Source organism: Cellulosimicrobium sp. I38E, from assembly GCF_001647255.1.
Lineage (GTDB): Bacteria > Actinomycetota > Actinomycetes > Actinomycetales > Cellulomonadaceae > Cellulosimicrobium > Cellulosimicrobium cellulans_E.
In genome coordinates this window covers 1-114670 of the sequence record NZ_LUAZ01000017.1, presented here as the reverse complement: position 1 = coordinate 114670, position 114670 = coordinate 1, and the positions used below count along the sequence as shown (strand labels likewise).

99 protein-coding genes (1 of these 99 cut by a window edge) are annotated in these 114670 nt (G+C 74.8%); 61 read left to right on the top strand and 38 right to left on the bottom strand.

Translation table 11 applies throughout. From position 1 onward, the window contains the following. The 4 genes from A0J59_RS05745 to A0J59_RS05730 all read left to right on the top strand — a co-directional run. On the top strand, positions 1-156 hold the 3' portion of the coding sequence (locus tag A0J59_RS05745) for an STAS domain-containing protein (protein ID WP_231581660.1). 219 nt of this gene lie to the left of the window's left edge; the window shows 156 of its 375 coding nt (coding positions 220-375); its start codon lies beyond the left edge, outside the window; the stop codon is at positions 154-156. 64 nt (positions 157-220) lie between these two features. Next, a complete protein-coding gene (locus A0J59_RS05740) occupies positions 221-1516 on the top strand; it encodes an exonuclease SbcCD subunit D (RefSeq protein WP_064315578.1) in 1296 nt (431 codons plus the stop codon). Beyond that, the gene (locus tag A0J59_RS05735) at positions 1516-4818 is read left to right on the top strand and encodes an AAA family ATPase (RefSeq protein WP_064315505.1); all 3303 of its coding nucleotides are present in this window, start codon (positions 1516-1518) and stop codon (positions 4816-4818) included. The genes A0J59_RS05740 and A0J59_RS05735 overlap by 1 nt, the downstream gene beginning before the upstream one ends. A 158-nt stretch (positions 4819-4976) precedes the next feature. Further along, positions 4977-5648, top strand: a complete 672-nt coding sequence (locus tag A0J59_RS05730) for a class I SAM-dependent methyltransferase (protein WP_064315504.1) — start codon at positions 4977-4979, stop codon at positions 5646-5648. Here A0J59_RS05730 and A0J59_RS05725 read toward each other — a convergent pair. After that, positions 5602-6354: a TetR/AcrR family transcriptional regulator gene (locus A0J59_RS05725; RefSeq protein ID WP_064315503.1), complete on the bottom strand. Its 753-nt coding sequence runs from the start codon at positions 6352-6354 to the stop codon at positions 5602-5604. The two genes, A0J59_RS05730 and A0J59_RS05725, sit on opposite strands and share 47 nt — an antisense overlap. Positions 6355-6441: 87 nt before the next feature. Here A0J59_RS05725 and A0J59_RS05720 point away from each other — a divergent pair, with 87 nt between their 5' ends. Further along, the gene (locus A0J59_RS05720; RefSeq protein ID WP_064315502.1) at positions 6442-6870 is read left to right on the top strand and encodes a VOC family protein; all 429 of its coding nucleotides are present in this window, start codon (positions 6442-6444) and stop codon (positions 6868-6870) included. Positions 6871-7222: 352 nt separating this feature from the next. Continuing rightward, complete coding sequence (locus A0J59_RS21485; RefSeq protein WP_156186257.1) at positions 7223-7387, top strand: hypothetical protein; 165 nt, start codon at positions 7223-7225, stop codon at positions 7385-7387. Positions 7388-7510: 123 nt separating this feature from the next. Here A0J59_RS21485 and A0J59_RS05715 read toward each other — a convergent pair whose 3' ends face one another. The 7 genes from A0J59_RS05715 to A0J59_RS05690 all read right to left on the bottom strand — a co-directional run bounded on the left by A0J59_RS05715 (position 7511) and on the right by A0J59_RS05690 (position 15078). Then, a complete protein-coding gene (locus A0J59_RS05715; protein WP_047231273.1) occupies positions 7511-8344 on the bottom strand; it encodes a uracil-DNA glycosylase in 834 nt (277 codons plus the stop codon). Between the two features lie 105 nt (positions 8345-8449). Further along, complete coding sequence (locus A0J59_RS05710; protein WP_082918772.1) at positions 8450-9874, bottom strand: multidrug effflux MFS transporter; 1425 nt, start codon at positions 9872-9874, stop codon at positions 8450-8452. Between the two features lie 76 nt (positions 9875-9950). Continuing rightward, positions 9951-10148, bottom strand: coding sequence for a hypothetical protein (locus A0J59_RS21480; RefSeq protein ID WP_156532828.1), 198 nt, complete (start codon positions 10146-10148; stop codon positions 9951-9953). Further along, on the bottom strand, positions 10145-12379 hold the full coding sequence (locus tag A0J59_RS05705; RefSeq protein ID WP_156532826.1) for a tetratricopeptide repeat protein: 2235 nt from the start codon (positions 12377-12379) through the stop codon (positions 10145-10147). The genes A0J59_RS21480 and A0J59_RS05705 overlap by 4 nt, the downstream gene beginning before the upstream one ends. Positions 12380-12424: 45 nt before the next feature. Next, positions 12425-13192, bottom strand: coding sequence for a CPBP family intramembrane glutamic endopeptidase (locus tag A0J59_RS05700; RefSeq protein WP_064315500.1), 768 nt, complete (start codon positions 13190-13192; stop codon positions 12425-12427). 3 nt (positions 13193-13195) lie between these two features. Continuing rightward, entirely contained in the window at positions 13196-14428 is a 1233-nt protein-coding gene (locus A0J59_RS05695; protein ID WP_064315499.1) for a PrsW family intramembrane metalloprotease, read from the bottom strand. After that, the gene (locus A0J59_RS05690; RefSeq protein ID WP_064315498.1) at positions 14425-15078 is read right to left on the bottom strand and encodes a hypothetical protein; all 654 of its coding nucleotides are present in this window, start codon (positions 15076-15078) and stop codon (positions 14425-14427) included. Before A0J59_RS05690 ends, A0J59_RS05695 begins: the two co-directional genes overlap by 4 nt. A gap of 314 nt (positions 15079-15392) precedes the next feature. Between A0J59_RS05690 and A0J59_RS05685 the strand changes: the two genes are divergently transcribed. The 3 genes from A0J59_RS05685 to A0J59_RS21475 all read left to right on the top strand — a co-directional run bounded on the left by A0J59_RS05685 (position 15393) and on the right by A0J59_RS21475 (position 17514). Beyond that, positions 15393-16370: a CPBP family intramembrane glutamic endopeptidase gene (locus A0J59_RS05685; protein ID WP_064315497.1), complete on the top strand. Its 978-nt coding sequence runs from the start codon at positions 15393-15395 to the stop codon at positions 16368-16370. Positions 16371-16517: 147 nt separating this feature from the next. Continuing rightward, positions 16518-17291, top strand: coding sequence for a DUF1266 domain-containing protein (locus A0J59_RS05680; RefSeq protein WP_064315496.1), 774 nt, complete (start codon positions 16518-16520; stop codon positions 17289-17291). Positions 17292-17355: 64 nt separating this feature from the next. Next, positions 17356-17514, top strand: coding sequence for a hypothetical protein (locus A0J59_RS21475; protein ID WP_156186259.1), 159 nt, complete (start codon positions 17356-17358; stop codon positions 17512-17514). A 101-nt stretch (positions 17515-17615) separates the two neighbouring features. On the opposite strand, the gene A0J59_RS05675 is transcribed toward A0J59_RS21475, so the two are convergent. After that, positions 17616-18401, bottom strand: coding sequence for an LLM class F420-dependent oxidoreductase (locus tag A0J59_RS05675; RefSeq protein WP_064315495.1), 786 nt, complete (start codon positions 18399-18401; stop codon positions 17616-17618). Positions 18402-18518: 117 nt separating this feature from the next. Here A0J59_RS05675 and A0J59_RS05670 point away from each other — a divergent pair, with 117 nt between their 5' ends. Together A0J59_RS05670 and A0J59_RS05665 are read left to right on the top strand one after the other, a co-directional pair. Continuing rightward, positions 18519-19208 carry a DUF2993 domain-containing protein gene (locus tag A0J59_RS05670; RefSeq protein ID WP_047231058.1) on the top strand — a complete coding sequence of 230 codons (690 nt, stop codon included), beginning with the start codon at positions 18519-18521 and terminating at the stop codon, positions 19206-19208. Between the two features lie 22 nt (positions 19209-19230). Then, a complete protein-coding gene (locus A0J59_RS05665; RefSeq protein ID WP_064315494.1) occupies positions 19231-20379 on the top strand; it encodes a DNA glycosylase AlkZ-like family protein in 1149 nt (382 codons plus the stop codon). Positions 20380-20381: 2 nt separating this feature from the next. Here A0J59_RS05665 and A0J59_RS05660 read toward each other — a convergent pair whose 3' ends face one another. Next, complete coding sequence (locus A0J59_RS05660) at positions 20382-20969, bottom strand: heme-binding protein (protein WP_064315493.1); 588 nt, start codon at positions 20967-20969, stop codon at positions 20382-20384. A gap of 175 nt (positions 20970-21144) precedes the next feature. Between A0J59_RS05660 and A0J59_RS05655 the strand changes: the two genes are divergently transcribed. From A0J59_RS05655 to A0J59_RS05645, 3 genes are all read left to right on the top strand, one after another. Then, positions 21145-22383: a sensor histidine kinase gene (locus A0J59_RS05655; RefSeq protein WP_255365022.1), complete on the top strand. Its 1239-nt coding sequence runs from the start codon at positions 21145-21147 to the stop codon at positions 22381-22383. Beyond that, the gene (locus tag A0J59_RS05650) at positions 22380-23018 is read left to right on the top strand and encodes a response regulator transcription factor (protein WP_064315492.1); all 639 of its coding nucleotides are present in this window, start codon (positions 22380-22382) and stop codon (positions 23016-23018) included. The genes A0J59_RS05655 and A0J59_RS05650 overlap by 4 nt, the downstream gene beginning before the upstream one ends. 74 nt (positions 23019-23092) lie before the next feature. Further along, positions 23093-23728 carry a hypothetical protein gene (locus A0J59_RS05645; RefSeq protein ID WP_064315491.1) on the top strand — a complete coding sequence of 212 codons (636 nt, stop codon included), beginning with the start codon at positions 23093-23095 and terminating at the stop codon, positions 23726-23728. An 11-nt stretch (positions 23729-23739) separates the two neighbouring features. Here A0J59_RS05645 and A0J59_RS05640 read toward each other — a convergent pair whose 3' ends face one another. Continuing rightward, positions 23740-24624 (bottom strand): CPBP family intramembrane glutamic endopeptidase, encoded by an 885-nt coding sequence (locus A0J59_RS05640; protein ID WP_082918770.1) that lies wholly within the window; start codon positions 24622-24624, stop codon positions 23740-23742. A gap of 109 nt (positions 24625-24733) precedes the next feature. On the opposite strand from A0J59_RS05640, the gene A0J59_RS05635 reads away from it, so the two are divergent. The 4 genes from A0J59_RS05635 (at position 24734) to A0J59_RS05620 (ending at position 29195) form a co-directional block, all read left to right on the top strand. Further along, entirely contained in the window at positions 24734-26029 is a 1296-nt protein-coding gene (locus tag A0J59_RS05635) for an FAD-binding protein (protein ID WP_064315490.1), read from the top strand. A 221-nt stretch (positions 26030-26250) separates the two neighbouring features. Further along, positions 26251-27195 carry an ABC transporter substrate-binding protein gene (locus A0J59_RS05630; protein ID WP_172820020.1) on the top strand — a complete coding sequence of 315 codons (945 nt, stop codon included), beginning with the start codon at positions 26251-26253 and terminating at the stop codon, positions 27193-27195. A gap of 156 nt (positions 27196-27351) precedes the next feature. Continuing rightward, on the top strand, positions 27352-28368 hold the full coding sequence (locus tag A0J59_RS05625) for an amino acid ABC transporter permease (protein WP_064315489.1): 1017 nt from the start codon (positions 27352-27354) through the stop codon (positions 28366-28368). Positions 28369-28430: 62 nt separating this feature from the next. Then, positions 28431-29195, top strand: a complete 765-nt coding sequence (locus A0J59_RS05620) for an amino acid ABC transporter ATP-binding protein (RefSeq protein ID WP_047231279.1) — start codon at positions 28431-28433, stop codon at positions 29193-29195. A 12-nt stretch (positions 29196-29207) separates the two neighbouring features. Here the strand turns inward: A0J59_RS05620 and A0J59_RS05615 are convergent, their stop codons facing one another. Further along, positions 29208-29432 carry a hypothetical protein gene (locus A0J59_RS05615; protein WP_047231065.1) on the bottom strand — a complete coding sequence of 75 codons (225 nt, stop codon included), beginning with the start codon at positions 29430-29432 and terminating at the stop codon, positions 29208-29210. Positions 29433-29629: 197 nt separating this feature from the next. Here A0J59_RS05615 and A0J59_RS05610 point away from each other — a divergent pair, with 197 nt between their 5' ends. After that, positions 29630-30070: an SRPBCC domain-containing protein gene (locus tag A0J59_RS05610; RefSeq protein ID WP_064315488.1), complete on the top strand. Its 441-nt coding sequence runs from the start codon at positions 29630-29632 to the stop codon at positions 30068-30070. 30 nt (positions 30071-30100) lie between these two features. On the opposite strand, the gene A0J59_RS05605 is transcribed toward A0J59_RS05610, so the two are convergent. Continuing rightward, a complete protein-coding gene (locus tag A0J59_RS05605; RefSeq protein ID WP_156532824.1) occupies positions 30101-31183 on the bottom strand; it encodes a hypothetical protein in 1083 nt (360 codons plus the stop codon). 210 nt (positions 31184-31393) lie between these two features. Here A0J59_RS05605 and A0J59_RS05600 point away from each other — a divergent pair, with 210 nt between their 5' ends. After that, entirely contained in the window at positions 31394-35170 is a 3777-nt protein-coding gene (locus A0J59_RS05600) for a bifunctional RecB family nuclease/DEAD/DEAH box helicase (RefSeq protein WP_255365021.1), read from the top strand. 84 nt (positions 35171-35254) lie between these two features. On the opposite strand, the gene A0J59_RS05595 is transcribed toward A0J59_RS05600, so the two are convergent. The 3 genes from A0J59_RS05595 to A0J59_RS05585 all read right to left on the bottom strand — a co-directional run bounded on the left by A0J59_RS05595 (position 35255) and on the right by A0J59_RS05585 (position 37212). Then, positions 35255-36004, bottom strand: a complete 750-nt coding sequence (locus tag A0J59_RS05595) for a hypothetical protein (protein ID WP_064315486.1) — start codon at positions 36002-36004, stop codon at positions 35255-35257. A gap of 288 nt (positions 36005-36292) precedes the next feature. Continuing rightward, complete coding sequence (locus A0J59_RS05590) at positions 36293-36496, bottom strand: cold-shock protein (RefSeq protein WP_047231069.1); 204 nt, start codon at positions 36494-36496, stop codon at positions 36293-36295. Between the two features lie 239 nt (positions 36497-36735). Beyond that, on the bottom strand, positions 36736-37212 hold the full coding sequence (locus tag A0J59_RS05585; protein WP_064315485.1) for a nitroreductase family deazaflavin-dependent oxidoreductase: 477 nt from the start codon (positions 37210-37212) through the stop codon (positions 36736-36738). 346 nt (positions 37213-37558) lie between these two features. On the opposite strand from A0J59_RS05585, the gene A0J59_RS05580 reads away from it, so the two are divergent. From A0J59_RS05580 to A0J59_RS05560, 5 genes are all read left to right on the top strand, one after another. Next, positions 37559-38812, top strand: a complete 1254-nt coding sequence (locus tag A0J59_RS05580; protein ID WP_064315484.1) for a branched-chain amino acid ABC transporter substrate-binding protein — start codon at positions 37559-37561, stop codon at positions 38810-38812. 111 nt (positions 38813-38923) lie between these two features. Then, positions 38924-39982, top strand: a complete 1059-nt coding sequence (locus tag A0J59_RS05575) for a branched-chain amino acid ABC transporter permease (protein ID WP_172820019.1) — start codon at positions 38924-38926, stop codon at positions 39980-39982. Continuing rightward, entirely contained in the window at positions 39979-41373 is a 1395-nt protein-coding gene (locus A0J59_RS05570; RefSeq protein WP_082918768.1) for a branched-chain amino acid ABC transporter permease, read from the top strand. The genes A0J59_RS05575 and A0J59_RS05570 overlap by 4 nt, the downstream gene beginning before the upstream one ends. Beyond that, the gene (locus tag A0J59_RS05565; protein WP_082140854.1) at positions 41370-42446 is read left to right on the top strand and encodes an ABC transporter ATP-binding protein; all 1077 of its coding nucleotides are present in this window, start codon (positions 41370-41372) and stop codon (positions 42444-42446) included. The genes A0J59_RS05570 and A0J59_RS05565 overlap by 4 nt, the downstream gene beginning before the upstream one ends. Then, positions 42433-43152 (top strand): ABC transporter ATP-binding protein, encoded by a 720-nt coding sequence (locus A0J59_RS05560; protein ID WP_047231073.1) that lies wholly within the window; start codon positions 42433-42435, stop codon positions 43150-43152. Before A0J59_RS05565 ends, A0J59_RS05560 begins: the two co-directional genes overlap by 14 nt. Positions 43153-43211: 59 nt before the next feature. Here A0J59_RS05560 and A0J59_RS05555 read toward each other — a convergent pair whose 3' ends face one another. Then, the gene (locus A0J59_RS05555) at positions 43212-44216 is read right to left on the bottom strand and encodes a diguanylate cyclase (RefSeq protein WP_064315482.1); all 1005 of its coding nucleotides are present in this window, start codon (positions 44214-44216) and stop codon (positions 43212-43214) included. A gap of 163 nt (positions 44217-44379) precedes the next feature. Between A0J59_RS05555 and A0J59_RS05550 the strand changes: the two genes are divergently transcribed. Together A0J59_RS05550 and A0J59_RS05545 are read left to right on the top strand one after the other, a co-directional pair. Further along, positions 44380-46221 (top strand): PQQ-binding-like beta-propeller repeat protein, encoded by a 1842-nt coding sequence (locus tag A0J59_RS05550; protein WP_064315481.1) that lies wholly within the window; start codon positions 44380-44382, stop codon positions 46219-46221. Positions 46222-46242: 21 nt separating this feature from the next. After that, positions 46243-47961 (top strand): PQQ-binding-like beta-propeller repeat protein, encoded by a 1719-nt coding sequence (locus tag A0J59_RS05545; protein ID WP_064315480.1) that lies wholly within the window; start codon positions 46243-46245, stop codon positions 47959-47961. Between the two features lie 20 nt (positions 47962-47981). On the opposite strand, the gene A0J59_RS05540 is transcribed toward A0J59_RS05545, so the two are convergent. Next, positions 47982-48917 (bottom strand): transglutaminase-like domain-containing protein, encoded by a 936-nt coding sequence (locus A0J59_RS05540; RefSeq protein WP_064315479.1) that lies wholly within the window; start codon positions 48915-48917, stop codon positions 47982-47984. Positions 48918-49057: 140 nt separating this feature from the next. On the opposite strand from A0J59_RS05540, the gene A0J59_RS05535 reads away from it, so the two are divergent. Beyond that, positions 49058-50527 carry a DUF1254 domain-containing protein gene (locus A0J59_RS05535; RefSeq protein ID WP_082918767.1) on the top strand — a complete coding sequence of 490 codons (1470 nt, stop codon included), beginning with the start codon at positions 49058-49060 and terminating at the stop codon, positions 50525-50527. A 4-nt stretch (positions 50528-50531) separates the two neighbouring features. Here the strand turns inward: A0J59_RS05535 and A0J59_RS21930 are convergent, their stop codons facing one another. After that, positions 50532-51368 carry a MerR family transcriptional regulator gene (locus A0J59_RS21930; RefSeq protein WP_053370521.1) on the bottom strand — a complete coding sequence of 279 codons (837 nt, stop codon included), beginning with the start codon at positions 51366-51368 and terminating at the stop codon, positions 50532-50534. A 73-nt stretch (positions 51369-51441) separates the two neighbouring features. Here A0J59_RS21930 and A0J59_RS05525 point away from each other — a divergent pair, with 73 nt between their 5' ends. Both A0J59_RS05525 and A0J59_RS05520 read left to right on the top strand, forming a co-directional pair. Next, complete coding sequence (locus tag A0J59_RS05525; RefSeq protein ID WP_082918766.1) at positions 51442-53820, top strand: S9 family peptidase; 2379 nt, start codon at positions 51442-51444, stop codon at positions 53818-53820. Positions 53821-53827: 7 nt separating this feature from the next. After that, on the top strand, positions 53828-54820 hold the full coding sequence (locus tag A0J59_RS05520; RefSeq protein ID WP_064315478.1) for a hypothetical protein: 993 nt from the start codon (positions 53828-53830) through the stop codon (positions 54818-54820). 31 nt (positions 54821-54851) lie between these two features. Here A0J59_RS05520 and A0J59_RS05515 read toward each other — a convergent pair whose 3' ends face one another. The 3 genes from A0J59_RS05515 to A0J59_RS05505 all read right to left on the bottom strand — a co-directional run bounded on the left by A0J59_RS05515 (position 54852) and on the right by A0J59_RS05505 (position 57591). Beyond that, positions 54852-55496, bottom strand: coding sequence for a zinc ribbon domain-containing protein (locus A0J59_RS05515; protein ID WP_220084438.1), 645 nt, complete (start codon positions 55494-55496; stop codon positions 54852-54854). Positions 55497-55648: 152 nt separating this feature from the next. Continuing rightward, positions 55649-56566 carry a hypothetical protein gene (locus A0J59_RS05510; protein ID WP_156532822.1) on the bottom strand — a complete coding sequence of 306 codons (918 nt, stop codon included), beginning with the start codon at positions 56564-56566 and terminating at the stop codon, positions 55649-55651. 2 nt (positions 56567-56568) lie between these two features. Further along, on the bottom strand, positions 56569-57591 hold the full coding sequence (locus A0J59_RS05505; protein WP_047231079.1) for an SPFH domain-containing protein: 1023 nt from the start codon (positions 57589-57591) through the stop codon (positions 56569-56571). Positions 57592-57686: 95 nt separating this feature from the next. Here A0J59_RS05505 and A0J59_RS05500 point away from each other — a divergent pair, with 95 nt between their 5' ends. From A0J59_RS05500 to A0J59_RS05485, 4 genes are all read left to right on the top strand, one after another. Further along, positions 57687-58538 (top strand): NUDIX domain-containing protein, encoded by an 852-nt coding sequence (locus A0J59_RS05500; RefSeq protein WP_064315477.1) that lies wholly within the window; start codon positions 57687-57689, stop codon positions 58536-58538. 68 nt (positions 58539-58606) lie between these two features. Beyond that, complete coding sequence (locus A0J59_RS05495) at positions 58607-60361, top strand: hypothetical protein (RefSeq protein ID WP_064315476.1); 1755 nt, start codon at positions 58607-58609, stop codon at positions 60359-60361. A gap of 245 nt (positions 60362-60606) precedes the next feature. Further along, the gene (locus tag A0J59_RS05490; RefSeq protein ID WP_082918765.1) at positions 60607-61908 is read left to right on the top strand and encodes an inorganic phosphate transporter; all 1302 of its coding nucleotides are present in this window, start codon (positions 60607-60609) and stop codon (positions 61906-61908) included. A 25-nt stretch (positions 61909-61933) separates the two neighbouring features. Continuing rightward, positions 61934-62212, top strand: a complete 279-nt coding sequence (locus tag A0J59_RS05485; RefSeq protein ID WP_047231082.1) for a hypothetical protein — start codon at positions 61934-61936, stop codon at positions 62210-62212. Between the two features lie 10 nt (positions 62213-62222). On the opposite strand, the gene A0J59_RS05480 is transcribed toward A0J59_RS05485, so the two are convergent. The 3 genes from A0J59_RS05480 to A0J59_RS05470 form a co-directional block, all read right to left on the bottom strand. Continuing rightward, on the bottom strand, positions 62223-63275 hold the full coding sequence (locus A0J59_RS05480) for a LacI family DNA-binding transcriptional regulator (RefSeq protein ID WP_064315475.1): 1053 nt from the start codon (positions 63273-63275) through the stop codon (positions 62223-62225). Between the two features lie 235 nt (positions 63276-63510). Beyond that, positions 63511-65268 (bottom strand): discoidin domain-containing protein, encoded by a 1758-nt coding sequence (locus A0J59_RS05475; protein WP_064315474.1) that lies wholly within the window; start codon positions 65266-65268, stop codon positions 63511-63513. A 169-nt stretch (positions 65269-65437) separates the two neighbouring features. Then, entirely contained in the window at positions 65438-66652 is a 1215-nt protein-coding gene (locus A0J59_RS05470) for a glycoside hydrolase family 3 N-terminal domain-containing protein (RefSeq protein ID WP_064315473.1), read from the bottom strand. A gap of 204 nt (positions 66653-66856) precedes the next feature. Here A0J59_RS05470 and A0J59_RS05465 point away from each other — a divergent pair, with 204 nt between their 5' ends. Further along, positions 66857-70441, top strand: coding sequence for a DUF5979 domain-containing protein (locus tag A0J59_RS05465; protein WP_064315472.1), 3585 nt, complete (start codon positions 66857-66859; stop codon positions 70439-70441). Positions 70442-70538: 97 nt separating this feature from the next. Here A0J59_RS05465 and A0J59_RS05460 read toward each other — a convergent pair whose 3' ends face one another. Further along, positions 70539-70967 carry an SRPBCC domain-containing protein gene (locus A0J59_RS05460; RefSeq protein ID WP_047231087.1) on the bottom strand — a complete coding sequence of 143 codons (429 nt, stop codon included), beginning with the start codon at positions 70965-70967 and terminating at the stop codon, positions 70539-70541. A gap of 85 nt (positions 70968-71052) precedes the next feature. Here A0J59_RS05460 and A0J59_RS05455 point away from each other — a divergent pair, with 85 nt between their 5' ends. Beyond that, positions 71053-71967 carry a hypothetical protein gene (locus A0J59_RS05455; RefSeq protein ID WP_144425559.1) on the top strand — a complete coding sequence of 305 codons (915 nt, stop codon included), beginning with the start codon at positions 71053-71055 and terminating at the stop codon, positions 71965-71967. 72 nt (positions 71968-72039) lie between these two features. Here A0J59_RS05455 and A0J59_RS05450 read toward each other — a convergent pair whose 3' ends face one another. Further along, entirely contained in the window at positions 72040-72534 is a 495-nt protein-coding gene (locus A0J59_RS05450; RefSeq protein ID WP_172820018.1) for a nucleoside deaminase, read from the bottom strand. Positions 72535-72553: 19 nt separating this feature from the next. After that, positions 72554-73690 (bottom strand): low specificity L-threonine aldolase, encoded by a 1137-nt coding sequence (locus A0J59_RS05445; RefSeq protein WP_064315470.1) that lies wholly within the window; start codon positions 73688-73690, stop codon positions 72554-72556. Between the two features lie 101 nt (positions 73691-73791). Between A0J59_RS05445 and A0J59_RS05440 the strand changes: the two genes are divergently transcribed. Then, positions 73792-74034: a hypothetical protein gene (locus A0J59_RS05440; RefSeq protein ID WP_047231090.1), complete on the top strand. Its 243-nt coding sequence runs from the start codon at positions 73792-73794 to the stop codon at positions 74032-74034. A gap of 15 nt (positions 74035-74049) precedes the next feature. Here A0J59_RS05440 and A0J59_RS05435 read toward each other — a convergent pair whose 3' ends face one another. Both A0J59_RS05435 and A0J59_RS05430 read right to left on the bottom strand, forming a co-directional pair. Beyond that, a complete protein-coding gene (locus tag A0J59_RS05435; protein WP_047231091.1) occupies positions 74050-75753 on the bottom strand; it encodes an alpha-amylase family protein in 1704 nt (567 codons plus the stop codon). Further along, complete coding sequence (locus A0J59_RS05430) at positions 75750-76733, bottom strand: TIGR03885 family FMN-dependent LLM class oxidoreductase (RefSeq protein ID WP_064315469.1); 984 nt, start codon at positions 76731-76733, stop codon at positions 75750-75752. The genes A0J59_RS05435 and A0J59_RS05430 overlap by 4 nt, the downstream gene beginning before the upstream one ends. A gap of 140 nt (positions 76734-76873) precedes the next feature. Here A0J59_RS05430 and A0J59_RS05425 point away from each other — a divergent pair, with 140 nt between their 5' ends. Next, the gene (locus A0J59_RS05425) at positions 76874-77326 is read left to right on the top strand and encodes a VanZ family protein (protein WP_064315468.1); all 453 of its coding nucleotides are present in this window, start codon (positions 76874-76876) and stop codon (positions 77324-77326) included. Here the strand turns inward: A0J59_RS05425 and A0J59_RS05420 are convergent. Next, a complete protein-coding gene (locus A0J59_RS05420) occupies positions 77316-78962 on the bottom strand; it encodes a hypothetical protein (protein WP_064315467.1) in 1647 nt (548 codons plus the stop codon). The genes A0J59_RS05425 and A0J59_RS05420 overlap by 11 nt on opposite strands. Then, positions 78959-80560, bottom strand: coding sequence for an FGGY-family carbohydrate kinase (locus tag A0J59_RS05415; protein ID WP_082918789.1), 1602 nt, complete (start codon positions 80558-80560; stop codon positions 78959-78961). Before A0J59_RS05415 ends, A0J59_RS05420 begins: the two co-directional genes overlap by 4 nt. 459 nt (positions 80561-81019) lie before the next feature. Here A0J59_RS05415 and A0J59_RS05410 point away from each other — a divergent pair, with 459 nt between their 5' ends. The 5 genes from A0J59_RS05410 to A0J59_RS05390 are packed head-to-tail and all read left to right on the top strand — an operon-like array spanning position 81020 to position 86394. Beyond that, a complete protein-coding gene (locus A0J59_RS05410) occupies positions 81020-82357 on the top strand; it encodes an ABC transporter substrate-binding protein (protein ID WP_064315465.1) in 1338 nt (445 codons plus the stop codon). 2 nt (positions 82358-82359) lie between these two features. After that, complete coding sequence (locus tag A0J59_RS05405) at positions 82360-83328, top strand: carbohydrate ABC transporter permease (RefSeq protein WP_052877364.1); 969 nt, start codon at positions 82360-82362, stop codon at positions 83326-83328. Then, the gene (locus tag A0J59_RS05400; protein WP_064315464.1) at positions 83325-84257 is read left to right on the top strand and encodes a carbohydrate ABC transporter permease; all 933 of its coding nucleotides are present in this window, start codon (positions 83325-83327) and stop codon (positions 84255-84257) included. Before A0J59_RS05405 ends, A0J59_RS05400 begins: the two co-directional genes overlap by 4 nt. Beyond that, complete coding sequence (locus A0J59_RS05395) at positions 84254-85753, top strand: L-fuculokinase (protein ID WP_064315463.1); 1500 nt, start codon at positions 84254-84256, stop codon at positions 85751-85753. Before A0J59_RS05400 ends, A0J59_RS05395 begins: the two co-directional genes overlap by 4 nt. Beyond that, positions 85750-86394 carry a class II aldolase/adducin family protein gene (locus A0J59_RS05390; protein WP_047231098.1) on the top strand — a complete coding sequence of 215 codons (645 nt, stop codon included), beginning with the start codon at positions 85750-85752 and terminating at the stop codon, positions 86392-86394. The genes A0J59_RS05395 and A0J59_RS05390 overlap by 4 nt, the downstream gene beginning before the upstream one ends. A 57-nt stretch (positions 86395-86451) precedes the next feature. On the opposite strand, the gene A0J59_RS05385 is transcribed toward A0J59_RS05390, so the two are convergent. After that, entirely contained in the window at positions 86452-87282 is an 831-nt protein-coding gene (locus A0J59_RS05385; protein WP_082918764.1) for a LacI family DNA-binding transcriptional regulator, read from the bottom strand. An 18-nt stretch (positions 87283-87300) separates the two neighbouring features. Next, the gene (locus tag A0J59_RS05380; RefSeq protein WP_172820017.1) at positions 87301-87510 is read right to left on the bottom strand and encodes a LacI family DNA-binding transcriptional regulator; all 210 of its coding nucleotides are present in this window, start codon (positions 87508-87510) and stop codon (positions 87301-87303) included. An 83-nt stretch (positions 87511-87593) separates the two neighbouring features. Here A0J59_RS05380 and A0J59_RS05375 point away from each other — a divergent pair, with 83 nt between their 5' ends. Next, the gene (locus A0J59_RS05375; RefSeq protein ID WP_047231100.1) at positions 87594-88580 is read left to right on the top strand and encodes a ketose-bisphosphate aldolase; all 987 of its coding nucleotides are present in this window, start codon (positions 87594-87596) and stop codon (positions 88578-88580) included. Between the two features lie 9 nt (positions 88581-88589). Here A0J59_RS05375 and A0J59_RS05370 read toward each other — a convergent pair whose 3' ends face one another. Continuing rightward, a complete protein-coding gene (locus A0J59_RS05370) occupies positions 88590-89600 on the bottom strand; it encodes a LacI family DNA-binding transcriptional regulator (RefSeq protein ID WP_064315460.1) in 1011 nt (336 codons plus the stop codon). Positions 89601-89710: 110 nt separating this feature from the next. Here A0J59_RS05370 and A0J59_RS05365 point away from each other — a divergent pair, with 110 nt between their 5' ends. The 5 genes from A0J59_RS05365 (at position 89711) to A0J59_RS05345 (ending at position 94964) form a co-directional block, all read left to right on the top strand. Further along, the gene (locus A0J59_RS05365; RefSeq protein ID WP_052877365.1) at positions 89711-90373 is read left to right on the top strand and encodes a GntR family transcriptional regulator; all 663 of its coding nucleotides are present in this window, start codon (positions 89711-89713) and stop codon (positions 90371-90373) included. Between the two features lie 221 nt (positions 90374-90594). Continuing rightward, on the top strand, positions 90595-91470 hold the full coding sequence (locus A0J59_RS05360; RefSeq protein WP_064315459.1) for a dihydrodipicolinate synthase family protein: 876 nt from the start codon (positions 90595-90597) through the stop codon (positions 91468-91470). A gap of 127 nt (positions 91471-91597) precedes the next feature. Further along, positions 91598-93037 carry an MFS transporter gene (locus A0J59_RS05355; protein ID WP_064315458.1) on the top strand — a complete coding sequence of 480 codons (1440 nt, stop codon included), beginning with the start codon at positions 91598-91600 and terminating at the stop codon, positions 93035-93037. Continuing rightward, positions 93034-94179, top strand: a complete 1146-nt coding sequence (locus tag A0J59_RS05350; RefSeq protein ID WP_064315457.1) for an exo-alpha-sialidase — start codon at positions 93034-93036, stop codon at positions 94177-94179. The genes A0J59_RS05355 and A0J59_RS05350 overlap by 4 nt, the downstream gene beginning before the upstream one ends. Then, positions 94176-94964 (top strand): fumarylacetoacetate hydrolase family protein, encoded by a 789-nt coding sequence (locus A0J59_RS05345; protein WP_064315456.1) that lies wholly within the window; start codon positions 94176-94178, stop codon positions 94962-94964. The genes A0J59_RS05350 and A0J59_RS05345 overlap by 4 nt, the downstream gene beginning before the upstream one ends. Before the next feature lie 3 nt (positions 94965-94967). Here the strand turns inward: A0J59_RS05345 and A0J59_RS05340 are convergent, their stop codons facing one another. Together A0J59_RS05340 and A0J59_RS05335 are read right to left on the bottom strand one after the other, a co-directional pair. Further along, positions 94968-95420 carry a YchJ family protein gene (locus tag A0J59_RS05340; RefSeq protein ID WP_064315455.1) on the bottom strand — a complete coding sequence of 151 codons (453 nt, stop codon included), beginning with the start codon at positions 95418-95420 and terminating at the stop codon, positions 94968-94970. Between the two features lie 135 nt (positions 95421-95555). After that, complete coding sequence (locus tag A0J59_RS05335) at positions 95556-97376, bottom strand: carbohydrate-binding protein (protein ID WP_156532820.1); 1821 nt, start codon at positions 97374-97376, stop codon at positions 95556-95558. 111 nt (positions 97377-97487) lie between these two features. Between A0J59_RS05335 and A0J59_RS05330 the strand changes: the two genes are divergently transcribed. Then, positions 97488-98210: a DUF305 domain-containing protein gene (locus tag A0J59_RS05330; protein WP_156532818.1), complete on the top strand. Its 723-nt coding sequence runs from the start codon at positions 97488-97490 to the stop codon at positions 98208-98210. A 154-nt stretch (positions 98211-98364) separates the two neighbouring features. On the opposite strand, the gene A0J59_RS05325 is transcribed toward A0J59_RS05330, so the two are convergent. Next, on the bottom strand, positions 98365-99345 hold the full coding sequence (locus A0J59_RS05325; protein ID WP_082918759.1) for a glycoside hydrolase family 19 protein: 981 nt from the start codon (positions 99343-99345) through the stop codon (positions 98365-98367). Between the two features lie 263 nt (positions 99346-99608). Between A0J59_RS05325 and A0J59_RS05320 the strand changes: the two genes are divergently transcribed. From A0J59_RS05320 to A0J59_RS05270, 11 genes are all read left to right on the top strand, one after another. Beyond that, positions 99609-100718, top strand: coding sequence for a LacI family DNA-binding transcriptional regulator (locus A0J59_RS05320; protein WP_064315453.1), 1110 nt, complete (start codon positions 99609-99611; stop codon positions 100716-100718). After that, positions 100715-101677 (top strand): carbohydrate ABC transporter permease, encoded by a 963-nt coding sequence (locus tag A0J59_RS05315; RefSeq protein WP_052877368.1) that lies wholly within the window; start codon positions 100715-100717, stop codon positions 101675-101677. The genes A0J59_RS05320 and A0J59_RS05315 overlap by 4 nt, the downstream gene beginning before the upstream one ends. A gap of 3 nt (positions 101678-101680) precedes the next feature. After that, complete coding sequence (locus A0J59_RS05310; protein WP_047231109.1) at positions 101681-102508, top strand: carbohydrate ABC transporter permease; 828 nt, start codon at positions 101681-101683, stop codon at positions 102506-102508. A 47-nt stretch (positions 102509-102555) separates the two neighbouring features. Next, positions 102556-103842 carry an ABC transporter substrate-binding protein gene (locus A0J59_RS05305; protein WP_064315452.1) on the top strand — a complete coding sequence of 429 codons (1287 nt, stop codon included), beginning with the start codon at positions 102556-102558 and terminating at the stop codon, positions 103840-103842. A 110-nt stretch (positions 103843-103952) separates the two neighbouring features. Next, positions 103953-105173 carry an ADP-ribosylglycohydrolase family protein gene (locus A0J59_RS05300; RefSeq protein WP_255365015.1) on the top strand — a complete coding sequence of 407 codons (1221 nt, stop codon included), beginning with the start codon at positions 103953-103955 and terminating at the stop codon, positions 105171-105173. Next, complete coding sequence (locus A0J59_RS05295) at positions 105170-106651, top strand: ADP-ribosylglycohydrolase family protein (RefSeq protein ID WP_064315451.1); 1482 nt, start codon at positions 105170-105172, stop codon at positions 106649-106651. Before A0J59_RS05300 ends, A0J59_RS05295 begins: the two co-directional genes overlap by 4 nt. Beyond that, entirely contained in the window at positions 106648-107628 is a 981-nt protein-coding gene (locus A0J59_RS05290; RefSeq protein WP_064315450.1) for a ribokinase, read from the top strand. Before A0J59_RS05295 ends, A0J59_RS05290 begins: the two co-directional genes overlap by 4 nt. A gap of 53 nt (positions 107629-107681) precedes the next feature. Next, positions 107682-109766 (top strand): SUMF1/EgtB/PvdO family nonheme iron enzyme, encoded by a 2085-nt coding sequence (locus A0J59_RS05285; RefSeq protein ID WP_064315449.1) that lies wholly within the window; start codon positions 107682-107684, stop codon positions 109764-109766. After that, positions 109763-110983 (top strand): CaiB/BaiF CoA-transferase family protein, encoded by a 1221-nt coding sequence (locus A0J59_RS05280; protein ID WP_064315448.1) that lies wholly within the window; start codon positions 109763-109765, stop codon positions 110981-110983. Before A0J59_RS05285 ends, A0J59_RS05280 begins: the two co-directional genes overlap by 4 nt. Beyond that, positions 110980-111843, top strand: a complete 864-nt coding sequence (locus A0J59_RS05275; protein WP_064315447.1) for a CoA ester lyase — start codon at positions 110980-110982, stop codon at positions 111841-111843. The genes A0J59_RS05280 and A0J59_RS05275 overlap by 4 nt, the downstream gene beginning before the upstream one ends. A 147-nt stretch (positions 111844-111990) precedes the next feature. Then, entirely contained in the window at positions 111991-114525 is a 2535-nt protein-coding gene (locus tag A0J59_RS05270) for an alpha/beta hydrolase-fold protein (RefSeq protein WP_082918758.1), read from the top strand. Positions 114526-114670: the final 145 nt, after the last annotated feature.

Below are 114670 nucleotides of genomic sequence, written 5' to 3'. Positions count from 1 at the left end.
TACATGCTCGGCGAGGAGGACGGCCGCGACGTGGTGCTCCGCGACCCGTCGACGAGCATCGTCGAGCTGCTCGAGATGATCGGCATGGGCGGACGCATCCCCGTCGAGCGCAGCGGCGCGACGACGGGCCCCATCGAGGTCGTCGGCGCGGTCTGACGCCGGCCCGCGCTCACCCGCCCGGGTCCCGGATGCTGTGGGACCCGGCCGGTACGGTGCGGTCATGCGCATCCTGCACACGTCCGACTGGCACCTCGGGCGGACGCTGCACGGGGTCGACCTGCTGGAGCACCAGGCCGCGCACCTCGACCACCTCGTCGAGCTGACCCGCACGGAGCGCGTCGACGCCGTCGTCGTCGCGGGCGACGTGTACGACCGCGCGATCCCTCCCGTCGACGCGGTGTCGCTCCTCTCGGACGCGGTCACGCGGCTCGCGGAGCACGCGCACGTCGTCGTCACGCCGGGCAACCACGACTCCGCGGTCCGGCTCGGGTTCGGGGATCGCGTCATGCGTCCGGGCGTGCACCTGCGCGCACGGCTGGCCGACGTCGGGTCGCCCGTCGTCCTCGCACCACGCCGCGGGAGCGGTACGGGCGACGCTCCGCTGCTCGTCTACGCCCTCCCGTACCTCGACCCGGACACGGCGCGCCACGCGCTGGCCGACGACGCCGGGTCCGCGGGCGCGGACCACGGCGCGGCCCCGCGCGCCGGCGGAGCGCGGACGCCGCTCGCCCGGTCGCACGAGGCGGTCATGGGAGCCGCGATGCGGCGCGTCGGGGCCGACCTCGCGCGTCGCCGTGCGCAGGACCCGGCCGCACGGGCCGTCGTCGTCGGCCACGCGTTCGTGGTCGGTGGGCTCGCGTCGGAGTCGGAGCGGGACATCCGCGTGGGTGGGGTCGACGCCGTGCCCGCGGCGACGTTCGGGGGTTGGGGGATCGACTACGTCGCGCTCGGGCACCTGCACGGGCCGCAGCGCGTCACCGTGCCCGACGTTTCACGTGAAACCGCAGGTCACGGCAGCGGGTCGGCGACGGTCGCGCGCTACTCGGGGTCGCCGCTCGCGTTCTCCTTCTCGGAGCTGCACCAGCGCAAGTCCACGGCGCTCGTCGACCTGGACCGGCTGCGCGCCGGCGGGGACCCGGACGCGGCGGTCCAGCTCGTCCCCGCGCCGGTGCCGCGCCGCCTCGCGGAGGTCACGGGGACGCTCGACGACCTGCTCGGGACGGTCGGCGAGCCGTACGTCGACGACTGGCTGCGGGTGGTCGTGACGGACCCCGTGCGACCCACCGAGCTCTACGCGCGCGTCCGGGCCCGTTTCCCGCACGCCCTCCAGGTGACCCATCGCCCGCCGCGCGTCGCCGAGCGGGAGGTCGTGACCGCCGTCGGGCCGGGCCGCGACCCGCTCGACGTCGCGCGGGACTTCGTCGAGCACGTGGCGGGCCATGCGCCGAGCGCCGCGGAGGTCGCCGTGCTGCGCGAGGCGTTCGAGCTCGCGCTGGCGGAGGAGCGGAGCGCCTGATGCACCTGCACTCGCTGACCTTCCAGGCGATCGGTCCGTTCGCGGGCCTCCATCGCGTCGACCTCGCGTCCCTCGGTGCGTCCGGGATCTTCCTGCTCGACGGGCCCACGGGCGCAGGCAAGTCGACGGTCATCGACGCGATCGTCTTCGCTCTGTACGGCAAGGTCGCGTCCGACGCGGCGAGCGACGACCGCCTCCGTTCGGCGTTCGCGGCCCCCGAGGTCGAGTCGTTCGTGGACCTCGTGCTGGAGGTCCCGTCGGGCGTGTACCGGGTGCGTCGGACGCCCGAGTACCTCCGGCCCAAGAAGCGCGGCACGGGCACGACGACCCAGCAGGCCTCGGTGCGGCTCTGGCGCCTGGCGGGCGTGCCGTCCGCCGAGGCCGTCGCGGGGGTCGACGGCCCGCCCGGCGAGCTGCTCTCGGCGCGGCTCGACGAGGCCGGCGACGAGATCCGCCGGATCGTCGGGCTCGACCGACGCCAGCTCGTGCAGACCGTCGTGCTGCCCCAGGGCGAGTTCGCGACGTTCCTGCGCGCGAAGCCCGAGGACCGGGCCGTGCTGCTCCAGAAGGTCTTCGGCACCGAGCTCTACCACCGCGCGGCGGTGCGGCTCGCCGAGCTCGCGCGCACGGCGCGGGCGCGGTCGGACGGTGCGCGGCAGGGGGTTCGCGGCGCGGTCGAGCGGTTCGCCGGGGCAGCGGGGCTCGTGCCCGACGACGCCCGGCGACTGCGCGAGGCCGCGCAGGACGACGCGCGGCTGCGGCGGGCCGACGAGGCTGACGTCGCCCGGGCCGAGGCGGACGTCGCTGGGGGTGTGGCGAACCTCGCTCGGGGTGCGGTGGAGGCGGCGAGGCGGACGGGCCTCGCCGCCGCGGACACCGCGCCGTCGTCCCTGGCGCCGCTCGACGACGGACGGGTCACGGGGTCGGAGCCCGCCGCACCCGCGGCGGTGATCGAGGAGACAGCAGCCCCGGTCGCGGGCGTGCACGCGCTCGCCCTGGCGCGCGTCGCGGGGCTGGAGGCCGACGCGGAGGTGCTGGCCGAGCGCGAGCTCGCGGCCAACGCGACGCTCGTCGCGGCGCGCGACCGCCTCGACGCCGAGCGGGCGGTCGCCGACGCCGTGGACCGCCGGGCACGGCTGCGCGTCGAGGAGGCGCGCCTCGCGGAGGAGGAGCCCCGGGTCGCCGACGACCGTCGGCGCGTCGACGCCGCGACCCGTGCCGCCGTGGTCGCCCCCGCGGCGCAGGGTCTCGTCCGCGCGGAGCAGCTCCTCGCCGCCGCGCACGACCGGCTCGCGCTCGCGCGGACCGGCGCGCCCGCGCCCCTCGCCGACGCCGACCCGACCACGCTCGAGGCGCTGCGCGCCGACGTCGCGACGGCCGGGGTGCGCGTGACCCGCCTGCTCCCCGTCGGTGCCTCGCTCCCGAGCCGTGACCGTGCGGTCGCCGACGGTCGCAAGGACGTCGCGCAGGCGGCCGAGGAGCGGGCGCGCGTCCTCGACGAGCTCGCCGCGCGCCCGGCGCGCCGTGAGGAGCTGCGCCTGCGGCTGGCGTCGCTCGCGGAGACGGCCGGGACGCTCGGGGCCTGCCAGGAGCGGGCGCTGCGTGCGCGTGCGGTCGAGGAGGCGGCGCGGCAGGCCGCGACGCTCGCCGCGGAGGAGGAGATGGCCCGTGCCGTGCGCACGGAGGCCGCGACGGCCGCGCGCGCCGCGGTCGAGCAGGAGGCGCGGGTCCGGGCGGCCCGCATCGCCGGCCTCGCGGGCGAGCTCGCCGCCGGTCTCGTCGAGGAGTCCCCGTGCCCGGTGTGCGGCGGCACGGACCACCCGGCCCCGGCGCCGCTCGCGGACGACCACCCCACGGCGCAGGACGTCCAGGAGGCCGAGCACGGCCGGGCGGAGGCCGAGCGGACGCTGCACGACGCGTCCGCGCGGGTCGAGGTCCTCGCGGAGCGGCTGGCCGCGCGCCGTCGGGACGCGGAGGGCCTGACGCCGCACGAGGCGGCGGAGCGGGTCGCGGAGGTCGACGCGCTCGTCACGATCGCGCGAGCGGCGGCGCGCGAGCGTGCGGACGCCGAGCGCGAGCTCGACGCCCTCGACGCCGCCACGCTCGCCCTCCAGGAGCGGGCCGCCGCGCTGGCGGAGACGATCGCCGCCACGACGGCCCGCGTCGACGAGCTCGCGACGATGCTCGACGCCGACCGGGCCGAGATCCGTGCGGAGGTCGCCGCGGCCGGACCGCTGGTGATGCTGGCCGACCTGCCCGACGCCCTCGCCGACGAGGGCGGGACCCGGAACCCGGTCGCCGTCCTCGCCGCCGCGCTGGACGAGCGGCTCCGCACGATCGACGCGCTCGCCGACGCGGGCGCCGCGGTCGCCACCGCTCAGAGGGCCGTCGACGAGCGCGCGGCCGAGCTCGCCACGCTCGTCGACCGGTCCGGGTTCGTGGACGCCGCCGACGCGCTCGCCGCCGTCCTCGACGAGCCGGACCGTCGGGCGCTCGCGCGGCGCGTGGCCGAGCACGAGGCGGCGCGCGCCGCCACGACCGCCGGGCTCGCCGACCCGGCCCTCGCGGACGTGCCCGAGGACGCGCGCGCGGACGTCCCCGCGGCACGGGCAGCGGTCGCCGAGGCTGAGGCGACGGCACGGGCAGCAGGCCGCCGGCACGAGCTCGTGGCCCGCCAGGCGCAGTCCGCGCGCGCCGCGGCGGAGGGGATCGGGGCGGCAGCGGACGACTGGGCCAGGGCCCGCGACGCGGCAGAGCCGGTCGCGCGCATGGCCGCGCTGGCGTCCGGCTCCGGCGACAACGCCCACGCGCTCACGCTCGCGACGTTCGTCCTCGTCCAGCGGTTCGAGGACGTCGTCGCGGCGGCGAACGAGCGCCTCGCCGAGATGTCGTCGGGCCGGTACGAGCTCGTGCGCAGCGCGACGCGCGAGGACGTGCGCGCGCACAAGCGTGGGCTCGCGATGAAGGTCCTCGACCACGTCACCGAGCGCGAGCGCGACCCGCGGACGCTGTCCGGCGGCGAGACGTTCTACGTGTCCCTGTGCCTGGCCCTGGGCCTCGCGGACGTCGTCACCGCGGAGGCGGGCGGGGTCGAGCTGGGGACGCTCTTCGTCGACGAGGGCTTCGGCAGCCTGGACCCCGAGACGCTCGAGGCCGTGCTCGCGGCTCTCGGTCGGCTCCGGGCGGGTGGGCGCGTCGTCGGCGTCGTGTCGCACGTGGAGGCGCTCAAGCAGTCCATCGCGGAGCGCATCGAGGTGCGGCGCGTGCCCGGAGGCGGGAGCACGCTCACCGTGCGAGCGTGAGGACGGCGGTGCTCACCCGGGACGTCGGCCGGGTGACCTCGACCGGGTGACACCGGCCGGAGACGCCGAGCGGAGAACGTCGGCCGGAGGCGCCGACGACCGACCGGTCGAGGCGACCGGGTGCAGCGGGCCGCCACCGGCGATGAGAGGTGGTGCGGGTGACAGGACCGGCACGGCACGACGGCGCGGCGAGCCCGCGCGACGCCCGGCTGCGGCGGCGCTGGGACCGGGAGGCGGGCGCCTACGACCGCGGCATGGCCGTGGCCGAGCGGCGATTCTTCCCGGACGTCCGCCCCCGCGCGTGCGCGCTCGCGACGGGCGAGACGCTGGAGGTCGCGATCGGCACGGGACTCAACCTGGCCCACTACCCGGCGCCGGTCCTGGCCGGCCGACTGACGGGCGTCGAGTGGAGCCCGGGGATGCTCGCGGTCGCGCGACGGCGCGCCGCGGAGCGGAGCATCGACGTCGACCTCCGGCTCGGTGACGCGCAGCGGCTCGACCTCCCCGACGACTCCTACGACACCGTGGTCTGCACCTTCTCGCTGTGTGCGATCCCCGACCACCGTGCCGCGCTCGCGGAGATGGTCCGCGTGCTGCGGCCCGGCGGCCTGCTCGTCCTCGCGGACCACGTCGCGTCGACGTCGTGGCCGTTCCGCGCGCTCCAGGCGATGGCCGACGCCGTGAGCGTCCCGCTCGCCGGGGAGCACTTCCGCCGCCGCCCGCTGCGCTGGGTGCTTGATGCGGGGCTCGCCGTCGAGCGGCACGAGCGCACGCGGGCGGGCGTCATCGAGTGGTTCGCGGCGCGCACACCCGGTCCACGAGCTCGGTGACCGCTGCGCGCACGGGGTGTGGCGGCGCGCCGCCGTCGAGCGCGAGCGCCGCGCGGTCGAAGGCCGCGGAGAGCAGGAGAGTCAGCGCGTCGAGGCGGTCGTCCTGCGCGACGTCGTCCCCGACGCGCGGCGGCGTCGGCCGGTCCCTCCCCGCGAGGCGGGGGCCGCCGTCGCGTGCGTGACGGGCGCGGGCCTCGTCGTCGGGTGCGCCGTCGTCAGGTGCGGCCTCGCCGGGCGTGGTGTCGATCGCCGCGGCGAGGCCTGCGCGCAGCGTGCGACGGGCGTGGCGCGCGTCGAGGGCGTCGGCCTCGGCGGCGCCGAGCACGGCCGGGGCGTCGACGAGCAGCAGGCGCGTCCGGCCGGGGACCGCCATCGCGTCGAGGTAGGCCCGCGCGCCCTCGATGAGCATCCCGCGGGCGTCGAGCGCGTCGGCTGCGACCTCGTGGGCGCTGGCGAGCGGGCCGGTCCGTGCCTCGATCTCGCGCGCGACGGCCTCCGCCTCGGCCTCGACGACCGCCCGGAACAGGTCCCGCTTGTCCGCGTAGTGGTGGTAGAGCGCGCCCCGCGTGACGCGCGCGGCCGCGGCGATCTGGGGTGTCGACGCCTCCGCGTACCCGGGGTCGACGAACAGCTCGCGTGCCGCGGCGACGAGCGCGGTCCGGGTGGCGAGGGTGCGCTCGGCGTTGCTCCGACGTGTCTCTTGCATACCGACAGACTGTAGGTCACTCTTAGATACATACAGCCTGTTTGTTTGTTTCCTTGGGCGCCCGCCCACGACCAGAGGAGAAGACCCGTGCGCATCACGAGCTGGTACCCGGTGATCATGACCGGAGACGTCGCCGCGACCGCCGCGTTCTACGTCGAGCACCTCGACCTCCGGCCGCTCTTCACGAGCGACTGGTACGTGCACCTTCAGTCCCCGCACGACGAGGCCGTGAACCTCGCCGTGCTGGACGGCGACCACGAGACGATCCCCGAGTGCGGGCGGGGGAGGGCGAACGGGCTCCTGCTCAACCTCGAGGTCGAGGACGTCGACGCCGTCCACGACCGCTTCGTCGCGGCGGGTCTGCCGATCCTGCGCTCGCTGCGCGACGAGGCGTTCGGCCAGCGCCACTTCATCACCGCCGACCCGAACGGTGTCCTGATCGACGTCATCACGCCCATCCCGCCGTCGGGCGAGTTCGTCGAGCAGTACGAGGAGTCGGCTCTCCCCGCCGACTGACCGGACGTCCCCTCAGGACGTGGGCGGGAGGAACCCCGTCGCGCTGGTCGTGACGACACCTGCGACGACCACGACCACGACCGCGACCAGCACCGCGGTCCGCGCCCGGGGCGGGCACTGCCGTCGGCCATGGATCCTCCCGTCATCGGTACCCGCCGGAGGGGAGGCGGCCGGCCGTGCGATCGGCGGGCCTCGGTCCCGACCCGGTCACCATGTCACAAGACGGCGCCTCCTCGGTCTCTCTCCTACGGGGGCAGGAGCGGCGACCGAGGTTCGCGGTCGTCGAGCGTCATCGCCGGGTGGGCACCCGGTCCGACCGGGGCGTCCCCGGCGCCGTCGAAGGAGAGCAGCAATGTCAGCAGCATCGTCCCCGCTCGAGCGCGAGCTGCGGCGCATGGAGGTCATCGCGCGCCGCGAGCAGCTCCGGCTCGTGGGTCGCGCCCTGCCCCGCGTGGCGGAGCGCCGCCGGTGGGCGGACGCCCCGCGCCGTCAGTCCCCGACGACCGCGACCCGGTAGACGCACCGCAGACGCACGTCAGGCCGAGCGCTGCACCGCTGGCCTAGCGCTGCACCACTGGCCTAGCGCTGCACCGCCGGCTGCCGCCCTCGGCCCGGAGCGCGTCTCTCCACGTGCGGGTGCTCAGTCCAGGGCGCTCAGGCCGGCGAGGTCGCGCGCGCGTAGCAGCACGTCGTCGAGCATCTGGGGCGTGAGACGCCCGGTGAAGGTGTTCTGCTGGCTCACGTGGAAGCACCCCAGGAGGGTGAGGGTCTGCGCGGGGGGCGGCTGCCCGCCGTCGGGCACCTCGCCGTCGTGGTGAGCCCCCGCGGTGTCCGTCCCCGGCGCGGGTGTCCGACGGCGCAGCGTCACCTCCGCGCCGTGCGTGAACCGCGGCCGTGGCCGGGGCACGTCCCAGCCCTGCTCGGCGAGCGTGGACAGGAGCGCCTGCCACCCGAATCCGCCGAGCACGACGGCGACGCGCACGGTCTCCCCGAGCAGCTCCACCTCGCGCGCGAGATACGGCCCGCACCGGCGGCGCTCCTCGGGCGTGGGCTTGTTGTCGGGCGGGGCGCACCGCACCGGGGCGGTGACGCGGATCCCGGTGAGGCGCAGCCCGTCGTCCGCGGACACGGACGTCGCCTGGTTGGCCAGGCCCGTGCGGTGCATGGACGCGAAGAGGAAGTCGCCGCTGCGGTCGCCCGTGAACATGCGGCCGGTGCGGTTGGCCCCGTGCGCGGCGGGTGCGAGCCCGACGACGAGGATCCCCGCGCGCTCGTCGCCGAACCCGGGCACGGGCCGGGCCCAGTAGTCGTCGTCGCGGAACGACGCGCGCTTGACCTCGGCGACGTGCTCGCGCCACGCGACCAGACGCGGGCAGGCCCGGCACTGGATGAGGTGGTCGTCGAGCGCCGCGAGCGACGGGGCGGTCCGCGCGGCGAGCGGGTACTCGGGGTCGTCGGTCGTCACGCACCCCATCTTCCGCGCCGAGCACGACATGGGGGTCGTTATCCGCCGGATAGCGACCCCCATGTCGTGCTCGACCGCGAGCGAAGTCGTGCTCGACGGCGCCTGTCTGGCCGGTCAGGCGCCGCGGTCGGCGAGCACCGTGGCCTCGGCGAGCGCGGCGGCGTCGTCGGGGACGTCGACGGCCGCCTCGGGACCGGTCGTCGCGGCGGTCGTGCCGCCGGCCGGCTCACGCGTGCCGAGCGCGTCGGCGGCATCGTCCGGGACGGGCGCGCCGAACGTGTGCCGCAGGCCGAGCAGGACCGCTCCGGCGATGACGACCACGCCGAACATCACGGCGGCCATCGTCACGGGCGGTGACCCGCCGAGCAGGCCGGTCACCGGCGCGACGATCGCGCCGACGCCGAACTGGAAGGCCCCGATGAGCGCCGCGGCGCTCCCGGCGCGGTGCGCGTTGCGCTCGAGCGCGATGGCGGGGACGGACGGCATGACGAAGCCGGCGGTACCGAGCGTGAGGACGATGAGCGGGACGAGCCACGCGAGGCCGGCGCCGGCGAGCGCCGCGACGAGGAGCCCGCCCGAGAGCACGAAGCCCGCGGCGACCGCGCCCTGGAGGATGCGCTCGGGCGCGACGCGGCCCACGAGCGCGCCGTTGATCTGGCTGCCCGCCGTCACGGACACGGCGCCGACGCCGAACACGATCGCGTACTGCTGGGCCGACATGCCGAAGAAGTCCTGGAACACGAACGTCGACGCGGAGATGTACGTGAACATCGCGGCCATGTAGAAGCCCGCGATGAGTGCGAGCCCGATGAACGACCAGTCGCCCAGGAGCGAGCCGTACGACCGCAGGGCGGCGACGGTCCCGCCGGAACGTCGGCGCTCGGCCGGGAGCGTCTCGCGCAGGCGGAGCAGCACGAGCACGAACAGCACGGCGCCGACCACGGCGAGCGCGACGAACATGCCGCGCCAGGAGCCGAGCCGCAGGAACTGGGCGCCGATGGTCGGGGCGAGGATCGGCGCGACGCCCACGACGAGCATGAGGCGCGCGATGACCTTGCCGATCTGGTAGCCCTCGAACGAGTCGCGCACGATCGCCATGGAGAGCACCATCCCGGCGGCCGCGGAGAGCCCCTGGACGAACCGCAGGCCGGTGAGCGCGGCGACCGACCCGGCGAAGACGATCCCCACGGACGCGGCGACGTACACCGCGAGGGAGACCAGCAGGGGAGCGCGGCGGCCGATCGCGTCCGAGACGGACCCGATGAGGAGCTGGCCGATCGCGAGCCCGGCGAGCGTCGCGGTGAGCGTGAGCTGGACGCGGGACTCGGTCGTGCCGAGCTCGTCGACGATGCGCGGGAAGGCGGAGAGGTACAGGTCGATCGTCAGCGGACCGATCGCGGTGAGCGCGGAGAGCAGCAGGACGAGCCCCGCGCTGATGCGCCCGGGTCGGGCGGGAGCGGCGGGGCTCGTGGAGCCGGTGCCCGGCGGGGCGGCGACGGGCGCGGTCGGCGCCGGGGTCGCGGGGGGAGTGGAGGCCATGACAGGGGCAACCCCGCGCGGGGTGCCGCATGTTCCCGGACGCCGTACGTGATCGGATGCTGAGACGGCGGAGGTCTCAGGCTCTGCCGCGCGCCCCGCCGTCGTGCTGGCGGTCTCCGTCGTCGGCGCCGACCCCGTGCCCTGCGGCTGCGAGACCGCGCCGCGCACGGGCCTCCTCGGCGGCGTCGTCGAGCTCGACGGCGAGCGCGCGGGCCGCGTGGTGCAGGTCCGCCGCGCGAGAGGCGTCGCCCGCGGCGGTCTCGCCCGCGGTCACCGCCTCGGCGACGGAGCCCGCCGCGAGCAGTGCGGTCGCGAGCGCGCTGCGGGCCTCGGCCTCGGCGTCGGGGTCCCCGAGCGCGACGGCCGCGTCGACCGCGGCACGCAGCTCCACGACCCCGGCCCCCGCCGCGTCGGAGCGTGCGAGAAGCCGACCCACGTGCACCCGTGCCCGCGTCGCCAGCCCCGCGTCGCCCAGAAAGGTCGCGCTCGCGAGGGCGTCGCGGTGCAGCGCGAGCGCGCGGTCGAGGCTGCCCTCCGCCTCGGAGAGGATCGCGGCGTTGCTCGACACGATCGCGACGTTGAGGACGTCGCCCACGCGACGTGACAGCGCGAGCGCCCGGTCGTCGCCGCGTCGCGGTACGCGGTCTCGGCCTCGTCGAAGCGGCCGAGCCGCTTGTACACGTTGCCGACGCGGTTGAGCGTCTGGCCGGGACGCGGGTCGTCGCCGCGCTCGAGCGAGCGGACGAGCTGGGCGAGCGCCTCGTCGTACCGGCCGAGCCGTTCGAGCGCGCGCCCGAGGTCGCGCCCGGCCTGGGACCGCCCGGAGGGCCGTCCGTGCTCGACCGCCGCCGTGTGCACCGCGACCGCGTCGTCCCAGCGCCCCGCCGAGTCGAGGTACGGCGCGAGCAGGGCGGAGAGGTCGGTCACCGGGTCGGCGAGCTCGTGCTCCGCGGCGAGCGCCGACGTCGCGACGAGCAGGTCCCGGTGGGTGTCGAGCCACGCGAGCGCGACGTCGGTGGTGCTCCTCACCGCCGCGGCGCCCGACGGGGCGGAGCCCAACCCGGTCGGACCCTGCTCGGCCGAGCGCCCGGTCGCGTCGTGGTGAGGCGCCGCTGCGCGCACGGCGGGCCGGGCGTCGTCGAGCAGCCGGGCGGCGAGGCGCCCGACGGCCGCAGCCCGCGCGGAGAACGGGTCGTCGGACCGGGCGAGGTCGGCGGCGAGGGCGCGGACGGCGTCGGGCACGACGACCTCGCCGCGCGGCCCGTCCGTGACGAGGTGAGCGCGCCCCAGCGCGGCGAGCGCGTCCCGGCTCTCGCTCGTCGAGACACCGAGGAGTACGGCGACCCACGCGGCGTCGAGCGGCACCGGGACGAGGGCGAGGAGGCGCAGGGCTCGGGCGTGGTCCGCGGGGAGGTCGCGGTGCGCCGCGGCGAGCGCGGGGTGCAGGGCCGGTCCGGGGAGGTCCTCCACCCGGCGGGCGTGGTCGGCGAGCGACCAGCCGGGCCGGGCGCGGACGTCGTCGGCGACGCGCACCAGCGCGGCGGGGAGGCCCCCGCACGCGCGGACCAGCCGAGTGGCCGCGCTCGGCTCGGCGACCGCGCGGTCCGCGCCGACGAGCGACCCCAGGAGCGCGAGCGCGTCGTCCTCGGGGAGCGGGTCCAGGGTCGTCCCGGCCGCGCCGGGGAGGTCGAGCACGTGGTGCGCCGTGGCCACGACGCGTGCCCCGGCCGGCAGGTGCGCGACGACGTCCGCGACCTGGGCGGCGGCGGTCACGTCGTCGAGGACGACCGTCGTGCGACGCCCGGCGAGCGCGGCCGCGAGGGCCGCGGCGAGCGCGAGGACGTCGCGCGCCTGCGCGTCCGGCGGCGGCGCGCCGAGCGACTGGAGCAGCGCGTCGAGCACGACGGCGGCCGGTGGCGCCTCAGCGGCAGGCACCCGGCGCAGGTCGACGAGCGCGACGACGTCCGCGGGGACCTCGCGCGCGACGGCGAGCGCGACGCTCGTCGTCCCCGTCCCGGCGAGGCCGGTGACGGTCACGACGCGCGGACCGTCGGGGATGCCGGGGAGCCCGTCGGGCCGTCCGGCCCCGAGCGCTGCGGCGAGGCGCGCGGCGTCGTCCGCACGGCCCACGAGGGGGCCCTCGTCCGCGAACGGTCCCAGCCGGACCGACGGCGGCGCTGCCGCCGGGACGGCGGCGGGCACGGCCGCGGTTCGGTACGCGGCGCGCCAGGCCGCGGGCCGGCGGTCACCGAGGACCCGCGCGACGTCGGCGAGCAGGTCGACGTCGAGCCGGGAACGGCCCGCCCGGAAGACGTCGTAGACGGTCACACGGCCGGGGCGCGCCTCCGCGGCGGGGACGCCCCGGGAGGTGCGGAGCGCGCCGACGCGCCGCGCGATCTCGGTGTACGAGGGGTCGCCGGCCCAGGTCCGGAGCGCGCGCAGTCGCGCCGCGAGCTCGTCCACCGACCCGGCGCCCACGGGGGACGGTGGCGGGTCGGGGGGCATCGCGCCAGGCTAGCGACGGCTACCCACCGGTGCGCGGCGACGCCGCTACGCGACAGCGCGGCTGCTGACCGGGACGCGCTCGTCCGCGTCCTTGATGACCCAGGCGACGACGGCGAGGCCGAGGATCGCCACGACGGGGGTGGCGAGCCCGGCGAAGGGCACGGTGGCGTCGTTGTGCCCGACGGTGAAGACGGAGATGTCCCACAGGCCGTGCAGGGCCATGGCCCACACGAGGGAGCCGGTCGTGCGACGCAGGATGTAGAAGACCGTCCCGGAGCCGAAGGCGACGAGGACCTGGGGGAGGGCCTTGTCGAGGGGGGAGCCGGAGAGGACGTTGAGCAGGTGCATGGCCCCGAACAGCACGGAGCTCCACAGCCAGACCCAGACCTCGCGGTAGCGCGAGCGCAGCCCGACGAGGAGCGTGCCGCGCGCGACCAGCTCCTCGCAGAACCCGACCCCGATCCCCAGCAGGAGGAGGGCGAGGAGGAACGTCGCGTCGAAGTCCTCCCACGTGGTCTGGGCGAGGCTGACGATTGCCACGACGAGCATGAGAACAGGGGCGATGATCGGCCAGCGGCGGGCGCTGCGTGCGCGCTCGAAGAGCGCGGGGCGCCACCATCCCAGCGCGGTGGTGACCACGACGAGGTAGAGGGCCCCGATGACGAACGAGGGCACGGTGACGCGGAAGATGCTCTCGGCGCTGGTCCCGACGTCCTCGTAGGGGACGCCGGAGAGCGCGGCGACGATCGCGATGATGACGAGATAGCCGATGAGGATCGCGATTCCGATCCAGGCTCGGGGTGGGACGCGCATGTGCTACCTCTCTCCGGTCGGGTGCTCGGGGGTCGTTCGGTCGGGTCCGGGTCGCGCGTCGACGAGCAATCGCGCGTCGAGCCGCGCGAGCTCGGCTCGTGCGAACGCGACGCGGTCGGTCTCCTGGGCGTCGGCTGCGGCGATCTCGTCGGCGAGGTCGTGCGCGGCGGCGAGGCGGTGCTTGCGGCGCCTGCGGTCGTGGCGGTCCGCCGCGTCCTTGCGGTACCGGCGACGCTGCCTCCACCCGCCGGAGAGGGCGTCGAGCTCCTCGGCGGACAGGGTGCCGTCGAGGACCTCGGGGGACATGACGGCGCGCATGGTGCGTCGCTCGTCGCGGACGGTGAGGTGGAAGACGCCGACCACGGTCGCGATCGCGACGGCGGCGATCACGACGATGAGGACCAGGGAGAGGGGGCCGTTGCCGCCGCTCAGTGCTCCGACGGCGTCCCACAGGAAGTGCAGGGCCATCGCGGTCGCGCAGAGCCCGAGGCCGAGCCCGACCCGCCGCCGCTGGGCGCGGGTCCCGACGAGGTAGATGAGCCCGGCCCCGAAGACGGCCGAGTACAGGATGTGCGAGGTGAAGCCGCTCGCGAGGCGCAGCCCGACGGTGCCGAGGCTGTTGCCGACCGGGTCGGAACCGAACTGGGTCTGGGCGGAGTTGAGGGCGTAGAGAACGTCCTCGAAGATCTGGAACCCGAGCCCCGCGAAGGCGCCGAGGACGAACCCGTCGTACGCCGTGCGGACCACGGTGGGTGCGATGAACAGCAGCAGGAGCACGCCGGCGCCTTTGCCGAGCTCCTCGGTGAACGGGGCGGACAACGGAGCCCACCAGGTGTCGGCGACCTGCTGTCCCAGGAGCGTGAGGTAGAGGCCGCGGAGCGCGTCGTTCGCGCTGACCGCGATGACCCAGGTGGCGGCGACGCCGCCCCAGGCGAAGGCCGCGACGCGCAGCGACACGGGTTGGGGCGAGTACCGGTCGATGACGGTGGTGAACCACCAGAAGAGCAGCCCGTAGGCGCCGAAGATCAGCGCGGACAGCCCTAGGGCGGTCCCGAAGGCGCGCACGGTGGTGTCGAGGATGTGCAGCATCTGGTAGAGCCCGTACGCGAGGACGAGCACGAAGACCCACCAGCACGCGTTGCGGGGCTGCCACCAGCGAACCGGGTTCCCCCACCCGCTGGTCTCGAGCGACTGCCGCCGCAGGGCGAGCGCGTCTGCGCGGTCGACGTCGCTCATGACGTGGCCTCTTCCTCGACGGGGGCGATCGACTGGATCATGGCTGCCACGTCCGCCGTGGTGACCGGGTCCGTGGTGTCCGGCCCGAGGGCGACCACCTCGATGCCCTGGTCGTCGACGACGAAGGTGGCGACCAGCCCGCTCCCGGACGTGCCGGTGAACCGTGCTGCGACGCCGGTCAGGCCGTCGTCGGTCGTGACGGCGACGGGGTCGCCGGCGACCCGGTATCCCGCCTCGCCCCGCAGGCCCGCACCGGTCTTCCGGAGCTGGTCGAGCAGCTCCTGCGGGGTGCCGTCGTAGGTGTCCGTCTGGATGTTGAGCACCACGCCGTCGCCGGACACGGTCGCGGAGGTCGCGAACCGGTCGGCGGGACCGGGCTCGTCCTCGCGCTGCCCGGACAGGATGTTCCAGCCTGGCGTGGGGGAGAACGTGACGGCGTCGCCGAGCCGGATGACGTCGCCCGTCCGGGCCGGGTTGTCGCGCGCGATGCGCTCGTTGAGAGTCGGCAGGACGACGACCGCCACCAGCAGGAGGGCGAGGACGGCGAGAGCCGGGGCGATCGTCGAGCGGTCCAGGCCGAGGAGGCGCCGCTCGACGGGGACCCATCCCTCAGGACGAACCGGTCCCGCGCCCGGCGCGTCGGCGCTCACCCGCGTCCTGCCGCCGCGGGAGGGACACGGTCCGTGGCCGGGGATGTCGCTGGGACGGGCATCTGACCTCGTTCCGTCGGTGTGGTGGACCCGGGTCTCCCGCCGGAGTGGTGACCCGATCGAGTCACACCGGTGTGGTCCGATGCGCCGACGCTAACGACAGCGCGGCCATTGCGCGCGGCGAACCGGGCAGGTGCGCTCTGCGTCGCAGACCGGGCGCTCGTGGGGACCGGCGCCGGTCTCGAGATGTCGAGTGCTGGTGCAGGCCCTAGCGTGGCGGACGACGACGACCCCTCGACGAGAGCAGGTGGCAGATGTCGGTGCGGAACGCCCCGCTGGTCCGGGACGCGGCGACGGGGAGGCGTGTCACGCGCTGGTGGGTCGCCTACCTCGTGGTCTTCGTCGGAGCGGTCTTCGTCGTGCAGTTCGGCGTCCTGGGTGCACTCGGTCAGGCGTGGAAGGTCTCCGCGGGCTCGCCGGCGGCCCAGGTCCAGGAGGCGATCGCGTGCGCCGTGTCGATCCTCGTGGTCTTCGCCTGGGTCGGCTGGTACGAGCGACGCCACGTCCGCACCGTCGGGTTCCGCCGGCCGGGCCGCGGGGTGCTGCTCCTGCTCACGGGGATCCTCGTCGGCCTGGCGATGATCTCGCTGCCGATCCTGTTCCTCTGGGCGACCGGCGCGTACGAGCGGGTGGACGCCCCGGCGGCGTCGGGCTCCGGAGGGGGCTGGGCGGCGCTCCCGCTGGTCCTGGCGCTCGTGCTGCTGTTCGTGTTCCAGGGTGGCCAGGAGGAGGTCCTCACGCGGGGCTTCCTCCTGCAGAACTCCGGGCTCCAGCTCCCCGGATGGGTCGCGATCGGGCTGCCGGCCTTCATCTTCACCATCCTGCACGGCGTGCTGTCGTTGCCCCTCGCGTTCGTGACGATCCTGCTCTACGCGGTCTTCGCCTCGTTCGTCGCGCTCCAGCAGGGGTCGCTGTGGCTCATCGGCGGCATCCACGCCGGCTGGAACTGGGCTCTGGGCAACGTGTGGGGCATCCCGGTGAGCGGGCTCGCCCCCAAGGACGAGTCCCTGGTGTACCTGCGACCCACGGAAGGAGCGCCCGACTGGCTCACCGGTGGGACGTTCGGGACCGAGGGGAGCCTGCCCGCCGTCGTCATGATCGTCGCCGCGACGGCGGTCGCGTTCGTGCTCTACCGCCGCCGTGCCCGGACCTGGGCGGACGACGCGGAGCCCGCGGCCCCCGCACCGACACCTCCTGCCGCTGAGAGCCCGTCCTCGGCCGCGGTCGACTGAGCCACCGGCTTGGCCTGGCGCCCGCGTCGTTCGGGATCGTTCGGGACGCGTGCGGCGGCGGTGGCCCTGCCGTCAATCTCCTCCAGGGCCGCGACGACCGCGGCGCGACGGACCGCGTCGGTGGCGCGGGGAGACGAAGGAGCGACGGTGGGCCTGTTCGACAAGCTCAAGGACATGTTCTCGGGGACCGCGGACCTGTACGCGAAGGAGGACGCGCCCGCGCTCACGCCCGCGCAGCAGCGGGGTCTCGCGCTGGGCGCGGACTACGCGGTCGAGGGCGTGCTGCCCATCAACGCGCTGACCGTGGAGGCGGACGCCCGTACGGCCGCGAAGCCGCTCGCGGCCGGGTGGGACGTGCGGGGCGCGGACGACGTCGAGCGCACGTACGAGCTCCTGCTCACCCAGGGCCACCGCGGCTACTACGCGATCGCGATGCCCAAGGTCGAGGAGCTGTACTCGGGCCGGCTGAGCCGCCGGGACGCGAAGGGCGCGGCCGAGCAGCACGCCGCGCAGGTGCGGCAGGAGGCGACGGCGCGCGGGCTCGACCCCGAGCGCGCGGTCGCGTTCTACCAGGGCTGGAGCGCGTCGGCGCAGGTGGGCGGGCACGGCGAGCTCGCGGACCCGCTCCCGCCGTCGATCGCGGCGTGGGACGCGGCACGGGTGGTGCACGTCAGCCGCCTGGCGGTCGACGCCGGGTTCGTCGCGCCGGAGCGGGCGTGGGCGGCGATCGAGGAGGCCGTCGTGATGTCGCGCCCCGCGTACGCGTCGTGGGCGCAGTTCGGCGACGGGTTCCTCGCCGGGCGCGCGTTCTGGTCGGCGGGCAACCGCACCCCGGTCGACCAGGACCTGCCCGACTTCAAGCGCGCGGTGCGCCGACTGCTCGACACCGAGTCGTCGCCGTGGCGGACACTGTCGTACTGACGGCGGCCGACCCGAGCCCGGCGGACGGGCAGCGGACGGGGGCGGGCGCTGAGGATCGAGCGGCATGACGGGAGGGCGGACGGTGCACCGGTCGCCGTGGTGGTGGCGGGCAGGGGTCCTGCTCGTCGTGGTCGGCATCGGCACGGCGGTCGTGGCCGCCGACGACGGTCTGCGCTCCGAGGTCCACGCGGCGCTGTCGAACCTCGCGCGGGCGCTGTTCTGACGACGGACGCGCCGCCGAGAACGACGGCACGCCCCGTCGAGCACGACCTTGCTGCCGCCACGAGCCTCAGAACGGCAGCTAGGTCGTGCTCGGCGTGGTGGTCAGCCCTGCGCGTCGCGCCAGGCGACCCACTCCCGCACGAGAGACAGGTCGTAGTCCGGCCCGCTCGTACCGACCGTGAAGAGCGTCGCGCCCGCGGCGACGAGCGCGTCCGCGGACTCCGACGGCGCCCGTGACACGCCGACCGAGCGCTCGACGAGCGCGGCGGTGTCGCGGCCGACCGCCTCGCCGTGCTCGTCGAGGATCGCGCTCTTGCGTGCGAGCGTCTCCGCGTCGCCGAACGAGTGCCACACGTCCGCGTGCTCCGCGACGACGCGCAGGGTCTTGCGCTCGCCGCCGCCACCGACGAGCACGGGGATGTCGCGCGTCGGCGTGGGGTTCGACTCCGCCCAGCGGGTCTTGATGCGCGGCAGCGCCTCGGCGAGGTCGGCGATGCGCCCGCCCGCGGTGCCGAACTCGTAGCCGAACCGGTCGTAGTCCTTCTCGAACCAGCCCGCCCCGATCCCGAGGATCAGGCGCCCGCCGCTGATGTGGTCGACCGTCCGCGCCATGTCGGCCAGGAGGTCCGGGTTGCGGTAGCTGTTGCAGGTCACGAGGGCGCCGATCTCGACGCGCTCCGTCTGCTCGGCCCACGCGCCGAGCATCGTCCAGCACTCGAAGTGCTTGCCTTCGGGGTCGCCGGTCAGGGGGAAGAAGTGGTCCCAGTTGAAGATGACGTCGACGCCGAGGTCCTCCGCGCGCAGCACGGCGTCACGGATCTGGGCGTAGTCGGCGTGCTGCGGCTGGAGCTGGACGCCGATGCGGTAGGGGTGCCGGGATGAGGTCATGCCGGGCAATCTACGTCCGGGTCGAGGACGACGACACCCCGCGTCGAGCACGACGTCCTGGCGTCACGATCGTCGGAACGACAGCGGGGTCGTGCTCGGCGGACCTAGGGTGGGCGCATGAAGCGACTGGTGGGCCTGCTCGTGACGCTCGTGGTGCTCGTGGCGGTCGCCGTCGTGGCGGACCGGGTCGCGGTCGGCGCCGCGGAGCGCGGCGCGGTGACCGCGTTCGAGCAGCAGGCCGACGACGTCTCCGGGGCGCAGCTCGACATCACGGGGTTCCCGTTCCTCACGCAGCTCGCGCGCGGCGAGCTGACGCACGTCACCGGCTCGGCGGACTCCGCGTCCTTCGGCGGCTACGCGATCTCCGACCTCCAGGTCGAGGCCGACGGCGTGAGCACGTCGGAGCCGTACCGCATCGCGTCCGGGACCGCGTCGGGGGTCATCGCGGCCGAGTCGCTCCAGCAGATCGTCGCGGAGCAGACGGGCCTGGACGTGGGGATCACCGCGTCCGACGACGTCCTGTCGCTGGCCTTCGACCTGCTCGGCGCCACGATCACGGTCGACGTCACGCCGCGCGTCTCCGGGCCGGCCGAGCTCGCCGTCGACGTCGTCGCGGTCCGCACGGGCCTCGGGACGGTGTCGGTCGACGACCTTCCGTCCGGGATCTCCCGCGCGCTGTCCGACCTGCGGGTCCCGCTCGACCTGCCCGACGGCGTCGCGCTCGACTCCGTGTCCGTCGTCGACGGCGGGGTGCGCGTCACGGTGACGGGGACCGACGTCGTCGCCGAGGACCTGGTGGCGTCGTGACCGGCACGGTAGGGGAGACGCGGTGAGCGAGACGGCCGTGGACGAGCGCCACGTGCTCGCGGCGCGCCTCGCCGCGCACCGCCTGCGCGCGCCCGACCTGCCCGACGTGCCGACCGCCGTCGGGCACCTCGTCGCGGTGCAGGGCCAGGAGTTCCACCCCGCGCTGTGGGGCCTCACGCGGCGGTTGCGCCCCGACGCGCGGCCCGGCTCGGCGGGCGCGGTCGCGGCGTGCGACCGCGGCGAGGTGCTGCGCACGCACGTGCTGCGCCCCACGTGGCACCTCGTCCGGCCCGACGACGCCCGCTGGCTCGTCGAGCTCAGCGCGCCGCGGGTGCACCAGGCCAACGGGACGCTGTACCGGCAGGTGGGGACGGACGGGCACGGTGCGGAGACCGACCTCGTCCTCGCGGCCGTGCAGGAGCGGCCCCGCACGCGCCGCGAGCTCGCGGGGCTGCTCGCCGCCCACGGCCGCCCGCTCGAGGGCATCGCGCTCGGGTACGTGCTCATGCGCGCGGAGCTCGACCGTCTCCTGGTCAGCGGCCCGCTCGACGGCAAGCAGCAGACGTACGCCGCGTTCGACGACCGCGTCCCGCCGGGCTACGGGCCGCTCGGCGAGCGGTTCGACCGGGACGCCGCGCTCGTCGAGCTGCTGCGCCGCTACCTCGCGAGCCGCGCGTACGCGACGGTCAAGGACGTCGCGCAGTGGTCGGGCTTCACGCTCACCGACGTGCGGCACGCGCTCGACCTGCTCGGCGAGGACGTCGTGGCGGTGCCCGGGTCGGGCACGTTCGAGGGGCTGACGCTCTGGCGCCTCGCGGACCCCGGCGAGCGGGTGCTCGAGCCCGGGCCGTTCGTCGGCGCCCTCGCGCCCGACGGCGACCCGGCTCGACCCGTCGTCGACCTGCTGCAGAGCTACGACGAGCTCTTCATGTCCTACGGCGAGACGCGCGCGGTCGTCGTGGCCGACGGCGTCGACCTCGGCGACCGGCTCGGGTCGTTCATCCACGCCGTCGCGGTCGACGGGGTCGTCGTGGGTCGGTGGCGCTGGGTCGTCGGGACGCGCGACGTCGTCGTCGAGCCGCAGTGGCGCCGCGCGCCCACCCCTGCGGAGACGGCGGCGTTCGACGAGCAGGTCGCCGCCGTCTCCGCGCACTGGGCCCGGGCCGCCTGAGCTCAGCCCTCCGCGGGGCCGGTGAGCGCCTCGAGGCCCGCGGCGGCGCACGCCTCGTCCGCCATGCCGTCGGGCGCGCCGCCGACGCCGATGCCCGCAAACGTCGCGCCGTCGATCTTCACCGGGACGGCGCCCGGGAGGAAGAGCGTGCCGGGCAGGTCGGCGACCGTCGCGCCGTCGCCGACCGCGCGCGGCGCGAGCTCGCTCGTCGCGGCGCCGAACGCTGCCGACGTGTACGCCTTGGCCTGGGCGGCCTCGAGCGTGTGCACCGCGGCGCCGTCGCCGCGCACGAGCGCCTGCACCTGGCCCGCGCGGTCGACGACGGCGACGCTGACGAAGCCGAGGTCCTCGGCCTGGCACGCGGCCAGCGCGGCGCTCGCGGCCTCCTGCGCCGCCGCGACGGTGAGCCGGCCGACCTGCACGAACTCGTCCGTCGTGACGTCGGCGACCGCGACGGCGGCGGGCTGCGCGGGCCGGTCGGCCCCCGCGTCGTCGCTCCCGGACGCGCCCGCCGTGCAGGCGGTGAGCGTGAGGGCGGTCGCGAGCGCGACGGCGGTGAGGGTCAGCGGGCGGAGGCGCGAGGCGGCCATGGTGGTGCCTTTCTCGGGGTGGTCGGACGCAGACGTCCGGGGTCGCGACCAGTCTTGGCGGCGGGTCCGGGCCGCCGCGTCGGCGGATCGGGGCCGGGCTGCTGCCCCGTTCGTCGCGGCGGGCCCCGTCCGATCGGCTGATGTGCGGCGCACGCGCGGCGCCTACCGTGGGTCGGTGCCCACCGACCTGCCCGCGCCTCCCGCAGAGGCTCGTCCCGCTGCCGGGCGCGCGCTCGACGTCGGGGTGCACGCGACGTTCCTCGCGCTCGTCGCGACGTCCACGACGCGGTACGTCGTGCGGCACGGCGCGGACGACCGCTGGCAGCTCGTCGTGGTGCTGGCCGCGGTGACGGTCGTCGCGTACGGGGCGCTCCTCGTGGCGTCGCGCCACGCCTCGTCGCGGTCGGTCCCCGCGCGGGCGGCGACCCTCGTGCTCCTCGCGACGTGGTCGGTGCTGGCGCTCCTGGCCCCGAGCTTCGCGTGGTGCGCGCTCCCGCTCTTCTTCGTGTGCCGTCTCGGCTTCCGCCCGCCGTGGTCGCACGTGCTCGTCGGGGAGGTCGCGGTCGTGACGTCGGTCGCGCTGCTGCGGCTCTCGGACGGGACCGACTGGGCCGCGCTGGTCGGCCCGCCGTGCGTCGCGGTGCTCCTCACGCTCGTCACCGACCGTGTGGAGCGCGACGCGGCAGCACGGGTCCAGCTCCAGGAGCAGATCGCGCAGGCGCAGGCCCGCCTCGCCCGGTCCGAGCGCGAGGCGGGGATCGTGGCCGAGCGCGAACGCCTCGCGCGCGAGATCCACGACACCGTGACGCAAGGTCTCGCGAGCGGCGTCCTGCTGCTGGAGGCGGCGGACCAGACGTGGGACGCCGCGCCCGACGACGCGCGCTCGGCCGTGCGCCGCGCCGCCGTGGCCGTGCGAGCGAGCCTCGCGGACACGCGCAACCTCGTCCACGACCTCGCGTCCGCGCGCGTGGACCCGGAGGGGTTCCACGCGTCGCTGCTCGCCGCCGCGCAGGGCCAGGTGCCGAGCGCGTGCCTCACGACGTGGGGCGACGCGCGCGCCGTCGCGCCCGAGGTCGCGCACGCGCTACTGCGGGTCACGCAGAGCGCCGCGGCGAACGTCGCGCAGCACGCCGCCGCGGACCGCCTCGACGTGACCCTCACGTACCTGCCCGGCGCGGTCGCGCTCGACGTGTACGACGACGGCAGCGGCTTCGACCCCGAGGCGGTCGCCGCGCCGTCGAGCACCGGCGGGTACGGCCTGCGCGCGATGCGCCGCCGGGTCACGCAGCTCGGCGGCACGGTCACGGTGGAGAGTGCACCCGGCGAGGGGACCGTGGTCGCGGCGCAGGTCCCGACCGACGACGACGCGCCCCCGGTCCCCGTGCGGGACGACCTCGAGGAGGGCTCCCGATGAACGACCCCGCACCCGTCGCCGCGCTGATCGTCGACGACCAGCCGGTCGTGCGCGCCGGGCTGCGTGCGCTCCTGGAGTCGCAGCCCGACCTGCGGGTCGTCGCCGAGGCCGGGTCGGGCGAAGAGGGGCTCGCGCTGGTCGAGGGCGCCGCGCCCGACGTCGTCATGATGGACCTCGAGCTGGGCGACGGCATGGACGGGATCGACGCGACCCGGCGGCTGCGCGCCGCGCACCCGCGGGTCCCGGTGCTCGTCTTCACCACGTACGACACCGACGCCGACATCGTGCGCGTCATCGACGCCGGCGCGACCGGGTACCTGCTCAAGGACGCGCAGCCGCACGAGATCTTCGCCGCCGTCCGGGCGGCCGCCGCGGGCCGCAGCGTCCTGTCGCCGCCGGTGGCGTCGCGGCTCATGCACTCGATGCAGCACCCGGGCACCGCCCTCACCCCGCGCGAGGCCGAGCTCCTCACGCTCCTCGCCGACGGGCTGTCCAACCGCGAGCTCGGCCGTCGCCTGCACATCAGCGAGGCGACGGTGAAGACGCACCTGGCGCACGTCTACGCCAAGCTCGGCGTGGAGACGCGCGCGGCGGCCGTCGCGCACGCGTTGCGCGCCCGGGGCGTCCGCCGCTGACACCGCCCGACCGCACCGGTAGGGTGCGGACACGCCCGCAGAGCGGCGGGTCACGCGGGGACAGGGGGACGACGATGCACGACGCCACGCCCAGGGACGAGACGCCCGTCGAGGGCTCGGCCGACGACGACGGGCCCGGGCGTCGTCCGCGCGCGCGGGCCCTGCTCGTGGGGGGAGTGCTCGCCGTCGCCGTCCTCGGGGTCGGGATCGCCGCGGCGCTGACCGGTCGCGCGGCCGGGACCGAGCCGAGCGACGCCGTCGGCGGTGCGCCGGCCGTGGAGGCGCCCGACGCCGACCCGGCGCTCGCCGCGGAGACCTCGGCACCCCCGCCCGTGGAGACGAACGGGGTGCAGGCGTGCGGCGGCTTCGCCGGCTCCGCGGGGACGCCGATCCAGGTCCGGGGCGACGACGGCGAGCCGGCCGAGCTGGGCGGGCTCGAGGGGTGGTGGAACAGCACGCCGGCGAGCGACGCCGGGGGCTGGCTCGACGTCGAGAAGTGGCCTCGTCAGGTGCTCGACCACCCGGCGACGGTCACCGTCGAGACGACGACCGGTACCGTCCTGGAGTCGTTCGACCGCCGTACGTGCACCGGCGTCGAGGGCTGGACGGCGCCGGACCTTTCCGCGCTCCCGGCGTCGACCGTCGTCGTGCTCGACGCCGAGACCGGTGAGGTGCTGGCCGAGCACCCCGTGGAGCTCGTGACGCCCTGACCTCGGCCCGCTCAGGGGCGGGGTGCGCCGGGTCGGGTGACGAGGTGGATCAGCACCGAGGTCAGCACGATCACCCCCACGTAGACCGCCATCGCGGGCGGCGACGTGACGGCGAGGAACGTCAGGGCGGCGTTGCCCACGAGGTGCAGCGCGACCGCGGCCGGCACGCCGCCGCGCAGACGCTCGCTGACCAGCCAGTACGCGCTCGAGAGCGGGATCATCGCGAGCAGGAACAGCACCGCCTCGACGCTCACGAGTCCGAGGGACGACTGCCACGTCCCGGTGAGCGCGAACAGCGGCAGGTGCCAGACCGCCCACACCGCGCCGAGCACGACCGACGTCGCGAGCGGCGAGAGTCGACGCCGCAGGCGCGGCTGCGCGTAGCCGCGCCACCCGAACTCCTCCGACAGCGGCCCCGCGCACAGCGAGACGAGGGCGAACAGGAGCGGGCCCCCCGCCCCGGCGACGGCCGCCGCCCCGGCCGAGAGGTCCGCCGTCGGGCCGCCGAGGGACGGGACGACGAGCGCCGTCAGGACCGCCGGCGCAGCGCCGATCCCGACCGCGGCCGGGAGCCATCGCCCGGCCGCGCCCCGGCGCGCCGTCCGCGGGCTGCGGCGCCCCGCCGCGCGCAGCACGAGCGCGGCCAGCGTCGGGCCGAAGCCGCCGAGCGCGAAGAGCGCGAACACGACGGGGTCGGCGAGGTCGCCTCCGAGCAGCCACGCGGCGCCCCACGACGCCCAGGACAGCCCGAACGCGAGCGCCCAGAACGCGGCGAGCGCGCCGCGGAGGGGCCGCTCGGGGCCCTCCGCGCACAGGGCGGAGGCGTCCGAGGACGAGGCGGGCGAGACGCGCCGGGACCGTGCGGCAGCAGGGAGAGGACGTGCGCTGGTCGTCATGTCTCGATCCCACCGGTTCGTCCCGCTCCGGAGAGCCCGGGCCGCCCCCGAGCCAGGGTGGGGACAACCCCCGCGGACGGGCTGGTCCGGGAGGTGGCAGGGTGGGGGCGTGACGACGACGCCCGACGCCCCGCGCCCCGCCAACTGGGCGGGCAACCTCACCTACTCCTCGACGGAGGTCGTGCACCCCGCGACGCCGGAGGAGCTCGCCGACGTCGTGCGGCGGTCGACGCGCGTCAAGGCGCTCGGGTCGCGGCACTCGTTCGGGGACGTCGCGGACACACCCGGGACGCACGTCGTCCTCGACCGGTACGACGACGGCCGACCGCCCGTCGCGGTCGACCCCGCCACGGGCGTGGCCTCGGTCGCGGCGGGGCTGCGGTACGGCGACGTGACGCGCCACGTGCAGGCCGCGGGTCGCGCGCTCGCGAACCTCGCGTCGCTCCCGCACATCTCCGTCGCGGGGTCCGTCGCGACGGCGACCCACGGCTCGGGCGACGAGGTCGGCTCGCTGGCGAGCGCCGTCGTCGGGCTGGAGCTGGTCACGGGCGACGGCGAGCGGCGCCTCCTGCGGCGCGAGGACGCGGACTTCCCCGGCGCGGTCGTCGCGCTCGGGGCGCTGGGCGTGGTGACCCGGGTCGAGCTCGAGACCGTCCCGACGTTCGACGTGCGCCAGGACGTGCACGTCGGGCTGCCGTGGGACGCGGTGGCCGCGCACTACGACGAGCTCACGGCGTCGGCGTACTCGGTGAGCCTCTTCACGGACTGGGGGCCCGACGGCGTGCAGCAGGTCTGGCGCAAGTCGCGCCTCGCGCCGGGGGAGGCCGGGACCGCGCGCGAGGACCTCTTCGGGGCGACGCCCGCGACGACGATGCTGCACCCCCTGCCGGGCATCGACCCCGTGCACTGCACGCCCCAGCTCGGCGAGCCCGGCCCGTGGAACGAGCGGCTGCCGCACTTCCGGCTCGACTTCACGCCGAGCAACGGCGCGGAGCTCCAGTCGGAGTACCTCGTGCCGCGCGCCCGCGCGCAGGAGGCGTTCGCGGCGATGCGCGACCTCGGCCCGCGCGTGACGCCGCTGCTCCAGGTGGGGGAGGTCCGCAGCGTCGCGGCCGACGCGGAGCCGCTGTGGCTCAGCCCGTTCGACGGCCCGGCGGTCGGCGTGCACCTCACGTGGAAGCCGTTGCCCGACGACGTCGCGCGCGTCCTGCCCGACGTCGAGGCGGCGCTCCTCCCGCTCGGCGCGCGCCCGCACTGGGGCAAGCTCTCGCACGCGCTCGTCCACGACCCCGGCTCGGTCGCGACGCTCTACCCGCGCTTCGACGACTTCGGCGAGCTCGTGCAGCGGTACGACCCCGACGGTCGCTTCCTCGGCGGCTACGTCGAGCGTCTCCTCGCGGGCTGACCGCTCGGGCAGGGTGGTTCGTCACGGTTCGGCGTCGATGTCCCCGCCGGTTTGGTGAGTGGGACGGTACGGCCTCACACTCGTGCGCAGGTGCTGCGCACCGCCGGGTCCTCTGTTCCCCGTACGTTCCTCGGCCCCCGGGCCGGGTGCTGACGTAACACGACGGAGACGATCGGTGTCTACGCTGCCCCTGCCCGGCCCCCACCCGATCGGAGAACATCGTGCGTACGACCCTACGCAAGCTCCCCCTCGGCCTCGTCGCGCTCACCGCGACGAGCGCCCTCCTGCTCACCGCGTGCACCGACGCGTCCCAGACCGGGACGGACGGCAGCACCGCAGGGTCCGACGAGACGTCGTCCGCGCCGTCGTTCGACCCCTCGACGGTCGAGGTCGACGACGCGGCCGCCGCGCTGCTGCCTGACGACGTCGCGTCCGCGGGGACGCTCGTCGTCGCCTCGAACACGGAGTACGCGCCCGCCGAGTTCATCGACGCGGACGGCACGACCCCGATCGGCTTCGACATCGACGTCATCAAGGCCGTCGGCGCGACGCTCGGCCTCGACGTCGACGTGCAGTCGGCCGACTTCCCGGCGATCATCCCCGCGCTCGGCACCAAGTACGACGCCGGCATCTCCTCCTTCACGATCACCGAGGAGCGCATGAAGGAGGCCAACATGATCTCCTTCCTCAACGCGGGCTCCGCGTACGCGGTCGCGGCGGGCAACCCGGACGACGTCGACCCGGCGAGCCTGTGCGGGCTGACCGTCGCCGTCCAGACGGGCACCATCCAGGACGAGGACATCGCCGTGCAGAGCCAGGCGTGCACCGACGCGGGCGAGGAGAAGATCGACATCCTCCAGTACGAGTCGCAGTCCGACGCCACGACGAACGTCGCGGGCGGCAAGGCGCAGGTCCTCTACGCCGACTCGCCGGTCATCGGCTACGCGGTCGAGCAGACCGGCGGCCAGCTCGAGCAGCTCGGCGACGTGTTCGACAGCGCGCCCCAGGGCGTCGTCGTCGCGAAGGACGACACCGAGCTCGCCGCCGCGATCCAGGCGGCGCTCCAGTCGCTCATGGACAGCGGCCAGCTCGAGGAGATCCTCGGGGCGTGGGGTAGCGGCGACGCCGCGCTCGACACCGCGGAGATCAACCCGTCCGTCGGCTGACGCCCCCGCGCAGCCCCAGCCCATCCCAGATCCCAGTCCCCGCCGTGTCGCGGGCGCCCACCCGGCGCCCGCGACCGGCACACTGGACGCCTGCGCGGACGACGTCGTCCGCGCGGCCCGGCTCGTGCCCCGAGCCCCGACCCCCCGAGGTGCACCATGACCGGTAGGACACCCGGCGGCGACGCCGCCGGCGCACCGGGAGACGACCCGGTCCCCGACCGCATCCACGCCCGACCCGTCCGGCGGCCCGGCCGGTGGATCTCCGCCGTCGTGCTGCTGGTCCTCGCCGCGATGGCCGCCAACGCCCTGCTGACGAACGAGAAGTTCCGCTGGGACGTCGTCTGGCTCTACTTCCGCGACGTGACGGTCGTGCGCGGCGTGGGCTGGACGCTCGTGCTGACGTTCTGCTCGATGGCGATCGCGATCGTGCTCGCCGTGCTGCTCGCGATCATGCGACGGTCGGACAACCCCGTCATGAAGTCGGTGAGCTGGGGCTACATCTGGTTCTTCCGCGGCACCCCGATCTACACCCAGCTCGTGTTCTGGGGCCTCGTGTCGGTGCTCTACCCCCGCCTGAGCCTCGGCATCCCGTTCGGCCCCGAGTTCTTCGAGTTCCGTACGGCGGACCTGTTCACGGCGTTCGTGTGCGCGCTCATCGGGCTCTCGCTCAACGAGGCGGCGTACCTCGCGGAGATCGTGCGCGCGGGCCTCGGGTCCGTCGACCCGGGCCAGACCGAGGCGGCCAAGGCCCTCGGCATGAAGGACGGCAAGATCCTGCGGCGCATCGTGCTGCCGCAGGCGATGCGCGTCATCGTGCCCCCGACGGGCAACGAGACGATCTCCCTGCTCAAGACGACGTCCCTCGTGCTCGCGGTGCCGTTCACGCTCGACCTCCAGTACTCGACCAACGCCATCGGCAACCGGATCTTCCTGCCGATCCCGCTGCTCATGGTCGCGGCGATCTGGTACCTGCTCATCACGAGCGTCCTCATGGTCGGCCAGCACTACATCGAGCGGTACTACGGCCGGGGGTTCGGCACGCAGACGACGGCCCGACGCCGCGGGCGCGGGCCGGGAGGCACGGGCGGCGGCCGCAGGAAGCCCAGCAAGCAGGACCTCATCGCCGCGTCCGGCACGACCAAGGACGACCCCTTCCTGGAGGTGACCCCGTGAGCGGGACGCACGACGCGGCATCCTCGCCGGCCGGCCGCACGACGACCACGGACGCCACGCCGATGGTGCAGGTCGAGGGCCTGCACAAGATGTTCGGCGACCTGCACGTGCTCCGGGGCGTGGACCTCGAGGTCCCGCGCGGCTCGGTGTGCGTCGTCCTGGGACCGTCCGGGTCCGGCAAGTCGACCCTCCTGCGCTGCGTCAACGAGCTCGAGGAGATCACCGGTGGGCGCATCCGCGTCGACGGCGAGCTCATGGGCTACCGCGAGGTGACCAAGGACGGGCGCACCCGCCTGCACCGCCTGCACCCCAAGGTCGTCGCGCGCCAGCGCTCGCGCATCGGCATGGTGTTCCAGCGCTTCAACCTGTTCCCGCACATGACGGCGCTCGAGAACGTCGCGGAGGCGCCGGTGCAGGTGCACGGGCTCGCCAAGTCGGCCGCGCGCGCACGGGCCACCGAGCTCCTGGAGCGCGTCGGCCTCGCCGACCGCGCGGACCACTACCCGGCGCAGCTCTCCGGCGGGCAGCAGCAGCGCGTGGCGATCGCGCGGGCTCTCGCCATGGAGCCCGAGCTCATGCTGTTCGACGAGCCGACGTCGGCCCTCGACCCCGAGCTCGTCGGCGAGGTGCTCGCCGTCATGCGCGACCTCGCGCGGTCCGGCATGACGATGATGGTCGTGACGCACGAGATCGGGTTCGCGCGCGAGGTCGCGGACGCCGTCGTCTTCATGGACGAGGGCGTCATCGTCGAGCAGGGCACGCCCGAGCAGGTGCTCGGGGACCCGCAGCACGAGCGCACGCGGTCGTTCCTCGCGCACGTGCTGTAGGGAGGGCGCCCCTCAGCCCGCGCGACGGCGGCGCGGCAGGGCGGGGGCGTCGTGCGACGCGAGGAGGCGGGGCGAGAGCCCGGTGGGGCGAGCGACGGTGACCATCTCCCCGCTGAGCGCCCGGCCCAGGTGCACGAGCGGCAGCATGTTCTCGTGCTCGACCACGAGCGCGTCGTAGATCGGGGTCTCGCTGTCCGGGGCGTGGGAGCGGGTGTGGGAGGGGGATCGCGTCAGCACGCCTCCCACCTTCCGTGAGGGACGTGCGTTCCGCGACCGGAAGCGGTGACGTGTCCGTGAGACGTTCGTGGAGACCGGGCGCGCACGCCGCCGCACCGGCGCCGACGAGCCACCGGTGGCGCGACGTCGTGGGGCGCGGTTCACTGCATCCTGACGCGCACCGGCCGCCGCGTCCCGGTCGCACCCGGGAGGACCGCATGAGCCTCGCCCCGATCGTCCACGAGCTCCGCCTCGCGTGCCCCGTCGAGGTCGCGTTCGACACGTACGTCGACCGGATCGCGGAGTGGTGGCCCCCCGGGTACACCGACGACGCGGGGTCGTTCTCCGGGCTGGTCGTCGAGCCCGTCGTCGGCGGTCGCGTGCTCGCGTCCCACGGCGCCGACGAGCGGGTCTGGGGGCGCGTGACGCTCTGGGAGCGGGCGACCCACCTCGCCCACACGTTCACCCCGGGGCAGCCGCCCGGCCGGGCGTCGCTCGTCCGGGTCGACCTGCGGCCGAGCGTCACCGGGACCGCCGTGCGGTTCGAGCACGGAGGGTGGGCGCCCGGCAGCGAGCGCGTGCGGTCGCGCTTCACCGGGTGGCCACGCATCCTCAGCCGCTACGCGCACCTCGCCGAGCACCCCGACCCGGAGAAGTGAGCCCCGGGCTCGCGGGGGACCACCGTGGTCTCACCAGCCCCAGTCGCCCCAGTCCCAGCTGCCGTCGTCGGCGTTCTCGCCGTTGCCGTTGCCGTTGTTGCCGTTGTTCTCGTTGCCGTCGTTCCCCGGGCCGGGCTGGTTCTGCCGGTCGCGCTCGTCCTGCTGCTTCTGCCGGTCGTCGAGCTCCTGCGACCGCTGGGCGGCGTCCTCCTCGGCCTTCGTGATCGCCGCCTCGCGCTCGGTGAGCTGCGTCGTCGCCGCGTCGAGCTCGGCGCGCTGGGCCTCCAGGTCGGCCCGCTCCGACTCGAGCTGCTCACGCTCGGCCGCGACCTCGCTCTGCACGCGCTGCGCCTCGGCCTTCTCGCGCTGCGCCTCCCCCTGCGCGGAGAGCGTCAGGCCGATGCCGACGAGCAGGCCGAGAGCGACGCCCGCGAGGCCGACGGCGGTCGGGACGAGCCACCGGCGGCCGCGGTCGGGGGCGGCGTCCTCGTCGTCGTCGGCGCCCGGGAGCGCGAGCGGACCGACGCCCCCGGAGGCGCGCGCCGGGACCGCCGTCGCGCGCGGCGGTGCCGCTGCCGGGCCGGCGGGCGTCGGACCGACGGGGACCACGCCGGACCGCGCGGCTCCCGCCGAGACCGTCGGGGCCGCGCCCGCGCCCGCCGGGCGTGCGGCCGGGTCGTCCAGCAGCGCGCCGAGCGCGGGGAGGATCATCGTCGAGCCGGCGACCGGGTGGTCGTCGACGGCGCCCGCCGCGACCGGGGCGAGCGTCGCCACGTGCGTCGCCTCGACCCCCGGACCCGCGGGGGATGCGCCGGCCACAGGGGTCGCGCCGACCACCGAGGTCGCTCCGACCGCCGGGGTCGCTCCGGCCGAGCGCGCGCGCAGCGACCGGCGCGTCGGCGTCCCGGCTCCGGAGGGCAGGGGCTCGGTCGTGCGGAGGACCGGCGCGTCCGGGAGGGGCACCGGGACCGGGGACCCCGAGGTCGCGGCGTCCTCCCAGAACACCCAGCCCGGGGGCGGGGCCGGCCAGGACGGGTCCGGGTGCCAGTCGGTCGTGGGGGTGAAGCCCTCGGGGACGGGCCACCCCGGGGGCGGCACGAACCGCACGGCCATGGGGTCCTCCTTCGGTAGCGTCCGGCGCACGGTCGACGGGGACGCAGGGTCTCGACGGGGCTCCGGGTTCGACGGGAACAGTAGGGGAGTCGTGGCCACCGGCACGAATCGGCGCCGCGACGTGGGTGGCCGCTGGTAGAACGGACGCAGACCGGCGAGGCGGCCCCGCTCCCGCCCTGGCGGCGATCGTCCCCCGACCCGGAGGTGTGCGTGTTCCTCGTCGACGAGCCGGCGCTGCGGACCGTCGCGGCCGACCCCCGCCGGGCCGCCACGGGCGGCGCGCCCGCGAGCGAGCGCGTCCTCGTGCACTCCGCGAGCGACCTCGTGGTCGCCGCCGACTGCGAGTACCGGCTCCTGTGCCGGCTCGACGAGCAGCTCGGCCGTGCCCCGCGCCCGGACGCGGGGGAGGACGCCATGCTCGCGCGCACCGCCGCGCTCGGGGCGCGGCACGAGCGCGAGGTCCTCGCGCGCTACGAGGCCGAGCACGGCGCGTTCGACCCGACGACGGGACGTGGCGTCGTGCGGCTCGAGCCGCCGCGCACGATCTCCTGGGACGAGCTCGTGGGCGCCCAGGCGAGCACGCTCGCCGCGCTCGAGGCCGGCGCCGACGTCGTCCACCAGGCGGCGTTCTTCGACGGCTCGTTCCACGGGCGCGCCGACTTCCTCGTCCGGACCGGCGCCGACGACACGGGAGCGGCCCGCTACGCCGTCGTCGACACCAAGCTCGCGCGGCGCGCCAAGGTCCCCGCGCTGCTCCAGCTCGCCGCGTACGGCGACCAACTCCAGGCCGCGGGCGTGCCCGTCGACCCCGACGTCTCGCTCGTGCTCGGCACGCGCGAGCGCACGACGCACCGCCTCGCCGACCTCCTGCCCGTGTTCCGGGACCGCCGCGACCAGCTCGTCCGGCTCACGGCCGAGCACGTCGCGCGCGACGGCCGCGCCCCCTGGGACGACCCCGCCGTCCGGGCGTGCGGGCGCTGCGCCGACTGCCGGGCGCAGATCGACGCGCACCGCGACGTGCTGCTCGTGGGCGGGGTGTACGAGTCGCAGCGTGCGCGGCTGCACGCGGCGGGGATCCGCACGATCGACGAGCTCGCGGCCGCGACCGACGAGACGCCGGTCCCCGACGGCATGAGCCGGTCCACGTTCACGAAGGTCCGACGCCAGGCCGCGCTCCAGCTCGGCACGGGCCCGTCCGACGGCACGGTCGTGTGGGCCGACGCGTCGGGGCCGCACGAGCTCTCGTGGCGCATCGACGACCCGACGCCCGTGCTCGCGCTGCCCGCGCCGAGCCCCGGCGACGTCTTCTTCGACTTCGAGGGCGACCCGCTGTGGACGGACGCGAGCGGCACGAGCTGGGGCCTCGACTACCTGTTCGGCTGGGTCGAGCGTCCCGACGCGGAGGAGGACCGCCCGCCGTTCCACGCGCTGTGGGCGCACGACCTCGCGGCGGAGCGCGACTCCCTCGTCGCGTTCGTCGACCACGTCAACGCGCGCCGCCGCACGTACCCGGAGTTGCACGTCTACCACTACGCCGACTACGAGCGCGCGCACCTGCTCGCCATCGCCGCGCGGCACGGCGTGTACGAGGAGGAGGTCGACGACCTCCTGCGCGACGGCGTCCTCGTCGACCTCTACGCCGTCGTACGGCAGGCGCTGCACGTCTCCGACAAGTCTCGCTCGATCAAGAAGCTCGAGCCTCTCTACATGGGGGACGAGCTGCGCACCGGCGACGTGACCACCGCCGCCGCGTCCGTCGTCGCGTACGCGGAGTACACCGCGCTGCGCGAGGCCGGCCGCGACGACGAGGCGGACGAGCTGCTCCGCGGGATCGCGGACTACAACCGGTACGACTGCGTCTCGACGCTGCGGCTGACGGACTGGTTGCGGCGTGCGGTCGCTGCTCGTGACGACGCGATGGTCGGCCCGGGTGCGTCCGTCGCCTCTCCCTGGGGCCAGTCCGCGGCTGACAGCCGTGGGGAGGCTTCGGCGGAAGGGATCGCCGTGCGGGAGCGGTCGTCCGCGGTGGTGCTGGAGGAGGAGATCCGGCAGGTCGTGGGGGAGGACCGCGCCCGGCGCGGTGCCGACGAGCGGGCGCTCGCGCTGTACGGCGCGGCCACCGGGTACTTCCGGCGCGAGGCGAAGCCGTTCTGGCACGAGCACTACTCGCGGCTCTCGCTCCCGGTGGACGAGTGGCTGGGGCGCCGCAACGCGTTCCTCGTCGAGCAGGCCGAGGTCGTCTCGGGCTGGGAGGTCGAGCCAGGGCGTCGGACGTGGTCGCGCCGCCTCGAGCTCGTGGGCCGGCTCCCGGAGGGCAGCGACCTGCGCGTCGGTGTGGCGCCGTACGTCCTCTACGACCCGCCGCTGCCCCCGTGCGTCAAGACCGCGGCCGACGGGGTGCGCGGCTGGCTCACGGGGGCGTCGGTCCTCGACGCAGGGCGCCGCGCGACGCCCGCAGGCGAGCGCGACGTGCTCGTCGTGCGTGAGCAGCTCCCGACCGGTGCCGAGCCGTTCGACGCGACCCCCGTCGCGCTCACCCCGTCGCCCGGCCCGAGCGCGAAGCCGCTCGAGGCGGCGGCGGAGGCCGCCGCGCGGACCGCGCTCCGGACGTGGCAGACGACGCGCGCGCTGCCGCTCGACGCCGCGACCGACGTGCTCCTGCGGCGGCACCCACGGCTCGTTCCGGCGCCCGCCGCACGCTCGACGGAGGGTGACGACGGCGCGCGCCTCCCGGCGGGCGCCGACGGAGCGACCGTGCCCGGGCTGCCGCGCGTCGTGGACGGTGACGTCGTCGCGGCGGTCACGGCCGCCGTCGAACGCCTCGACGACTCCTACCTCGCGGTCCAGGGCCCGCCCGGCACGGGCAAGACGTACGTCGGGTCGCGCGTCGTCGCGCGGCTCGTCGCGCAGGGCTGGCGGGTCGGCGTCGTCGCGCAGTCGCACGCCGTCGTCGAGAACATGCTGCGGGCGGTCGTGCTCGGTGCGGGCGTCCCGCGCGAGGTCGTCGCGAAGAAGATCGCGGCGGACGGGCCGTCGGCGCGCGCCGTGTACGACGAGCTCGACGGCGCCCACCTCGCGGCGTTCGCGACGCAGCCGGGACCGCGGGTCGTCGGCGGGACCGCCTGGGACTTCGCGGGCGACCGGCTCCCGGCGGGCACGCTCGACCTGCTCGTCGTCGACGAGGCCGGTCAGCTCTCGCTCGCGACCACGGTCGCCGTGTCGCGCGCCGCGCGCCGGCTCCTCCTGCTCGGCGACCCGCAGCAGCTCCCGCAGGTGAGCCAGGGCCGGCACCCGGAGCCCGTCGACCGGTCCGCGCTCGGCTGGCTGGCCGACGGCCACGGCGTGCTCCCCTCGGACCGTGGCTACTTCCTGCCGACGACCTGGCGCATGCACCCGCGCCTCGCGCAGGCCGTCTCGACCCTCGCGTACGAGGACCGTCTCCACGCGCACCCGTGCACGGCGGAGCGCGAGCTCGACGGCGTCCCGCCCGGGGTCGAGCAGGTGCTCGTGGAGCACACGGGGAACTCGGTGCGCTCGCCCGAGGAGGCGGCCGAGGTCGTCCGCCAGGTCGAGCGGGTCCTCGGGCGCACGTGGACGACGGCGGTCGACGGGGTCGAGGAGCGACGCCCGCTCGGACAGGGGGACGTCCTGGTCGTCGCGGCGTACAACGCGCAGGTGTGGGCCGTGCGCGGCGCGCTGGAGGCGGCGGGGTACCCGGACGTCCAGGTGGGCACGGTCGACCGGTTCCAGGGCAAGGAGGCACCGGTCGTCGTCGTGACGCTCGCCGCCTCGTCGGGCCGCGAGGCGTCGCGCGGGCTCGGGTTCCTGCTCTCGCGGCACCGGGTCAACGTCGCCGTGTCGCGTGCGCAGTGGAGCGCGGTCGTCGTGCGCTCGCCCGGTCTCACCGACCTCCTGCCGCACTCCCCGCGGGGTGTGGAGGAGCTCGGCGCGTTCCTCGGGCTGACGGGCTCCGCACCCGCCGGCTGAGCGTCGTCCGGCGGGCCGAGCACGTTCCGCCCGGCCGGGCACGATCCGCCCGGCCGGACGAGGCGGTACCGGCGGTGCGCCGGGTCAGAACTCCCCGAAGCCGCCGAAGTCGTCGAACCCTCCGCCGAAGTCTCCGCCGCCGAAGTCGCCACCGCCGTCGTCACCGCCGCCCGAGGGGTCCTCGCCCGCCGCCTCGACCGCTCCGCCGTCGGCGCCCTCGGCCGCGCCGGGGTCCTCGGCGCCGCCCTGCTCGGCGGCTGCGTCCTCCGCGACGGGCTGCGTCGGGTCGGCGAACGCGGGGCCGAACAGGGCGTTCGCGACCGCCGAGCCGATGACGACGCCCGCGATCGTGCCGAGCAGGCTCGAGCCGACCATGGCGCCGAAGCCGGGTGCGCCCTGGCCGCGGCCGGCGAACGTGCGCTCGAGCGTGCCGGGCTGGCGCATCTCGGCGCGCGTCGCCATCCGGGCGAGGTCCTGCGGTGCGTCGGACGCCGCGCGCTCCGACGCCGGGACCTGCTCGCCCAGCTCGGTGAGCACCTGTCGCCGCTGCTCGGGCGTCAGGCGGGCGAACGCCTCGGCGTGCGCCTGCTCGACCTGGTCCGGCGGCGCGGTGCGCAGCAGGTACCGGTAGCGGTCGACCGCGACCTGGTCGGGGGTGCGGGGTGCGGCCGTCGCGGCGCGCGCGTCCTGCGGGGCGCTCCCGTAGGCGGGCTGGCCGGGGTGCTGGGGCGGGTACTGCGTGGGGTGCTGCGACGGCGAGCCGTAGGGGCCCGCCTGCGGGGCGCCGTGCGGGTCGCGCGGCTCGCGGCCGAGGAGCCGGTCCAGGAATCCCATGGGTCGTCCTCCGAGTTCGGTGGCGCGGCGTCGGATGCGCGCGCGGGGGTCGTGGCCGGGTACGGCTCACTCCCGGACCAACGAGGAGTCCCGGCTCGCGGTTCCGTCCCACGCCGAACCTGGGTTCTCTCCTCACCGCACCCGACGAGTGAGGAGCTGCCCCGGGTTCGGCGCACCACCCGGGTACGACCGCCCCGGACGCACGAGCGCCCCCGACCGGAGGGTCGGGGGCGCTCGGTGAACGATCGGTCGGCGCGACCCGCGAGGGTCGTCACCGGGGAGATCGGATCAGATCGCGCGGATGTTCTCCGCCTGCGGGCCCTTGGGGCCCTGCGTCACGTCGAACTCGACGCGCTGGTTCTCCTCCAGCGTGCGGAAGCCCTGCGACTGGATCGCGGAGTAGTGCGCGAACACGTCAGCCGAGCCGTCCTCGGGGGCGATGAAGCCGTAGCCCTTCTCGCTGTTGAACCACTTCACGGTTCCGGTAGCCATTGTTACTCCTTCAAGAGTGTGGAAACACCCCCCGCGGGCGCAGGGGAGTACATCACGGTGTTCGTCGTCAACTCTTGGGTAACAAGGTCCGCCGGGCGCCCGCCGGGTGGCGGTCACGTCGACGCGAGGACAAGCGAGGCACTGCAATCTCGGGGTCAACCGTACAGGGTATGCCCCTTCTTGGCCATGGGTTGCCCCGCGAGTGTCGTGACGACCTCACGACGGCCCGACGCCGCAGGTCATGGCCCGAGCGCGGTCAGCTCCACCACCGGCACGACCCGTCGCCAGTCGGCCTCCCCGCGCTCGGCGGCGAGGGGCTCCGCCCACTCCCGGAGCACCGGTTCCAGCACCGCCCAGCCCCGCGCGTACCGGGAGGCGTACTCGTCCAGGAGCCGCGCGCCGTCGTCGGGCAGGAGCGTGCGGGCGGTGCTCCGCACGTGCCGGCGTCGCCCCACCCACACGAGCACGCGCGGGTCCGCGACGACGTTGCGGTACCACTGCGAACGGGGTCCCAGCCCGGCGACGACGACCCACGACCCCGGCGCGGGCCGGTCGGTCACCTCGAGGACGACGTACCGCGCCTCGCCCGTGGACCGGCCGCGGTGACCGAGGAGCAGGAGTCGCCCGCCGGCGAGGAAGCCGAGCCCGGAGCGGAAGAGGACGATCGGGGCCCGGACGAACCAGCGGGTGTGCAGGAGGCGGGACGCGAGGGTCATCGCCCCACCGTAGGCCGACGCCGAAATCAGCACATTCGTACCGTCCACGGAACGAAACGAGACCCGCACGTTACGAGTCGGTAACAACTCCCTGCGTCTCACGAAATCCGATCCGCCTACGTTCGCGTCACCCAGGAACGCGGAGGCGCCACCTCCCGCGGATTCGTGGGTCCGGAGCCCTCCGAGATGCCGCGGAGGGCTCCGGGCGACACGTCCGCGGGCAGGTTTCGTCCCCGGGTGACCTGTGTCACTATTCAGCACGCAATTCAGTGTTGAATTCAGCGATCGACCGCGGAGAGAAGCGGCTTGACGGCCCTCCGCGGGGATCAGGACCACGGAGGTTGGCATGCATCGCACAGCACGACGGGCGAGCGGGGGTGCTGCTCTGCTCCTCGCGGCCACTCTCGTCCTCACCGCCTGCGGTCCCCAGTCCCAGGGCGGCGGAGACGAGACGACCGGGACGTCGACCGAGACCGACGACGGCGGCGGCTCGGCCGAGCTGAGCATCGTCCCCTCGGTCCAGATCGACATCGACGGCGCCGAGGTCGAGGCGACCGAGGCTGGCAACCCGGCCGACCCGGCCGGCGACGGCAGCGCCGAGTGCGCCGAGGGCACGTCGATCGCGATGGCGGGTGCCCTCACGGGCCCGAACGCCGCGCTCGGCCTCAACATCCTGTACGGGGCGCAGGTCGCGGTGGACGCGTTCAACGAGGCGAACCCCGGCTGCCAGGTGACCATCAAGGAGTTCGACACCGAGGGCGACCCGCAGAAGGCCACCCAGGTCGCGCCGCAGATCGTCGGCGACGCGTCCGTGCTCGGTCTGCTCGGCCCGGCGTTCTCGGGCGAGACCGCCGCGACCGGCGACGTCTTCAACCAGGCCGGCCTGCTGTCGCTCACGGCGTCGGCCACGAACCCCGACCTGACGACGAACGGCTGGACCAACTTCTTCCGCGGCCTCGCCAACGACGCCGTCCAGGGGCCGTCGGTCGCCAAGTACCTCGTCAACACGAAGGAGTTCGGCAGCGTCTGCGTCGTCTCCGACAACTCGGACTACGGCATCGGCCTCGCCCAGCAGATCACCGAGGGCCTGGGCGACGCCGCGAACGAGGACTGCGCCGCCGAGGTCAAGACGGGTGACAAGGACTTCTCGGCCGCCGTCCAGATCATCTCGGGCGCCGACGCCGACGCGGTCTTCTACGCCGGCTACTACGCCGAGGCGGCGCCGTTCGTGCAGGGCCTGCGCGACGGCGGCGTCGACATCCCGTTCGTCTCGGCGGACGGCACGAACGACCCGCAGTTCGTCTCGCAGGCGGGCGAGGCGTCCAAGGGCGCGATCCTCTCCTGCCCGTGCGGCCCCGCACCGGAGGACTTCGCGGCCACCTACGAGGAGTCGTCCGGCCAGGCGCCGGGCGTGTACTCGGTCGAGGGCTACGACCTCGCGACGATCATGCTCACCGGCATCGCCTCGGGCGTGACCGACCGCGCGGGCCTGATCGACTACGTGGCGAACTACTCCGGTGAGGGCCTGGCCCGCACCTACGAGTGGGACGACACGGGCGAGCTCGCCTCGGCGCTCATCTGGATCTACGAGGTCCAGTAGTCCGACGACGACGGGCGCCCCGCCCCGACGTCCCCCCGCGCGGGGACCGGTCGGCGGGGCGCCCGTCGTGGACCACGACCTCGTACACCAGAGAAAGAATCAGGGAGCGTCATGCCCGCTCTTGCTGACGCGCTGATGCACAGCGCGACCGCCGGTCCCCTCGTCCACCAGTCCCTCATCGACTTCAACATCGCTGGCCTCGCTCGGAACTTCTGGGGCCTCACCATCGAGGGCCTCACCTACGGCGCGATCTACGCGCTCGTGGCCGTCGGCTACACGCTCGTCTACGGCGTGCTGCGGCTCATCAACTTCGCCCACTCCGAGGTCTTCATGCTCGGCATGTTCGGGCAGTACGCGACCCTCATGCTCCTGGGCTTCTACCCGAGCGGGAACGTGTACGACAAGGGCGTCGCCCTCACCGTCCTCTACCTCGGCATCGCGATGCTCGGCGGCATGCTCGTCGCGGGCGGCGCCGCCGTGGGGCTGGAACGCGTGGCCTACAGACCGCTGCGACGGCGCGGCGCACCGGCGCTCGTGTTCCTCATCACCGCGATCGGGATGTCGTTCATCATCCAGGAGTTCGTGCACTTCGTGCTGCCGAAGCTCACGGGCGGCACCCTCGGCGGCGTGAACGCCCAGCAGCCGATCCGGCTCGTGCAGCCCGAGGTGCAGTTCACGATCGGCGGCGCGCCGGTCACGAACATCACGATCGTCATCATCCTGTCGGCGCTCGTCCTCGCCCTCGCGACGGACATGTTCATCAACCGGACCAAGTTCGGCCGCGGCATCCGCGCCGTCGCGCAGGACCCGGTGACCGCGACGCTCATGGGCGTCTCGCGCGAGCGCGTCATCATGCTGACGTTCCTCATCGGCGGCATCCTCGCCGGCGCGGCTGCGCTGCTCTACACGCTGCGCGTGCCGAACGGGATCATCTACTCCGGCGGCTTCATCCTCGGCATCAAGGCGTTCTGCGCCGCGGTGCTCGGCGGGATCGGCAACCTGCGCGGCGCGCTGCTCGGCGGCCTGCTGCTCGGTGTCATGGAGAACTACGGCCAGGTCGTGTTCGGGACGGAGTGGCGCGACGTCGTGGCGTTCGTGCTCCTCATCGTCGTCCTCATGTTCCGCCCGACCGGCATCCTCGGCGAGTCGCTGGGGAGGGCGCGCGCATGAGCACCTCGACCCCCGCACCGCAGGCCCCCGAGGGCCGTCCCACGTCCATGCCCCCCGTGGGCCGCGTCGCGACGAAGGACCGTCCGCACGGCGGCGTCGGCGACCGGTTCCGCCTGTGGTGGGACGCCCAGGCGCGACCCACCCAGTGGCTGATCGGCGTGCCGTTCCTCATCTTCATCGCGCTCGTGCCGATCCTCAACATCCCGGTGCTCACCACGGTCGGCACCAACTTCGGCGGCGTCATGGCGCAGTTCGGCATGATCGCGCTCATCGCCATCGGTCTCAACGTCGTCGTGGGCCAGGCCGGCCTGCTCGACCTCGGGTACGTCGGCTTCTACGCCATCGGCGCGTACACGGTCGCGATCCTCACGAGCCCCGACAGCCCGTGGAACCAGACCGACGAGTGGCTGTCGCAGGACTGGGCGTGGCTCGCGGCGCTGCCGATCGCGGTCGCGATCACGTCGTTGTCGGGGCTGATCCTCGGGTCGCCCACGCTGCGCCTGCGCGGCGACTACCTGGCCATCGTCACGCTCGGCTTCGGCGAGATCGTCCGCCTCCTCGCGGACAACCTCGACGAGCTCACGGGCGGCGGCCAGGGCCTGCGCGGCGTGGCCTACCCCCGCGTCGGGGTCTCGGAGGAGCTGCCCAACGGCGTCTTCTCCGCGGGCAACGCCGCGGGCACGCTCAACTCCGGCGTGTGGTGGTACTGGCTCAGCCTCGTGTTCATCGTCATCTCGCTGCTCCTCGTGGGGAACCTCGAGCGCTCGCGCGTCGGGCGCGCCTGGGTCGCGATCCGGGAGGACGAGGACGCGGCGGAGATCATGGGCGTCCCGACGTTCCGCTTCAAGCTGTGGGCGTTCGTCATCGGCGCGTCGATCGGCGGCGTCGCGGGCGCGCTCTACGCGGGCCAGGTGCAGTTCGTCATCCCGACGAACTTCAACGTCATCAACTCCGTGCTCTTCCTCTGCGCGGTCGTGCTCGGCGGCCAGGGGAACAAGCTCGGGGTGATCCTCGGCGCGTTCATCATCGTGTACCTGCCGAACTTCTTCCTCGGCCGCACCGAGCTGTTCGGCATCCCGATCAACGGCAACGAGATCGCGAGCTACCGGTACCTGTTCTTCGGGATCGCGCTGGTCGTGCTCATGATCTTCCGTCCACAGGGTCTGATCCCCGTCCGGCAGAAGCTGCTCGCCTACGGACGAGAGCTCTACGTGGCGGCGCGCCGTGCGGCGCAGGCGGCCACGCGGTCCGGGTCCGACGACGGTGCGCGGCCGGGGACCCCGGCAGTCGCCACGGCGTCGGGTGCCTCGGGCACGACGGGCGCTGCGCGCCCGACGGCCGGCGGGACCCGCACGGGAGAGAGCACGACGGACGGGGAGGAGACCCGATGAGCACCCATGACCCCGGCGGCATCGGGGCGGGCGGCGAGCACGGCGACGAGCACCTCGCGTCGTCGGGCCGCGCCGACTCGTCCCGCGCCGACCTCTACATGCCGGGCGCCGTCCTGGAGGAGCCCGCGATCGTCGACGTCGCGGACGTGCGGCCGGAGCTGGCGAACCCCGACCTCGTCGACGCGATGGTCGCGCCGGACCGCACGGTCCACGCGAAGGTCGGCGAGCCGCTGCTCCAGATGCAGAACGTCACCGTCCAGTTCGGCGGCCTCGTCGCGCTCGACGACGTGTCGTTCGACATCCGGCGCGGCGAGATCCTCGGCCTCATCGGGCCGAACGGCGCGGGCAAGACGACGGCGTTCAACGCGATGACGGGCGTCTACCGGCCCACCAAGGGACAGGTCGTCTTCGACGGGTCCCCGGTCGGCAAGCTCAAGCGGTACCGGATCACGCAGCGCGGCATCGCCCGCACGTTCCAGAACATCCGCCTGTTCAACGAGATGACGGCTCTCGAGAACGTCGTCGTCGGCTCGGACGCGCGGCACCGCACGTCCGTCCCGGGCGCCCTGCTCCGCACCCCGCGCCACCGGCGCGAGGAGCGCGACGCCATCGACCGGGCGCTCGCGCTGCTCGAGTTCGTGGGCGTCGGCGGGCGGGCGACCGAGAAGGCGCGCAACCTCTCCTACGGCGACCAGCGGCGCCTGGAGATCGCGCGCGCCCTGGCCACGGAGCCCAAGCTCCTGTGCCTCGACGAGCCCGCGGCGGGCTTCAACCCGGCGGAGAAGGAGTCCCTCATGGACCTCATCCGCCACATCCGCGACGACGGCTACACGGTCCTGCTCATCGAGCACGACATGCGCCTCGTGCGCGGGGTGACCGACCGCATCGTCGTGCTCGAGTTCGGGCGCGTCATCGCGGACGGCACCCCCGACGAGGTCACGAGCGACCCCAAGGTCATCGCGGCCTACCTGGGCGTGCCGGACTCCGAGCTGACCGCCGACGAGGGGGGCACGGGCGCGGACCGTGCCGCCGGGCCGACGACCGAAGGAGGCAGCGGCGATGCCTCTGCTTGAGCTGCAGGACATGACGGTCGCCTACGGGCGGATCGAGGCGGTGCGGGGCATCTCGATCACCGTCGAGGAAGGCGAGCTCGTCACCCTCATCGGGGCGAACGGCGCCGGGAAGACGACGACGATGCGCGCGATCTCGGGCATCCGTCCGGTGTCGCGCGGCAAGGTCCTCTTCGACGGCAAGGACATCACCAAGATGAAGGCCCACCTGCGCGTGCTCGAGGGCATCGTGCAGGCGCCCGAGGGCCGCGGGATCTTCCCCGGCATGACCGTGATCGAGAACCTCGAGATGGGCTCCTACGCGCGCACGTTCGCGTCGAAGGCCGAGCACGACGAGACCCTCGACCGGGTGTTCGACCTCTTCCCGCGCCTCGCCGAGCGCAAGGAGCAGGTGGGCGGCACGATGTCCGGCGGCGAGCAGCAGATGCTCGCGATCGGGCGCGCGCTCATGGCACGCCCACGGCTCCTGCTCCTCGACGAGCCGTCGATGGGCCTCGCGCCCATGGTCATCCAGCAGATCTTCCGCATCGTCTCGGAGATCAACGCCCAGGGCACGACGGTCCTGCTCGTCGAGCAGAACGCGCAGCAGGCGCTCTCACGCTCCGACCGTGCCTACGTGCTGGAGACGGGAGAGGTCGTGCGCAGGGGCGGCGGCAAGGAGCTGCTGGCCGACTCGAGCATCAAGGAGGCGTACCTCGGCGTGGCCTGACCCCTGGCCCGGCCGGTCGAGCACGTCTCTGCGCGCCGTCGAGAACGACATGGGTGCCGTTATCCGACGGATAACGGCACCCATGTCGTGTTCGGCGGGGTGGGCGCGGTCGGCGTCGTGCGCGCCGCCGCGAGGCGGGCCTCGCCCTCGCGCACGAGCTCGTCGGCGTCCGCCGCTCCGGCGACGGACCAGGTGAGCGACGTGCGGAACGTCGGCCGGATCCGGCCCTCGGGCGCGCCGAGCTGCGCCAGGACCTCCTGGCGCAGGGTCTCGGCGCTCGCGGCGGCCTCGACGTCGCCCATCGCGGGCAGCGTCGCGAGCACCGCGAACCGGTCGCCGTCGACGCGGCCCGCCTCGCAGCCCCCGGGGAGCCACGACCGCAGCCGGTGGCCGACCCCCGCGAGGAGGGCGTCGCCGGCGTCCTGCCCGTGGCGCGCATTGACGCCCGCCATGTCCTGCACGTCGACCAGGAGAAGGACGACGCGCGTGCCGCCGTGCGCGACGAGGCGGCAGCGCCGGGTGAGCGAGTGCCACGTGCTGCGACGCGAGAGCAGGCCCGTGAGCGCGTCGTGCGTGGACCGCTCCGCGAGCGTCCCGACGAGCGAGCGCACGAGCTCCGCCGCGCCGACGCTCGCCCAGTGGCCGCCGCGGACGAGCACGTCGTCGTACCGGCGGTCGTCGGGCCGCGACATGGCGAGCGTCGCGACCTCGGTGACGGCCGCCGTCGGAGCGACGACGAGCGGGGACCAGTCGGTCACGCTCGCGACCGGCCGGCGCTCGAGGACCGCGCGGCCGTAGCCGAGCCGGCCCGTCAGCGCGGCGACGAGGCTCGTGCGCACGACGACGCCGGTGCGCGCCGCCCGAGCGCCTGGCGGGGGGACCTCGTCGTCGTGCACGACGACGCACGAGACGTCGGGGTCGCGGAACAGGACCTCGAGCTGGCCCACGGGCATGGAGGAGCCGACCGTCAGCACCGGCCGCGCGAGGTCGGCGACCGTGCCGCTCGCTCGCGCGGGCGGGCGCATCGCCGTGTGCCGGGCCAGCTCGGTGAGTTCGTCGTGCACACGGGCAGTGTGGCGGCGTCACGACCGTCGCCGCCGGGACGGGCCCCAGTGTTCGTCGAGAGTTCACGGCCGCGTCACGCGACCGTCGCCGGGCGTCACCGGGACGCCGTGGGGCGGGCTGCGCGGGGCGAGGTCGCGAGGTCGCGTCGCCTAGGCTGGACGCGTGCCGCTCCGCCGTCGTGACGCCCGGGACCGACTGACCTTCGAGCTGGTCGAGTCGGCGGACGCGGACGTGGACCTCGAGGACGACGGCCCTGCCTGGGGCTCCGCGAGCGGCTCCGCCCCTGCGCCACGCGGCACCGCCGGCCTCGCCTGGTCGGGCGCCGCGCGTCCGGTCGACCTCGACGCGCGCGAGCTCGGGCAGGGCGCGGCGGGCCTCGGCCTCGAGGACGTGCTCGAGGCGGACGCGCCCGACCCGGACGATCCCACGGCGGACGGGGCGCGTCCGGACTCCCCGCGGGCGTCCCGCCCCGGGCGGCGGAGGGCCGTGGTCGGCGCGGTCGCCGCCGGGGTCGCCCTCGTGCTCGGCGGGATGCTCGCGGTCGACGCGTGGCACGGCCGGGGCGACATCGCCCGTCTGCGCGCCGCGCCGGGCGGGGTCGAGCCGCTGCCCGACGCCCCGCGAGAGCAGTGGACCGCTGAGGTGGGTCTCACGGGCGGGCTCGCGCTGCTGCCCGGCAGCATGGTGACGGTGGTGGACGGGGAGGCGGTCGCCGTCTCGCTCGACAGCGGTGCGGAGCGCTGGCGGGTCGGTGTCGGGAAGGACGCGACGTGCGGGAGCGGGATCTTCTGGGCTCTGCCCTCGGGGGAGCCCGACGACACGCTCGTGTGCGTCGCCCCTGTCCGGGAGGCCCCGGGAGGGATCGTCCGGGACCGGTCGCCGGAGATCGACCCCATGACCGGACGCATCGTGGCCGCGACCTGGACGATCACGGTGGTCGACGACGACGGCGAGGTGCTGGGCCAGCGTGAGGCGAGCACGGACGGCGCGCTCCTGACCCCGGGCCCCGGCGGGACGGTCGTCCGCGCCGAGCGGGTGGGCGAGGTCCCGGCCGGCGAGGGCGCGGTGCTCGAGACGGACGACGCCACGGGGATGCCGCGCGAGATCCCGGACGGACGTCCCGCCGTCGTCCAGGTCGAGGACGCGCTCACGGGCGACGTGCGCTGGGAGGCGGAGCTCCCCTTCGTCGCGGGGGCGGGCCAGTGCATCGCGTGGGGCGAGGCCGACGGCGAGGAGTCGATCCGAGCAGACCTGGAGAACCTGTGGACGGCGGTCGAGACGCGCCTGCTGCGTGTCGAGGGCTGCGGCGTCACGGCATGGTTCACCCTCGACGGCACGCGCCTGGACGAGGCCGAGAACCCCGTCGACGGGGTCGTCGCGCTCTCCGACGGCACCTACTCCCGTGACCCGATCGGCTACGACTACGGCTGGGGACCCTCGAGCGGGACCGAGCCGAACTCTGCGCCTGCGATCCTCGGGGCGGACGGGTCGGTGCGCTGGGAGCCGCCGGGCAGCGTCCTCTCGCCGTCGGCGACCGACGGGCGCCCGGTGCCGACCCTCGTGCGGGACGGTCTGGACCTCGTCGCGTTCGACGTCGAGGGCACCGAGCTGTGGCGCACGTCCGAGCAGAGCACCGCCGGCGCGGTGCTCGTCGCGGCGGGCGGGACGCTCGTCGTCAGCAACGGGTACGGTGACGGCGCCCTGGCAGGCCTCGACCTCACGACGGGCGGCGAACGCTGGTCGCTCGACCGGGAGGAGCTCATCGCGGGGCTCGAGGTCGGGTCGGGATGGTCGGCCGACGTGGCCTACACGGACGGGTCCCGGGCGATCGTCTCCGTCTCCGACTGGGACGCGGGGACGACGTCGCTGCTCGCGCTCGACCTCGCCGACGGCGGCGTCGCGTGGACGGCGGAGACCGCCGGTCCCGACGGCGGCTCCTGGGTCGCGCCGCTCCAGGGTCGGCTGCTGCGGATGAGCGACACCGAGATCACCCGGCTCGGTTGACGGCCGTCCTACGCTGGGGGCGTGCCGCTCCGACGACGAGACGGCGGTGACGACCGTCGCACGTTCGAGCTCGTCGAGTCGGCCGGGGTCGAGGTGGACCCCGACCTCCTCGACGCGCCGCACCCCGTGCTGCTCGGCGCGCTCCCGCGCGACGCCCCGCCCGGTCTCGAGCCGCACGACCCGACAGGGACCGGGGGCGGCGAGGGCCTGGACGAGGTCGGGGCCGGAGGTTCTCTCCCGCGCGCGCCCGGCGTGGACCGTCGGCGACGGCGATGGGTCGCCGCGGCCGTGGTGACGGGTGTCGTCGCCGTGCTGGTGGGCGGGATGCTCGTCGTCGACGCGGTGACGAGCCGTGACGCGCAGGAGCGGCTCGAGGCCGCACGCGGGGCGGTGCGCCCCCTCGACGTCGCCCCGACCGAGCGGTGGACGGCGCCGGCCGCGGCCGACCGCGGTGTGGGGTTCCTGCCGGGCCTGCTCGTGACGGTCGAGGGCGACGAGGCGGTCGCGCTCGACCTGGACACCGGTGCCGAGGCGTGGCGCGTCGCGCTCGGCGGGGACGAGGCCGTGTGCGGGTCGTGGAGCCCGTGGGAGCTGTCGAGCGTGGCGTCGCGCGAGGTCGTGTGCGTCGCGGGCACCGGGATCGGGCCGTTCTGGTACGACCCGGGTGCGCAGGTGCGGTCGGGCACGGGCGTCCCGCCGGCGACCGTGACGGTCCTGGACGCCGCGGGGCGCGTCGTCGGGGAGCGCGAGGTCAAGATCGCAGGGGCGGTCCTTGCCCCCGGTCCCGACGGCGGCCTGGTCCGGGTCGAGCGCGTCGGAGATCCGGGACCGCCGAGCGGCCCGCCCGTGTCGGTCGACCCGGGTGCCGGCGAGACGGTCGACGGCGTCGCGGGGCGCGACGTCCTCGTGACGGTCGAGGACGCCGTGACCGGCGACGTGCGCTGGCGGAGCGAGCTCCCGTTCCAGGACGTGCCGTGGTCGTGCACGTCGTGGGACGCCGAGACGGGCGGCGAGGAGATCGACCCGGACCGGCTCACGCTCGTCGCGACGGAGACGCTGGTCGACGTCGGCGGGTGCGGCGTCGCGGCGTCGTTCCTCCCCGACGGCGAGCGCCTCGACGACCCCGACCTGCCCACGGACGGCGCCGTGCCGCTCGCGGGCGGACGGTTCCTCGTGGACGCGGACCGGCAGGGCACGACCGGGGCGCTGCGGGCCGACCGCGTGCTGGACCCCGCGGGGGTGCCCGTCCTCGACGCCCCGGGCGAGGTGCTCGACCCGCAGGCGACCGACGACCCGGCGCCCGGCGTGCTGTTCGTGCGCGACGGGATCGACCTGCGCGCGTACGACGACGAGGGCGCGCGCCTGTGGACCTATGACGGCGCACGCGTCCCGGAGGCCGTCTACGTGCTCGCCGAGGGCACGGCCGTCGTCGCGACGGCGAGCACGGTCCTCGGCCTCGACGCGCTGTCCGGCGAGCAGACGTGGTCGCGGTTCCTCGACGACCTCGGGGGCGACGAGGGCCGCTCGGCCATGGTGACGCAGGCCTTCACGGACGGGCGGTGCGCGATCCTCGTGCTCGTCGACCCGTCCACGGGCACGCACCCGCGCGTGGTCGCGCTCGAGCTGTCGTCGGGATCGGTCGCCTGGGAGCAGGACCTCGAGGGCGAGTGGGCGTCGTTCGTCCCCGCGCAGGGCCGGCTCTTGCGCTGGGACGGCCAGACGGTCGCGCTGCTGGGCTGAGGCGCGGCGCGCCCGCGAGCTCACCCGACGAGCACCGCGTCACGCGGGAGGTCGGCCCAGCCGGTCCGGCGCGCGACCAGGTCGGTCCAGCCGAGCCGGCCGGTGGGCGACCACGTCATCACGTAGCGCCCGGGCCGGAGGCGGTCGTCCGTCGCCCACAACCCGGCGAGCGCCGCCTCGGCGGTCCGGTCGCCCGCGTCGGCCAGGAGCGTGAGCTCCGCGACCCGGTCGGTGAGCGCGAGGACGGCCGGGTCCGGTGCGGCGCCGGGCATCGTGGCCGCGCCCCACACGTCCCACAGGAGGAGCTCGTGCCGCTGCCGGTGCGCGAGGTCGGCGAGCACGTACCGCTGGACGAACCCCGGACCGGCCAGCCAGGGCACGTCGGGGCCGGCGCCGTGGTCGGCGAGGTCGCGGCGCCCGGCGCGGTACGCCGTCCAGACCTCGGCGGCGGTCTCGAAGGGCGCGCCCTCGCCCGTCGGCAGGTCGTGGAGGTCGAACGCGCGGGATCCCTGCTCGAGCTCCGGGTCGGACCGGACCCAGCGCTCGCCGTCGTGCCGCTCGACGACGACGTGGTCGTGGTGGAACCCGCCCTCGCCGAGGTAGTCCGCGAACCCGAGCCGCGTGCGCGCGGGGACGTCGTGCTCGCGGAGCACGGCCACGGCGAGGAGGGAGTGGTCCCGGCAGCACCCGCCGGCCTGCTGCTCGGGGGAGCGCGGCGCGTCGAGCGGGCCCGGCGCGCGCTCCACGACCGCGTCCAGGGTCGACGCGACCCACCGCCGGTCGACGTCGTCGAGCTGCGCGGGGGTGGGTGCGGTCGCCCCGGCGCGGTAGTGCACGACGGCGGTCGTCACCGCGGCGTGCAGGCGCGCCGGGTCGGGCGTCACGGCGGCGAGCAGCGGGGCGTGGCGGCCAGGGTCGGAGTACGGGCTGTGGTCGGCGTAGCGGGAGACGTCCATGCGCCGACCCTCGGCCCCGCCCCAGGGGCAGGGTCAAGCCTCCTTCCGGTGGCGGTGCGGTGGCCCCCGACCTACGGTCGGCGCAGCCGCTCGGCGTCGAGCGCGCGAGCCGTGCACCGACCGACCAGGGAGCCTGAGCCATGTCCGACGCGAGTACCGGGTCGAGCACCGACGAGAGCACGGCGACGAGCGCCAGGGCCGACGCGCTGGCGGCGGCGGTCGCCGCGGTGAGCACGCCCTCGCCGGTGGACACCCCGCTCGGGCGGTTCGAGCTGGTCGACGGGGTGCCGACCCCGGAGTCCGTCGAGCGGCTGTACGGGTCGCTGGACTTCCTGCGCGGCGTCGAGGCGTTCCTCAGCGCGATGCCCGGGGCGTCGCTCGTGGCGATGCGGCGCGGGTTCCGCGAGCTCGGCCTCCTGCGCTCGAACCAGGTCGGGTACACCGACCCGCGGGCCGACTCGGGTGGAATCTTCCTCACGCCGAACACGGCGACCACGTACGGGTCGCTCTTCGTCGACCTGCGCGAGACGGGCCCGCTCGTCATCGAGCCCCCCAAGAACTCGCTGTGCGTGGTCGACGACTTCTGGTTCCGCTACGTCGCCGACATGGGCATCGCGGGTCCGGACCGCGGCGAGGGCGGTCGCTACCTGTTCCTCCCGCCCGGCTACGACGGCGAGGTCCCGGACGGCTACTTCGTCTACCGGACGCCGACGTTCACCAACTGGGTCGTGCTGCGCGCGCTGGGCGGCGTGCCGGCGATGAAGGAGACGCGGATCTACCCGCTCGCCGACGCGGGAGACCCACCGCCGACCGAGTTCGTCAACATCGCGGGGACGCGCGTCAACACCGTCCACGCCAACGACGCCTCGTTCTTCGACGAGGTCGCCGAGATCGTCACCGAGGAGCCGACGAGCGCGCTCGACCCCGAGCGCGCCGGGCTGCTGCGCGCCGTCGGCATCGTGCCCGGCCGCGCCTTCGACCCGAGCCCGGAGCTGCGCGCGACGCTCGACACGGCGGCGCGGGCGGGGGCGGCGATCAGCCGCGCGCTCGTCTACTCGCCGCGCGACCCCGAGGCGCGGATCGCGCCCGGGTCGAGCTGGCTCCAGGCGTTCCTCGGGGGGTCGTACGAGTTTCTCGCCGACGGTGCGCGCCTGCTCGACGCGCGCGCGCAGTTCCACTTCTTCGCGACCGTCATCACGCCGGCGATGGCCCACGCCCAGGTCGGGGCCGGGTCGGCGTACGCGTACACGGCGCACGACGCGCAGGGCCGGATCCTCGACGGCGCGCGCACGTACCGGCTCGTGCTGCCGCCGAACCCGCCCGCGAAGAACTTCTGGTCGGTGGACCTCTACGACACCCAGACCCGCTCTCTGCTCCAGACCGACGACCCGTACCCGAGCCTCCTGAGCCTCAGCGGCACGGTCGCGACGGAGGAGGACGGCAGCACCGTGCTGTGGTTCGGCCCGGAGCCGCCCGCGGGACGTGAGAGCAACTGGGTCGGGACGGTCCCGGGCCGGTCGTGGTTCCCCATGCTGCGCCTCTACGGGCCGCTCGAGCCGTGGTTCGACCGCACGTGGCTCCCGGGGGACCTGGAGCTGGCCGAGGACTGACGGGCTAGCGCGCCGGGTGCGGTCCGGCGGCGAGCGCGACGTCCGCGACGACGGCGTCCGGCTCGTCGGACCACGGGACCGCGTACACCTCGCGGGACGCGGCGTGCGCCAGCCCGGTCGCGACGCGCAGCGCGTCGAGATACCCGACGATCTGCGGGAAGCGGCAGTCGCGCGAGGGGACCTCGACGTACGCCTCCGTGCGGGCCGGGTCCTCGCGGAGCACGACCGGCCCGGCGGGGACGACCGCCCCGCGGTACGGGACGCACGCCTCGACCCGCCCGGGGACGTCGCGGCCGACGGGCGAGTGGTAGATCACCCAGTGCGCCGCGCCCGCCTCCGCCCCGGCCGCGGCGAGGTGCGCGCGGATGGTCAGCAGGTCGGCGCTGAACGTGGGGACGAGGTCGTCCTGGGTCGTGGACGACGTGATCGTGGCGACCGTGCACGCGGGGACCTCGCGCCATCGGACCTCGGCCTCCCCGCGCCCGGTCGCGAGCGCACGCGCGAGCTCCTCCGCGGTCGCGCGCTGTTCCGCGAGTGCCCGCTGCCGCTCGTCCCACCAGCCGAGGAGGACGTCGCGCACGTCGCGCGGGTCGGCGTCGAGCACCTCGGGGACGCGCGCGAGCGGCACGTCGATCCGGCGCAGGAGCGCCAGGGCGCGGCCCCGCTCGACCTGCTCGGGCGCGTACGCGCGGTAGCCCGTGCGGGGGTCGACGCCGGCCGGGACGAGGAGGCCGTTGGCGTCGTAGAGCCGCAGCGCCTTGATGGACAGCCCCGACGCGCGCACCATCTCGCCGCTCGTGAGCGTCTCCGCCGTCGGGCGCTCCCCCTGCTCCTGCGTCACGCGTCGAGCGTAACGACGGGCGCACGTCGCGCCACGGCGACGGCGTGGCGCCGGGCGGCACTACCCTGGCCAGATGCCTGACGACCTCACGCAGACCGCCACGCCGACCCCCGCGGAGCGGGAGGAGCCGCAGGCGCCCGTCGCGCCGCGCCGCCCGGCGCCGCGCACGCACCACGGGGAGACCGTGGACGACGACTACGAGTGGCTGCGGGACAAGGAGTCGCCCGAGGTCGTCGCGCACCTCGAGGCCGAGAACGCGTACACCGAGGCGCGGCTCGCGCACCTCGAGCCGCTGCGCGAGCGCATCTTCGAGGAGATCAAGGCGCGCACGCTCGAGACCGACCTGTCGGTGCCCGTGCGCCAGGGCGCGCACTGGTACTACGCGCGCACGGTCGAGGGCTCGCAGTACCCGATCCGGGCACGGGCGCCGATCGACGCGAGCCTCGGCAGCGACGCGCCGTCGTCCTGGGTGCCGCCCGTGCTGGAGCCGGGCGTGCCCGTGCCGGGCGAGCAGGTGCTGCTCGACGACAACGTCGAGGCCGAGGGCCACGACTTCTTCTCGCTCGGGTCGTTCGACGTGTCGGTCGACGGGACGCGGCTCGCGTACGCGGTCGACGTCGTCGGTGACGAACGGTACACGCTGCGGATCCGTGACCTGGAGTCCGGCACCGACCTCGTCGACGAGGTCCCGGGCACGTTCCCGGGCGCCGTCTTCTCCCCGGACGGGCGGTACGTCTTCTACCCGACGGTCGACGACGCGTGGCGGCCCTGGCGCGTGTGGCGCCACGAGGTGGGCACCCCGGCGACGCAGGACGTCGTCGTGTTCGAGGAGCCCGACGAGCGCTACTGGGTCGGCGTCGGCGTCTCGCGCTCGCAGCGGTTCGTGCAGATCGACGTCGGCTCGAAGATCACGTCGGAGACCTGGCTGATCGACGCCGCGGACCCGACCGGCGAGCCCCGGGTCGTGTGGCCGCGCCGCGAGGGCGTCGAGTACACGGTCGAGCACGCCGTCGTCCCGGCGACCTGGCTCCCGGCCGACCCTGCGGAGGTGTCCCCTCCCGAGGCCGCGACGGGCGACGACCGCAGGTCCGACGGGGAGCAGGCCCAGGGTCGCGACGTGCTGCTCGTGCTGCACAACGACGGCGCGGAGAACTTCGAGATCGTCGTGACCGGCGTGCCCGACGGCGACGACTCCGCGGGCGGGCCGGCCGGCCCGGGCGACGCGACCGTCGTCGTGCCGCACGACCCGGAGACGCGGCTCGAGGGTGTCGACGCGTTCGCCGGGCACCTCGTGGTGTCCTACCGGCGCGACGCGCTGTCGCGGGTCGGGGTGATCGACCTCGCGAGCACCGAGCCGCCGCGCCCCGCGGGCCTGCCGACGCCGATCCGCACGGGCGACACCCCGGCACCCACGGGCGACCACTGGCACGTGCACGAGGTCGCGTTCGACGAGCCGCTGTACACCGCGGCGCTCGCCGGGAACCCGGAGTGGGACCAGCCGAACGTCCGCCTGTCCTACGCGAGCTTCGTCACGCCGTCGACCGTGTACGACCTGCGGGTCGAGACCGACGAGCTCACGCTCCTCAAGCAGCAGCCCGTGCTCGGCGGGTACGAGGCCGCGGACTACGTGCAGCGCCGCGAGTGGGCCACGGCCGAGGACGGCACGCAGGTGCCCGTCTCGCTCGTGTGGCGGCGCGACGCCGTCGGGCTCGACGCGACGGGCACGGGCGCGGAGCCCGCGCCGCTGCTGCTCTACGGGTACGGCTCGTACGAGATCAGCATCGACCCGGGGTTCTCGATCTCTCGACTGTCGCTGCTGGACCGCGGGGTCGTGTTCGCCGTCGCGCACGTGCGCGGCGGCGGCGAGATGGGGCGACGCTGGTACGACGAGGGCAAGACGCTCGCCAAGCGCACCACCTTCACGGACTTCGTCGCGGTCGCGCGGCACCTCGTCGACGCGGGCTGGACGAGCCCCGAGCGCCTCGTGGCGCAGGGCGGCTCCGCGGGCGGGCTGCTCATGGGCGCGGTGACCAACCTCGCGCCCGAGCTGTTCGCGGGCGTGCTCGCGCAGGTCCCGTTCGTCGACGCGCTCACCTCGATCCTCGACCCGTCCCTGCCGCTGACCGTCGTCGAGTGGGACGAGTGGGGAGACCCCCTGCACGACCCCGAGGTCTACCGGTACATGCGCACGTACACGCCGTACGAGAACGTGCCCGACGACGCGGCCCACTACCCGCGGATCCTCGCCGTGACGTCGTTCCACGACACGCGCGTGCTCTACGTCGAGCCGGCCAAGTGGGTCGCGCGCCTGCGGGCGGCCGGGGCCCCCGCGCTGCTGAAGATCGAGATGCACGCCGGGCACGGCGGCGTCTCGGGCCGGTACGAGGGCTGGCGCGAGGTCGCGTACGAGGACGCGTGGGTCCTCGACGTGCTCGGGCTCGCGGCGCGGTGACGGTAGGGTGACCGGCCCGGCGCCCGCCCCTGACCCGCGGACCTCGCGCGACGCGACGCCCCCGGGGACGGCGGCGCTGCTGCTGCGCCCGGTCGGCTACCTCGCGATCGGGCTCGTGTGGACGGCGATCGGCCTGTTCGTCGTCGGCCTGTACCTCGCGGTCGCGGCGTACGGCCTGTTCGAGCCGCCCGCCGACCAGGAGCCGTGGGCGGAGCTCGTGGCCTCGCCCGGCGCCGTGCTGGGCCGGCTCGCCGTGCTCGCGCCGATCGTCGTCGTGCTCGCGGGGCCGGTCGCCTGGTACCTGTCGTGCGCGATCTGGCCGCTCGCGGCGCTGTCCTTCGTGTACGCCGGCCGTGCGCTGCGGCCGTCGTACCGGGGAGACCGGCTGTCCTTCACGAGCCACGCCGCGCCCGGCACCACCCTCGGGCCGCCCGTGCCCGGGCCGGTCGCGATGTCGCTCCAGCCGCAGCGGCGCTCGCGGCTCACGGACACGCTCATGCGCTTCTACGCGTGCGGCTGGAACCTGGACTTCCGCGAGTTCTGGCCCGCGGTCCCCGCGGGGATCGCGTGGGTGCTCGCGAGCACCGGGGCGTCGACGGCGCTGCCGTCGGGCTGGCGGGTCGGGCTCGTCGTGGCCGCGGTCCCGTTCGCGCTCTGGTCCGTGGTCGCGTTGCGCCGGGCCTGGACCTGGCGGTTCCACCGCGAGCGCGCTCGCCTGGCCGCACGGCGCCGGCTCGAGCGGCACGGCGACCAGTACCGGATCGACCCGCGCATCGTCCGCACGCGCCCGCAGTCGCCCGAGCACCGGGCCGGTGTCGAGGCCGAGCGCGCCGAGGCGCGCGTCGCGCAGGACCGCCTGACGAGCCTCACGAGCGACGAGATCGGCGAGCGTCGCGAGGCCGTGCTCCGGGCGCGCCGCGAGCGTGAGGCGCGTGCGGCGCGGGAGGCTCGCAAGGCGGCGCGTCGGGACCGGCGGGGCGGGACGCCGTCGGACCGCTGAGCCCGCCGCCCTGGGTTCCGACCGTCGGCGTTCAGGCGGCCTGCGGGCTGCCGCACTCCGCGCAGAACCTCGCGCCCGCGGCGTTCTGCGTGCCGCACTCGCGGCACGCGGCGACCCGGGCGAGGCGCTCGCCGCACTCGCCGCAGAACTTGCCGCCGTCGACCTTCGCGTCGCACGACGGGCACCGGGTGACCGCGGCCGTCCGCACGTCCGCGCCGCCGACGAGGTCGGTCGTGCGGAGCTGCTCCTGGACCTGGTAGCGGCGGGCCTCGGCCTGGAGCTGCGCGAGCTCCTCCACCTGCTTCGGTGAGCAGCGCACGCACTGGCCGACCGCGTCGTTCCAGCAGACCTCGTGGCACATCCAGTCGCCGCACCCGTGGCACTGGCGGAAGGCGTCGCGCACCTCGCCGACGGCGGTGTCGAGCGCCTTGTCCTTCGCCGACGAGTTGGTCTGCCGGTCGGCGGCCCACGACCCCGCCGCGTACGACAGGTCGGCCACCTTGCCGCCGAAGAACCGGCCCGCCGCCTGGATGAGGCTGCTGCCCTTGGCGACCACGTCCGTCTGGTAGGCCGAGCGGTAGCCGTTGCCGCACCGCTCGCACCGGAACTCGAACTGGTACCCACCGGCGTTCGACAGGTCGCGGACGTTGTCGGTGAAGGCGATGGGCGCACTCATGGCAGGGACCTCGGCAGGCTCGGGGGGTCGGCGTCCCCGCAGGCCAGGCCCGCGGGCGGGGGACGTCATGGGGATCCCATGACCGCAGCGATGCTACCCACGGACCCTCGTCGCCCGGGCGGATCACCCGGGTGAAATCGGGCATCCCGTGGTCAGGGGCGGACGAGCCGGAGCGGGGCGTCGGCGGTGCGGACCGTGACGGTCTGGCCCCACGAGGCGACGAGGCGGTCGTCCTCCATGCCGTCGCCGAACACGACGAGCCGGTCCGAGGCGACGGTGAGGGCGACGTCCGCGCCGTCGTCCACGACGCCCTCCGTGAGCGTGGCGCCCGTCGCGGGCGACGGCCATGCCTCGCGCACGAACCAGCCGAGCCGGTGCTCGGTGCGCCCCGGCGCCGGGCGGCCGCCGCGGTCGTGCGCGAGCGACGCCCACCAGCCCGTCGCGCCGGTCCCCGTGGCGACGAGCACTCCCGACGACGACTGCCGCTCCTCGCCCGCCGCGCACCGGAGCGTGTAGCGCGCGCTCTGGTGGCTCGGGTGCCCGACGAACACCTCGTTGAGCGCCGTGAGGTGCTGCCCGTCGTCGAGGTCGGCGCGCACCATGGTCAGCGCGTCGACGGGCAGGACCGCCGCGGGGTCGGGCGCGCCCGTGGCGACGTCGGCTCCGAGCCCGCTCAGGAGCGAGGTCGCCGCCCGCACCGAGTGCCGCACGAGCACCCCGGCGTTGACCCCGGGCTCGGGGTCGACGCCCAGCACGGGCTGCCCGAGCAGGTACTTCGCGACGTTCGCGACGAGGCCGTCCTGCCCGACGACGACCACGACGTCCTCCGGCGCGAAGAGGAACCGCGACAGGTCGGCGCGCTCGACGTCCGCGCGGGCCCAGCCGTCGGGCACCGCGGCCGCGACCGCCGCGCGGGCCGCGGTGAGCGCGTCGTGCCGAGACTGCACCTCGCCGAGCGACCGGCCCCGCGAGCGGAGGAAGAACTCCGCCTGACCGCGCGTGCCGTGCCGGTCGAGGAGCTCGTCGAGCTCGGTCCGCCGGTGCACGACGACGGCGCGTCGCCGCAGCACCGTCAGGCCGCCTTCCCGGTGGTGCCCGCCGTGGCGCCGAGCAGCGAGCCCAGCACACCCGTGAGGAGGTCGGGGGTGATGGTGAGGTTCTGGACGTCGGGGAGCGAGCCCGCCGCCTCGCGGACCGCGAGGGCGAGGAGGGTGCCCTGGCCGGCGCTCGCCCAGACGTCCATGCGCGCCTGCTCGGCGGCGGCCTCGGCCGCGCCGACGACGCGCACCTGCTCGGCCTTCGCGTCGGTCGCGAGCTGCGCGCGCTCAGCGGTCGCGCGGGCGTCGACCAGCGCGGCGGCGGCCTTCTCCTCCGCCTCGCGCCGGGCGTTCGCGCCCTCCTGGGCGACGAGGCGCTCGCGGCGGGTCGCGAGCTCGATCGTGCTCGCCAGCTCGTTCTCCGCGATCGCGCGCTCGCGCTCGACGGCGAGGGCCCGGCGCTCGTACGTCGCGCGGTCGGCCTCGGCCTGCACCCGCTCGCGCGCCGGCGTCTGGAGGGCGCGCTCGACGTCCTTCTCGGGCCGGACGGCGAGCACCTGGACGCCGATGACGGCGATCCCGGTCGCGGCGAGGCGCGGGTCCGTGGTCAGCGCCTCGGCGAGCACGTCGCGCACGCGGGGCACACCGGCCGTCAGGGCGTCGGCGAGGGGCATCGCGGCGAGCGCGTCGGCGGCGCGGCTCTGCGCGAGCCGTCCGACGATGCTCGTCACCTGGTCCCGGCCCGCGGTGCTCGTCTCTCCGCTGCCCGGGTCGACGGCGAAGTCGAGGCGCTGCGAGACGGTCACGGGGTCGGCGAACCGGTACGTGACGCCGGCCTGGACGGTGACGTCCTGGTGGTCGGCGGTGACGGCGTGGAAGAAGACGGGCAGCTCCTGGTCGTCGACGGGGACCTCCGAGAGGACCGACGTCGTCGGGCGGAACCAGAACGCCTGCCCGACGCCCTCGTGCGCGACGCGCCCGCGGCGCAGGTGCACGACGTGCCCAGTGGGGCTGCCGAGGAAGTGCCGGGTCCACGGGTAGGTGCGGATGGTGGCCATGGTCGTCTCCGATCGTTTTCGTCGCTCTGACGATAATGACGCTAGACCGGCGGAGATTTCTCGTCAACCTGACATCAATGTGCGACGATGGCCGCATGACGCCGTCCGCGAGCCCGACGCCCGACGTCCCGCCGACCGCCGCGCTGCTGCCCGTCACGGTCGACGTCGTCGCGCTCACGGTCCGCGACGACGCCCTGCACGTGCTGCTCGTCGAGCGCGGCATCGAGCCGTTCCACGGCGCGCTCGCGCTCCCGGGCGGGTTCGTGCTGCCGCGGGAGGGGCTCGCCCGGGCGGCTCGGCGCGAGCTCGCGGAGGAGACCGGCGTCCGCCCGCCCGGTCACCTGGAGCAGCTCCGCACCTACGGGCCGCTCGACCGCGACCCGCGCGGGCCGGTCCTCTCCGTCGCCTACCTCCTGCTCGCGCCGGAGTTCGGCGTCGTCCACGCGGGGTCGGACGCCGGGGGAGCGGCCTGGTACCCCGTCGAGCCCTTGCTCGGGGCGGTCCCGGGCGGGCCGACGGCGTCGGGCGACCGGGCGCCGTCGGGCACGGGCCTCGCGTTCGACCACGCGCGGATCCTCGCCGACGGCGTCGAGCGCGCCCGCGCCAAGCTCGAGTACTCGGCGCTCGCGACGGCGTTCTGCCCGCCCGAGTTCACCGTCGCCGACCTGCGGCGCGTCTACGAGGCGGTGTGGGGCGTGCGCCTCGACCCGCGCAACTTCTCGCGCAAGGCCACGACCACCCCGGGCTTCCTCGAGGACACCGGCCGCACGACGTCGGGCGGCGCCGGCCGCCCCGCGGCCCTCTACCGCGCCGCGCCGAACCCGGGGTCCCTCCCCACGACCGGCCCCGCCTGGGGAGCGACCCCGGGTTCGGCGGCGGACCCTGACCTCGCGCCCGCGAGCGTGCCCGCCGTCCTCGACCCGCCGCTCATGCGTCCGCGACGCTGACCGCCGCGGCGCGGGCCGGGGGAGAACTCCCCCTCGACAGCGGCGTCGGGCTGAGTACGCTCGCGCGCATGTCGACCTACAGCTACTGGCGCAGCGACCAGGGCAACATGCAGGCCCTCTCGGACGAGCTCGCCGCGCAGGCCGCGATGGCGCGGTCGCGGGAGGCGTCGCTCAACCGACGGCTGCGCTCGCTCGAAGGTGACCTGTCGAGCCGCGTGGAGGTGCTCACACGCCTCGTCAACGCGCTCATCGAGCTGGGCGAGGTGCGCGAGGAGCTCGCGCTGTTCACCCCCGCCCGACGCGCCCGGGACGCGGCGCGCGCCCTGACGCGCGCGGTCGTGGCGGGGGAGGGCGACGTGTCGCACCTGCGCCGGTCGCCCGACCTGGCCGACGTGCCCGGCTACTGGCTCGTCCCCGCGGCGCTCGCCGTCGCCGAGCTCCCCGCGGGCCGGCTCGACGCGGAGGCGGCGCAGGAGGCGCTGCTGCGCGACCGTCGTCGGGCCGCGACGTACCTCGTCGCGGTGTGCGCGCTCGTCGGGCAGCCCGGTCTCGCGCGCGAGTGGACGCCCGGGGTGCTCGACGCCCCCGTCCTGCCGGCGGCCGGCTGGGGCAGCGCCGACGGAGCGCCGGAGGCGGGGCCGGAACGCCCCGGCGAGGCGCCGGACGAGGTCCTCGTGACGACCGCCGAGCGGGCGCTGTGGCGCGCGGCGGCCGCGGGCCACCTCGGGGACGACGGCGTCGCGGTCGTCCGCGCGGCGCTCGCCGAGCGCGTGGCCCTGCTCGACGACGACGCGCACGCCCGCTGGCGCGCCCGGCTCCTCGAGGCGGCGCCCGCGCTCCCCGCGAGCGGGGACGACTGGGGCTCGCCCGAGGCCGGGGCCCCCGACGGGTCCGGCACGCGTCGCCGGGCCGCGGCGCCCGACGCCCTGCCGCTGCTGCGGTCCTGGACCGCGTGGTCGCGGGCCGTCGTCGCCGGGGAGATCGCCCTGGCCGCGGCGGCACGCGGTCCGCTCGCGCTCGGGGCGTCGTCGTCGGTCACCACGGGCGACACGGGCACGGTGCCCGGCACCGCCGCGACGCCGAGCGGCGCACCAGCCCCGGGCGCGGCGCTGCTGCGGGTCGTCGGGTCGCTCGTGAACGAGGGGGCCCCCGTCGAGCGTGGCCTCCTCGAGCGCGCGGAGCTGCTGGCCGACCGCGTGGGCCGCGCGCCCGAGGACGACGGCCCGGAGTGGGACGCGTCCGCGGGGACGCTCGTCGACCTGCTCGTCGACGACGCGCGCGGCACCGACCCGGGGCTCGCGGCGCTCGCGGCACCGCTGCTCGTCGACGACCTGCGCGTCGCGAGCCACGCGCGCGCCTCCGAGCTCGCGGCGACCCCGGCGCCGTCGCGCGCGCTGCGCCTCGCCGGCCGGACCGTCACCGTCACGCCGGCCGACGACGGTGCGGCGCTCGCCGCGACGGCGCGGTCGGAGCTCCTGGCGCGCCCCGTCGACGGGGTGTCGTGGGGCGTCGTCGGCGGGGTCGGGGCCATCGCGGTGGTGGCGCTCGTGCTCGGCATCGCGGTCGCGCCGGCCTGGTTCGCGGTGACCGTCGTCGCTGGCGTGGTCGCCGCGTGGCAGTGGTTCTCGGGCGAGCAGCGCGCACGGGACCAGCGCGCGGCCGCGCAGGCGAGCGCGGAGCGGTTCGACGCCGAGCTGGCCGAGGCGCGCACCGCCGTCGCGGCGGAGGCGGAGCGTGCGCGGACGCAGCGCGAGGCGGTCGCGACCGTCGTCGACGACCTCGACGACGCCCTCGCCGACCTGGGCGCGCCGACCCCCGCCTGACGCGAGCGACCCGGGCCGTCCGGGTCCCCTCCGAGCCGCGTCCGCCGCCCCGCCCGCCACCCGTCAGGAGGCCTGCCAGGGCCGGACCGCCCGTGCCCGCGGGCCGTCCGGCCCTGCTCGGCACCTGCTCGACCAGACACCCGTCGGGCGTTCGAACAGCGGCTTCGAACACCGGATGAACTGTCGGTGAACAGTGGCAGAAGAATCCACAGGATGGTCGAGCGGGCTCCGGGGATGACCCCACCATGGACGACGTGACCGAGACGCTCCTGCTGGTGCTCGTCGTCGTGACCGCACTGGCCTTCGACTTCACCAACGGCTTCCACGACACGGGCAACGCGATGGCCACGTCCATCGCCACCAAGGCCCTCAAGCCCAAGACCGCCGTCGCCCTCTCCGCCGTCCTCAACATGGTCGGGGCGTTCCTCTCCCTGGCCGTCGCGGCGACCATCGCGAAGGGCCTGGTCGACGCCGACGTCATCACCCTCGAGGTCGTCCTCGCGGGGCTCGTGGGCGGCATCACCTGGAACCTCCTGACCTGGTTGCTCGGCATCCCGTCGAGCTCGTCGCACGCCCTCATCGGCGGCGTCGTGGGCTCGGTGCTCGCGGCCGTCGGCACGCAGGGCGTCATCTGGAGCGGCGTCGCCGCGAAGGTGCTCATCCCCGCGCTGCTCGCCCCGCTCGTCGCGGTGGGCGTCGCGAGCGTCGGCACCTGGGCGGTCGCCCGCCTCACGCGCGACGTCCCCGAGGACGTCTCGACCCGGGCGTTCCGCTGGGGCCAGGTCGGCTCGGCCTCGCTCGTCTCGCTCGCGCACGGCACCAACGACGCGCAGAAGTCGATGGGCATCATCCTGCTCGCGCTCATCGCGGCGGGCGCCGTCCCGGCGGACTCGGGCGTCCCGTTCTGGGTGATCCTCGCCTGCGCGTCCTTCATGGCGCTCGGCACGTACCTGGGCGGCTGGCGCATCATCCGCACGCTCGGCAAGGGCCTCGTCGAGATCGACACCCGCCAGGGCATGGCCGCCGAGACGTCGTCCGCGGCCGTCATCCTCATGTCCGGCCTGTTCGGCTACTCGCTCTCGACGACGCACGTCGCGACCGGCTCGATCCTCGGCTCGGGCGTCGGGATGCCGGGCGCCAAGGTCCGCTGGGGCGTCGCGGGGCGCATGCTCGCCGCGTGGGGCCTGACGCTCCCGGCCGCCGGGCTCGTCGGCGCGGCCTGCTACGGCATCCAGCACGGGATCGGCGGCACGGCCGGCACGGTCGTGGTGTTCGCCATCCTCGTCGCGACGTCCGTCGCCATCTGGGTCGCGTCGCGCCGCAAGCCCGTGGACCACAACAACGTCAACGACGCCTGGGAGGAGGGCGCGGTGGACGCCGGGCTCGAGACCGAGGTGGTCGAGGCGCGCGAGGCCGCGCTGGAGCGCCGCCTCGACGCGGCCGACCCGTTCGCCGACGCGGAGCCGCAGGCCGCCGCGTCGCCCGTGCCCCCCTCGGGCGCACCCACCGTGACCCCGACCGCCGCGCGCCAGCGCGCGAGCGTCTGACCCCGGCAGCCCGGAGGAGAGAACCGTGTTCGTCGAGATCGACTCGCTGCTCAAGGTCGTCGTCGCCGGCCTCGTCGTCGGCGCGGGCCTGCCCGCCCTCTTCGCGCTCGGGGTCCGGCTCGCCGCCGGCCGCGCCGTGCCCGTCGAGGTCGGCACCCCGGACGGCCGCTTCACGTCCGACGGTCGCACCGTGCGCGTCGAGCGCGCCACCCGGGGTCGCCAGGTGGGTGCGCTCGTGTGCTTCGCCGTCGTCGTCGTCGCGATCGCGGCGGGCATCGCCTTCATCGCGAGCGGCGGCCACTGACCCGGACGGGTCAGGCGGAGCCGCGCACCACGAGGGTCGGGTCGAACAGGACCGAGCGAGGCTCGGTCTCCGGGGCATCGATGGCCGCGAGCAGGAGGCGTGCCATCTCGGCAGCCATCTCCTCGACGGGCTGACGCACCGTCGTGAGCGGCGGGTGCGCCTGGTGCGCGACCGTGGAGTCGTCGAACCCGACGACCGCGACGTCCTCCGGGACGCGCCGCCCGGCCTCCTGGAGGACCGTGGACGCGCCGTCGGCCATGAGGTCGCTCGCGCCGAACACGCCGTCGACGTCGGGGCGCGCCGCGAGGAGGTCGCGGGCCGCGGCCTCGCCGCCCGCCCGCGTGAAGTCGCCCTCCACGACGAACGGCTCGGGGAGACCCGCGACCCGCACCGCGTCGAGGAACCCCTCGAGACGGGCGCGCGCGAAGGGGACGTCGGAGGGCCCGGCGACGGTCGCCAGGCGAGTCCGGCCGTGGGCCACCAGGTGCTCGGCCGCGAGCCGGCCACCCGCCGCCTGGTCGAGGTCGACCCAGCTCACGCCGGCCGACTCGTCCGCGCCGTCCAGGTGCGTCGAGAGCACGACCGGCACGGACAGCGCCGCGAACCGCGCGGGGAGCGGGTCGCCGGAGCTCGACGTGATGAGCAGGACGCCGTCGACGTGGCCCTGGCGCACGTAGCGCACGACCTGGTCGTGCGCGGGCGGGTCGGCGGGCAGGATCGCGAGGTGGATGTCGCGCGGCCGGAGCACCTGCTGCGCGCCGGCCGTGACCCGGCCGATGTACGGGTCGGTGAACAGGCGCTCCAGGAAGGCGCTGGTGTGCGGCCGCTCCGTCGGCTCGGAGACGACGAGCGCGACCGATCCGGTGCGTCGCGTCACGAGGGTGCGCGCCGCGAGGTTGGGGACGTAGCCCGTCTCGTCGATCGCCTTCTCGACGACCTCGACGATCGCGGGGTCGACCGTCGGCACGCCGTTGATGACGCGGGACACGGTGGCTCGGGAGACGCCGGCGACGGCCGCGACGGCCTCGAGCGTCGGGCGGGGAGAGGAGCGACGGGCTGCCATGTCGTCAGTTATACCGCCCGTCCAGGGCCGCGCGGCCGGCCGTCCCTCGCGCGCGGGGGACGGCCTCGCCGGGCCGGGACACGGGGCGGTGCCCGACGGCGCGGGAGCAGCACCGCGCCGTCGGGCACCGGTGCGGGCGCTGGAGGGGCGCCCGCCGTGGACCGGTCACCGGGAGAGGCGGGGCCTCACCACGGGAACGGGCCGGCGACCCGCAGGGGCCGCCGGGTGCGGGTGCTCACCGGTACACCCGCACGTAGTCCACGAGCATGCGGGACGGGAACGGCGTGCTCGCGTCGGGAGCGCCCGGCCAGTCTCCGCCGACCGCGAGGTTGAGGATCAGGTAGAACTCGTGGTCGTAGACCCACGGCCCGCGCGTCGACTCGACGGTCTCCTTCGACGCGTAGAACGTGTCGCGGCCGTCGAGCGAGAACTGGATGCCCTCGCTGTCCCACTCCGCGGCCCACACGTGGAAGTCGTCGGCGAACCGTGCGCCGCCCGGCAGGGTCGCCGGGCCGCCGTAGCCGCCGGCCCCCCAGTACGCGGGCGCGTGCAGCGTCGAGTGCGTGATCGTGGGCTCGAACCCGACGTTCTCCATGATGTCGATCTCGCCGTTGTACGGCCACGGGCGGCCCTCGAGGAAGTCGGAGCCCATCATCCAGAACGCCGGCCACAGGCCCTGGCCCGCGGGGATCTTGATCCGGGCCTCGAAGCGGCCGTACTGCGTGTTGAGCGACGTCGACGTGTTCATGCGGTGCGACGTGTACTCGCGGCCCTCGGCGTTCTCGCGGCGCGCCTCGAGGACGAAGTGCCCCTGGCCGTCGTGGAAGCCGTTGCCCGACGCCGTGTAGACCTGGTGCTCCGCGTTCTGCGGCATCCCGGGGTCGATGTGCCACCTCGTGGGGTCGGCGGGCGTGCCGGACGGGGCGTCGAACTCGTCGGACCAGACGAGCTCGAGGTCGTCGAAGTCGGGGTCGGCGGGGTCGGCAGGCGGCGTCGTGGGCGCGCCCCCGGTGCCGTAGACCTGGAGCTCCCACAGCGAGTAGCCGTAGGGGCTGCTGCGGTCGTTCATGTGCACGCGCACGTGGCGGCCGTCGGCGTCGAGCGGGATCGTCTCCTTGAAGCCGCTGCCCGTCGTGGTCGAGTAGACCGTGCGCCAGGAGGACCCGTCGTCCGACACCTCGATCGCGTAGCCCGTCGCGAACGCCGGGTCCCACTGGAGGACGACCTGGGTGACGTGCGCGGGTGCGCCGAGGTCGACGGCGATCCACCCCTCGTCGACCCAGCCGGTGTCCGGGGACGTGGCCCAGCGCGACGCCGGGTCGAGGTCGAGCGCCTTGTCCGGGGTGCAGTCCCAGCAGTTCGGGTCGAGCGTCTGGGAGCTCGACGCCGATCCGGGCTTGCCGTAGGAGAGCAGCCGGGCGGTGCCGGGCTGGGGCTCGCCCGTGCTGCCCTCGTCGCCGAACACCTGGAGCTCCCAGAGGGACACGCCCCAGACGGTCGCGCGCTGCGTGGCGGTGAGCCGCACGTAGCGTGCGGCGACGTCGAGGGGCAGCGTCTCGTCGCCGCCCTGGCCGTTCGTGGTCGAGTACGCGGTCGCCCACGCGGCGCCGTCGGTCGAGACCTCGATGCGGTAGCCGGACGCGTACGCCGTCTCCCAGTCGAGCTCGACGCGGTCGAGGTCGTGGACGGCGCCGAGGTCGACCTGGATCCAGGCGCCGTCGGCGTGCGCGCTGGACCAGCGCGTGCCGCGGTCGCCGTCGACGGCGGCGGCCGCGGTGCTCCAGTCGAACTCGGTGCTCGACGACGTCGCGGCGCGGCTCTGCGAGAGCGGATCGTCGGGGGCGGCGGTCGCGGGCGCCGGGACGAGCGCGCCGAGGGCGAGGAGCCCGACGGCGGTCGTGGCGGCCGCGAGGGCGCGGCCGCGGGGCCGTGGTCGGGGCCGTCGGGAGGTGCTGCGGGCAGTGCTGCGGGTGCCGCGGGACGCGGTGCGCATGGACGTGCTCCTTCGGACGTCGGACGGGTCACGAGCCGCTCGAGGAGTCGGGCGAGCCGCTGTGCCCGCGCCGATAGAGCGCTCTCTCACACCCTGGACCAGCCGGTCCGCGGAGGTCAAGAGGACGGAGCGAGATTTCTTACTGACCGGTCAGCCAGTTGCTGTCGGGTCAGCCCAGGCGCTCCTTGGCGGTGAGCACGCGGAGCACTGCGGCGTCCACCTTCGCCGCGAACGCCGGGTCGGTCGTCGCGCGCTCGACGACCGCCGCGACCATGGGCTGCACGACGCTCGGGTCGGCGGACGCGAGCACCATGTCGCCGCCCGCGTCGATCGTCAGGACGGCGCGGTCGGCGGGTGACCACGCCTGCACCTGCTGCGCCGCGGACACGTCGTCCGTGATGACGACGCCGTCGAACCCCAGGTCGCCGCGCAGCATCCCGTCGACGACGACGGGCGAGAACGCCGCGGGCAACGACCCGTCGATCTGCGGGTAGACGGCGGTGGACGTCATGACGAACGCGGCGCCCGCCTCGATCCCGGAGGCGAAGACGGCGACGGACGGGTCGTCGCGCGTCGTCACGTCGTCCGTGACGCCCGCGTCGGTGTCGGTGTTCTCGGTGACGCGGCCCAGCCCCGGGAAGTGCTTGATCGTCACGTCCACCCCGGACGCCTCCATGCCGGCGCTGAAGGCGTTCGCGTGCGCCGTCGCCGTGTCCGGCGTGGTGCCGTAGTTGCGCTGGAAGTACCCGATCGGCGGGTTCTGCGCCTCCGTCCCCTCGGGCACCAGGTCCATCACCGGCGCGAGGTTGAGGTTCACGCCCGCCGCGGCGAGCTCGCCGCCCCACGTCGTTGCGTCAGCCTGGAGCGCCGCGGGGTCGAGGCCCGCCTGGTCCGTGGCCGTGGGGATCTGCGAGAACCCGGGACCGCGCAGCACCTGGACGTAGCCGCCCTCCTGGTCGGTCGCGACGAACAGCGGCGTGCCGTTCGTGGTCTCCGGCGAGACGAGCGCCGTGAAGCCCGCGACGAGGTCCGCCGTCGGGCCGGTGCCCGCCTGCGACCGCCCGGCGAGGAACACGTTGCCGACGTGGAGCTGCGACACCGCGTCGTAGCTCACCTGCTGGGGGTCGCTCACGTCGACGCCGACCATGAAGAGCTGGCCGACCTTCTGCTCGAGCGTCCACCCGGCGAGCGGGTCCTCGGGTGGGGTGGACGGCGTCGGGGGAGGGCCCGACGGCGACGGCTCGGGGGAGGCGGTCGGCGCGCCCGACGGTGACGGAGCCGGGGTAGGGCCGGGGCGGGTGAGGTACCACGCGACCGCCGAGACGGCGGCGAGCGTGGTGACGACGGCGACGACGATCCAGATGGTCCGGGCACGGGTGGTCACAGGGCGGGCACCTCCAGCGGCCACCGTAGCCCGCTCCGTCGCGCGGGAGGTCGTGGACACGTCCGCGCCGCGTGCTGACCGGAGCCGCGGGTATGACGCGCATCACCTCGATGTTCCCGTCATGATCCTCACGGGGGAGCGTCTCGTGTGTGAGAGGTGCGGCCCGATCGGGCCGTACCGCATCGTCCGACCTTGGAGCCAGGCATGTCCCGTCGCCCACCCACCCGCACTTTCGCCCTGGGGGATCGCACCCGTCGCGTCGTCGCCGCGACGATCGCCGCCGTCCTCGCCCTCGTCGGGGCGGTGGTCCTGGTCACCGGGCCGCAGGCCCGGTCGGCCTCGGCGGCGCTCGGGTTCTGCCCGGACCCCGGCGACATGCCCAACATCGGCAACCTGCCGGCCTTCACGGACTCGAACGTCACCGTCTACACAGGCGGTGACTACCGCGCCACGGCGAGCGCCGCAGAGTCCGAGGGCCTTCTCGTCGTCGGCGGTGACGCTGTCGTCGACGCTCCGGGGAACTTCAGCGTGGGTGCCGTCGGGGCGGGCTCGCAGATCACGCCGCCGGACGGGGCGGTGATGTTCGCCGTCGGAGAGGGCCTCGACATCGCGGCCGGAACGAGCGTCACCGTCGGCTCGACGCTGCCCAGCGGCGGCGCGGTGAACGTCGGCGGGACCGTCACGGGAGCGGGGAGCCTCTCGACAGCGGGAACCGTCCCGGGCGTGGAAGCGCCCGTGACGGAGGGCATGGGGCCCGGTGCGCTCGCCGAGTGGTCCGACTTCGGGTCGGTGATAGCCGACGCGTCGAGCACGATCGCGGGGTGGCCGGCGACGACCGGTGTCGTGTCGGGGAACCGGGTCGTCTTCACGGGCACCGGCACGGACGACCCGCAGGTGTTCTCCATCGACGCGACGGAGCTCGACGGCGTCACCGAGGTCGAGTTCGCCGCCATCCCGGAGGGCGCGGCGATCGCGATCAACGTGACCGGCGACGCGCCCGTGGACTTCAGCCCGAACTTCTGGGTCGGCAACGGCGTCAACCAGATCAACGCGTTCGGCCCCCAGTTCGGCAACTGGGCCTCGCGGATCCTGTGGAACTTCGAGTCGACGCCGGAGCTCGCGCTGGGCCGGGCAGACCAGTTCCTCGGGACGATTCTCGCCCCGGCGGCGGACGCGACGATCACGACGAGCACCAACGGGCGCGTCCTCGTCGGGGGGAACCTCACGTTCGGCGACCCGAGCGTCACCGGCGGTCTCGAGATGCACAACTACCCGTGGATCGGTCCGGGACCGTTCGACTGCACCTCGGCAGCGAGCTTCGTCGTCCAGAAGACCGTGACGGGCGAGGCCGCCGCCGACGTGCCCGCCGGGACGACGTTCGAGGTCGAGTACACGTACGAGGAGCCGGACGGGACGACCGGTGGCGACACGCTCGTCGTGCCGATCAGCGGCGCGCTCGTGAACGGTCCGACGCTGCCGGTCGACACCGTCGTGACGGTCACCGAGACGGACCTTCCTTCCGTGCCCGGCGTCGAGTGGGGAACACCCGTGATCCAGGTGAACGGCGAGCCGCTGGGCGACCCCGCGCAGTTCACGATCCAGGAGAACCAGACCGTCACGGTGACCGTGGTGAACACGGCGAACGGCGGCGCCGTCCCGACGGTGGGCGGGTTCTCGGTGGCCAAGGCCGTGACGGGTGACGCCGCAGGGCTCGTCCCCGCCGACACCGCGTTCCTGGTCGACTGGGAGGCGGGGCTCCCCGAGGGGGCGACGTACGACGGCGACCTGTCCGGCACGCTGACCGTCCTCGCGGACGGGACCGTGACGAACGGTCCCTCCGACCTGCCCGTCGGCACCACCGTCGCGCTCGCCGAGCGGACGCCGCTGCCCGAGGTGGACGGCGTCGAGTGGGGGGATCCGGTGCTCAGCCCGGCGTCGCCCGTCACGATCGTCGAGGGCACGACCGGGGTCGCGGTGACCGTCACGAACGTCGCGGTCGCCGTCGTCGGGGGATTCACGGTGCAGAAGGCTCTCGAGGGAGGCGCGGCGAGCGCCGTCCCCGGTGACACCGCGTTCCTGGTCGACTGGACCGCGACCGTCCCCGCGGGCGTCGCGTACGACGGCGCCACGTCGGGCACGCTGACGGTGCGCGCCGACGGGACCCTGGCGAGCGGCCCGACCGACCTGCCGGTCGGCACGACGGTGACGCTCGCCGAGCAGCAGCCGCTGCCCGAGATCGAGGGCGTGGAGTGGGGTGTACCGACGCTCGAGCCTGCCTCCCCGATCACGATCGTCGAGGGACCGACCGGTGTCGCGGTGACCGTGACGAACACGGCGGACGCGCCCGCGGAGATCGGCGGGTTCGCGGTGCAGAAGTCCGTCACGGGCGACGCGTCGGGGGCGGTGCCGCCGGACACCGCGTTCGTCGTCGCGTGGGAGGCCGAGCTCCCCCCGGACTCCGGCTACGAGGGAGCGACCTCCGGGACGCTCACCGTGCTCGCGGACGGGACCGTGGTGGACGGGCCGCAGGACCTTCCCGAGGGCACGGTCGTGACGTTCACCGAGCAGACGATCCCCGACGTCCCGGGCGTCGACTGGGGCACGCCCACCGTGTCGCCCGGCACCGTGACGATCGGTGACGGCGACGCCGTCGCGGGGGTCGTGGTGACGAACACGGCGACCGCGCGGACGGGCGGGTTCTCCGTCGCGAAGGCGGTCGAGGGCGGCCTCGCCGGGAGCGTGCCGCCGGGCACGCAGTTCGAGGTCGAGTGGTCCGCGACCCTGCCCGCGGGCTTCGCGTACGACGGCCCGCTCACGGGGACGCTGACCCCGCTCGCGGACGGCACCGTCGTCGACGGCCCGCAGGACCTCCCGGTGGGGACGGTCGTGACGTTCACCGAGATCAACCTGCCCGAGGTCGACGGCGTCGTCTGGGGCGCCCCCACGTTCTCCCCGGGGTCGGTGACGGTCGGGGACGGCGCGAACACCCTCGTCACGCTGACCAACACCACGCAGGACGTGGCCGAGGTCGGCGGGTTCTCCGTGGCCAAGGAGGTGACCGGCGACCGCGCGGAGCTCGTGCCCGCCGACACCCTGTTCACCGTCGCGTACTCGTACGAGCTCGACGGCACCCTCGTCGGCGGCTACCTCCAGGTCCCGGCCGACGGGACGGTCGTCGCCGGCCCGCAGAACCTCCCGGTCGGCACGGTCGTCACCTACACGGAGGCCGACCTGCCCGACATCACGGGCGTCGCGTGGGGCGTCCCGACGTTCAGCCCGCAGTCGGTGGTCGTCGGCGACGGGGACGACACCCTCGTCACCGTGACGAACACGGCGAACCAGGCGGCAGGCGGGTTCTCGCTGGTCAAGCGGGTGACCGGCGAGGCGTCCGCCGCCGTCCCCGCGACCACGGAGTTCGTCGTGGCCTACGCGTACGACTCGCCCGCCGGGACAGTCTCCGGGACGCTGACCGTCCGCGCCGACGGGGTCCCGGTCGAGGGGCCGCAGGAGCTCCCGGTCGGGACCGTCGTCCGGCTCACCGAGACGGAGCTGCCCGAGATCGGTGGGGTCGACTGGGGCGCGCCGGCGTTCACCGTGGACGGCACGGCGGTCACCGAGGTGACGGTGGGTGACGGCACGGTGGTCGTGACGCTCACGAACACGGCGGGGGAGCAGGGTCTCGCGGTCACGGGCTCCGACGCGGTGCTCGTGACGACGCTCGCGCTGCTGTTCCTCGGGACCGGCGCCGCGCTCGTCGCGATCCGCGCCCGACGCGGCCGCACCGCCTGACCCTCGGGACGTCGCCCCACCGCGACGCACGACGGGCCGGTCACCCCGCGGGGTGACCGGCCCGTCGTCGTACCGCTTGCGCGAGCGCTGTCCGAGCTCAGTCGTGGCCCGCGAGCGTCGCGAGCGCCTTGGTCCACAGCGCGTGGGCGCGCTCCGCGCGGTCCGCCGTCTCGATGTTGCGCTCGACGACGCGCACGCGCGTCCCGGAGTCGTCCGGCTCGAGCGTGATGGCGATGTCGTGGTAGTTCTCCGGGACGTCGGGCAGGCCCATCGTCGGGGAGAAGTGCGTGAAGTGCAGCAGCCGCGGGCGCTCGACCGCGACGACGGTGCCCCAGTCCGCGAACTCGCGACCCATGTAGTGGCCCTCGAACGTCACGGGGCTGCCGGGCATGAAGTCGGTCTCGACGTTCATGCCGAGCATCCAGCGGGCGCTCGGGTGCATGAGCTCGGCCCACACGACCTGCGGGGGTCGTGCGACGTGGATCTCGGCGGTCGTGCTGTGGTCGGTCAGGGTGGGGTCGCTCATGGGTACCTCGGGGGGCTCGGGGGCTGGCTCCTGGGGCCGACGGTAGACCCTCCGGGCGACACCGGCAGCCGGTAGGTTCGGGCACGTGACCCGACTCGTGCTCGTCCACGGCCGCGACAACCAGGGCCTCGACGCCGACGTCCTCGACCGCACGTGGACCGCCGTGCTGGGCGCGGGCCTCGCGGCGGCCGGGTCGGACCTCGCGCTGCACGACGACGACACGTCGTTCGTTTTCTACGGCGACACCCTCGCGGGGCTCGTCGCGGGCGACGCCGACCCGCCGCCGGTGACCGTGCACGCGCTGGCAGAGCTGCCCGACGCGGAGCTCGCGTTCGTCGCGGCCGTCGCCGAGGAGGTGCTGCGGGGCGCGGGAGCGCGCGTCCCGGCGCGCCCCGAGGGTGCCGGGGCAGGCGGCGGGGCCGATGTCGGGGCATGGCTGAACCTGCTGCTGGCCGCGCTCGACCGGTACGTGCCCGGCCTGAGCGGCGCGGTCGTCGTGCTGCTCGCGCGCGACGTGTGGGCGTACCTGCACGACGACGCCGTGCGCGCGACGATCGACGACGCCGTCGCGGCGGCGATCCCCACGGACGGCCCGGCCGTCGTGGTCGCGCACTCGCTCGGGTCGGTCGTGGCGTACTCGGTGCTGCGCGAGCACCCCGACGCCGCACGGTGGGACGTGCCCCTGCTGCTCACGCTCGGTTCACCGCTCGCGATCCGGGCGATCCGCGACGTCCTCGCGACCCGCGCCGCGCTGCGCGTGCCGGCCCCGGTGCGGCGCTGGGTCGCGGTGCGCGACCGCCGGGACGCGCTCGCGCTCCACGGTCTCGGCCCGGACGCGTTCCCGCTCGACCCGGCGACGCCGGCGATCGAGGACCTCGTCGTCGCGAACGCGGCACCCGGGCACCACGCGGCGGCCGTGCTGCTCGCCGACGGCAGCCCGGCGGGCTACCTCGCGCTCCCGGAGGTCGCGGGCGCGGTCGCGGCCGCGCTGGACGGCTGACGCGACCTGTCAGCGCCAGGGCGCGCCAGGTCGCGACAGGTCGCGACAGGTCGCGACCTCGCGCCGGCAGGCTCAGGACACGCCGTGCAGGCGCGCGTGCAGCGCCCGGATCTCGGGCGCGAGCTCGTACGCCGGGCCGCGGACGGCGACGCCGGGGGCGACGTCGCCGATCGCGAGCGGGCGCACGGGTCCGGGCGCCACGCCCCACTCGTCGAGCCAGCCGACGAGCTGCGTCGTGCTCGACGCGTAGACGATCGGGCCGAGCCCGACCCAGGCGTGGGCCGCGCTGCACATCGCGCAGTGCTCGCCCGACGTGTACACGACCGCGTCGCGACGCTCGCCGGGCGTGAGGTGCTCCGCGGCCCAGCGGGCGATCTCGAACTCCGGGTGCCGGGTCGCGTCGCCGTCCTTCACGCGGTTGCGGTCCTCGAACCGCACGACCCCGTCGCGGTCGACGAGGAGCGAGCCGAACGGCTCGTCGCCGTCGTCGAGCGCCTCGCGCGCGAGCTCGACGCAGCGGCGCAGGTGGAGGAGGTCGTCGGCGGTGGGCAGCGTGTCGGGAGTCATGGCGCCCATCCTCGCCCGGTCAGCCCGCGACCGCGAGGACGCTGCGCACGTCCGCGACGAACGCGTCCACGTCGCCGGGGGTGGTGTCCCACGCGCACATCCACCGGACCTCGACCCGGTCGGGCGACTCGCCCGGACCCCAGTCGTAGAAGCGGTGCCGCTCGCGCAGGCGCTCGACGGCGGCGCGGGGGAGCGTCGCGAAGACCGCGTTGACGAGCGTGGGCTGCGTGAAGGCGAGGCCCGACGTCGGCGCGGAGACGGCGTCGTCGGGGCCGAGCGCGGCGGGGACGACGACGTCCGCGAGCCCGGCGCGCAGGCGCGCCGCCATCGCGTTCGCGTGCCGCGCGTTGCGCAGCCACAGCTCGTCCTCGTCCGCGATCTCGTCGACCTCGGCGACGGCGTCGCCCACCGGCTCGAAGAGCGCGAGGAGCTGCGCGGACACGTAGCGCATCTTCGACGCGAGCTGCATCGTCGCCTTGCGCACGAACTCGACGCCGTCGACGGCCGACGGGTCGAGCACGACGACGGCCTCCCCGAGCGCGAGCCCGTTCTTGGTGCCGCCGAACGACAGCACGTCCACGCCGACGTCCGTGGTCAGCGCGCGCAGCGGGACGTCGAGCGCCGCGGCGGCGTTCGCGAGTCGCGAGCCGTCAAGGTGCACGCGCATGCCGCGGGCGTGCGCGGCGTCGGCCACCGCGCGGATCTCGGCGGGCGTGTAGAGCGTGCCGAGCTCGGTCGACTGCGTGAGCGACACGACGAGCGGCTGCGCGCGGTGCGGGTCGCCGAGGTCGCCCGCGAACCGCTCCACGGCGTCGGGCGTGAGCTTCCCGTCCGGCGCCGGCACGGCGAGCACCTTGATCCCGCCCACCCGCTCGGGTGCGCCGTTCTCGTCCGTGTTGAGGTGCGCGTGCTCGGTCGCGACGACCGCGCCCCAGCGCGGCAGCATCGCCATGAGCGCCACGACGTTGGCGCCCGTGCCCGTGAGCACCGGGTAGGCCGTGGCGTCCGGGCCGAAGCGGGACCGCACGGCGTCCTGGAGGCGCGCGGTCCACGGGTCCTCGCCGTAGGAGATCTCGTGCCCGGCGCTCGCCGCGGCGAGCGCGGCGAGGACGTCGGGGTGGGCGGGGGAGTAGTTGTCCGAGGCGAACGAGGTCACGTGCCCAGCGTAGGGACTGCGCCGGGGCGAGCGAGCGGGCGCGGCCGTGCCTAGCGTCGGAGAGACGCCCGGCCGGGCGCCGCGAGCACGGAGGTGCAGCCATGACCATGAATCCCCACGACCCCGCCGACCCGCACCGACCCGCCGACCCCGGCGGACCGGTCGAGCCGGCGCGACCGGCCGAGCCCACGGTCGAGCCGCCGAAGTCCCCGGGACCGCCCCCGGACCCGTCGGAGCCGCCGCGCGACCCGAGCCACGCGGACCCGGTCCCCGACTCGCCGCCCGACTGGCCGTCGTCGCCGGGCCGACCCGTCGGCCCCGACGAGCCGAGCCACGACGACTGACGACCGGCCGCCGGCTCACAGGAGCCGGCGCGAGCCCGGGTGCGTGACGCGCAGCCAGCGGTAGCCGTAGCCGTCGAGCCGGACCTCGGCGCTCCCGTCGGGGTCCGGCTCGACGTCGTCCGCGTCGAGCAGGTCGACGAGGCGCGCGTCCTCCGGCAGGTCCTCGAGCGCGAGCCGGACCACGACCGGGTCCGGGGACAGGTTGTGGACGGTGACCATGGACGCCTCCTGCCACGTGCTGCGCAGCGCGAGGACCGACGGCTCGGGCTGGTCCAGCACGTCGACGTCGCCCCAGCCGAGCTCGGGGCACTCGCGGTAGCGGTGCGCGAGGAGGCGCACGAAGGTCAGCAGGGAGTCGGGGTCGCGTCGCTGGTCCGCGACGTTGACGTGCTCGGGCGCGTAGCCGTCGCCGGGCACGGGCCCGGAGAGGCGTCGGGCAGGAGCGCGCGAGAACCCGCCGTTGCGTCCGGACGTCCACTGCATCGGGGTCCGCACGGCGAGCCGACCGTCCGCCGCGAGGTTCTCGCCCATGCCGATCTCCTCGCCGTAGTAGAGGACGGGAGTCCCCGGGAGCGCGAAGAGCAGCGAGTACACCATCCGCACGCGGCGCGGGTCGCCGCCCAGCATGGGCGGGAGCCGACGCCGCAGCCCGCGCCCGTAGAGCTGCATGTCCTCCTCGGGCCCGAACGCGGCGAAGACCTCCTGGCGCTCGTCGTCGGACAGCTTGTCGAGCGTGAGCTCGTCGTGGTTGCGCACGAACGTCGCCCACTGCGCGTCGTGCGGGATCGGGGGGCGCGAGGCGAGCGACGCGGCGAGCGGTCCGGCGTCGTGCCGCGCGAGCGACAGGTACAGCGCCTGCATGCCGTTGAAGTCGAACTGGAGCGTCAGCTCCGAGCTCGACGGGCCGGACTCGCTCCCGTCGCCCTCCCCGTCGTCGCCGAAGTAGAGGCGCTGCTCCTCGAACGGCAGGTTGACCTCGCCCATGAGGATCGAGTCGCCCGTGCGGCGCGAGAGGAACGAGCGCAGCGCGCGCAGGAAGTCGTGCGGGTCCTCGATCTCGTCCGACGGGTTCGCCGCCGCGTCCCCGAGGAAGAAGGGGACGGCGTCGACGCGGAACCCCGAGAGCCCGAGCTGGATCCAGTAGCCCATGGTCTTCGCGATCGCGTCGCGGACCTGGGGGTTGGCGGTGTTGAGGTCCGGCATGTGGCGGTAGAAGCGGTGCCGGTACCACTCGCCGGTGCGCTCGTCCCTCGTCCAGATGCTCTCCTCCTGGTCGGGGAAGATCACCTGGTCCTTCGTGGGCGGCGGCTCGTCGGCGCGCCACACGTAGAAGTCGCGGTACGGGTTGTCCGTGCTCGACCGCGAGGCCTTGAACCACGGGTGCCGGTCGGACGTGTGGTTGACCACGAGGTCGGCGATGACGCGGATGCCGCGGTCGTGGGCCGTCCGGATCAGCTCGACGAGATCCCCGACGTCGCCGAGCCGCGGGTCGACCGCGAGGAAGTCGGTGATGTCGTAGCCGTCGTCGCGGTCGGCGGTCGGGTAGAACGGCATGAGCCACAGGCACGTGACCCCGAGGTCGGCGAGGTGGTCGAGGCGCTGCACGAGCCCGGCGAAGTCGCCCACGCCGTCGTCGTCCCAGTCCATGAAGGTCTCGACGTCCAGGCAGTAGATCACCGCGTTCTTCCACCACAGGTCGCCGGTGTCGCTTATCCTCACGACGCACCCCCGTCGGTCGTCGCCGTCCGCAGGAGCGGCAGCAGTGTCTCGCCCGCCGCGTCGAGGAACGCGTCCTGCTGCTGCCCCACGTGGTGCAGGTACACCTCGTCGAACCCGCACGCCACGAGCTCGGCGACGCGGTCCGCGAACCGCTCGGCGTCGTGCTCGACCAGGACCGTCCCGCGCACCTCCTCGGGACGCACGAGGTCCGCGACGGCGTCGAACTGCTCGGGGGTCTCGAGGTGCCAGCTCACGCTCGGGGGCAGCAGGTTCGAGCGCCACTGGTCGTGCGCGACGGCGAACGCGGCTGCGTCGTCGTCGCCCCACGCGACGTGCACCTGGAGGGCGAGCGGGCCGCGCCCGCCCGCGTCGCGGTACTCGCCGACGACGCGGCGCAGCGACTCGACCGGCTGGTTGACCGTCACGAGGCCGTCCGCCCAGTCCGCGTGGCGGCGTGCCGTCGCCGGGGTGACGGCCGGGCCCACGAGGCGCGGGACGACGTCGGGCAGCGACCAGACGCGCGCACGGTCCACGGTGACGTGCCCGCGGTGCGTGACCTCCTCGCCCGCGAGGAGCGCGCGGATCACGTCCACGCACTCGCGCAGGCGGGCGTCCCGGTCGGCCTTGGTGGGCCACGGGTCGCCCGTGACGTGCTCGTTCATCGCCTCGCCCGAGCCGAGCGCGGCCCAGAACCGGCCGGGGAACATCTGGCCGAGCGTCGCGATCGCCTGCGCGACCACCGCGGGGTGGTAGCGCTGGCCGGGCGCCGTGACGACGCCGAACGGCAGGTCGGTGCTGGCGAGCGCGGCGCCGAGCCACGACCAGGAGTGGCCCGACTCGCCCTGCCGCACGCTCCAGGGCGCGAGGTGGTCGGAGCACATCGCGACGTCGAACCCCACCTCCTGGGCGCGACGCGCGGCGGCGAGGAGCGGGCCCGGGGCGATCTGCTCGTGGGACGCGTGAAATCCGAGGGAGACCATGGCGCCCAGTGAACCGAGGCTCCGCGCCACACGCTCGGCGAGACGACCGCGCCGGACGCGCCGGAGGGGGAACGGTGGAGGGAGCGTGGCCGTCCCGCGGCTCCCGCCGCCGGCCGCACCCGCCCCCGTACCCTGCGGGGATGCGCCTGCTGACGTGGACGTTCGCCGCCTACCTCGCCGCCGTCCTCGTCGTGACGCTGTGGCCTTCTCCGCAGTCCACCGACGCGCCGGGCTGGGCGACCGCCACCCTGGACTTCCTCCAGAGCCTCGGGATCCCGATCACCCTGCCGGTGCTCGAGGCGCTCGCGAACGTCGTCATGTTCGGGCCCTTCGGCGTGCTCGGGGTGCCGCTCCTGCGCGGCGCGACCGCACGACGGCGCGGCGCACCGCTGGGCGTGTGGCACGCCGCCGCGGTCGTGACGCTCGCGGGCTGCGCGCTGTCGGTGGCGATCGAGCTGACCCAGAACCTCCTGCCCGGCCGCGTCCCGACCGTCCAGGACGTCGTGCTGAACACGGCGGGGGCGCTCCTGGGCGCGGCGCTGGCAGCCGTGCTCGTGCTCACCGTCGGCGCGCGCCGGCCGGTCACCGGGTGAGCGCGCTGTCCCCGCACAGGTGGACCGGCAGGCCGAGCGCGGCGAAGAACGAGGCCTTGGCCTCGAGCGCGCGGTCGGCGGTCCCGGCGTCCGGCGCGTACGCCACGTTCAGGTGGTTCGCCTTGTGGCGGGCCATGAACTGGTCCCGGCTCACGCCGTGGAGCACGGCGTGCATGATCGGCCACTCCGGGTTCGTCGCCTCCTTGCGGCGACGTGTCTCCTCCTCGGGGAGCGACACCGCCGAGGCGCGCCCGAGGTCGACCTGCAGGACGCCGTCGGCGATGTAGACGCGGGACCAGACGATCTCGCCGGCCCGGGAGACGCCGTTGATCGTGGAGCCGCCCGCCGGGAAGAAGACCGGGTCCTGGCGCCAGCCCTCCGCGCCCGCGTAGCCGCCCTCGAGGTGCGAGGCGGGCACCGAGCCGGAGATCTCGAAGACCCACACGAACTGACCGTCGTACTCCTCGCCCCACCGCACGTCGTGCAGCGTCGTGGCCGGGTCGAGCCCCATCGCCGTCCACAGCCGGTTCGTGACGAGCGCGTCGACGGCGACGCCCTCGTCGGCCTCGTTGAAGTGGGGGAACGCCTGGCCGTCCCACAGGACCCGCTGCCCGTCGCGCGAGCGGACCGGCGGGCGCTGGACGTTGTTGAGCAGCCCTTCCGCGAGGTCCGAGGCGGGGCAGATGTCCTTGAGGCCCTGCTGGTACTGGATGCCGACCGCGTCGAGCCCGAAGTCGTCGGCGATGCGCAGGGCCGCGACGTACATCTTGTGCTGCCAGCGGAGCTGCGTGGGCGTGAGCTCGGTCGCCTCGTCGGTCCCGAGCCGGAAGGTCATCCCCGCGTCCTCGAGCCAGCGCTGGACCTCGTCCGCCTCGTCGTCGGTCACGCGCTGCATCTCCGCCCAGAGCGCCGACTGCGAGAGGCGCTCCTTGTAGATGCCGAGCCCGTTGAGCAGCTCGTCGTCGAAGATCGCGTTGTACATGCCCATGCAGCCCTCGTCGAAGACGCCGATGATCGCCTTCTCCCGCAGGAGCTGCGCCGCGAGGGCCTCGCCGAGCTGCTTCTCCGGGGAGTCCGGGAGCGCGGGGAGCGGGTGGACGTGGGAGTCGTCGTGCTCGATCGTCCCGGTCGTGACCCACGAGCGGATCGCGTCCTGGAACCAGGCGTCGGTCCCGTCGACGGTCCACACGGTCGAGTACGGCGTGCCCATCTTCGTGAGGCCGGCGTTCAGGCCGAGGAGCCCGACGAGCCCTGGCCAGTCGCCCGCGAAGTTGGCGGCGGTGAGGATCGGGCCGCGGTGCGTGCGCAGCCCGGCCAGCACGTGGTGGCTGTACTGCCACACCGCCTCGGCGACGACGAGCGGTGCGTCGGGCGGGATGGTCGCGAACACGTCGAGCCCCATGCGCTGCGAGCTGATGAAGCCGTGCCCGGTCTCGGGGTCGACGTCGTTGGCGCGCACGACCTTCCAGCCGTTCGCTGCGAACGCGTCGGTGAGCACGCGTTCGAGCTCGAGCTGCGTCGGCCAGCCGGCGACGTTCGCGGACTCGCGCAGGTCGCCCGACGCGACGAGGTAGACCGTGCTCTCGGGGGCCCGGACCTCCGGTGCGAGCTCGGGGACGGCGTAGGTGCTGGTCATGCGGGTGCTCCTTCGAGGGTGGCGCGGTCGGTGGAGAGGGTGGCGGGACGCTCGGCGGAGGCGGGAGCCGCGGGGCGGGCCGTCCGGCGGGCGAGCGTGTGCACGACGTCGCGCGTCGCGGGGTACAGGTCGCGGTACAGGCGGTAGAGCTCGTCGTACGCGGCGCGCGTCGCGGGGTCGGGCTCGACGACACGTGCCGGGGGGTTCCACGCGGTGACGTCGAGGAGCCGCCCCTGCTCGTGCACGAGCCCGGCGGCGAGCATCGCGGCGCCGTAGCTCGCGCCGATCGTCCGCGTCGGGACGACCTGGGGGAGTCCGGTCACGTCCGAGACGACCTGCGTCCACAGGTCGCCCCGGGTGCCGCCGCCCACGGCGACGACCCGGGAGATGTCGGCCCCGGCGTCGCGCAGGGTCTCGACGTTGTGCCGCACGCCGAACGCCGTGGCCTCGAGCGCCGCGCGGTAGAGGTCGCCGCGCGTGTGCGAGACGGTGAGGCCGGCGACGACGCCCCGTGCGTCGGGGTCCTGGACCGGGGTCCGCTCGCCCGCGAGGTAGGGGAGCATGAGGAGCCCGCGCGCGCCCGGCCCGGAGGCCGCGGCCTCGGCGAGCAGCTCGGGGTAGCCGGCCCCGGTCAGGTCGCGGAGCCACGACGTGATCGCGCCCGACGTCGCCATGCCCCCGGCCAGGTTGTGGGTCCCCGGGTAGGCGCCGACCGTCCCCCACATCGTCTCGCTGCGCAGGGGCTCGGCGACCGTCGCGACGAGGAACAGGGTCGTGCCGTACATGAGCATGAGGTCGCCGACGTGCGTCGCGTCGACGCTCACGGCCTCCGACCAGGCGTCGATCGTCCCGGTGACGACCGGCGTGCCCGCCGGGACCCCGGCGAGGGGCTCGCGCGTCACGCCCGCGGCCTCGCCCGGCCAGCGCAGCGCGGGGAGCTCCAGCCCCGGGGCGACGAGGTCGGCCCAGTCGTCGATCCACTCGTGCGTGCGCGGGTCGTAGAGGGGCGTCGACTGCGACGCGGAGTGGTGGTCGAGCACGTAGGCGCCGGTGAGCCGGAACGCGAGGTAGGAAGCGGGCATGAACAGCCGCCGGGCGCGGGACCACGCCTCGGCCTCGTGCTCGCGGACCCAGGCGATCTTGGGCCCTGCGGCCTGGGACGAGAGCGCGGAGCCGCATCGCTCGAGGACGGTGGCGCGCCCCAGCGCGGCGTCGAGCTCGGCGATCTGACGGGTCGCGCGCGTGTCGACGCCGTAGAGGATCGCCGGGCGCACCGGCGTCCCGACCTCGTCCGTCAGCAGGACGCACGGACCCATGCCCGACACCCCGACGGCCGCGACCACGAGGTCGGCGGGCACGTCGGAGCCACGGACGGCGCCCGGGGCCAGGTCGGACGTGAGCTCGGTGACGATCGCGACGAGCTCGTCCCACCAGACGGCGGCGTCCATCTCGACGTGTCCGGGCGCCGGCCGGTCCACGGTGTGGGCGCGGGTCGTCGAGCGGAGGATCGCGCCGTCGGGCCCGACGAGCACGCCCTTGGTGCTCGACGTGCCGACGTCGACACCGACGAGGCCCGGGGTCGCGGGAGGTCTGGGCATGCCGACCAGCATGACAGAAATCGATTACAGAAACAACGGCGGCTCCGACCTGCGCCGTTGCTCGGCGATATCTCGCCATGTGAGACAGATTCGAGGGTTGACGCAACTGTGACCTGTGTGTCGGCGCGGTGCCGCGGGGTCCGAGCCCGGCCCGCTCCGCCCCGGGACAACGACGGCCGGACCGGTTGTCACCCGTCCCTGCGGCGCCCGCACCGTCAGTGGGCGCCGCACCGTTCCGCGCCCCGCGAGCGCGCCGTTGTCGGACAACGGACACCCCGCTGTCGGCCCGTGGCTCGTGACCGGCGACAACGCCGGGCGCGCGTGGCGAGGGCCACCGGACAGGCACTGACGACACGCGGCCGGCGCGGCCGCGGAGGAGACGTCGGTGCCGTTGACGACCTCGACCCGGAGACGTTCGATGAGGCCCTCGCATCCAACGACGGAGAGAGGACGGACGCGATGAAGCTTCCCCGAACTGCGCGCCGCGGCATCCAGGCCGGAGTCGCGCTCACGATCGTCACGTCGCTCGCGGCGTGCGCGGGCGGCGCGGATCCTGAGCAGTCGGGCCAGGGGGGCGAGGGCGGGACGACGGTGTCGTTCCGCTCCTGGAGCCCGATCGAGCAGACCACGCGTCAGATGATCGACGCGTTCACCACCGCCAACCCGGACGTCACGATCGACGCCACGATCTTCAACTACCCGGAGTACGTCGTCGACCTGCAGACCCGCGCGAGCTCGGGCACGATGCCCGACCTCGTGGGGCTCCAGCCCGGCGCGCTGACCCAGCAGTACCGGGAGAACCTCATGCCGCTGGAGGACTGCGCGGCCGAGACCTGGGGCGACGACTGGGAGTCGAAGTTCTTCCCCATCGGCCTCGAGCAGGCCCGCATGGGCAACCCCGAGGGCGACGAGCACTACTACGCGCTGCCGCTCCTCGTGCAGACGGTGAACCTCTGGGCCAACTCCGACCTCCTCGACGAGGCCGGCATCGAGCCACCCGCCACGTGGGCAGACCTCGAGAGCGCCGTCGACACCCTCGGCGGCGGCTCGGCGGCGCCGTTCCTGCTGCCCGCGAAGGACTCGTGGCTGCGGAACGTCGTGTTCCTCCAGATCGCCAACAACATCGAGCCCGGGCTCGTCTACCAGGCGGAGTCGGGCGAGGCGTCCTGGACGGACCCGGCCGTCGTCGAGGCGTTCACGTACTGGCAGAAGCTGTTCACGGACGGGATCGCCCAGCAGGGCGCCCTGGCGCTCGACGCCTACCCGAACGGCGTCAACCAGTTCGAGGCCGGGAACGCCGCGATGATCCCGCTCGGCGCGTGGTGGATCCAGCAGTCCGACCCCTCGCGCTCGGACATCCCGCCGCTGTCGCAGGGCATGGAGGGCTACGAGCCCTTCCTCTTCCCGACGATCCCGGGCGGGGCTCCGGAGCCGCAGCTCGTCGGCGGCATCGACGTCGCGCTCGGCATCTCGAAGGACGCGAAGAACCCCGACCTCGCGTGCCAGGTCCTCACGGACTGGATCGCGGGCGACGGCGCCCAGGTGCTCATCAACACCTTCAACGACCTGCCCGCCGTGCAGGGCCTCGACCCCGAGGAGTTCACGAGCGACAAGCAGCAGGCGATGTGGAAGACGTTCACCGAGGACTGGATGCCCGAGGTGCAGTACTCGCGCTACTTCGAGTCGCCGGACATCGACACGGCCGTCGCCGACGCGCTGTCCGCGGTCGCCGCGGGCCAGTCGACGCCGGAGGAGGCCGCGGCCTCGGTCCAGGCGGTCCAGGACGGGCTGGGCTGACGATGGCAGCCCTCGTCTCCGGGCGACCCGCGGCGGCGACGCCGCGGGTCGCCGGGTCGCGCGCGACGACGCCGACGGGACGCAGCACGCGTCGCCGCCAGCAGCTCGTCGCGCTCGGCTTCATCGCCCCCGCGCTCCTGCTCTTCGCCGTGTTCGTCGTGTACCCGATCGTGTTCAACGTCCAGGCGAGCACGCTCGACTGGGACGGCGTCAACGCCGGGACGCCCGCGGGCGTCCAGAACTACGCCGACCTCGCCCAGGACCCGGTCTTCCACATCACGCTGCGCAACTCGCTGCTGTGGATCCTCCTGACGATCGTGCCGCAGGCCGTCATCGGCTTCACGCTCGCGTGGCTCCTCAACACCCGGCTGCGCGGGCGGACGGTCTACCGGGCGATCTTCTTCCTGCCGGCCGTCCTCTCGCCCGTCGTCGTGGGCATCGTGTGGCAGCGCCTGCTCGACCCGTTCAACGGCGTGCTCGCGCAGCTCGGTCGGGCCACCGGCCTCGAGGTCCTCACGCGCCCCTACCTGTCCGACCCGTCGACCGCGATCGTCACCGTGATCGTCGTCAACGTGTGGATGTGGTCGGGCTTCTCGATGCTCTTCTACCTCGCCGGGCTCCAGCTCCTCGACCACTCGGTCCTCGAGGCGGCGCGCATCGACGGCGCCAGCGGCTGGTCGCTGGTCCGGCGGATCGTCCTGCCGCTCCTCAAGCCCACCCACCTGTCGCTGGTCCTGCTCGGGATCATCGGCTCGCTCAAGACCTTCGAGCTCGTCTGGGTGCTCACCGAGGGCGGGCCCAACCACGCGTCGGAGCTCATGCCGACGTACATGTTCAAGGAAGCCTTCCAGCTCCAGTCGTTCGGCTACGGCGCGACGATCTCGGTCGTCCTGCTCGTCCTCGCGATCGGCTCGTCCGTCGCGATGCTGCGCACGTTCGGCGCGGGGTTCATCACGGGGGAGAAGTCATGACGGCACTCAGCTCCGGCACCGCCCGCGCGGGGCGCGCGCCCGACGAGGACGCCGCGCCCGGCGGCGCCCCCGCAGCGGCGCGCCGCCGCCGCGGCCACGGGCGCAGCAAGGACGTGGACGCGCCGCCGCGATGGTCGCACTGGCTGCTCGGGCCGCTCGCGGTGCTGTGGATGATCCCCGTGGTCATGGTCCTCGGGATCTCCCTCCTGCCGACGTCCAACCCCTCGACGACGGCGCTCGGGCTGTTCCCCGAGGAGCCCACGCTGCGCAACTACCTGACGATCTTCGAGACCAACCCGATCCTCCGGCACCTGCTGAACAGCCTGCTCGTGTCGGTCCCGTCGATCCTGCTCGTGGTCCTCCTCGGCTCCATGACGGCGTTCGCGCTCGCCCGCCTGCGGGTGCCGTTCCGCGGCGTCGTGTTCGTGGGGCTGCTGCTCGCGCTCGTCCTGCCCATGGCGAGCATCGTCGTGGCGGTCTTCAAGATCCTCCAGGCGATCGGCCTCTACGACTCGCTCCTCGGCCTCGTGCTCGCCTATACCGCGCTCGGGCTCCCGTTCGCCGTGATCATGATCCGCACCACCTACCTCGCGATCCCCGACGAGACGTACGAGGCCGCGCTCGTCGACGGAGCCTCCGCCTGGACCATCTTCTGGCGCATCTACTTCCCGCTCGGCAAGGCCGCGGCGGCCGTGGTCGTCATCTGGCAGCTCATGATGACGTGGAACGACTTCCTCCTCCCGCTCGTGGCGATCAGCGACAACGACCTCAAGCCGCTGACGCTCGTCCCCCTCGCGTACCGCGGGATCTACCTGAGCCAGCCGGGCGCGCTGTTCGCGGTGCTCGTGCTCATCTCGGTGCCGATCGTCGTCGTCTACCTGTTCATCCAGCGGTACCTGGTGAACGGGCTCGCGGGGTCGGTCAAGTGAGCTACCTCGGCATCGACCTCGGGACCACCGGCACGCGCGTCGGTGTCTACGACGAGGGCGGCAACGAGCTCGTCGCGCGCTCGCGCCGCACCACGGTCGTGCGACCCGCACCCGGTCGCGCGCACGTCGACGCGGAGGCCGTCCTGGACGGCGTCGAGGCGCTCGTGCGCGACGTCGTCGGCGAGCCCGCGGTCCGCGCGGACCCCGTCGAGGCGCTGTCCTTCTCCACGCTGGGCGAGGCCGTCGTGCCCGTCGACCGCGCGGGCCGTGCGCTCGGTCCGGCACCGCTGAGCATGGACGGGCGCGGCGCGGCCTCCGCGGCACGGCTCCGGGACGCGCTCGGCGACGACGTCGCCCAGGAGATCACCGGTCAGCCGCTGCACCCCATGTTCTCCGTGCACAAGGTCCGGGACCTCCTGCCCGACGCCGCGCTGCCCGCGGCGGTCCGCACGATGGACGACTTCGTCGCGACCCGCCTGGGGGCGGCGCCCGCCGTCGACCTCACGATGGCGGCCCGCACCGGCGCGTTCGACGTGCGCTCGCGCACCTGGTCGGCCGTGGTCCTCGACGCGCTCGACGTCCCGGGGCACCTCTTCTCCCCGGCGGTGGCCGCGGGCGAGGTGGTCGGCACCGTCTCCGCGGACGCCGCCGAGCGCACCGGCCTGCGACCGGGCACGCCGGTCGTGGCCGGCGTCCACGACCAGGCCGCGGCCTTCCTCGGCGGCGGGGGGCGCCCCGGGCACCGGGCCGTGTTCTCGTTCGGGTCGAGCGACTGCCTCACGGTCGGGACGCGGGCGCGTCCCGGCGGCCTCGACGGCACCGGGCTCGCGACCTACCCCGTCGGCGACGACCTGTGGGTCACGCTCGCGGGGACCGCCGCCGGCGGGTTCGCGCTCGACTGGTTCTCGACCATCGTCCACCACGACCGGATCGACCCCTGGGCGTCGCTCTACGAGGTCGGCGCGGTGGACCCGCCCCCGCTCCTCGTCGCCCCGTACCTCGCGGGCTCTGGCACGCTCGACAACGACCCGTCGGCGCGCGGCGCGCTCCTCGGGCTGACGCTCGAGACGACGACCGCCCAGATCGCGCGCGCGTTCGTCGAGGCGTCCGGGTTCGAGCTCGCGAAGATCCGGGCCGCGCTCGCGGAGCGCGGCGTCCCCCCGGTCGAGGTGCACGCCGTCGGCGGCGGCTCGGCCAACCTCGCCGCGCTCCAGGCGCGCTCCGACGCCGCGGGCGTCCCGCTGCGCGCCGTCGTGCGCGAGGCCGCGGGACGGGGCGCCGCGCTGCTCGCGGCCCTCGGGGTCGGCACGTTCCGGAGCGTGCTCGACCTCCCTGCACCACCCGTCGTCCACGAGGCGAGCCCGGACCCGCGCCACGCGGCGTGGTACGCGCGGCAGCGCGCGACGTTCGACTCGCTCCACCGCCTCCTCACCCCCGTCAGCACGTCCCTCGCCGTCGAGCACCTCGACGGCACCGCACTCAAGGAGATCGCATGACCACGCTGGACACGTTCGACCTGCAGGCCGCGCGCGAGGACGTCCTCGCGTACTGCCTGGAGTCCGTGAAGCTCGGGCTCAACTTCAACACGCAGGGGAACATCAGCCTCCGCATCCCCGGCACGTCGACGTTCCTCATCACCCCGACGGACCTCGAGTACGACCGCATGACGCCCGACGACCTGGTCGTGGTCGACGAGGACGCGAACGTCGTCGAGGGCCACCTCCTGCCGTCCTCCGAGGTGACGGTCCACCTCGCCGTGTACGCCGCCCGCCCCGACGTGCAGGCGATCGTCCACACCGAGCCGACGTACGCGAACGTGTTCGGCGTGCTCGGGGAGCCGATCCGCGGCGCGCTCGTCAACATGGTCATCTACACCAAGGGCGACGTGCCGATCATGCCGTTCGCGCTGAGCAACTCGACCGAGTTCGGCCGCGACATGGCGCGCTACCTCGAGGACCGCAACGCCGTCGTGTGGGCCAACCACGGCCTGCTCACGGTCGGACCGAACCTGCGCGACGCGTTCAAGACGAGCGTCGCGGTGGAGAGCGCGGCGAAGGTGCTCTCCGCGGCGCGGGCCGTCACGGACGAGCCGATCGTGCTCGACTACGCGTCGCTGGGCATCACGCACACGCTCTGACCCGTGCCCGGCGTGCATCGTCCCCGCGGGGCCGGCCCGGCGGCCCGCCGCCGCCGGCTACCCGAGGACGTTGCGCGCCGGGTCGATCGGCACGCAGCCGCACGTCGTGCCGTAGGCGATGTCGTAGTCCATGTCGAGCAGGCGCGGCGGCAGCGCCGGGTTGTTCATGCGCTCCGTGAGGAGCTGGACGGTCCGCGCGGCGAGCGTCGCCGCCGGGGCGACGGCGTTCGTCGGCACCAGGCCCGTCGTCCCGACGCCGGGCACGTTGTCGAACGTCGTGAGCACGACGTCGGACGGCACCTTGAGCCCGAGGCGCTGCGCCGCGGTGAGCACGCCCCAGAACATGAGGCTGTTCGTCGCGAGCACGCCGAACGGCGGCTCGAGCGTCCGGAACAGCGAGTACGCGGCGGTCGCGGCCTCCTCGGACGTCGTGAGCCCGGCGAGGACGTGGTTCTCGGTCCCCGTCCGGCTGACGACGCGCTGGAAGGCCGTGTGCCGGTTGCGCAGGGTGGAGACCGCGAGGTCGCCCGCCACGAGGCACACCCGCTGCACGTGGTGCTGCTCGATCATGTGCAGGGTGAGCTGCTCGGCCGCGTGCCGGGCGTCCGGCAGCACGTGGTCGACCAGACCGCGGACGGAGGGGACCGTGCGGTCCACGACGACGGTCGGGACGGACTGCGCGAACTCCACCAGGCCCGGTGCGCCGGTCGGGAAGATCACGAGGCCGTCGACGTCGAGGCGCCGGAAGGCCGTGAGGATCGACTCCTCGGTGTGCAGGTCGTCGTCCGAGTCGGCGGAGAGCAACGTCGGGCTGACGTTCGCCAGCCGCTCCTGGAGCGCGCGGCTCACCGCGGCGAAGTAGTCGTTGCGCACGTCGGGGAACACCAGCCCGACGACCCCGGTCCGTCACTTGCGCCCTCGCGGGCGGGCCTCGCCCTCCAGCCCCAGCTCGGCGATCGCGTCCTCGACGAGGCGACGGGTGGCCGCGGCGACGTGCGGCTCGTCGTTGACGACCCGCGACACCGTCTTGATGGACACCCCGGCGCGCGCGGCGATGTCGGCCAGCCGCACGGACCGGCCACCCGCTCCCGCGGTCCGGTCGTCGTCCTGCGTCACGTCGCCTCCGCCCGTCGCCCGCACGAACCCGTCGCCGTCCGCCCGGGCGGCACGCTCCCGACGACACGACAGGAAGGTCAGCCATGACCCTCGTCACGAACCGTACCCTGCTCGACGCCGCCGCCCGGGGTGGCTACGGCGTCGGCGCCTTCAACGTCGCCGACCTCGCGATGGCGACCGCGGTGCTCGACGCCGCGCGCGCGACGGCGAGCCCGGTGATCGTGGAGACCCTCGCGGGCTCCCACCCCTACGGCGACGACCGCCTCTGGTGGTCGCTCCTGCACGAGGCGGTCGCCGCGTACCCCGACGTGCCGGTCGCGCTGCACCTCGACCACGGACCGGACGAGGAGACGTGCGCGCGCGCCGTCGCGGCCGGCTTCACGAGCGTGATGATCGACGGCTCGGTCGGTCCGGACGGCCGCCCGGCCGGCTTCGAGGAGAACGTCGCGGTCACGCGCCGCGTCGTCGAGCACGCGCACGCGCACGGCGTGTCCGTCGAGGGGGAGCTCGGGACCATCGGCGGCTCGAAGGACGGCCGCAGCCACGCCGAGATCGTCCTCGCCGACCCGGAGCAGGCCGAGGAGTTCGTGCGCCGCACCGGCGTCGACGCGCTCGCCGTCGCGATCGGGACGTCGCACGGCGCCTACAAGTTCACGAGCCCGCCGGACGGCTCCGTCCTGCACATGGACCTCGTCGAGCGCATCGCGGCGCGGGTGCCCGGCACGCACCTCGTCATGCACGGGTCGTCGGGCCTGCCGGCCGACCTGCGCGCGACGATCAACGCGCACGGCGGCGACCTGCCGGAGTCGTGGGGCGTCCCCGACGCGGAGAAGGCGCGCGCGGCCGGCCTCGGGGTCCGCAAGATCAACCAGGGCATGGACCACTACATGGCGTTCACCGCCGGGGTCCGGGTCGCGCTCGCCCAGTCCCCCGGGGACGTGGACCCCGCGGCCTACCTCGCCGAGGGCCGGCGCTGGGCGCAGCGGCTCCTCGAGGAGCGCATGGCCCTGTTCGGGCAGGCGGGGCGGGCGGCCGACGTCGTGGCCCAGGAGGCCGCGGCGCCGCGCTGAGCCCGGTGCTCACGGCCCGGCGGGCGTCTCCTGCACGACCCGCCGGGCGGGCTCCTCGTCGCCCGCGAGCCGGTCCAGCAGGAGGCGGGCCGCCGTCGTGCCGAGGGCACGGGGGTCCAGGGGCACGAGCGCGACGTCGGACGTGCGCGACGTCGCGAAGGGCAGGTCGCCCACGATCCCGACCCCGAGCGCCGGACCGCTGCCCGGTCCCTGGCCGTCCACCGCGTCCGCCGGGGACGCCGCGGGGCGGCCGTGCGCGTCGGCGAGGGCGCGCAGCACCCCGACGCCCACGAGGTTGTTCGTCGCGACGACCGCGTCCGGCGGGTCGGGCCGGGCCAGCAGGGCGACGGTCGCGTCGTAGCCCCCGTCGACGCGGAAGTTGGCGTGCACGAGGAGGTCGTCCGCCTCGAGGCCCGCGCCGTCGAGCGCCTCCCGCCAGCCGCGTGCGCGGTCGACCGCCGTGCTCGTCGCGACCGGCCCGGTGACGCACGCGATCCGCCGGAACCCGCGCTCGACCAGCGCCTGCGCGGCGCGCCGCCCGAGCGCGACGTTGTCGAAGACCACCTGGTCCACGTCCTGGCCCACGCGGCGGTCGATCACGACGACCGCCCGGCGCCGGGCGCGCAGCGCGGCGATCTCGGGAGACCCGCTCGCGGGTGCGACGACGACGCCCGCCATGTTCTCGTGCTCCGCCACCGCGAGGTAGCGCTCCTCCTTGGCCGGGTCGTCGTCGGTGTTGCAGAGGACGACGGAGTACCCGGCCTCCTGCGCGACGTCCTCGACGCCCCGAGCGACGGCCGTGAAGAACGGGTTCTCGACGTCGGGCAGGACGAGCGCGACGACGTCGCTGGAGCGGCGGCGGAGCGAGCGCGCGGTGCGGTCGGGCACGTACCCGAGGTCCTCGACCGCGGCGCGGACGGCGGCCGCGAGCTCGGGTCGCACGGTCTTGCCGTTGAGGACCCGGGAGACCGTGGCCGTGGACACGCCGGCGTGCCGGGCGACGTCGACGATGCGGGTCATGCCCGCGAGCGTAGCCGGACGCCCGGGTCCCACCCGCGCGCCTGCGGCACAATGGTCCGGTCATGGGGCCGGTCGCCGGCCCCGTCGGGCGTGGGGACGAAGGGGCGAGGGTGTCGGTCGACACGGTGCGTGCGGGGTCGCTGGGGGATCGTCTCGCCCACGTCCTGAGGGTCGCGATCGTCCGGGGGGAGCTGGCGCCGGGCGAACGCCTCGTCGAGGAGGGCGTGGCGCGGCAGTACGACGTCTCGCGCGGGCCCGTGCGCGACGCGCTGCGCGTGCTCGCGGCCGAGCACCTCGTCGAGTCCGAGCGTCGGGGCTACGTGGTGCGCGGCGTGAGCGCCGACGACGTCGACGAGCTCTACGACGTGCGCAGCGCGCTCGAGGCGGTCGCCGTACGCGCCGCGGCGGAGCATGCCGACGAGGTCGACTGGAGCGCCAGCGAGGCGGCGCTCGCGGGCATGCGCGAGGCCGCCGACGCGGGGGACTGGTACACGTACGCCGCCCACGACCTCGCGTTCCACTCGACGCTCTACGCGGCAGTCCCCAACCGTCGGCTGCGGACCCTCTGGGCGCAGATCGAGCCGACGTTCGCGGTGATGCTCCAGGAGACCAACAAGCAGGACGTCGACCTGCACCCGTCCTGCGCCGACCACGAGCGCCTGCTCGACGCGATCCGTGAGCCTCGTCTCGACGAGGCTCTCGCCTACCTCCACGAGCACCTTGCCGGCTCCCGCCGCCGGATGAAGGACGCGCTGCACCAGCCGCGCCGCTGAGCGCCCCCGCACGCCCCACCACCGCCCCGGTCTGCCCCCGTGCAGGTCGGGGCTTTCTTCTGCCCTTCCGCGTGCGCGGCGCGAGGGGCCCGTCGCCTCGTCGCCACGACAGGCGCTAGGTGTTGACGGTTGACTGTTAACAGTAAACAGTGCCATCCTGACGGCGGCGCGAGGCAGCGCCCCGCGCAGCGACGCGAGACACCGACGAAGGAGACGTGCCCATGACCACGGCACCGGAGATCATCACCCCGCCCGTCACGACGTACGACGCCTCGGGCGCTCTCGACCTCGGTGCGCTGCGCGTCCTGCTCGCGCACGTCGAGCCGGAGGTCGACGGGGTCTTCGCCGTCGGCACCACGGGAGAGTTCCCCGCCCTCGACGCGTCGGAGCGCGGCGAGCTCGTCCGCACGAGCGTGGAGGTCTTCGGCCCCGAGCGGACCGTCGCGCACGTCGGCGCCGCGTCGGTGCGCGAGGCGCTCGGGCACCTGCGGGTCGCCGAGGAGGCGGGCGTGCGCCGCTTCGCGGCGATCACCCCGTACTACCTCACCGCGAGCGACGAGGGCGTGGTCCGCTACTACGCCGAGCTCCGCGCGGCGACGCAGGGCGAGCTCTACGCCTACGTCTTCCCCGACGTCGCGTGCTCGGACGTCGCGCCCGCGCTGCTCGCGCGCCTCGCCGGCCTCGGCCTCGACGGGGTGAAGACCTCGGGTGCCGCGTCCGCGCGCGTCGACGAGTACCGCGCGGCCGCTCCGGGCCTCGCCCTGTGGTCCGGGAACGACGCGGACCTGCCCCACGTGGTCGCTGCCGGCGGGCGCGGGACCGTGTCCGGGGTCTCCGGCGTCGCCCCCCGGGCCTTCGCGGACCTGCGCGCAGCCCTCGTGGCGGACGACGCGGCCGCCGTCGTGCAGGCGCAGGCCGTCGTGCAGCGTCTCGTCTCCGCGCTGGGCCCGAGCATCGCGCGCCTCAAGTACGGGCTCGACGTCCAGGGTCTCCCCGGAGGAGCCACCCGTATGCCGATCGACCCGCCGTCCGACGCCGTGAAGGCGGAGATCCGCGCGGCGCTCGCCGCCGCCGGGCACGACCTCGCCGCCGCCTGACACCCGCCTCGAACCGCTCGACCCGCGGCACCCCGGACGGGTGCCGCGGGAGGGGCCCGGGCCCTCGCCGCTGAGACCCGGAGCCCCCACACTGAGATCAGCGGAACCCCGCACCGAAGGAACAACGATGTCCGTCACCGCACCCGCGGCCCCGCTCACGAGCAGGCGGTACGCCTGGAAGGTCACGCTCTCGAGCTTCGTCGGCAACACGCTCGAGTACTACGACTTCCTCGTCTACGGCACCGCCGCCGCGATCGTCTTCCCTGCCGTCTTCTTCCCCTCCGAGAACTCGTTCGTCGCGACGCTCTCGTCGCTCGGGACGTTCGCCGTCGGGTTCCTGGCGCGCCCGCTGGGCGGCATGTTCTTCGGCCGCCGCGGCGACAAGCAGGGGCGCAAGTCCACGCTCGTCCTCACGCTCGCGATCATGGGGACCGGGACCCTGCTCATCGGCTTCCTCCCGTCCTACGACTCGATCGGCCTCCTCGCGCCGGCGCTGCTCGTCGTGCTCCGGCTCGTCCAGGGCTTCGCCGTCGGCGGCGAGTGGGGCGGGTCGATGATCATCGTGCTCGAGTCCACGAACCCGCGGCACCGCGGCTTCTACACGTCGTGGCCCAACACCGGCGGCTTCTCCGCGCAGATCCTCATCACCCTCGTGTTCGCCTGGGTGTACACGCTCGACGACGCCCAGCTCCAGTCGTGGGGCTGGCGCGTGCCGTTCTGGCTCTCCGCCGTCGTGCTGGCCGTCGGCCTGTGGATGCGCCGCTCGCTCGAGGAGACGCCGGTCTTCACCGACGCCGTCGCCGGGCTCGAGAAGGAGGGCCGCAACCGCTCGCTCACCGTCGAGAACCTCGAGGCCAGCCAGGCCGCCATCCGTGAGCGCCAGGAGCGCGACGCCGCCGCGGCCGCGGAGCCCGCGTCGCAGGCGCCCACCCGCGGGCCGCTCGCGAGCGTCTTCCTCGAGGACTGGCGCAACCTGCTGCGCATCGTCGGGCTGCGCTTCGCCGAGGCCCTGCCGTACTTCCTGCTCACGGTCTTCGTGCTCAGCTACGGCCCGCAGCACCTCGGCCTCGAGAAGGAGAGCCTCAACACCGCGATCCTCATCATGGCGGTCCTCGCGTTCCCCGCGCACGGGATCTTCTCGTGGATCTCCGACAAGATCGGCCGGCGACCCGTCTACTTCTTCGGGGCCCTCGTCGTGTTCGTCATGGCCTTCCCGTTCTTCGGGCTGCTCAACACGGGCAGCTTCGTGCTCATCGTGCTCGGGTACGTGCTCATGCTGAACCTCGGGCACAACGCCATCAACTCGATCCAGCCGGCGTTCTTCGCCGAGCTCTTCCCGGCGGACCGCCGCTACTCCGGCGCGGCCACCGGGCGCGAGATCGCGTCGATCGTCGCGGGCGGCCTGACGCCGTTCATCGCGACCGCGCTCGCGGGCGAGGACGGGTCGCGGTGGCAGCTCGTCGCGCTGTACGTCATGGTCGGCGCGCTCATCACGATGCTCACCGTGTGGAAGACGCCGGAGACCTTCCGGCGCGACCTCAACGTCGTCGGCGAGACCGTCCGGTGACGACGCCCGTGGAGCGCCTGCTCGTGTCGGGCGACGGCGAGGCGTGGGCCCAGTGCCACGCGTCCACCGTCGCCCGCACGGGCGGGCGCACGCTCGTGGCATGGTTCGCCGGCACCCGGGAGGGCACGCCGGACAACGCGATCTGGCTCGTCGCCGAGGAGGACGGCGTCTGGAGCGAGCCCCAGGTCGTGCTCGGCGAGGACGACGACGTCGCGTGGTGGAACCCCGTGCTCGCCGTCGCGCCCGACGGGCGGCTGTGGCTGTTCGCGCACCGCGGCGCCCGGATCTCGCGCTGGGTCACGTGGTATCGCACCTCGACGGACCACGGCCGGACCTGGACGGAGCCCCGCGAGCTCGTCCCCGGCGACGCGAGCGGGGGTCGCGGTCCGGTGAAGAACCCCCCGGTGGTGACGCCGGAGGGTGCGTGGCTCGCGCCGTCGTCGGTCGAGAGCGGTGGTGCCGAGCCCGTGTGGGCGGCGCGCTTCGACCGTTCCGAGGACGCCGGGGCGACCTGGGCGCTCGCGAACGTCCCCCTCGACCGGTCGCACGTACGGGGCGCGGGGATCATCCAGCCGGCGCTCTGGACGGGGGACGACGAGCTGGTCGCGCTGTGCCGGTCGAGCGAGGGCGTCGTGTACCGCACGACGTCGGACGACGACGGGCGCTCATGGTCGCCCGCGGTGCCCACCCGGCTCCCCAACAACAACTCCGGGCTCACGGTCCTCCGGCTCCCGAGCGGGCGTGTCGTGCTCGTCCACAACCCCGTGGGGGAGGACTGGGGCGCACGGTGCCCGCTGAGCCTCTCCGTCTCCGACGACGACGGGGTCACCTGGCGCCCGGCCGTCGAGGTCGAGGACGGTGTCGTGCCGCCCGCGAGCATCGCCGGCGTCGGGCTGCCGACCGTCGCGGAAGAGGGCGCTCCGAGCGGCTTCGCCGCCGGCGACACGGGGATCGTCACGGACGGCCGAGGGGAGTACTCCTACCCGTCCGCGACGCTCGACGACGACGGGTCCGTGCTCGTCGGCTACACCTGGCAGCGGCGCGGCATCGTCCTCGCGCGCGTGCCGGTGGACCTGCTCGACCGGGCTCCGGCGCAGGGGCGCAAGGACGGCGGCGCACCTGCCGCTCCTGCGGGCCGATGAGGATCGCCCGCCTCCGCACACCGCACGGACCGCGCGCGGCGGTGCTGGACGGCGACTCCTGGGACGTGCTCGTGGCCGACGTCCCCGAGCCCGCGACCGGTCGCGACGGTCGACCCGTCCTGCCGGCGTCGAGCGGAGCCCGGTTCGCGGCCGACGACCCTGCGGTCGCCGCCGCGCTCCTCGCGCCGTGCCGCCCCCGGGTCGTGGTCGGCATGGCGCACAACAGCGGGCCCGAGGGGCGGGCGCTGCCGCCGCAGGCGTTCCTGAAGTCGGCGCGCACCGTCGTCGGCCCCGGGACGGTCGTGCGCCACGACCGCACGCTGGGCGCCCTCGTGGCGGAGGCAGAGGCGGCGGTCGTCGTCGGGCGGCCGTGCCGGGACCTGCGCCCCCACGACGTGCCGGGCGTGTTGCTCGGGTGCACCGTCGCGGACGACCTCACGGCCGACGACCAGGTGGCCCTCGACGCGATGATGACGCGGTCGAAGAACGGCAGCGGCTTCACCCCGCTCGGGCCGTGGGTCGACACGGACGTGCGGCTCGACGACGCCGAGCTGGTCGTCGAGGTCGACGGCGTCGAGCGCGCACGCTCCACGACCGCGGGGCTCGCCTACGGCGTCGTCGAGCAGCTCGTCTTCCTCACGCGCCATCTTGAGCTCGGCCCCGGGGACGTCGTCCTCACCGGTGCCCACCGGTCGGCCGTGCCCCTCGGCGAGCGTCCCGCGGGCGGTATCGAGGTCGCCCTGAGCGTCGGTGGCGTGGGGACGCTGCGCCACCGCGTGGCCTGAGGCTCAGGCGGGCTCGGTCCCGACCGTCCCGTCGACGTAGTACCAGCGGTCTCCCTCCCGGACGAACCGGCTGACCTCGTGGAGCCGACCTCGGTCGGTGCGGTCCGCGCGCGACCGGTGGTGCGCGACGAACTCGACGACCCCCGTGGTGTCGAACGGGCCACCCGCCTCCGTGCGCAGCACGTCGAGGCGGCGCCACACGACGTCGTCGTCCAGGTCGAGATCGGTCGGCCGCGTGGACGGGTGCCAGGTCGCGCGCAGGTAGCCGGCGTCGCCGACGGCGAACGCGGCGTAGCGCGAGCGCATGAGCGCCTCGGCGGTCGGAGCGTACGGTCCCGGGGCGGTGCCGTCCGGCGCGGGGCGCAGCCCCGCGTGGTAGCGGCCGCAGCACGCCCCGTAGGCGTCGCCGGACAGGCAGGGGCACCGCGCGTCGTCCGTGATCGGGTGGGCGGTCATGCCGCCGAACCTACCGGGGTCTCGCGCGCGCTCGGGCACGCGCGACGACGCCCGCCCACCGGGTGGTGAGCGGGCGCCGTCGTGATGAACCTCAGCCGGGCGCGGGGCCCGGGCGGTCCGGTGCCGAGGTCGGCGTCAGTCCTGCGCGGCCCACGGGCCCCAGCGGTCGCCGGGCTCCTGGTTCCGCGTCCACCACTTCGCGGTGTACGTCGTCCCCTCGTGGGTCACGGTGTCGCCCTTGACGTAGACGCGGCTCGGCTTCCACGCGCCGACCCCGTCCGCGTCGACCCCGGCGATCTCCTCCCACGGGCCCCACGCGTCGGCGCCGGGCACCTGGCCCTTGGTCCACCACTGCGCGCGCCACACGGCGCCCCCGTAGGTGACCGTGGTGCCGCCCGCGTAGGCGGTGGTCTTCGACCAGGCCGGCGGTTCGGTGTACGTCGGCTGGGCCTGCGGGTTGAACTCGTCCGTCACGACCGTCTTCGCCGCGTTGGTCAGCGGGTCGTCGAGCAGGAGCACGTCGAGGCCCTGCTGGATGTCGTTCGAGATGATCGCGCCGTTGTACCAGTACGCCGACCACGAGCCGCCGAGGATCAGGCGCTCCGAGGACAGCGGCCCGCGGTCGAACCACGCGATCTCGACCGGGTTCGCCGAGTCCGTGAAGTCCCACACCGAGATGCCGCCCTGGTACCAGGCCTGGACCATGATGTCGCGGCCCGGGACGGGGATGAGCGAGCCGTTGTGCGCCACGCAGTTCTCCGTCGCGGCCTGCTCGCGCTCGATCTTGTAGTAGCTCTTGAACACGAGCTCGCCGCCCACGATGTCGTAGATGGCGTCCGCGCCCTTCTCCGGCCCGACCGTCGGGTTGCACGTGGGCGCGCCACCGCCCCCGAGCTCGTCCGTGAAGACGACCTTGGTGCCGGCGTTGTTGAACGTCGCCGAGTGCCAGAAGGCGAAGTTCGTCGTGTCACGGACCACCTCGGTGACCACCGGGTGCGCACGGTCGGAGATGTCCATGAGGATGCCGTCGCCCATGCACGCGCCCGCCGCGAGGTCCTTCGACGGGTAGGTCGTGATGTCGTGGCAGCCCGACGTCGTGCTCGAGCCGTTGCCGCCCGGGTTGCCGCCGGGGTTCTCGCCCTCGTCGGGGAAGAGGACCGGGGTCGAGACGAGCTCGGCCGCGGCCGGGTCGTCGAGCGGGATCTGCACGACCGAGATGAGGTCGTGCGGCGGCTGGCAGTCGGGGAACGCCGCGTTGGGGCTGTACGACGAGACGTAGACGAACAGCTCCTTCCCGTCCTTCGACGGCGCGAGGGAGTGCGTGTGCGAGCCGCACTGCGTCTCGACCGACGACACGTACTCGGGCGACGTCGGGTCGGAGATGTCGAAGACCTTGATGCCCTCCCACGAGTCCTTGATCGTGGCACTCTGGGCGACGTTCTGGCACGAGTCGTTGCTGCGCGAGGAGTCGGTGCTGAGGACGAGGAGGTCCCCGTAGACCGAGATGTCGTTCTGCGACCCGGGGCAGACGACCTGCGCGACCTGCTGCGGGGCCGTCGGGTTCGCGACGTCGTACACCGTGAACCCGCCGTAGTTGCCGGCGAACGCGTAGCGGCCCTGGAACGCGAGGTCGCTGCTGTACTGGCCCTCGGGCGCGAACTCGCCGTTCTTCGGGATGTTCGCGACGTGGGTCAGGTTGGGGCTGCCGGCGACCTCTCCGGGTGCCAGGACGTCGGTGGCCTGGGCGAGCGGGGCGAGGCGCTGGGCGGGTAGGTCCGCGAGCGAGCCGGCGGCCTGCTCGGTGAGCGCGGCCACCGCCTCGGGAGAGCCGTCGGACGGTTCGGCGGACGCCGACGAGGCCACGGCGAGCGAGGAGACGGCGAGCGTGGCCGCCATGGACGAGGCGAGCAGGACCCGGCTTCTTTGCCGGCGCGTCTTGTTCGTCGTTCGATGCACGAGCGAAACACCTCCTTGGTAGTGTTCTGCGAATTCTGTCCGGCAGGTGTGATCTGGACCACCCCAAGCGCGCGCATCGCGGCGACTTTTTACACGGAGGGAACAGGGCGGGTGCAGAGTTTTCCCAGCGGTAACGCGGCCCCGACCGTCGGCGCACGCGCCCTGACCTGCGCCGTCGTCGTGCTCGGGGTCGCGGTCGGCGCCGCGGCGTGCACGCCGGACCCGGAGCCGACCTCGACGCCGTCGAGCGTCGTCGTGCAGCCCGGCCGGCCGGGCGAGGAGGCGACGACGGTCGCGCCCGAGGACTACGACGCCGCGCCCGGGGAGGACTCCTGGAACCAGGCGGACGCCGCGTTCGTGACCGGGATGATCGAGCACCACCTCCAGGCGCTGGAGATCGCGGCGCTCGCGCCGGACCGCGCCGGGTCCGACGCCGTCCGGTCGTTCGCGGAGCGCGTCACCGCCGCGCAGGGCCCCGAGGTCCACGCGCTCGCCTCGTGGCTCCAGGCCCGTGACCTGGCCGTCCCGGAGGGGGCGGAGGGCGACGGCGGCACGGGCCCCCGCGCGCCCGACGGATCGGGGCACGAGCACGGTGACGGGGCGTCCGGGATGCTCACGGACGAGCAGCTCGCCGCGATCGAGGGTGCGAGCGGCGCGGAGTTCGACCGCCTCTTCCTCGAGGGGATGATCCAGCACCACCAGGGGGCGCTCGACATGGTCGAGGTCGTGCTCGTCGAGGGCCAGGACCTCTTCGCGAACGAGATCGCGGCCGAGACCGCCGCCGGCCAGGGCGGCGAGATCGACCGCATGCGCGACCTCCTCGCCACCCTCTGACGCACCGAGCCAGAGCCGAGGCCCGCGAGGTAGAGCCGTGGTCGCGCGAGGTAGAGCCGTGGTCCGTGCGCCGGTTCTCTTGCCGGGGTGTGCGCGACCGTGGCCCGCCCCGACGTCGGGACGAGCCACGGTCGCCTGCCCGCGACAGGCAAGGTCAGCAGTAGAGGTTCGCGCCCGTCGTCGTGCCGAGGATCTGCGCGAAGCGCTGGAACGCGGTGACGCGCGACTGGACCTGTGCCGGGTTGCCGCCGTTGCACTCGATCGAGCCGTTGATCGAGCGGATCGACTCGCCGAAGCCGGCGCCGGAGACGATCGCCTGGTGCCCGGACATCGAGCCCGCGCCGGACTGCGTGTTCCAGAACCAGAGTCCGGTCTTCCACGCGACCGCCGAGTTCTGCTCCACGAGGTACGGGTTGTTGAGCAGGTCGATGCCGAGCGCGTCGCCCGCGGCCTTGTAGTTGTAGTTCCAGCTCAGCTGGACCGGACCCTTGCCGTAGTACGCGCTCTGGCCCGCCGGGCAGCCGTAGGGCTGCGAGTAGTCGCAGTAGTGCGGGTAGTTCGCGGTGTTGATCTCCTTGATGTAGACGAGGCCGCCGGTCTCGTGGTTGACGTTCGCGAGGAACGCCGCGGCCTCGCGCTTGGCGACCTCGGTGCCGCCCGTCGTCGCGAAGCCCGGGTAGGCGGACAGCGCGTCGACGAGGCCCTGGTACGTGTAGAACGCGTTCCGGTTCGGGAACATCTGGTTGAACTGCGCCTCGGAGACGACGAAGCCGCTCGGGTTCCCGGGGTTCCCGGGGTTGCCCGGGTCGGTCCCGCCGCCGCAGGCGCCCTGGGTGCGCCAGACGCCCCACTCGCCGGTGGTGCCGGGCGTCTCGCCCTGGGTCCACCAGCCGGCCTTCCAGTTCTGGCCGCCGTGCGAGACGACGGCGCCGCCCAGGTAGACCGTGCCGGAGCTCCACGCGGGGGCGCAGGTCGCGGCGTGCGCCTGCTGCGCCGGGCCGGCGACGGCCCACGAGAGCGCTCCCACGAGCGTGAGAAGAACGGCGAGGAGCAGGGCGAGGGGTCGGGTCGCGGGCCGCTGGGCGACCGCGGCGGGCGCCGTGGGTGAGGACGACGCCGGAGCTCGGGTGTGCATCGGTGCACCTTTCGTCGGTGGTCGGGTCGGTTCGAGCCTGGCGGCGCCTCGCCGTGGTGGACAACCCCCGTACGCAGAACCCCGTACCCGTGGACGGTGCGTGGCCGAGGTTCTGCCTCGGCGTGGGGCGTGCGGCGGGGTTGACGTCCGGGCGGGCGGGTGCGAGAGTGTGCGCATCCCGGAAACGTTTCCAGGGCTGTCGAGGCCGTCAGTCTGGAAACGTTTCCAAACACGACGGTCCTTCGACGACGAGGTGGACGACAGTGACGTCATCACGCGCCACGCTGATCCAGGTGGCACAGCGGGCCGGGGTCTCCCTGGCCTCGACCTCCCGCGCCCTGCACGGGACGGGCGCGAGCCCGGCGATGGTCGAGCGCGTGCGCGCCGCGGCCACGGAGCTCGGCTACAGCCCGGACGCGATCGGGCGGTCGCTGCGCCTGAAGAAGACGTTCCAGGTCGCGTTCGCCGTCGCCGACATCGGCAACCCCGTGTACGTCGAGATGATGACGGCGATCCACGAGGTCCTCGCGCCGCACGGCTACCGCGTCGTCGTCATGACGACCGGGGACACGACGTCCTCGACCGTCGAGCTCGTGCGCAGCCTGTCGCGCGGCTTCGTCGACGCCATGATCCTCAGCCCGCTGCGCACCGACGACGAGCTCGTCGAGGAGATCCGGCAGGCGCCGGTCCCCGTCGTCGTCATCGGCCGCACCCTCGCCGACCGCGGCATCGACTCCGTCTCCACCGACTCGGCGGGCGGCATCGGCGAGGCCGTGCGCCACCTGCTCGGACTCGGCCGCCGCCGGCTCGCGTTCCTCAACGGCCCGCTCGACACCACGCCCGGTGAGGCGCGCCAGCGCGGCTTCGACGCCGCGACGCGCGCCGACGACTTCACGGGGGAGCGCGCCGACGCCGTCGTCGCGGCGGACTTCACCGTCGCGGCGGGCCTCGCGGCCACGCGCGCGCTCCTCGACGGGTCCGACGACGGCGCCCGCCCGGACGCGATCGTCGCGGCCAACGACCTGCTCGCCATCGGCGCGATCCGGGCCGTGCGCGAGCGCGGGCTGTCGGTCCCCGAGGACGTCGCGGTGACCGGCATGGACGACACCGAGATCGGCCGGGTGTTCCAGCCCAGCCTCACGAGCGTCTCGCTCGGCTCGACCGAGCGCGGGCGGATCGCGGCGGAGCTCGTCGTCGACCTCGTGGACGGCGACGCGCGGGCCGGGCGCCACACCGCGGTCGGTCCGCGCCTCGTCGTGCGCGAGTCGACCGCCGCGCCGGCCGCGACGCCGGAGGCGTCCGGGCAGGACCGGGCGAGCGACGCCGTCGTGCACGGGGCAGCCGCCGACGCCGCGGGAGGGGTGACCCGATGAGCGCTCCGACCCTTGCGGGCGACCCGCACGCCGCGGCCGCCCGCCGACCCGACCGCGGCGCCCCGCGCCGGACGGGCGGCATGGCCCGCGCCAAGCGGCGGGAGGCGATCGCGCTCGTCATGCCGTCGCTCCTGCCGATCCTCGTGCTGAGCGTCGCGCCGCTCGTCATGGGCGTCGCGCTCGCGTTCACGGACGCGCGGCTCGTGCGCCACCCGGACTACCAGTTCGTGGGCGTCGACAACTTCGTGCGCCTCGCGGACAACTCGTTCTTCTGGGACTCGTTCCGCATCGGCATGATCTGGGCCGTCTCGGTGACGCTGCTCCAGCTCGTGGCGGCGATGGGCCTCGCGCTCCTGCTCAACTCCGGGCTCCGGCTCCAGGGGCTGACGCGCGTCCTCGCGCTCATCCCGTGGGCCATGCCGCCGGTCGTCGTGGCGATCATGTGGCAGATGATCTACTCGCCCAACGCCGGGCCGCTCAACGCGTTCCTCGGCGCCCTCGGGCTGCCGGACGACATCAACTGGCTCGCCGACTTCTCGACCGCGCTGCCCGCGGTGATCGTCGTCGGCGTGTGGGTGGGCATGCCGCAGACCACGGTGACGCTGCTCGCCGGGCTCCAGCAGATCCCGGACGAGCTGCACGAGGCCGCCGCGATGGACGGCGCGGGCGCGTGGCGCCGCTTCACCGCGGTGACGCTCCCGAGCCTGCGCCCGATCATCACGTCGATCACGTCGCTGAACTTCATCTGGAACTTCAACTCGTTCTCGCTGGTCTACGTGCTCACCGAGGGCGGACCGGGCGGCCGGACCATGCTGCCGATGCTCTTCACCTACCTGGAGGCGTTCAAGAACCGCAACATCGGCTACGCCGCCGCGATGGGCGTGGTGCTCGTCGTCGTGGTCGTCCTCCTGCTCGCGATCTACCTGCGGTCGCAGTTCCGCTCCGAGAAGGAGAGCTGACCCGTGCGCGCACTCGTCCGCCCGGCCCAGTACGTGGCCCTCGCGTTCTACATCCTCTTCCTCGGCTTCCCGCTGCTGTGGCTCATCTCGGCGTCGCTCAAGTCGTCGGGCGAGCTCAACTCGCTGACCGTGAGCCTGATCCCGCAGGACTTCCACTGGGAGAACTACTCGCAGGCGCTCTCGCGGCAGGGCCTCGTGCGCTCGGCGTGGAACAGCGCGATCGTCGCGGTCGTCTCGACGGCGCTCGTCGTCGTCATCGCGCTGCCCGCGTCGTACGTGCTCGCGCGCCTGCGCGGCAAGATCCGCGCGGCGGGCGTCGGCTGGATCCTCGTGAGCCAGGTGTTCCCGGTGATCCTCATCATCCTGCCGCTGTTCCTCATCCTGCGGACCATCGGCCTCACGGACTCGCTCGTCGGGCTCACGCTCGTCCACACCACGTACACCCTGCCGTTCGCGCTGTGGATGATGCAGGGCTACGTGTCCGCGATCCCCGTGGACCTCGAGGAGGCGGGCTCGATGGACGGCGCGAGCCGGTTCACCGTGCTCCGCACGATCGTCTTCCCGCTGCTCATGCCGGGCATCGTCGCGACGGCGATGTTCAGCTTCGTCTCCTCGTGGAACGAGTTCTTCTTCGCGCTCGTCCTGCTCCAGTCGCCCGAGAACTACACGCTGCCCATCACGCTGAAGATGTTCATCGGCGGCGAGGGCAAGGTGGCGCTCGGCCCCCTCGCCGCGGGCTCCGTGCTCGCGGCCATCCCCAGCATCGTCTTCTTCTCGATCATGCAGAAGAAGCTCACCGGCGGTCTGCTGTCCGGCGCCGTGAAGGGGTGACCCCCCATGTACCCCCCCTGCAACACCCCCACCCGAAAGGTAGAACCATGAAGACTCGTGGTGCGTCCATCGCCGCATGCCTCACGATCACGACCCTGCTCGTCGCCTCCTGCTCGAGCGGGGGCGGCAGCGAGGACGGCGCCGACGGCGGCCCGGTCACGCTGAAGTTCCAGTCGCTGTCCGACCAGCCGGCCGCCATCGAGGCGACCGAGAAGATCGTCGCGGACTGGAACGAGGCCAACCCCGACGTCCAGGTCGAGATCGTGCCCGCGGGCTGGGACGGGATCTACGACAAGCTCATCACGCAGTTCAACGGCGGCGCCGCGCCGGACATCATCCACTACGAGGCCGCGAGCATCGTGCCCTTCGCCGTGGACGGCTACCTGGCCGACCTGTCCGAGTACATGTCGGACGAGAAGCGGGCCGACATCCCCGAGGGCATCCTCGACGCCGTGACGGTCGACGACCAGGTCATCGCGTACCCGACCGAGCTCCAGTCCTACATGGTGTTCGCCAACAAGACGATGCTCGAGGCCGCGGGCGTCGAGATCCCCACGGGCGACACGATGACGTGGGACGAGCTGCGCGAGATCGCGAAGGCCACCACGAAGGACGGCGCGTACGGGCTCGGGTGGGGGCTCGCGAGCCCGACGGCCGCGTTCATGGCCATGGCGCCCGGCTTCGGCGGCCAGTACTTCGAGGGCACCGGCGCCGACGCGAGCATCACCATCGGCGAGGGCGAGATGGCGCTGCCGGAGCTCGTCGACGAGATGGCGCACACCGACAACACCGTGCTGCCGGTGACGCTCACGCAGTCCGGCTCGGAGACGCTCGCGTCGTTCTACGCGGGCCAGGTCGCCATGACGATCCAGGGATCGTTCCAGGCCGCGAACATCGCCAACGACGCGCCCGAGGGCTTCGACTGGGTCGTGCTGCCCCCGCTCGAGGGTCCCGACGGCGCCGAGCAGGCCGCCAACCCGCAGACGCTCTCGGTGAACATCGACTCCGAGCACGTCGAGGAGTCCGCAGAGTTCATCGAGTTCTTCACCGACACGGAGAACCTCGCCGCGCTCAACGAGGCGGACGCGCTCATCCCGGCCACGACGTCGGCCCAGGAGGCCATGGCGTCCTCGCTCGGCGACGAGAACGGCTGGTCGACGATCCTCTCGTCGGGCCAGTACCTCACGTCGGCCCCGTACCTGTTCGTCGACGCGTACGCGCAGTGGAAGGACACGGTCGCGACGCCCGCGTACCAGAAGTTCCTCGCCCAGGAGATCGACGCCGACCAGCTCGCGACCGAGCTCGAGGCCGGCTGGGACGAGATCACCAAGTAGCAGGACAGGCGGCGGGGCGGTCGACGGACGACCGCCCCGTCGGGAACCGCGGCCCTCACGGGTCGCACCGGGCGCGACCGGCGCCGAGAGAGATCGACAGGGAGTGGACCGTGACCTGGCTGGACGACCGAGCGGTGGCAGTGATCACCGGAGCGGCGGTGGGGGACGCGCTGGGGGGCGCCACCGAGGGCTGGACCCCCGAGCAGATCGAGGAGCGCCACGGGGGGCGCGTGACGGGGATCGTGGAGCCCTGGTACCCGAACTGGCAGGACGCGCGTCCGATCGCGCCCTACCACAAGGGCGACGGGCACATCACGGACGACACCCTCATGACGCGCGCGCTCGTCGAGGTGTACGCGAAGCGCCGCGAGCACCTCGACGCGTACGCGATGGCCGAGGACCTCGTGCCCCTCATGATCGGCGAGCCGCGCTGGATCCCCGAGCTCGAGTCCACGGCCCTGCTGCTCCAGCGCGTGTTCCTCGCCGAGAAGTGGATCGTCGCGCGCCTGCACTACGGGCACGTCGACCCGCGCGAGGCGGGCGTCGGGAACGTCGTCAACTGCGGCGCGGCGATGTACGTCGCGCCCGTCGGCCTCGCGAACGCGGGCGACCCGCGCGGCGCGTACGCCGAGGCGATCGACCTCACGGGCGCGCACCAGTCGAGCTACGGCCGCGAGGCCGCGGGCGTGTTCGCGGCCATGGTCGCCGCGTCCGTCGCGCCGGGGGCGACGGTCGACGACGTCGTGCACGCCGCGCTCGACGTCGCGCACGACGGCACGGCCGCCGCGCTCCAGGCCGTCGTCGAGGCGTTCGACGGCTGGACGACGGCGCCCACGACGGACGAGGAGGAGCGCGCCCTCGCGCGGCTCGTCCGCGACACGGTCGCGCCGTTCGACTCCGTCGGGCCCGCGTACCGGCAGATGTCGATGGACGCGCGCCGCCCGTCGCGCACCAAGTCCATCGAGGAGCTTCCCGCGGCGCTCGGCTTCGTGCTCGGGCACCGCGGCGACTTCCGCGGCGCGGTGCTCGGCGCCGTGAACTACGGACGCGACGCGGACTCGATCGCCGTCATGGCCGGCGCGGTCTGCGCGGGCCTGGGCGGGACGGCCGTCGTGCCGGACGAGTGGCTCGACGCGATCGAGGAGGCGAGCCGGATGGACATCCGGGAGACCGGCCGGCTCATGGCGTCCGCGGCGGCGGACATCCTCCGCGCCGACCGCGAGCGCGCCACGTCGCGCCTGCGCGCGCTCGCCGAGCTCGGCGGCGCGTCCGTGGACGGGAGCGGTCTCGGGGTGCCCGACGGCGCCGCGCGGGCGGGTGACCAGGCGTGAGGCTCACGTGGGCCCAGCCCGAGGACCTGCTCGCGCACGAGCTCGTCCAGGCGGCGGCGGAGGACAAGGACGCCGCGGTGCTCGCGGACGTCCGGGAGCGCTGGGTCGCCGCGGGCGGAGACCCCGTCCCCGCGGTGAGCGGAGCCGGTCCCGTCCCCGCGACCCCGGCGCTGCGCGCGCTCGCGCGCGACCTGCTCGTCGAGCTCGACGCGCTCGCCGCGGCGCCCGCGCCGCACGAGCCCGACGACTGGGACGCGATCCTCGCCACGCTCCCCGCGGCGCCCGGCCTGCCGACCCGCCCGGGTGCCGTCGGCTCCTCCGCCGGCACGGGAACCAGCACCGCCGCCGACGCCGCGTACGCCGACCGCGTGCTCGGCGCGTGGACCGGGCGCGCGGCGGGCTGCCTGCTGGGCAAGCCCGTGGAGAAGATCCCGCGCGCCGGGATCGAGGAGATCCTGCGCGCGACGGGCCGGTGGCCCCTCGACCGCTGGTTCACCGCCGTCGGGCTGCCCGACGACGTCGCCGCGCGCTGGCCGTGGAACCGGCGCAGCGCCCCGACGTCGCTCGAGGAGAACATCGACGGGATGCCCGAGGACGACGACCTCAACTACCCGATCCTCGCGCTCGCCCTGCTGGAGCGGCACGGGCGCGGCTTCACGACGGACGACGTCGCGCAGCTCTGGCTCGACGCGCTGCCCGCGGGCCGCGTGTTCACGGCCGAGCGCGCCGCGTACCGCAACATCCTCGACGCGCGGCCGGTGCCGGAGACGGCGACGCACCACAACCCGTTCCGGGAGTGGATCGGCGCGCTCATCCGCACGGACGTGCTCGGCTGGGTCTCGCCCGGCGACGTGCGCGAGGCCGCGCGCCTCGCGTGGACGGACGCGCGGCTGAGCCACACGCGCAACGGCGTCTACGGGGCGATGTGGGCGGCCGCGCTCGCGTCGGCGGCGATGGTCTGCGAGACGGTGGACGAGGTGCTCGACGCCGCGGACGCCGTCGTGCCGCCGGGCAGCCGCCTCGCCTCCGCGATCCGGCTCGGCCGCGAGGCGGGCCGCGACGGCGACGCGTCCGAGGCGGGCGTGCGCGCCGGGCTCGACGCGATCCACGCCGCGTACGGCGACCTGCACTGGGTGCACGTGCTCAACAACGCCGCGGTGATCGCCTACGCGCTCACCGCGGGGCGCGGCCCGGACGGCCGCGGCGACTTCGGCGCGAGCGTCGCGATCGCCGTCACCGCGGGCTGGGACACCGACTCGGCGGGCGCGACGGTCGGCGGCGTTGTGGGTGCGCTGCGGGGCGTCGAGGGCATCGGCCAGCGGTGGACGCGCCCGCTCGACGGCCACATCGCGACCTCGCTGCCCGGCGGCGAGCAGAGGATCGTGGACCTCGCGGCGCGGACGGTCGCGCTCGCGGCGACGCCGGTCGTGGTGGCCGGGGGAGCCGTGCAGGATCCCACGGAGGAGGCACGGGCATGAGCACGACGGCGGGCGGGGAGCAGGGCGCCACGGTCCCGGGCGGCTCGGGGCGGGTCGTGGTGGTCGGGTCGGCGAACGTCGACCTCGTCGTCGACGTGCCGCGCCACCCCGGCGGCGGCGAGACCATCCTCGGCGGCGACCTGCGCCGCAACCCCGGCGGCAAGGGCGCGAACCAGGCCGTCGGCGCGGCCCGCGCGGGCGGCGCCGACACGACGTTCGTCGGCGCGCTGGGCCACGACGACGCCGCGGACCTGCTGCTCGCGTCGCTCGACCGCGGCGGGGTGCGGACCGACCTCGTCGAGCGCGTGGACGCCGCGACGGGCACCGCGCTCATCACCGTCTCGCCCGACGGCGAGAACGCGATCGTCGTCGCGCCCGGCGCGAACTCGCACGTGACGGTCGGCGCGGCGCAGGCCGAACGGATCGCGGAGGCGGACGTCGTGCTCGCGCAGCTCGAGATCCCGCTCGACGTCGTGCGCGCCGCCGCCGCGGCGCGCCGCCCGGGCGCGCTGCTGGTCCTCAACGCGGCGCCGTCGCGCGACCTGCCCGACGACGTCTGGGCCGCGCTCGACGTGCTCGTCGTCAACGAGCACGAGGCGGCGGACCTGGCAGGCGCCGGCGGCGACGCCGACCCGAGCACGCTCGCGGGGCTGCTGCTGGAGCGCGTGCCGGCCGTCGTCGTGACGCTCGGGGGAGAGGGCAGCCTCGTGGCGGAGTGCCGCCCGGGCGCGCCCCTGCTCACGACCGTCCCGGCGATCGCCGTCGAGGCCGTGGACACGACCGGTGCGGGAGACACCTTCTGCGGCGTCCTCGCCGCGGCGCTCGCGCGCGGCGCCGACCTTCCTGACGCCGCCCGGCTGGCCGCCGCCGCGGGCGCGCTCGCGGTGACCCGGGCGGGGGCGCAGGACGCCGTGCCCGACGCAGCGGACGTCGTCGCGCTCGCCGAGCGTGCCGAGAACCCCGCCCGACCGACCTGAGCCCGTCCGCAGCACGTCCGAGCGCGGGCCCGGCCCGCCGAGGGAAAGGCACCATGACCTACACGTTCGACCCGCTCGTCCCGCGCCCGATCGACCTGCCGACCGAGGTCGCGCTCGGCGGGCCGCTCACGCCCGAGCAGTCCCTCGCGCTCGACGAGGCGAAGATCTTCGTCGGCCCGGCCGACCCCGCCGACCGCCCGGCCTGGCGCGAGCGCCTCGCCGCGTGGCGCGACGACGCGCGCCGCCGCCACGGGTACACGGGCGCGGCGTACGACCGCCCGGACGCGGCGTGGGCCGCCGGGTGCTCGACAGTCGCGCAGGTCTGGCTGTGGGACGAGCTGCTGTACTCGTTCGAGGAGCACCGGTTCACGCCCGAGCGGTTCCTCGCCGACGCGCGCGAGCGGTTCGGCGGCCTCGACGCCGTGGTGCTGTGGCACGCGTACCCGGTCATCGGGATCGACGACCGCAACCAGTGGGACTTCTACCGCGACGTCCCGGGGATCGTCGACCTCGTGCGGACGTTCCACGACGCGGGCCTGCACGTGTTCGTCGACTACAACCCGTGGGACGTCGGCACGCGCCGCGGCGGCGACGACCTCACCGAGCTCGCGGCCGTCGTGCGCGAGCTCGGCGCCGACGGCGTCTTCCTCGACACGCTGAAGAAGGCCGAGCCGCAGCTCGTCGCGCGGCTCGAGGCCGCGCGCCCGGGCATCGTCCTGGAGGGCGAGTCCAAGCTCCCGGTCGAGCGCATCGAGGACCACTCGTCGTCGTGGGCGCAGTTCTTCGCCGACTCGCCCGTGCCCGGCGTGCTGCGCGCGCACTGGTACGAGCGCCGGCACATGCAGCACCACGTGCGCCGCTGGCACCGCGACCACTCCGAGGAGCTCCAGTCCGCGTGGCTCAACGGCGTGGGCGTCATGGTGTGGGAGGTCGTGTTCGGCGTGTGGGTCGGCTGGTCGCGGCGCGACGCCGCGACCGTCACGCGCCTGGTCACGGTCCAGCGCGCGGCGCGGCCGCTGCTGCTCGACGGGGAGTGGACGCCGCTGGCCGAGCTCGCACCCGAGGCCGAGGCCGCCGGGGTCTACGCGTCGCGCTGGGAGCTCGACGGCGTGACCCTGTGGACGCTCGTCAACCGCGGTGACGCCGACTACGCGGGCCCGCTGCTCGCGGGCGGCGGGGACGACGCGGACGTGCGCGTGCCCGGCCGAGGGATCGCCGCGGCGCTGCACGTGGCCGACGGCGCGGCGGAGCCTGCGTGGCTGCCGCACCTGCGCGACGTGGTCGCCTCGCTCGACGAGACCGCGCCGCACGACCCCGACGCGCGCTTCCCGCACCGGCTCGCGCGGCGCCTCGACGCCTCTGTCCCCACGTCCGCTCCGACCGGGGGGACGGACCCGGCCGGGCCGGGGGCCGTCGTCGGGCAGGACGCCGCCCGGGCGACGGGCGCGCCCGGGGCGGGCGCCGTCGTCGTGCCCGCGGGGCCGTACGTGCTGACCGTCCGGTACCGCGCGCGCGAGACCGGGATGTACCAGGGCGCGCCGTACGTGGACGAGTGGAAGCCGCTCCCGCCGCGACTGCACGACGCGCGGACCCTCCAGCGCGACGGCGAGCTCGCCGCCCCGGTCGCGGTGGGCCGCGACGTGACGAACGCGGAGTTCGCGGAGTTCCTCGCGGCCACGGGGTACGTGCCCGCCGTCGCGCACCGCTTCCTCGCGCACTGGGTCGACGGGCGTCCCGCGCCCGGCACGCAGGACGAGCCCGTGACCTTCGTCGACCTCGACGACGCCCGCGCGTTCTGCGCGTGGCGCGGCGGGCGCCTGCCCACCGAGGACGAGTGGCAGCTCGCGGCCGAGCAGCCCGGCTGGACGCGCGGCGAGCCCGCCGTGTGGAGCTGGACGGGCTCCGAGCACTCCGACGGCCGCACGCGGTTCGTCATGCTCAAGGGCGGCAGCGCCTACCGCGCCGAGGGTTCCGACTGGTACGTCGAGGGCGGCCGCCACGCCCCCGATTACGCGGTCAAGCTCCTCGTCCCCGGCCTGGGGCTCGCGCGCGGCGCGACCGTCGGGTTCCGCTGCGCGTGGGACCTCGCCGACGACCAGCCCGCCGACGATCAGCACGCCGAGGAGGTGACGGCATGACGGACGTACCGCGCGTCTCGCGCGACCCGGCCGCGGGCGCGCTCGCGGGCCTGCGCGTCGTCGACGCGTCGACGCTGTTCGCCGGGCCCATGGCGGCGATGCACCTCGGCGACCTGGGCGCCGACGTCGTCAAGGTCGAGCACCCCACGAAGCCCGACCCGTCGCGCACGCACGGCGCCGCGAAGGACGGCGTGAACCTGTGGTGGAAGACGCTCGGGCGCAACAAGCGCACCGTCACCGCGAACCTGGGGAGCGACGGCGGCCGCGAGGTGTTCCTCGCGCTCGTCGCCGAGGCGGACGTCGTCGTCGAGAACTTCCGGCCCGGCACGCTCGAGCGCTGGGGCCTCGGCTACGACGAGCTGTCCACGCGCAACCCGCGGCTCGTGCTCGCGCGCGTGAGCGGGTTCGGGCAGGTCGGGCCGTACCGCACCCGCCCGGGGTTCGGCACGCTCGCCGAGGCGATGAGCGGGTTCGCCGCGATGACCGGCGAGCCCGACGGCCCGCCGACCCTCCCGCCGTTCGGGCTCGCCGACGGCGTCGCGTCGCTCGCGACCGCGTTCGCCGTCATGGTCGCGCTGTCGACGCGCGAGCGCACCGGGCACGGGCAGGTCGTCGACACGGCGATCATCGAGCCCATCCTCGCGATGCTCGGGCCGCAGATCACGCGCTGGGACCAGCTCCGCACCGTGCAGCCGCGCACCGGCAACCGGTCCGCGAACAACGCGCCGCGCAACACCTACCGCACGCGCGACGGGCAGTGGGTCGCGGTGTCGACGTCGGCGCAGTCCATCGCCGAGCGCGTCCTGCGCCTCGTGGGTCGCCCCGAGCTCGTCGACGAGCCCTGGTTCGCGAGCGGCGTCGAGCGCGCGCAGCACGCCGACCTGCTCGACGAGGCCGTCGGCGGCTGGATCGCGCAGCGCACGCGCGACGAGGTCGTCGCCGCGTTCGAGGAGGCCCAGGCCGCCGTCGCGCCGATCTACGACGCCCAGGACATCGTCGACGACCCGCAGTTCCGCGCGCTCGGCACGATCCACGAGATCGAGGACCCCGAGCTCGGGCCGATGCTCATGCAGGGCCCGCTGTTCCGGATGTCCGAGAACGACGGCGTCATCCGCTTCACCGGCCGCGCGCACGGCGCCGACACCGACGCCGTGCTGGGCGAGCTGGGCTTCTCGCCCGAGCGCGTCGCCGAGCTCCGGGCCGAGGGGGCGGTGTGACGGGCCGGGGCGACCGGCCGGGCGCCGCGCCGCCGCTGACGCTGCTGTACGTGCCCGCGGACCGGCCCGACCGGGTGGCCAAGGCGCTGGGGTCTGCGGCCGACGTCGTGCTCGTCGACCTCGAGGACGCCGTCGCGCCGGCGCGCAAGGACGAGGCGCGGGCGCACGCCGTCGCGCTGCTCGACGACGCGGCCGCCGCGCGCGGCGTCCAGGTGCGGACCAACCACCCCGCGACGCCGTGGCACGCCGCCGACGTCGCGGCCCTCGCGGGCATGCCGCTCGCCGTCGGGGCGCGCGCGCCGAAGGTCGAGTCCGCCGACGAGGTGCGCGCGCTCGCGGCGGCGCTCCCCGGGCGGGCGCTGCACCTGCTGGTCGAGTCGGCCCTCGGCGTCGAGCGTGCGTTCGAGCTCGCGACGGCGTCGCCGCAGGTCGCGTCCCTCGGGCTCGGCGAGGCCGACCTGCGTTCCGACCTGCGGGTCGACGACGAGGCCGGGCTCGCGTGGGCACGCAGCCGGGTCGTCGTCGCGGCCCGGGCGGCGGGGCTGCCGTCGCCCGCGATGTCCGCGTTCACGCACGTGCGCGACCTCGACGGGCTCGCGGCGTCGTGTCGCGCCGGGCGGTCCCTCGGGTTCTGCGGCCGCACCGCGATCCACCCCGCGCAGCTCGACACCATCCGCGACGCGTTCCTCCCGACCCCGGACGAGGTGGACCGCGCGCGCGAGGTCGTCGAGCGCGTGGGCGACGCCGCAGCGTCGGGCACGGGGGTCGTGGCGCTCGCGGACGGCACGTTCCTCGACGTCGCGATGGTCGAGCGGGCCCGCGCGGTCCTCGCGCTCGCGGCACGACGCCCCGCCGGGTAGCGCCCGGCGCCGAGAACGATCCTCCCCCCGGTCGAGCACGACGTTGCTGTCGATATCCGCCCGAGAACGACAGCAACGTCGTGCTCGACCGGGACGGAGGGAGGGGGGAGGGGGCAGCACATCACCGGATCTCGACGAGGAGACACGATGGACGCAGCACCACGAGACGTGGCACGACGGCCGCACCGGCGGCCGGGCACGACGGCAGTCGGGACCGCGCTGGCCCTCGCGGTCGGTCTGGGCGGGCTGGGGCTCGCGCTGCCCGCGACCGCCGCGGAGCAGGGCACGGTCGAGGCCGGACGGGTCGCGGACTCCGCGGCCGGGCCGATCGACTATACGGTCTACCTGCCACCCGGCTACGACGACGGCGAGCAGGAGTACCCGACGCTCTACCTGCTGCACGGCCGCGGCGACACGCAGGCCGCGTGGCAGCAGGTCACGGGCGACCTCGACGAGCTCATCGGGGCGGGCGAGATCCAGCCGATGGTCGTCGTCATGCCGGACGCGCCGTGGAACGACCGCGGCTCCTGGTACACGGACTCGCTCTACACCGGGGACGCGACGGGCGCGGGCGCCGGCACCGCCGTCGAGACGGCGTTCACGCGCGACCTCGTCGCGCACGTCGACGCGACGTACCGGACGGTCGAGGACCGCGAGGCGCGCGCCGTCGGCGGCTACTCCATGGGCGGCGCGGGCGCGCTGCGGTTCACGCTCGCCCACCAGGACACGTTCTCCGCGGGCATCGTCCTGAGCCCCGCGGTCTACGTGCCGCAGCCGCCCGCGGACTCCTCGGCCCGCGACCACGGCGGCTACGGCGTCGGGACCGCGCCGTTCGACGCCGACCGGTACACGGAGCTGTCCTACCCGACGGCGCTCGCGGCGCTCGACCCGGCGCTCCCGGTGCACCTGTTCGTCGCCGTCGGCGACGACGAGTGGGCCAACCCCGACCCCGCCGAGGCCACGCACGACATCGACTTCGAGTCCGCGCGCCTCTACAACCAGGCGCGCCGCGTCCCGGGCGTGACGGCCGAGCTGCGCGTGCTCGACGGCGGCCACGACTGGGACGTCTGGCGGCCCGCGTTCCGCGAGGGGATCGTCGACGTCTCGGCGCGCCTGCGCACCACGCCGGCCGCACCGTGGGACGCCGAGCTCCTCGGCTCCGCGGGCGACGACCGCGCGGGCGGGGTCGCGGCCCTGCCCGACGGCGGGACCGCCGTCGCGCTGAACCTCGCCGGCGCGTGGGACGGGTACGAGCCCGCTGGCGGTTTCGACACGGTCGTCGTGCGGCGCGACGCCGACGGCGCCGAGGTGTGGCGGCACGCGGTCGCGACGGGCGCGGACGACCGCGCGTACGGCGTCGTGCCGGGCGTCGACGGCGGCGTGCTCGTCGCCGGGTACACGAAGGGCGACCTCGACGGCGCTCACGCGGGCACGACGCGCGACGACGGGTTCGTCGCGGCCGTCACGGCCGACGGCGAGCGCGCCTGGACGCTGCAGACCGGCGATCCCGGCGCTGCCGACCGCTTCTACGCCGTCGCGCCCGACGGCGCGGGCGGCGCCTACGTCGCCGGGTACACGAGCGGTGCCGTGGGCGACGCGCCGAGCGCCGGGGACAAGGACGCGCTGGTCGGGCGGGTCTCGGCGGCTGGCGAGCTGCTGTGGCTGCGCCAGGTGGGCGGGCCTGGCGAGGACAAGGCGCTCGCGGTCGCGGCCTCGCCCGACGGCGCGGTGTACGTGGGCGGGGTGTCGGGCGGCGGGATGCCCGGTGTCGACCACGCCGGCGCGAACGACGGCTGGGTCGCGCGCTACGCCGCGGACGGCGAGCAGGAGTGGCTGCGCGCCGTCGCGACGAGCGAGAACGACCAGGTCAACGGCCTCGTGGCGCGATCGGACGGGTCGGTCGTCGCCGTCGGGCACACGCGCGGCGCGCTGGGCGACGGCGGCAACCTCGGGGACAACGACGTCGTCGTGCGGGCGTTCGACCCCGCGGGCGAGGTGCGGTGGACGACCCAGGCCGGGACGTCGACCGACGACCGCGGCGTCACGGGCGTGCTCGGCGCGGACGACGCGGTGCTCGTCGTCGGCACGACCTACGGCGCGCTGGACACGGCCGTCGGTGGGGTGGACGTCGTGACGCTGCCCGTCGCGGCCGACGGCACCCCGGGCGAGGCGACGCAGACCGGGTCGCGCGAGCGCGACGGCGCCGACGAGTGGGACGACGCGAACCTGTTCGCGGCCCCGGCCCCGGCCCCCTCCGGTCCGGGCTCGGCCGACTCAGCCGGCACGACCGGCGCGGGAGCGGCGCTGCTCACCGGGCTCACGTACGGCGCCCCCGCAGGCACGACCAACGCGGGTGCCGCGGACGTGTTCGTCGCGCGCGTGCCGTGGGACGCCGTCGTGCCGGGCGGCGGTGCGGGCCCGGCGCTCGACGTCACCGCCCAGGCGCGGTGCCTCGCGGGCAAGGCCTACGTCGCCGTGCGTGCGACGAGCACGGCAGACGCGCCCGTCGACGTCGAGCTCGTGACGCCGTACGGCGCGCGGGTCGTCGCGGACGTCGCGCCGGGGGCCAGCGCCTACCAGTCATTCCCGGCCCGGACCGCGACCATCGCCGCCGGGGAGGCGACCGCGACCACGGGCGGCCGCACCGCCGTCGTCCCGTACGACGCGCTCGCCTGCGCCTGACCGCCGCTGCTGCCGCCGGCCGGCGCCTGGCTCGACGTCCCGGCGGCCGAGCACGACCCCGCGCGCGGTCGAACACGACGTCGCTGTCGTTATCCGCCTGATAACGACAGCAACGTCGTGTTCGGCGCGGCGCGGGGGCGGGGGG

Excerpts from the sequence above, each read along its gene's own strand:
- A0J59_RS05740 (WP_064315578.1), top strand. The coding sequence starts at position 221 with ATGCGCATCCTGCACACGTCCGACTGGCACCTCGGGCGGACGCTGCAC.
- A0J59_RS05735 (WP_064315505.1), top strand. The coding sequence starts at position 1,516 with ATGCACCTGCACTCGCTGACCTTCCAGGCGATCGGTCCGTTCGCGGGC.
- A0J59_RS05725 (WP_064315503.1), bottom strand. The coding sequence starts at position 6,354 with ATGCAAGAGACACGTCGGAGCAACGCCGAGCGCACCCTCGCCACCCGG.
- A0J59_RS21485 (WP_156186257.1), top strand. The coding sequence starts at position 7,223 with ATGTCAGCAGCATCGTCCCCGCTCGAGCGCGAGCTGCGGCGCATGGAG.
- A0J59_RS05715 (WP_047231273.1), bottom strand. The coding sequence starts at position 8,344 with ATGGGGTGCGTGACGACCGACGACCCCGAGTACCCGCTCGCCGCGCGG.
- A0J59_RS05710 (WP_082918772.1), bottom strand. The coding sequence starts at position 9,874 with ATGGCCTCCACTCCCCCCGCGACCCCGGCGCCGACCGCGCCCGTCGCC.
- A0J59_RS05705 (WP_156532826.1), bottom strand. The coding sequence starts at position 12,379 with ATGCCCCCCGACCCGCCACCGTCCCCCGTGGGCGCCGGGTCGGTGGAC.
- A0J59_RS05700 (WP_064315500.1), bottom strand. The coding sequence starts at position 13,192 with ATGCGCGTCCCACCCCGAGCCTGGATCGGAATCGCGATCCTCATCGGC.
- A0J59_RS05695 (WP_064315499.1), bottom strand. The coding sequence starts at position 14,428 with ATGAGCGACGTCGACCGCGCAGACGCGCTCGCCCTGCGGCGGCAGTCG.
- A0J59_RS05685 (WP_064315497.1), top strand. The coding sequence starts at position 15,393 with ATGTCGGTGCGGAACGCCCCGCTGGTCCGGGACGCGGCGACGGGGAGG.
- A0J59_RS21475 (WP_156186259.1), top strand. The coding sequence starts at position 17,356 with ATGACGGGAGGGCGGACGGTGCACCGGTCGCCGTGGTGGTGGCGGGCA.
- A0J59_RS05675 (WP_064315495.1), bottom strand. The coding sequence starts at position 18,401 with ATGACCTCATCCCGGCACCCCTACCGCATCGGCGTCCAGCTCCAGCCG.
- A0J59_RS05670 (WP_047231058.1), top strand. The coding sequence starts at position 18,519 with ATGAAGCGACTGGTGGGCCTGCTCGTGACGCTCGTGGTGCTCGTGGCG.
- A0J59_RS05660 (WP_064315493.1), bottom strand. The coding sequence starts at position 20,969 with ATGGCCGCCTCGCGCCTCCGCCCGCTGACCCTCACCGCCGTCGCGCTC.
- A0J59_RS05650 (WP_064315492.1), top strand. The coding sequence starts at position 22,380 with ATGAACGACCCCGCACCCGTCGCCGCGCTGATCGTCGACGACCAGCCG.
- A0J59_RS05645 (WP_064315491.1), top strand. The coding sequence starts at position 23,093 with ATGCACGACGCCACGCCCAGGGACGAGACGCCCGTCGAGGGCTCGGCC.
- A0J59_RS05640 (WP_082918770.1), bottom strand. The coding sequence starts at position 24,624 with ATGACGACCAGCGCACGTCCTCTCCCTGCTGCCGCACGGTCCCGGCGC.
- A0J59_RS05625 (WP_064315489.1), top strand. The coding sequence starts at position 27,352 with ATGACCGGTAGGACACCCGGCGGCGACGCCGCCGGCGCACCGGGAGAC.
- A0J59_RS05620 (WP_047231279.1), top strand. The coding sequence starts at position 28,431 with ATGGTGCAGGTCGAGGGCCTGCACAAGATGTTCGGCGACCTGCACGTG.
- A0J59_RS05610 (WP_064315488.1), top strand. The coding sequence starts at position 29,630 with ATGAGCCTCGCCCCGATCGTCCACGAGCTCCGCCTCGCGTGCCCCGTC.
- A0J59_RS05605 (WP_156532824.1), bottom strand. The coding sequence starts at position 31,183 with ATGGCCGTGCGGTTCGTGCCGCCCCCGGGGTGGCCCGTCCCCGAGGGC.
- A0J59_RS05595 (WP_064315486.1), bottom strand. The coding sequence starts at position 36,004 with ATGGGATTCCTGGACCGGCTCCTCGGCCGCGAGCCGCGCGACCCGCAC.
- A0J59_RS05590 (WP_047231069.1), bottom strand. The coding sequence starts at position 36,496 with ATGGCTACCGGAACCGTGAAGTGGTTCAACAGCGAGAAGGGCTACGGC.
- A0J59_RS05585 (WP_064315485.1), bottom strand. The coding sequence starts at position 37,212 with ATGACCCTCGCGTCCCGCCTCCTGCACACCCGCTGGTTCGTCCGGGCC.
- A0J59_RS05580 (WP_064315484.1), top strand. The coding sequence starts at position 37,559 with ATGCATCGCACAGCACGACGGGCGAGCGGGGGTGCTGCTCTGCTCCTC.
- A0J59_RS05575 (WP_172820019.1), top strand. The coding sequence starts at position 38,924 with ATGCCCGCTCTTGCTGACGCGCTGATGCACAGCGCGACCGCCGGTCCC.
- A0J59_RS05570 (WP_082918768.1), top strand. The coding sequence starts at position 39,979 with ATGAGCACCTCGACCCCCGCACCGCAGGCCCCCGAGGGCCGTCCCACG.
- A0J59_RS05565 (WP_082140854.1), top strand. The coding sequence starts at position 41,370 with ATGAGCACCCATGACCCCGGCGGCATCGGGGCGGGCGGCGAGCACGGC.
- A0J59_RS05560 (WP_047231073.1), top strand. The coding sequence starts at position 42,433 with ATGCCTCTGCTTGAGCTGCAGGACATGACGGTCGCCTACGGGCGGATC.
- A0J59_RS05540 (WP_064315479.1), bottom strand. The coding sequence starts at position 48,917 with ATGGACGTCTCCCGCTACGCCGACCACAGCCCGTACTCCGACCCTGGC.
- A0J59_RS05535 (WP_082918767.1), top strand. The coding sequence starts at position 49,058 with ATGTCCGACGCGAGTACCGGGTCGAGCACCGACGAGAGCACGGCGACG.
- A0J59_RS05525 (WP_082918766.1), top strand. The coding sequence starts at position 51,442 with ATGCCTGACGACCTCACGCAGACCGCCACGCCGACCCCCGCGGAGCGG.
- A0J59_RS05515 (WP_220084438.1), bottom strand. The coding sequence starts at position 55,496 with ATGAGTGCGCCCATCGCCTTCACCGACAACGTCCGCGACCTGTCGAAC.
- A0J59_RS05505 (WP_047231079.1), bottom strand. The coding sequence starts at position 57,591 with ATGGCCACCATCCGCACCTACCCGTGGACCCGGCACTTCCTCGGCAGC.
- A0J59_RS05500 (WP_064315477.1), top strand. The coding sequence starts at position 57,687 with ATGACGCCGTCCGCGAGCCCGACGCCCGACGTCCCGCCGACCGCCGCG.
- A0J59_RS05495 (WP_064315476.1), top strand. The coding sequence starts at position 58,607 with ATGTCGACCTACAGCTACTGGCGCAGCGACCAGGGCAACATGCAGGCC.
- A0J59_RS05490 (WP_082918765.1), top strand. The coding sequence starts at position 60,607 with ATGGACGACGTGACCGAGACGCTCCTGCTGGTGCTCGTCGTCGTGACC.
- A0J59_RS05480 (WP_064315475.1), bottom strand. The coding sequence starts at position 63,275 with ATGGCAGCCCGTCGCTCCTCTCCCCGCCCGACGCTCGAGGCCGTCGCG.
- A0J59_RS05475 (WP_064315474.1), bottom strand. The coding sequence starts at position 65,268 with ATGCGCACCGCGTCCCGCGGCACCCGCAGCACTGCCCGCAGCACCTCC.
- A0J59_RS05465 (WP_064315472.1), top strand. The coding sequence starts at position 66,857 with ATGTCCCGTCGCCCACCCACCCGCACTTTCGCCCTGGGGGATCGCACC.
- A0J59_RS05460 (WP_047231087.1), bottom strand. The coding sequence starts at position 70,967 with ATGAGCGACCCCACCCTGACCGACCACAGCACGACCGCCGAGATCCAC.
- A0J59_RS05450 (WP_172820018.1), bottom strand. The coding sequence starts at position 72,534 with ATGACTCCCGACACGCTGCCCACCGCCGACGACCTCCTCCACCTGCGC.
- A0J59_RS05440 (WP_047231090.1), top strand. The coding sequence starts at position 73,792 with ATGACCATGAATCCCCACGACCCCGCCGACCCGCACCGACCCGCCGAC.
- A0J59_RS05430 (WP_064315469.1), bottom strand. The coding sequence starts at position 76,733 with ATGGTCTCCCTCGGATTTCACGCGTCCCACGAGCAGATCGCCCCGGGC.
- A0J59_RS05425 (WP_064315468.1), top strand. The coding sequence starts at position 76,874 with ATGCGCCTGCTGACGTGGACGTTCGCCGCCTACCTCGCCGCCGTCCTC.
- A0J59_RS05420 (WP_064315467.1), bottom strand. The coding sequence starts at position 78,962 with ATGACCAGCACCTACGCCGTCCCCGAGCTCGCACCGGAGGTCCGGGCC.
- A0J59_RS05415 (WP_082918789.1), bottom strand. The coding sequence starts at position 80,560 with ATGCCCAGACCTCCCGCGACCCCGGGCCTCGTCGGTGTCGACGTCGGC.
- A0J59_RS05410 (WP_064315465.1), top strand. The coding sequence starts at position 81,020 with ATGAAGCTTCCCCGAACTGCGCGCCGCGGCATCCAGGCCGGAGTCGCG.
- A0J59_RS05405 (WP_052877364.1), top strand. The coding sequence starts at position 82,360 with ATGGCAGCCCTCGTCTCCGGGCGACCCGCGGCGGCGACGCCGCGGGTC.
- A0J59_RS05400 (WP_064315464.1), top strand. The coding sequence starts at position 83,325 with ATGACGGCACTCAGCTCCGGCACCGCCCGCGCGGGGCGCGCGCCCGAC.
- A0J59_RS05390 (WP_047231098.1), top strand. The coding sequence starts at position 85,750 with ATGACCACGCTGGACACGTTCGACCTGCAGGCCGCGCGCGAGGACGTC.
- A0J59_RS05375 (WP_047231100.1), top strand. The coding sequence starts at position 87,594 with ATGACCCTCGTCACGAACCGTACCCTGCTCGACGCCGCCGCCCGGGGT.
- A0J59_RS05370 (WP_064315460.1), bottom strand. The coding sequence starts at position 89,600 with ATGACCCGCATCGTCGACGTCGCCCGGCACGCCGGCGTGTCCACGGCC.
- A0J59_RS05360 (WP_064315459.1), top strand. The coding sequence starts at position 90,595 with ATGACCACGGCACCGGAGATCATCACCCCGCCCGTCACGACGTACGAC.
- A0J59_RS05355 (WP_064315458.1), top strand. The coding sequence starts at position 91,598 with ATGTCCGTCACCGCACCCGCGGCCCCGCTCACGAGCAGGCGGTACGCC.
- A0J59_RS05345 (WP_064315456.1), top strand. The coding sequence starts at position 94,176 with ATGAGGATCGCCCGCCTCCGCACACCGCACGGACCGCGCGCGGCGGTG.
- A0J59_RS05340 (WP_064315455.1), bottom strand. The coding sequence starts at position 95,420 with ATGACCGCCCACCCGATCACGGACGACGCGCGGTGCCCCTGCCTGTCC.
- A0J59_RS05325 (WP_082918759.1), bottom strand. The coding sequence starts at position 99,345 with ATGCACACCCGAGCTCCGGCGTCGTCCTCACCCACGGCGCCCGCCGCG.
- A0J59_RS05315 (WP_052877368.1), top strand. The coding sequence starts at position 100,715 with ATGAGCGCTCCGACCCTTGCGGGCGACCCGCACGCCGCGGCCGCCCGC.
- A0J59_RS05305 (WP_064315452.1), top strand. The coding sequence starts at position 102,556 with ATGAAGACTCGTGGTGCGTCCATCGCCGCATGCCTCACGATCACGACC.
- A0J59_RS05290 (WP_064315450.1), top strand. The coding sequence starts at position 106,648 with ATGAGCACGACGGCGGGCGGGGAGCAGGGCGCCACGGTCCCGGGCGGC.
- A0J59_RS05285 (WP_064315449.1), top strand. The coding sequence starts at position 107,682 with ATGACCTACACGTTCGACCCGCTCGTCCCGCGCCCGATCGACCTGCCG.
- A0J59_RS05280 (WP_064315448.1), top strand. The coding sequence starts at position 109,763 with ATGACGGACGTACCGCGCGTCTCGCGCGACCCGGCCGCGGGCGCGCTC.
- A0J59_RS05270 (WP_082918758.1), top strand. The coding sequence starts at position 111,991 with ATGGACGCAGCACCACGAGACGTGGCACGACGGCCGCACCGGCGGCCG.